Source organism: Pseudomonas sp. DW-iso17, from assembly GCF_058725345.1.
The window spans coordinates 8979-121355 of the sequence record NZ_JBZXEA010000008.1; the positions used below are offsets into that span (position 1 = coordinate 8979).

The window sequence follows — 112377 nt, forward strand, 5'->3', positions numbered from 1 at the left end:
TGGGCGTCATTTTCTGTGCGGTGGGTCGCAGGGTTTTGGTGGCGAGTTTACGCAGATCCCCTGTGGGAGCTGGCTTGCCTGCGATGGCGATGTGTCAGTGAGTACATGTTCGCCTGACACACTGCTATCGCAGGCAAGCCAGCTCCCACATGTTGATGCGTCGCTATCTCAATCTCTCGGACAGTAAGGGTAATAGCCGCTCGCACGAGGCCTGGATCTTCACCTGCAACAGCTCATCACCCCGAGTCTTGCCCAGGTTGATGGCGATCACCGGCTTACCCTGATCGACCATCGCCTTGCACAGGCGAAACGCCGAATAGGCCATCAGCGATGACCCCACCACCAACAGTCCTTCGGCATGCTCTACCGCCGTCATTGCCTTGAGCGCCGTCGCTGGTGCGACGTTCTCGCCAAAGAACACCACATCCGGTTTCAGCCGTTCGCCATTGCAATGTGGGCAGTGGGGTACCTGGAAGCGCTGTTCAAAGGCCGGATCGAGCAAGGTGTCGCCATCCGGCGCTTGCACCGCATGAACCTGTGCCATGTGCGGGTTATCGACCTCCATCTGCCGCTGGATCACGTCGCGCTCGCTACGCAATTGGCAATCCAGGCACAGCACCCGATGCAAGCTGCCATGCAGCTCGATCACACCCTGGCTGCCGGCCTGGTCATGCAGGGTGTCGACGTTCTGCGTAATCAGCCCGCTGATGTGGCCACGGTGCTGCAGCGTCGCGAGCGCCAGGTGGGCCTTGTTCGGCTGGGCAATGCGCACCCGTGGCCACCCCAGCATCGCCCGCGCCCAGTAGCGGCGCCGCGCCTCGGGAGTGGCGAGGAATTCCTGGTACATCATCGGTGGCTTGCCCCGGCGTACACCTTCCCCGTCCCGGTAATCCGGGATACCTGAAGATGTACTGATCCCTGCGCCGGTCAGCACCAGGAAACGCCGGCCGGTCATGGCCCGGTGCAGGGTGTCGAGGTGATCTTCCTGATGGTCCAGCGTGTCGAGCATGGGTTCCCCCTATTCGCCGCGGATGTACTGTTCCAGCTGCTGGATCAAGGCCGCTTGTTCGGCAATCGCTTCCTTGACCAGGTCACCGATGGACAGCAGGCCCAGCAGTTTGCCGTCTTCGACCACCGGCAGGTGGCGCAGGTGACTGTCGGTCATGATGTTCATGCATGCCTCGACACTCTTGTGAGTATCCACCGTGATCACCGGCGAGCTCATCACCTCATGGACCTTGGTGGTGACCGACGAGAGGCCCTTGAGCATGATTTTGCGCGCGTAATCCCGTTCACTGATGATGCCGACCACCACGTCATCCTTGACCACTGGCAAGGCACCGACGTTTTTCTCGGACATCCGCACCAGCGCTTCAAACACGGTGTGGTCCCATTTGATCGTGTGGACGTCCTGGTTTTTCTGATCCTTGGCTTTCAGCAGTTGTGCAACGGTCTTCATGGCGGCCACTCCGGTGTTGTTGTTGTTGGTAGTCCAGATCCCCTACAGAATCCTAGACCGAACTCGCCGGAGCAAGGGCCAATGCGGCGTTAAACCTGTCGAAAAACGTCATGTGCCGGTTTTTTTCGGTATCTATCCCGCATTTACCGGCTTTTTCCCGCGTTTGGGGCTGGCGCCGGCCTTGCGCGGGGCGGCCTTGCGTTTCTTTTTCCAAGGCGTTGCACCTCGTCCAGCCGGGCTGGCGGGGCCAGTGATAGTCATGCGCATGCCGTTACAGCGTGCCACCTGCTTGCTCATCCACGCCGCTTGCTTGGCGACGAATTCCTCCAGGCTCATTTCGCCGCTTTGCACCATGTCCAGTGCCTGTTCCCAGATGGCGGTGGTGCCGGGGTCGGCGATGGCGCGGGGCACTGCGTCAATCAGGCTGAACGCGGCCGGGGTTGCCGACAGGGCCTTGCCGTTTTTCACCAGATAACCGCGGTCCAGCAAGCCCTGGATGATCCCGGCGCGGGTGGCCTCGGTGCCGATGCCAGTGGTGTCCTTGAGTTTTTGCTTAAGCAACGGGTCCTCCACCAGCTTGGCGACGTTTTTCATGGCCTTGATCAGGTCGCCTTCAGTAAAGGGCTTGGGCGGCTGGGTCCACAGGTCCTTGAGGTTGACCTTGGCCACGGCGTAGTCGTGGCCCTGCACCAGCGTCGGCAACGCTTGGGGCGCAGGCGCTTCGCGACCTTTGGCGGGTGCCAGCGCTTCGGGCAAGGCGCGTTTCCAGCCCGGCTCGATGATGACTTTGCCCACCGCGCGCAACGCGTGGCCGGCACAGTCGAAATCGGCCTGGGTGCGGTCGTATTCATGGTTGGGCAGGAACTGCGCCAGGTAGCGCGCACGAATCAGCGTATAGACCGCACGGTGCTTGCCGGTCAGTTGGCTGACCTCCTTACCGGCTCCGGTGGGGATGATGCCGTGGTGGGCGCTGACTTTCGCGTCGTTCCAGGCCCGCGAACGGCGCCGAGGGTCGATGTGCGACATCAGCTCGTTGACCGCCGTGTCCGCACGGCCCAGCGCCGCAAGAATCTTCGGCGCTTCACTGTGCTGGCTCAACGGCAGGTAGCCGCAATCGCTGCGCGGGTAGGTGATGGCCTTGTGGGTTTCGTACAGGGATTGAGCGATGTCCAGGGTTTCCTGGGCGCCCAGGCCGAGCTTCTTCGAACAGATCTCCTGCAAGGTGCCGAGGTCGAAGGGCAGGGGCGCCACTTCGCGCATGCGCTCGGTACGCAGTTTCACCAGTCGCGCCGTGGCGGCGTTGAGCATGGCGTCGGCGGCGTCCCGCGCCAGTTGCGGGTTGAGGCAACGGCCCTGGTCGTCACAGGCATCGTCAGGGGCGCGCCATTGGGCGGTGAAGGTCATGTGCTCGTGACGCAGGTCGACATCAATGGCCCAATAGGCCACCGGCACGAAGTCGGCAATGCTGCGATCACGGTCCACCACCAGGCGCAGGGTCGGGGTTTGCACGCGGCCTACCGGCAGCACGCCCTGGTAACCGGATTGGCGCCCCAGCAGGGTAAACAGGCGGCTCATGTTCATGCCGATCAGCCAGTCGGCACGCGAGCGCCCCAGGGCCGAATGATACAGGCTGAAGGTTTCTGCACCGGGTTTGAGCGCCGCCAGGGCCTTGCGAATGGAGGCGTCGTCGAGCGCCGACAACCACAGCCGCTGGATCGGCCCGCGGTAGCGGCAGTGTTCTACCAGTTCACGGGCGATCATCTCGCCTTCACGGTCGGCGTCGGTGGCGATCACCAGTTCCTGGGCTTCGCCCAGCAAGCGCTTGACGGCCTTGTATTGGCTGGCGGTCTTGGGCTTGACCAGCATCTTCCATTTTTCCGGGACGATCGGCAGGTCGGCCAGCACCCAGCGTTTGTATTTGGCGTCGTAGGCGTCGGGCGGGGCGGTTTCCAGCAGGTGGCCGATGCACCAGGTGACCGTGACTCCATTACCCAGCCAGCACCCATCGCCACGGCGGCTGGCGCCAAGCACAGCCGCGATATCCTTGGCCTGGGAGGGTTTTTCACAGAGGTACAGCCGCATGGTCATCACATCAGATCGGGTTGATGCCTTGCAGGATGCTTATTTGAAGGGGTTTGAGCAACCATTATCTGTATGGATGTACAGCAATTTGTGTGGGTGCCATACGTCGCTGTAGGAGCGAGCTTGCTCGCGAAGGTCGTTAACGATGCCGCGGGGCGCCTGGTGCCCCGCGTTGCTCTCAGGTTCTTCGCGAGCGAGCTCCTACAAGGGAGAGGTATCAGTTTTTTTCGATATCCACATGCCGGGTTTCCTTGAGGCAGAACAACCCGACGATCAGGCTCACGCCCGTCACCACCACCGGGTACCACAACCCATAGAAGATATCGCCGGTGTACACCACCAGGGCAAACGACACAGTGGGCAGGAACCCGCCAAACCAGCCGTTACCGATGTGGTAGGGCAGCGACATCGAGGTGTAGCGGATGCGCGTCGGAAACAGCTCCACCATCAGCGCCGCCAAGGGCCCGTAGCACATGGCGGCGATGAAAATCAGCACCACGATCAGCACCACCACCATCACCTTGTTGACCTGGGCCGCATCTGCCGATGACGGGTAACCGGCCAGGGCCACGGCGCCACGCAGGGCCGCTTCATCAAAACCGTCGATACGCACATCGCCGACGCTCACTTGCACCGGGCTGCCCGCAGGGGCGGCGGCGCTGCTGTAGGGCAGCCCCTGTTTGACCAGGAAGGTCTTGACCTTGTCGCAGGGGCTGTCAAAACGTGCCTTGCCCACCGGGTCGAACTGGAAAGTGCAGGTGGCCGGGTCGGCCAGTACGGTGATCGGCGCCTGTTGGCTGGCCTGGTCCATTGCGGGGTTGGTGTAGTGCGCCAGGCCCTTGAAGATCGGGAAGTACAGCGCGGTCGCCAACAGCAGGCCGAGCATCAGCACCGGCTTGCGCCCGACCTTGTCCGATAGCCAGCCAAACAGGATAAAGAACGGTGCGCCGATCACCACGCTGATGATCAACAGCATATTGGCTAGGGCTGGGTCCATGCGCAGGAACTGGGTGAGGAAGAACAGCACATAAAACTGCGCTGCGTAGAAGGTCACCGCCTGCCCGCCGTTGATGCTGAACAGCGCGATCAGCACCACCTTGAGGTTTTCCCACTTGCCGAAGGACTCGCGAATCGGCGCCTTGCAGGCCTTGCCTTCCTCTTTCATCTTCAAGAAGGCGGGCGATTCGTGCAGGCTCATGCGGATCCAGGTCGAGATGCCCAGCAGCACGATGGAAAACAGGAACGGAATGCGCCAGCCCCACACTTCGAACTGATCGCCGGTGAAGTAACGGCAGGCCAGCACCACCAGCAGCGACAGCAGCAAGCCGAGGGTGGCGGTGGACTGAATCCAGCTGGTGTGCAGGCCGCGCTTGCCCGGTGGCGCATGCTCGGCCACGTAGGTAGCGGCGCCGCCGTACTCACCGCCCAGCGCCAGGCCCTGCAGCATGCGCAGCACAATGAGGATGATCGGTGCGGCAATGCCGATGCTGGCGTAGGTCGGCAGCAACCCGACGCAGAAGGTTGCCACGCCCATCAGGATGATGGTCACGAGGAAGGTGTACTTGCGCCCGATCATATCGCCCAGCCGGCCGAACACCAGCGCACCGAATGGCCGCACCACAAAGCCTGCGGCGAAAGCCATCAAGGCAAAGATAAACGCCGTGGTGTCGTTGACCCCGGCAAAAAACTGCTTGCTGATCACCGCCGCCAGGGCGCCGTAGAGGAAAAAGTCATACCACTCGAACACCGTCCCCAAAGAGGAGGCGAAGATGACCTTTCTTGATTCGTTGGCGGTACTTGCACTGGCCGCCGAGCCCAGGGGTTGAGCATGTTCTGACATCGGGTGTCCCTCACAGTGATTATTTATTGTTTTTCCACTGTCGGCGCCAACCTCGGCGCCGGTGTTTTTCAACTTCATATAGCGTTAATGATTACGCGGGGTGCCCTGTGGTGCGCGGTGCTGGTGGGTTTTTCGCGAGCAAGCTCGCTCCTGCAGTGTTGGGTGACAGAATCAGCTGTGCGGCCTTCTCCGCGATCATCAGCGTGGGTGAGCAGGTATTGCCGGAGGTGATGCGCGGCATGATCGACGCATCGGCAATGCGCAGGCCGGGAATGCCGTGTACGCGCAGTTGGCTGTCGACCACGGCGTCTTTGTCATCGCCCATGCGGCAGGTGCCCACCGGATGGAAAATCGTGGTGCCGATCCGTGCAGCGGCCTCGTGCAGTTGTTCTTCAGTTTGCAGGGCTTCGCCGGGCAGGTATTCCACCGGTTTGAACTGGCTCAGGGCCGGAGCGGCGACGATGCGCCGGGTCAGGCGAATAGCGTCGGCGGCCACGCGCAAGTCTTCGGGGTGGCTGAGGTAATTAGGTTGTATCAGCGGCGCATCCGCCGGGTTGGTCGAGCGGATATCCACCCGGCCGCGACTTTGCGGGCGCAGGTCGCAGACCGACGCGGTAAATGCCGGGAAGCCGTGCAACGGTTCGCCAAAGCGTTCCAGGGACAGTGGCTGCACATGGTATTGCAGGTTGGCCGAGGTCTGCTCCGGGCCGGAGCGGGCAAACGCGCCAAGCTGGCTGGGCGCCATCGACAGCGGGCCGCTGCGGTCGTACAGGTAGCGCAGGCCCATGCCCATCTTGCCCCACAAGGTACCGGCGATCTGGTTCAGGGTGCGGGCATTCTCCAGCTTGTAGATCAGGCGCAGTTGCAGGTGATCTTGCAGGTTGCCACCAACCCCTGGCAGCTCGTGCACCACGTTGATACCCAGCGGCTTGAGCACATGGGAAGGGCCGATCCCTGAGCGTTGCAGAATCCCCGGTGAACCCACGGAGCCGGCGCACAGCACAATCTCCTTGCGCGCCTTCCAGCTCAGTGCCTGGCCGTGTTGGCGTCCCAGTACCTGCGAGGCACGACCGTTTTCCAGTAGCACACGCTCAACCTCTACATCAGTCAGCACGGCGAGGTTGGGGCGCTGGCGGATCGGCTTGAGGAACGCCTTGGCCGCATTCCAGCGCACACCGGCTTTCTGGTTGACCTGGAAGTAACCGCAGCCCTCGTTGTCGCCCTGGTTGAAGTCATTGATATTGGCGATGCCGCTTTGAGCCGCCGCCTCACGAAACGCATCGAGGATCGGCCACGACAGGCGCTGTTGCTCGACGCGCCACTCGCCGCCCTCGCTGTGGAATTCAGAGCCGCCGGCAAAATGGTTTTCGCTCTGTTTGAACAGCGGCAGTACGTCTTTCCAAGCCCAGCCCGCGTTGCCCGCCGCCGCCCAGCCATCGTAGTCCTGGGCCTGGCCGCGCATGTAGATCATGCCGTTGATGGACGAGCAGCCGCCCAGCACTTTGCCCCGTGGGTAACTCAAGGCGCGCCCCTGCAGGCCGGCTTGGGGTTGGGTCTTGAAGCACCAATCGGTGCGTGGGTTGCCGATGCAGAACAGGTAGCCGACGGGGATATGGATCCAGGGGTAGTTGTCGCGGCCACCGGCTTCCAGCAGCAGGACACGGTGAGCCGGGTTGGCGGACAGACGATTGGCCAGCAGGCATCCGGCAGGGCCGGCGCCGACGACGATGTAATCGTATTCAGCAGTTGCATTGGGCATCTGGGGCCTCGCTTGTTTTTCTTATTGGGCCCATCCTAGTTGTTAGTTTTCGTCTTAAAAATGTTAGTTTTTACCCACCCGCTGTGCGTTTTTAAACAACGCCGGCTGGCCCAGGCTCTGGAGGCGATATGTTCGACTGGAATGACCTGCGGTTTTTTCTCGAGTTGCAGCGCAGTGGCCGCCTGCTCACCGCCGCCCAACGCCTGAAAACCACGCATGCCACCGTGGCGCGGCACATCGACGCCATCGAGAAAAGCCTCGGCACGGCGCTGTTCGTGCAGCACGCCCAGGGCTATGAACTGACGCCCGCCGGCGAAGCGTTGCTCAAGCATGCCGAGGCTATGGAAAATGTGGCACTGCTGGCCGAAGATGAACTCACCCATTCTGCTGCGCCCCTGGGCAAGATCCGCCTCGGCGTAGCCGAAGGCCTGGGCGTGATGTTTCTGGCCGCACGCATGGGCGGGCTATTTGAACGCTACCCAGGGTTGGAGGTGGAGCTGGTCGCGGTGCCGCGCTTTGTCAGCATCCTCAACCGCGAGGCGGAGATCAGCATTCACTTGGAACGCCCCAGCGCCGACCAACTGGTGACGCGCAAACTCACCGATTATCGCCTGGCGCTGTACGCCAGCCGTGCCTATCTGGCGCGTAACCCGCCCATCGAAAAACGTGAAGACCTCGCTGCCCATGCCTGGATCGATTATGTCGATGACTTGCTGTTCAGCCAGGAACTGAAGTTCCTCAACAGCTTCTGCCGTAGCCCCAAGGTGGTGTTCCACAGCACCAGCGTGATCGCCCAGCACCAGGCGGCGCGTTCGGGGTTGGGGATTGCGGTGTTGCCGTGTTTCATGGCAGCTGGCGATGAGGCGTTGGTGCCGTTGTTGCCGGCAGAGGGCATTCAGCGCAGCTATTGGATCAGCTCGCGCCGGGAGCTGCACAAGTCGGTGCGGTTGCGGGTGTTGTGGGATTATGTAGTGGGGTTGTGCGCGCGGGAGCAGGGCTTGTTGCTCGGTGAATCCCGCTGACGCACACGGATTAAACGGTGGGAGCTGGCTTGCCTGCGATGGCGGCGTGTCAGCTTGCACATGAGTGGCTGATACACCGCCATCGCAGGCAAGCCAGCTCCCACATTTGGATCGGGGTGTGTCAGGGGCAGTCTAGAACTTTACTACCTGATGCACCTGCTCGGCACAGGCCCGAGCCTCTTCAATCATCTTTCCGAACGCATCGCTGGTGACTTCGGCATGGGTCAGCCAGCGCTTTTTCTGGCTCAGGCGATAGTGGTAGCGCAGCGAGCCGTCCTCAAGTTTGCCGTCCAGGTCGAGGTCGTACCAGGGCGAGCGCACCTTGCAGCCGGGGATGGCTTTTTCCATCTTCCCGCCAGCCAGGGTGTAGGTGTAGTCGTAGGTCTCTGGGTTGCCCAGGTAGAGGTCAGCCTGTTGCCCCTGGCGGCGATAGTTGATGTAGCCCTCCCAGCGGTCTTTCAAGGACGGGTCGGTGTAGACATAGTCATTGGCCAGTTTTTCCAGGGCGCGCTGATCGTTCATGCGGGCGGTGACGCTGTAGCCGTCATGTACCACAAAGCGGGTGGGTTCGCGGGTGATCTGGCAGTCGCTGATGTCATTGCCGAAGTTGGCGCAGATGTTCTGGTCGGTGGCGGTGGTGCCTTGCTGGCGGTCTGCGACGCTCAGTTGCATCAACGGCAAGCGGCTGAAGGTAATAGTCGCCTTGACCGCGCCATCTCCCTCTTTGCCGTACTGCACCTGTTTGTCCAGGCGTATCGAGACTTCGGGGCGCTCCAGTGGGATGTGTTCTTCGCGCACCTGGCCCTGCGCATCGTTTACCAATACCCAGCGGTCCTGAATGTCGGGCATGGTTTGGCCAGGGGCGAAGACCGGGTTGGTCGGGTCAAGCCACCACACCTGTCCATTCACTTCGGCACGCACGATGGCATGGTTCGGCGCCTGGGTGCCGGGGATCAGCAAGGCATCGACCACGTCGCCACGGCTGACCCACGCGGTCTCAGCCTTGATGCCGCTGGCCTTGAGCATGGCCGTCAGCAGGGTCGCCAGGTCCTTGCAGTCGCCGTAGCCGTGCTGCTCGATTTCCGCCAGGCTGAACGGCACATAGCCGCGCTCGGTCGCGCGCCAGTCACCCAGGTAGCGGTAGTGATCATTGATGTGCTGCATCAGCGCGGCCACTTGCTCAGCCGGCGCCAGGCTGCGTGCGGCGGCCACCGCGGTGGCGGCTTGCGCCGGCAGGGTGGCGCCGAGGATCTGGTTGTAACGCTGGGCGAAATCACCGAAGTACGCCTGGCGGTCCACGGCGCTGCCCACTTCCAGGCGTGGGACGCGCAGCAGTGCGGCGGCGGAGGATTCATTGATGTAGTTGAGGTAGGTCGGGGCTTTTTGCACCACGTCCAGGGTCTTGCCGTTGCTCGAAGGCGTTACCTTGAAACCGTCGAACAATTCACTTCGCCACTGGATCGGCCGTTCGGCGGTAAAGCGCGCCTTGAAGCGATCGCGGCGGGCTGAGCTGGGCCCGAATTTGAGCACATAGTGGAACTGAGTCATCAGCGGTTTGGCCGGGTAATGCTGGCGTACCGTGTAGCGGATCTGCGTGCCCACGCGCAGGTTGGGGAAGGCCAGGGAGGTTTGCTTGTCGCGGCTGAAGCCTTGGTCCGGGTTGGGTGCGCTGCGGGTATCGATTTGCGTGGCAGCCAGGGCGACCGGCTTGGCGCCAGGCTGAGTGGACTGTGCACTGACCACTTCAAAGGTGTCGGCTTCGGAGTAGTCGAAGTCGATGCGCGAGAGCATTTCGCGGCCGTTGGCCTTGAGAATTGTGTAGCGGTAGGTGGTGGTGCAGTCAGTGCTGGCGTCGCGGTTGAAGTGGCAGTGCAGCTCGGTGTCACTGGCCAGCGGGGCTTCGGCTATGGGTTGCAGGGCCGCGCTGACGGAATGGGAAACCAGCCCCAGACTGATCAAAATCAAAGGGCGGTGGAACGGAAAACGGTACATGGGCGCCTCGGGTGACACATTGAAACAGCTACCCGGCGGGTAGCGAGAAGGCGCCGGATGATAATGGATCTCAACGGCAAAGGCCAGGATTGTTCGACAATTTATCGGGCTGAAAGGCCCGTGCTAGAGCCTTTCTTTGATTTGGATCAAGGTTTTTATGCCGCGAGCGCGTCACGCGCTTAGAGGAACCAGCGATATTCCCGCGCCTGGATCTCCTGCTGGAAAGCCAGGTGGTCCTGGCGTTTGTTCTCGCAATACACCTCGACAAATTCCGCGCCCAGCTTGTCGCGCAGTACTGGTTGTTGCTGCATGGCACGCACGGCGTCGAGCATTTCCACCGGGAAATCGGCGCCGCTGTTGCGGTCCTCGTTCAGTGGCGCGATGGGTTCGCGCTTGGCCTCAAGCCCATGCTCCAGGCCCACCAGGATCGCCGCCAGCACCAGGTAAGGGTTGGCATCGGCGCTGGCCAGGCGGTGCTCGATCCGCAGGTTGCGCGGGTCGGACTCGGGGATGCGCACACAGGCATCGCGGTCTTCAAAGCCCCAGCTCGCCCGCGTCGCAGCGTTAACCGTGCCGCCCAGGCGGCGGAAGGCATTGTGGTTGGGCGAGAAAATCGGCATGCAGTGGGGCAGTAATTCCAGGCAACCGGCTACGGCGTGGCGCAATGGCTGCTGCTGATGGGCCGCTAGCAAGTTATTGCCCGCTGCGTCGTAAAGGCTGACATGCACGTGCATGCCGCTGCCGGGAAATTGCAGGTAGGGTTTGGCCATGAAGCTGGCGCGGTAACCATGCTTGAGCGCGACGCCACGGGTGCTACGGCAGAACAGGGCGGCCCAGTCGGCGGCGCGCAGGCCGTCATCGCAGTGGCCGAAGTTGATCTCGAACTGGCCGGGGCCGATCTCGGCGGTGATCACCGTGATGTCGATGCCTTGGTCCTTGGCGGTTTGCGCCATGTCGTCGAGCACGTCGCTGAAACGCGACAGCCGTTCGATATGCAGGTTGGGCTGGTCGTCGGCATCCCCACTGAGCGGGTCGCGGGCAAATTGCGGCAGGCCGTTTTCCAGCTGTTTATCGAACAGGTAGAACTCCAGCTCAAACGCCACCACGGGATGAATGCCCTGATGCTGCAAGCGTTCCAGCACCTTGGCCAGGACTTCGCGGGGTTCGAACTCGATGGGCGCTTCGGTGCCGTCCGAGGTGATGAGCATTTGCCCCAATGGCTGCGACTCCCAGTTCACCGGTTTGAGCGTGCCGGGCACCAATCGGCGATTGGCGTCCGGGTCGCCATCGTTGAAGCAGTAGTCGCCAATCTTGAACAGCCCACCCTGGGCCCCCAGTAGCACCGCATTCTGCGGCAGCTTCAGCGGGCTGCCGGCGGCGATTTTTTCAAGCATCTCCACTGGGTAGCGCTTGCCGTAGAAATGCCCGGGAATGTCCAGGGCGATCAGGTCGACATAGCGCACGTCGGGGTGGTTCTGGCGAAAGCTCCGTACTTCGGCCAGCAACGTGGAGGAATGGCTTTTCACGGGCGCAGCTCCTAGTTGTAAACCCACAAGACGCGGGCGGGCAGGTCGGTCAGGTTGGCGTAGCGGCAGTGGGCGAAACTGGCGAGGTGGAAGCTGTCGCCGGGGCCGAGGGTGACTGGCTCGGCTTCGTCATCCACCCACAGGGTCAACTCGCCTTCGAGCACAAATCCGGCCTGTTCGGCACGGTCGCTCATGCTCTGTTCGCCGCTGTTGGCACCGGGGGCCAACAGGCTGTCAAGCATCGAGAACGCACCGTTCATGCTCGGCGACACCAGGATGTCGGTGATGCCGTTGGCGTAATACACCGTGCGCCGCTCGTTGGGGCGGGTCACCCAATCCACCGCCTTGGGTTTGGGCAGGCTGTAGAAATACGTGGTGGGCACGTCGAGGGCGTGGCTGATGGCGGTTAAATCGGCCACGGTCGGGCGCGACAGGCCACGTTCGACCTGGGACAGAAATCCCACCGATCGTTCGATTTTTTGCGCAAGTTGGGCCAGGGTGAGCTTCTTGTGCTTGCGCAGGTCGTGGATCAGCGCCGCGAGGGTGGCGAGTTCTTCTTGTGGGGTCATGAAATTTATATCGAATAATTTCATGAAAAATTACACGATTATTTTCACGCTCGCAAACCCTATGCACAAACCCTTGTGGCGAGGGAGCTTGCTCCCGCTGGGCAGCGAAGCGGCCCCACCCCATTCACCGCATGCGTTCAGTGGATGCGCGGTGTGGCTTTTTGGGGCTGCTGCGCACCCCAGCGGGAGCAAGCTCCCTCGCCACAAAGGATTGGGAAATATGGGGAAACTGTATTGGGCAGGGACATCTCAGGTGCCTGCTAGGTTGAATGGACCATTCAACCATTCAGGGGAGCAAAGGATTGCTTCACAAGCCCAACTCTCATTTGTTGCGACGTGGCCGTTATTCGGAACCTGGTCGAGCTTATTTGGTAACTACCGTGGTTTATCAGCGTCGTCCGGTATTTGCCGATATTTACCTGGGGCGGCTATTGGTTGCCGAGCTCAAACGAGCCCATGACCTTGAGCTGGTCAACTCTTTGGCCTGGGTCATTATGCCGGATCACCTTCACTGGTTATTTGAATTGCGAAGCGCGACGCTGTCTGAAGTGATGAAGCGAGTGAAGTCGCGAAGCACACTGACCATCAACCGAGCCCGTCGCACACAGGGTGCTTTCTGGCAGAACGGCTATCACGATCGTGCGGTGCGAGCCGAGGGAGACCTTATCAAGGCTGCTCGCTACATCATCGCCAACCCACTGCGAGCCGGACTGGCCGGGCATGTTGGCGACTACTCACTCTGGGACGCCGCCTGGCTATAACGGTGTACCCCCACTGTGGCGAGGGAGCTTGCTCCCGCTGGGCCGCGAAGCGGCCCCAAAAAGCCCGACCGCGTACCCACTGAAAACATGCGGTGAATGGGTTGGGGCCGCTGCGCAGCCCAGCGGGAGCAATCTCTGTCCGCAGGGAAATACGGCTGAATGATTGCGCGCCGCCGCGGTCGGAACCTGGGTACGCACCATTAATTGAAGGAGCACCCATGAAGTCGAAAACCTTAGCCGCTTGCCTGCTGGTCGCTGCCAGCTTTTCCTCCGTCAGCGCTGTCGTGCAGGCCGGCGATACCCCTCAGGAAACCGTGCAACCTTCAAACATCAACGCCCGTGACTTGAAAGAGGGTGATCGCGCCCCGGACATCTTGATGCGCGAGGAGTCAGCGATTAAAGACTGGAAAAAACGCGGGCTCCAACAGCCCGAAGAAGAAAGCCAATGGGCGCGTGTAGGTGACAAGTACGTCCTGCTCAAGACCACCAACGGCACCATCCTGGAGATTACGCCAGTCAAGAAATAATTCCGCCGGGGCACCTGCTCGCTTCATGTTTCTTGCGTTAAGGTAACCGACCGCAATGGTCGCGTTACCTTTGAAGAACGAGAGCAGGATGCTTGCCACCATCAGAAACTACCCCCGCACTGTGAACCTGTTGCTGTGCGCCACGTTGCTGCTGACGCTGGCCAAGGCCATCACCTTTCCTTATCTCGTGATCTACCTCACCAGCCACTTCGCCTTGGACATTACCCAGGTCGGCCTGGTAATCGGCAGTTCGCTGATCGTCGGTTCACTACTCAGTGTCTACGGCGGTTTCCTGGTCGACCGCATCAATAGCTATCGCCTGTTGCTCGGCTTGAGCCTGGTGTTTGTGCTGGGGTTTATCGGTACGGTGCTGGCGCAGAATATCTGGGCGTTCTATGGCTGCCTGATCCTGATCAACCTGGCCTACGCCGTCATTGATATTGCGGTGAAAGCCGGCTTCGCCAGCCTGCTGCCCGAAGACGCGCGCAGCGAAGTATTTTCCATCAAGTACACCCTCACCAATATCGGCTATGCCGTAGGGCCGTTCTTTGGCGCGATGGTGGCCAAGCTGGATATCAGCTTGCCGTTTGTTCTGTCGGCGCTGTTGGGGCTGGGGTTTTTTCTGCTGTATGGGCGCTGGGGTGACCGTAACTTGGCCACGGTGGACACCACGCAAAAGCCGCTGCCGTTCCTTGCCGTCGCCCGCGTTTTGCTGCAGGACCGTCGCCTGGTGTGCTTCACCCTCGGCGGTTTACTCAGCGCGGTGGTGTTCGGCCAGTTCACGGCCTACCTGTCGCAATACCTGGTGACCACCACGACCGCCGAATACACCTACACGGTGATCAGCGCGGTGCTGACCACCAACGCCGTGCTAGTGATTGCCTTGCAGTACCTGATTGGCCGGCGCATCTCGCACCGTTACCTGAGCCAGTGGCTGAGCGCTGGCTTGAGCATGTTCATGCTGGGGTTGATCGGCTTCGGGCTGTCCACCAGCGTGGTGGGCTGGGTGCTGGCGATGGCAGTGTTCACCGTCGGGGAGATCATCGTGTTCCCGGCCGAGTACATGTTTATCGACCGAATTGCCCCGGACCACCTGCGGGGCATGTATTACGGGGCGCAAAACCTGTCCAACCTCGGTGCCGCGCTGGGGCCGGTGCTGTGTGGGCTGGTGTTGGTCAGCCTGCCGGCCCATTACATGTTCTACATGCTGGGGGCGTTTATCGTTGCCGGCGGGGTGTTTTATTTCATGGGAGCGGCGATAAAGGCAAATCATCCAGCGTGAGCTTGCCGACGTTGTTGCTTTGCAGCTCGTAGCGCAACTCATCCACCATTTTTGCCACTTCCTGCGGGGTCTGCAGGCGGTTGGTGCTGATGCCAGTGACCACCAGGTCGACGCGGCCGGTCTCGGCATCGTAGACCTTGAGGGTCAAGGACGCGTCCCGGCACAGGGTGAATTCGCACGTCAGCGGTGACAGGCCTTCTTCGATGCAGTTGCGCAGCTGAGATAGGGTAAACATGCGGGTTCCTTCTAGGCATAAATACGATCCCTTGAAGGTTATTGCTTGCACCGCCGCTCAATAAGGCGAATTCGCACTAGACGCACTAGTGCATTTGCAGGGTCAGGGCTTGTTTTTCAGGCGCAAATCACCGGCAAACAGCCCGCGTTCACGAGCCCAGACGATCGCTGCACTACGGCTGTGCACCCCCAGCTTGGAATACACCGTGGCCACATGGTTACGCACGGTGTTGGGCGCCAGTTTCAGGCGCGAGGCGATCTCTTTGTCCGCCAGGCCCTCGCAGATCAGGCCCAATACATCGCGCTCGCGGGCGGTGAGGTCGGTGAAGGAAACATTCGGCAGGTTGGGGCTGTTGACGCTCTTGGCGTTGGCCAGCTTCTCGATCAGGGTCTGGCTGAACCAGGACGCGTCCTGCATGACTTCCTCGATGGCCGCCACCAGTTCCAGCTCCGAGCGTTTGCGCTCGGTGATGTTCATCAGCACCATCAGGTAGCAGGGCACGTCCTGGATAATCACGGTGTCGGCGGATACCACGCAGTCGATCACCTCGTTGCCTTTCTTGCGCACCTTGAGGTCCTGGCCTTCAAGGTTGCCGGCTTTTTCCAGGGTGGCGAACAACTGCGCGCCGGCCTGGGGGCTGTCGATGAAGTTGATGTCTTCGATGGATTTGCCGATCAATTCCTCGCTGATGTAGCCGGTGATGCTCATGAAGGCTTCGTTGATGTCTACCACCTGGCGGTTGTCGGCACTGCATACCAGGGTCGGCACGGGCGTCAGGCGGAAGGATTTGGCGAAGCGTTCTTCGCTCTGGCGCAGGGCGATCTCGGCTTTACGCCGTGGCTCCAGGTCGGTGAAGGAAAACAGCATGCAGTCTTCCTCGTTCATGTCCAACGGTTGGCCGGCGACGATCACCAGTTTGCTGCCACCTTCGGGCAGTCTCAGTTCGGCCTGCATCTGCGGGATGGTCGCGCCTTCGCCCAGGCGCTGGATCGCCAGGTCCTTGCGCTCGGCCTGTTCCAGCACATCCAGTTCATACACGGATTTGCCGATGACCTGGTCGCGGTTGTAGCCGGTCATCTCCAAAAAACCCTGGTTGACCTTGATGTAGCGCAGGTCGCTGAGGCGACAGATCACGGCGGGCGCCGGGTTGGCGTTGAAGGTTTTCTCAAAACGTTGCTCGGCGCTGGCCCATTCGGTGGCGTCGCTGAGGATCAGCACCAGCAACTCCGGCTCACCCTGGGCATCGGTCAGCACCAGGCTGCGCAGGCGATGTACCCAACTGCGGTGTTCGTCGTCGGCGGGCGTGACTTCCACCACCACATCGCTGAACTCTTCACCGGCAGCCACGCGGCTGAGGGGGTAGCTGTCCAGTGGCAAGGGATGGTTGTTGCGATAGCGCAGGGCAAAGCGCTTGGCGTACGCCTCGGTATTGGCGCCCAGTTCCTTGACCTCGCTGACCCCATGCATGGTCAACGCCGCTTCATTGGCCCACAGAATGGTCTGGTCGACCTCGGCCAGAATCACACCGTCGGACAGTCCCGAGATGATGGTCTGCAGTTGGCGGCGGTTGGTTTCTTTGGCGAGAACATCCTGGGTCATAACGTCTCCGATTAGGGCAGGGCAAGGCACATTGGGTTACGACATCCTGGCCTCAGGATAGTGCAGAGTAATTGCCCACGGGGCAGTGCGAATGCACCAGGTCGCCTGGTGCATATGGGCCAGGACTGAACGTATGTCGTTTCGCCACACTCACACCCATCAAGGCGCATTGCCTTGCTCCTCAATTTGAAAAGGACCTTTGTATGACCACTGTCTATGAAACCAATCGATCGCTGTTTCGAGTGTCGTGGAGCTCGGTATTGGCCGGTAGTGCAATCGCACTGGTCACCTACCTGGTTTTGAGCGTGTTGGGCACCGCCATTGGCGCCAGTGCCGTTGACCCGATGGAAGCGGGCAACCCGTTGAGCGGTTTTGGCACGGGTGCGGGTATCTGGCTGTTTGTATCGACACTGGTCGCCATCGCGTTGGGCGCCTTCGTGGCCGGCCGCACCGCGCCGGATCGTGGCGGTCTGCATGGGGTGCTGACCTGGACCTTGACCACCTTGCTCACCACTTGGCTGTTGGCGGGCCTGGCTTCCAGCGTAGTCGGTACGGCCGGCAACGTGGTGGGTAAAGGTCTGTCTGCTGCGGGCAGTGGCATTGCTGCCGCCGCGCCGGGGATTGGCAATAGCATCAAGCAACAGTTGAATGAGCAGGGCATCGAGCTGGACTGGAACAGCCTGCAAGGCCAACTGGATACGTTGCTCAAGCAGAGCGGCAAGGCTGAACTGGACCCTGCCAATGTCGAGCAGAAAGCCGATCAGGCAGCTGCCGATGGCAAGCAGTCGGCTACCGATGCAGCGACCAATCCTGCCCAGGCCGGTGATGAGCTCAAGCAATGGTTCGAACGTGTGAAAGCGTCCGGCGAGCCAGCATTGAATGCAGCGGATAAAGAGGCGCTGGTCAACATCGTCGCGGCCCGCACTGGCAAGAGCAAAGAAGAAGCCACCCAGATCGTCGACAACTATGCCCAGGCTTATCAGCAAGCCATGCAAAAAGTCGATGAGCTGAAAAAACAGGCTGAACAGAAAGCCCGTGAAGCCGGTGAAGTCGCTGCCAAGCAACTGTCCCGCGCCGCCTGGAGCACCTTGGCCATGCTGCTGTTGGGTGCGGCGTTGAGCTTCTTTATTGGTCGTATCGCGCTGACTACCCGTCGCGTGCCTTTGGCTTAAAGATGTCTGCGGCAAGGACGCCGCCTGTGTGAAGGGGTAAAATGCTGGCATTTTACCCTTATCCCACAAAGGTGACCCTTGAGCGCAGGCAAAGCCGTCGGACTGTTATTACTCACTTCCCTGTTGGCGGCGTGCGGCACCTCGCCGCCACGCACGCCCAACGACCTCTGCGGTATCTTGCGCGAAAAAGACGACTGGTACGACGCCGCCAAGGTCACGCAAAAGCGCTGGGGTGTACCGATCCAGGTGCCGTTCGCCATCATGTATCAGGAGTCGGGCTTTCGCCACGACGCCAAGACCCCGCGTAAATACCTGCTGTGGATCATCCCTTGGGGCCGCGTCTCCACGGCTTCCGGCTATGCCCAGGCCAAGGATGAAGTGTGGAACGACTACCGCAAAGCCACCGGCCGCAGTGGCGCTGATCGCGAAGACTTCGACGACGCCATCGATTTCATCGGCTGGTACATGGACAAGACCTACACCATCAATGGCGTCTACAAGTACGACGCCTATGGCCAATACCTGAACTACCACGAAGGCTGGGGCGGCTACCGCCAGCGCACCTACGCCAGCAAAGCCTGGCTGCCGCCGGTAGCGAGCAAGGTACAGGCGCGTTCGCAGATGTATGCGCGCCAATATGCCGGGTGCAAGGATGAGTTGGGGCGTGGGTTCTGGAGCCGGTTCTGGCATTGGTTGTAAAGGGTCGACACAGCGACCTCTGAATGCATGCAGATTCAATGTGGGAGCTGGCTTGCCTGCGAAAGCGGTCGTGCAGTCACAGGGGCATTGACTGACACACCGCCTTCGCAGGCAAGCCAGCTCCCACATTGGATTCTGACGCGGCTGTATGCATTCCAGCGAACGGTCCACCATCACGCTGGCCATTCCCCTGCACTTGCCAAACCCATCCGATTCTGGGAAAACCCCAGCCTTTTCACGCCTTCAATGAGAACCCTATGAGTCACGATGAACTGCAGGTCACAGACATCCGCCTGGGCGACGGCAAAGCCGTGGTCAAGGGCGCGCTGATCACCACCCAATACACCGGTACCCTGGAAGATGGCACGGTGTTCGATTCCTCCTGGGAGCGGGGCAAACCGTTTCAGTGCGTGATCGGCACTGGCCGCGTGATCAAGGGGTGGGACCAGGGCTTGATGGGCATGCAGGTTGGCGGCGTGCGCACGTTGTATGTACCCGCGCACCTGGCCTATGGCGAGCGCTCGATGGGCGCGCATATCAAACCCAACAGTAACCTGCGCTTCGAGATTGAATTGCTGGAAGTGCTGACGCGGGATTGAAGAGGTTGAACATGGACGTTGATCTACATCTGTTGCCTGGCAGCTCCTTGGAAGGCATTCGGGTGGTTGAGCTTTTGGGTTGCGATGAGGCTGAGTTGCAGCAGTTTTTTGAACAGGCACCCGATTACTTCATCGCGGTGAATGGCGAACCGGCTACCCCGACCGAAGCACGGGAAGAGTTACGCGGCCAATTGCCCGCTGGCTGGCATTGCAGTCGCCTGTACTGGCTGGGTTACCGCGATGCGCAGGGCCACTTGGTCGCCGTGGTGAATATCGCCGCTGATTTGCTCGCCACCGGGGTGTGGCACATCGGGTTACTGCTGGTGCATGCGCGCTGGCACGGCAGCGGGCTGGCGCAGCGTTTGCACACCGGCCTTGAGGCGTGGGCGGTGGCAAAGGGCGCTCAGTGGCTACGGCTGACGGTAGTGGTGGGCAATACCAGAGCCGAGCGTTTTTGGCCCAGGCTTGGCTATGTACAGGTGCGCACCCGTGAGGGGATCACGATGGGCCGGCAGGTGAATAGGGTGTCTATCCAAGTGAAGGTTGTGGCTAGCGCGAGCATTGAAAACTACCTGGCGCTGGTCGAACGGGATTGCCCAACGTGGGGTTGAGAAAGGCGTTCCTGAACCCATCCTGAAGAATCTTCTTATTCACCAGGCTGCCACTTTCCTACGGTTTACTCCGCCAACATCGGGGCGTAAGCTTCGCGCGTTTTCATCAATAGCGGAGACCCTCAGTGGGTACTTGTTCGAGTGACAGTCGTCGGCCGGTTTCGGTGACCGGCCTCTACTTGGCAAGGTAACGCGCATTTTCCAGATGCCGTTGTCTCGCCTCATAAAGCGAGAAGCGGCATCCCGGCGGTGGCCAGTCCTGGCACCTGCCTGATTCCCTCTCATCGACGCTGACCAGCACCTGGGTAACGCCTGGATGCTACGGACGCGCCTGCCTGTTACGGCGGGCGGGCCAGGTTCGGCTGTGCCTGTGTGACGGGCGCGGTGTGGACGGGCAGTACCTGCACGACGGTTTTTCCTCGCGCAGGAGTTACACCATGAACCTCACTTTGCTCAAAGAGTTCTTCGCCGGTTTCCTGCGGACCCGGCATATCGCCCGGCATTTTCGCCGCCTGGCGATGCTGGAGACCGTGACCGATGCCAGTGTCAGCCGCGAAGTACCGCCCAGCCTGGCGCAGACACTGGTGGCGTCTGCCAACCGCAGCACTGTGCAATTGCTGGGCGTGCTGGGCAGCCACACCGAGGGCCTGAACACTCAGGAGGCCGACGCCCTGCGCGTGCAGTACGGCCTCAATGAAGTCGAACACGAGCAGCCGCTGCCGTGGTGGGTGCACCTGTGGCATTGCTACAAGAACCCGTTCAACCTGCTGCTGACTCTGTTGGCGGTGATCTCCTGGCTGACCGAAGACATGAAGGCCGCCACGGTGATTTTCTCCATGGTGGTGCTCTCGACCCTGTTGCGCTTCTGGCAGGAGGCCAAGTCGAACAAGGCCGCCGACGCCTTGAAGGCCATGGTGAGCAACACCGCGACGGTGCTGCGCCGCGATGCTGCCAAGCGCATTGAACTGCCGATCAAACAACTGGTGCCAGGCGATCTGATTGTATTGTCGGCCGGCGACATGATCCCCGCGGACTGCCGCGTGCTCAGCGCCAAGGACCTGTTCGTCAGCCAGGCGGCGATGACCGGTGAATCCATGCCGGTGGAGAAGTTTGCCCACCAGCAGGACGCCCACACGCGCAACCCGCTGGAGCTGGAAAATATTCTGTTCATGGGCACCAACGTGGTGTCCGGCGCCGCCACGGCGGTGGTCCTGGCCACCGGCAACAGCACGTATTTTGGTGCCTTGGCGCAACGCGTCACGGCGACAGACCGTGCGACCACCTCGTTCCAGCAGGGGGTTAACAAGGTCAGTTGGTTGCTGATTCGCTTTATGTTCGTGATGGCGCCGCTGGTGCTGTTCATCAACGGCTTCACCAAGGGCGACTGGACCGAGGCGTTGCTGTTCGCGCTGTCGATTGCGGTCGGCCTGACCCCGGAAATGCTGCCCATGATCGTCACCTCGACCTTGGCCAAGGGCGCGGTGTTTCTGTCGCGCAAAAAGGTCATCGTCAAGCGCCTGGACGCGATCCAGAACTTTGGCGCCATGGACGTGCTGTGCACCGACAAGACCGGCACGCTCACCCAGGACAAGATTTTCCTGGCGCGCCATGTGGACGTGTGGGGCCAGGAGTCGGACGACGTGCTGGAAATGGCCTACCTCAACAGCTACTACCAGACCGGCTTGAAAAACCTGTTGGATGTGGCCGTGCTCGAGCATGTGGATATCCATCGCGAGTTGAAAGTCGGCACCGCGTTCAACAAGGTTGACGAGATTCCCTTCGACTTCAACCGCCGCCGCATGTCGGTGGTGGTGGCCGAGCAGCATCAACCGCACTTGTTGATCTGCAAAGGGGCGGTGGAGGAAATTTTGTCGGTGTGCAACCGCGTGCGCCATGGCGACGTCGATGAAGCGCTGACCGACGAACTGCTGGCGCGCATTCGCCAGGTGACCGCAGCCTTTAACGAAGAAGGGCTGCGGGTGGTGGCGGTAGCGGCGCAGCCGATGCCGGCAGGGCGTGATACCTACAGCCTGGCGGATGAAAACAACCTGACGCTGATCGGCTATGTGGCATTTCTCGACCCACCCAAGGAAAGCACCGCCCCCGCCCTCAAGGCCCTGAAGGCCCACGGCGTGGCGGTGAAAGTGTTGACCGGCGACAACGAACTGGTCACGGCGAAGATCTGCCGCGAAGTGGGTCTTGCGCAACAAGGCTTGCTGATGGGTAACGACATCGAGGCGATGAGCGACGCCGAACTGGCCCTGGCGGTGGAAACCACCAATGTGTTTGCCAAGCTCACCCCCAGCCACAAGGAACGCATCGTACGGCTGCTCAAGGCCAACGGACATGTGGTGGGCTTTATGGGCGATGGCATCAACGACGCTCCGGCGTTGCGCACGGCGGATATCGGGATTTCGGTGGACAGTGCGGTGGACATCGCCAAGGAAGCGGCTGACATCATCCTGCTGGAGAAGAGCCTGATGATCCTGGAGGAGGGCGTGCTGGAAGGCCGGCGCACCTTCGCCAACATGCTCAAGTACATCAAGATGACCGCCAGTTCCAACTTCGGCAACGTGTTTTCGGTGTTGGTAGCCAGTGCCTTCATTCCGTTTCTGCCGATGCTGCCGATGCACCTGCTGGTGCAAAACCTGCTGTATGACATCTCGCAAATTGCGATTCCGTTCGACAACGTCGATGACGAGATGCTGGCCACGCCGCAACGCTGGCAGCCCGGGGAAGTGGGACGTTTCATGTTGTTCTTCGGGCCGATCAGTTCGATCTTCGACATCACCACGTTCGCACTCATGTGGTATGTGTTCGATGCCAACACTCCAGACCACCAGACGCTGTTCCAGTCCGGCTGGTTCGTGGTGGGGCTGCTGACCCAGACCCTGATCGTGCACATGATCCGCACGCCGAAAATCCCGTTCCTGCAAAGCCGTGCAGCGCTGCCGTTGATGCTGATGACCGGCGTGATCATGGCCGTGGGGATATTCCTGCCGATGGGGCCTTTGGCGCACTACTTCAAATTGCAGGCGCTGCCGTCGCTGTACTTCGTGTTCTTGCCGGTGATTTTGCTGGCTTACATGGCGCTGACTCAGGCAGTGAAGGGCTACTACATTCGCAGGTTTGGCTGGCAGTAACAGATCCCATGCAACATCGCCAAACCCTGTGGGAGCCGGGCTTGCCCGCGATGACGGTGTATCAGTCGCCAGACTCATGGGTCGGTGTACCGCTATCGCAGGCAAGCCAGCTCCCACAGGGACCTGCGGTGTTTTTCAATTTGTCGCTGCATTCATGGAGATTTTTTATGCAGGCAATCAACAACATCAACCTCAACTCCCTGGTCGACACCGTGGTCAGCCTCAGCGCTGCGTTTATTCTCGGTGGCCTGATCGGGTTCGAGCGCCAGTACCGCCAACGCACCGCCGGCTTACGTACCAATGTGCTAGTGGCGGTAGGCGCGGCGATCTTTGTCGACATGGCCAACCGCCTGGGCGGTGCGGAAGGCGCGGTGCGCGTGGTCGCTTACGTGGTGTCGGGCATCGGCTTTTTGGGGGCGGGTGTGATCATGCGGGAGGAGGGCAATGTACGCGGGCTTAACACTGCCGCCACCCTCTGGGCTTCGGCGGCGGTGGGCGCCTGCGCCGGGGCCGATCTGATCCTCGAGGCTTTGCTGGGCACGCTGTTTGTGCTGGCGGCCAACACCTTGCTGCGGCCGATCGTCAATAACATCAACCGCCAACCCTTGGACGTGGTGTCGGCAGAGGTCACCAATATCCTCTATGTCATTGCGCGCCGCAGTCAGCAACAGGCGGTGATGGCATTGCTGGAAGCCGAGTTGGCCCGCTGCAACTACCCGGCCAGTGATGTCGATGTGCGGCCATTCGGCAGCGACGAAGTGGAAATCGAGGCCATCCTGGCCGCCACGTCGGTGGATGGCGATGAACTGGATGCACTGGTGGCGCGCCTCTCAACATCAACCCTGGTGGTACAGGCTTTCTGGAGCCCGAGTACCACCGATTGATCTTCTTTGGGCTGGCCAGGATTGGCTAAGCTTGTTTGTGGAAAAATCCTACATGTAGTCCGGATTATCCCTTCAGTTGAAACATCATTGCGTTGCTAAGGTTGGGCACTTGCGGCTGTTGGGTCGTTGAGGTCCGGCGTCCGTGGTTATGCTGAGTTAATTGAAGGGGCCAGACACCGCCTCGTTACCGTCCTCAGAGGGCAGCGCCGCTCGTCGGAACTGTCAGTTCTCACAGGTACCCAGGTCCGGTGTGATGTGTAAGGGTATTTTGTCCACATAGGGAAGTTTTATGAGCAAAGCATTAATTGTGGATGACCATCCGTTTATCCGGGCGACGGTCAAATATCTCCTGAAAGTGGAGGGGTTTGATGAGATTTTTCAGGCAGGGGATGGCGCAGATGCCATGCAGTTGGCGAGGGAGCAACGTCCCGAGCTGATTATCCTCGACCTGGCGATGCCTAAATTAGGCGGGTTGGAGGTTATCAGCCGCATCAAGGCGTTGGGCCTGCCATGCAAGATTCTGGTACTGACCTCCTACCTGGCGGTGTTTTTTTCTACCCGCTGCATGCGTTCCGGTGCCATGGGGTTCGTCGCCAAGACCGGTGAACTGGATGAGCTGCAAAAGGCTATCAAAGCCATCATGTCGGGCTACAGTTGCTTCCCCAGCTTGCCGACCAGTTCGGTGCGTCGCGACGATCTGCAAGAAACGGAACGGCAGATGATCGACTGCCTGTCGGATCGTGAATTGACCGTGTTGCAGATGCTGGCCCTGGGGCTGGGTAACAAGGAAATCGCCGAGCAAATGCTGCTGAGCCACAAGACTATCAGTACCTACAAGACTCGACTCAAGGAGAAGTTACGAATGTCCTCGGTAGTGCACTTATCCAAGTTTGCCCAGCGCAACCATCTGATCTGATCCGAACTGCAATGGTCACCACCGCGTTGATGAGGTTCGCCACGGTCCTTTGGATGAGCCTGTTACCCCTGATCGCGGTGGCCCTCGAAGAGCCTCACGCTTTGCGGCTGTTGGGGCACTCACATATCGAAACCCCGCAAGTGACGCTGGACGAGGCCGACTGGCGTTGGCTGCGTGAGCGGCGCTCATTACTGATGGGCGTCTCGGCGCCCGATTACGTACCTTTTGACTTGACTAACAACAACGACGAGCTCGAAGGTATCACGGCCGATTTTGCCGCATTGGTCGGCCAGGCCCTGCATATCTCCATCGAGGTTCGGCGTTACGACACACGCGATGAAGTGATCGAGGCCCTGAAGCAGGGAGCGGTGGATTTCCTCGGTTCCGCCAATGGCTATGAAGCGGCCGATCCGCAACTGCTGTTGTCTCGCTCTTATGCCAACGATCAACCGACCCTGGTGACCCGCAGCGGTGACAGCCAAGTGTTGAATGATGACCTGGCCGGCAAGCGCGTGGCGATGCTGTATCACTATATGCAGCCCGACGCCGTACGGGCGTTTTACCCCCAGGCCCAGCTGGAACTGTTTGCCTCGACCTTCGAAGCCATTGGTGCCGTGGCGTTTGGTCGTGCCGACGTCTACCTGGGGGATGCCATCAGTAGCAACTACCTGATCAATCGCAACCACCTCAACAATGTACGCATGGCGGATTTTTCCGGCCTGGAAGTCAATCCGTTTGCGTTTGCCGTCACCCGGGAAAATACGCGTTTACTGCCCATCCTCAATGCTGCGCTGGAGGCGATTCCCGCCAGCGAGCAGATGGAAATTCTACGCCGCTGGAGCGGGGGTAACCTGGGCATAATCGGCGTTGACCGGCTGCACTTGAGCGCCAGTGAACAACGCTGGGTGCAGAAAAATCCACGGGTCAGGGTCGCGGTGCTCAATGATTTCCTTCCCTTATCGTTTATCGGCGATCAAGGCCAATTTGAAGGGCTGAGTGCCGAAGTGCTGTCGCGCATCAGCTTGCGTACCGGCTTGAAGTTCGATGTGGTGCCAGGCAGTTCGTTGCCGCGCCAGATCAACATTGTCAGCGCGGGCACGGCGGACATGCTGGCGGTCGTCACGCCTAGCGTGGAGCGGGCTGATAAAGTGCGCTTTACCCGGCCCTACTTGACCAACCCCTTTGTGCTGGTTACCCGCGACGGTCCGCACAGCCCGCTCACGCTGGAGGACATGGTCGGCAAACGCCTGGCCATGGTGGTTGGCAATGGGCTGCACGATGAGATAGCGCAGAATTTTCCAGGCGTGATCTTTGTCGACGTGGAGACCCCCCAGCAAGCCATGGCGCTGGTGGCCAATGGTGACGCCGATGGCGCGGTCAACTCATTGATCAGCGCACGCTATCTGATCAACCGGTATTACCGCGACCGCTTGCGTGTCACCAGTACGGTCGGCACCGAGCCTGCACGCGTGACCTTTGGGGTCAACCGCAGTCAATTGGAGTTGTATTCGATCCTCGACAAGGCACTGCTGAGTATCACCCCGCAGGAAATGGACGAGTTGATTGGCCAGTGGCGCAGCGAGGTCATCATCGAGGACAGTTACTGGTTGCGCTATCGCAACGTGATTCTTCAAGGCTTTGGGTTGGCGGCGCTGTTGTTGGCCGTCACGCTGGGCTGGGCCATTTACCTGCGCAGCCTGATTCGCAAGCGCCTGCAGGCCGAGCGGGCGCTGAGCGATCAGATGCGGTTCATGAGTGTATTGATTGACGGCACGCCGCACCCGATTTACGTGCGTGATCGCCAAGGGAGGCTGATGGCCTGCAATAACGCCTACCTCGACGTGTTTGGCTACAAGCTTGAAGACGTAATCGGCAGGACGGTGGTGGAAACCGACGTCGAAAACCCGCCACAGGCCCAGTCGTTTCATGAGGATTACCTGCGCTTGATGGCTGGGGGCGAGCCGCAGATTCATGATCGAATACTCAAGGTGCCCAACGGCGATGTGCTGACCATTTACCAGTGGATGCTGCCGTACCGCGACGGCGACGACAAGGTGGTGGGTATGATTGCCGGTTGGGTCGACGTGAGCGAGCGGCACCGCTTGCTCGGCCAGCTACAGGAAGCCAAGGACGATGCCGACGCCGCCAATCGCGCCAAGACTACCTTTCTGGCGACCATGAGCCACGAGATCCGCACGCCCATGAATGCCGTGATCGGCATGATTGAGCTGGCGTTGAAAAATGCCGAACAGGGGCGGGTCGACCGCGACGCCCTGGAGGTGGCCTCGGTGGCTTCGCGGGGGATGCTGGAGTTGATCGGCGATATTCTCGATATCGCGCGGATCGAGTCCGGGCACTTGTCGCTGACCCTGGAGCCCGCCAACCTGCATGAGCTGTTGGCGTCGGTCGCACGGGTGTTCGAGGGGCTGGCCCGAGCCAAGGGGTTGGCGCTGCAGGTTGAATTGGACCCGCTGATTGACCAGGCGGTGCTGGTCGATCCGCTGCGATTCAAGCAAGTGGTGTCCAACCTGCTGAGCAATGCCATTAAGTTCACTCCCCATGGGCAGGTCAGCCTGGTTGCACGGGCGGTGGTCGAGGGCGATCGCTTGGCCGTGCAATTATGGGTGCAAGACACCGGCATTGGAATTAGCGTCGCCGACCAGCAGCGGCTGTTCAGCGTGTTTATCCAGGGCAGCAACAATCAGCAGTCGGCACGCAGCGGGTCTGGGCTGGGGTTGGTGATCAGCCGCAGCTTGTGCGAAATGATGGGCGGCCAATTGCACTTGAGTAGTGTGCTGGGGCATGGCACTCGGGTGGACGTGACGTTGGCCCTGGCCATGACCGCCACGCTGCCGGCCCCGATTGAGCCTGTGCAAGAGGCGGCGCCTGAGGGCCGTGCGCTGAGCATTCTGGTGGTGGACGACTACCCGGCCAATCGCTTGCTGCTGGCTCGACAGTTGAGCTTTCTGGGCCACCGTATCGTCACTGCCGAAGACGGTGTGCAAGGGCTGGAGCAGTGGCGAGCGGGGCAGTTCGATGGCGTCATTACCGATTGCAACATGCCCTTCAAGAACGGCTATCAGCTGGCACAGGACATTCGCGCGCAAGAGCGTGAACAGGGTCTTGAACCCTGCCTGTTGCTGGGGTTCACCGCCAACGCCCAGCCGGAGGAAGCTGAGCGCTGTCGGCAGGCGGGCATGGATGGGTGCCTGTTCAAGCCAACCGGGCTTGACGACTTGCGGTCGGCGCTGGCCTCGCGTTTGGCAGACGCGGGCCCGCAGCCTGTGCCGACATTCGACTTGAGCACACTCGTCGCGCTGACCGGCGATGATCACGCAGCGCTTGTCGGATTGTTGGCGCCGTTGCTTAAAAGCCTGGGGGAGGACCGTGCCTTGCTGCCACGCCTGGCAAGCCAGGCAGATTTTGCCAAGCTGCACGACCTGGCCCACCGTGCCAAGGGCGGCGCGCGAATGGTCAAGGCATACCTATTGATCAGTGGGTGTGAAGCATTGGAGGCCGCATGTGAACAGCGCGACCGTCAGGCATTGGGGCCCGCGGTTGACGGCGTGAACGAAGCGCTTGATGTTTTGCATCGTGGCTTGAAAGCTTATTGCAATCAGCCCTGACTGCGGTTGATCGCCATTCGGGAAATTTGGGAAAACTCTTACACAAACCGGGAACATGCCTGATTTTGTCGTCGGCATATGTCTGGAGAATGGGCTGCGCTCACTGCCGAGCACTGCCTGCCCAGGGGTTTGCCATGCCGAACAAAGCACTGACCATCCTGATTGCCGATGAACAGCATCTGCAACGCTTGTACATCGAGAAAATGCTCAACCAGTTGGGTTATTACCGGATCGTGCCGGTGCAAACATTCGAAGAGGTGCGGATTCTCACTGCCATTCCTGCCGAACCCTTCGACGTGCTGATAATCAATGCGGGGCTGATGGCCCAAGCCCATGAGCCTCTGCCCCAGGTGCGTCATGTACTCGTCTACGAGCATCTGGACCTGGGCGCCCCTTGCGGCGTAACGCCGGCTGTGCGAGTGCGATTGCCGGGTGTGCCGGACCACGTCAACCTCGAACACTTCATGGACATCGTCCACCCCTGCGAGACCGCCCACGGCCTGCGGGTGTTGCCGTGGCTTCGAGAGCTGTCCCGCATGCCGGTGGCCCGGGCCTAGTCCACAGCCATTGTTTGTAGGAGCTCGCTCGCGAAAAACTCGCAGGCGCTGCGTTTATTCAGGAAGCACGCGTTATCGTTGACGTTTTTTTGCGAGCAAGCTCGCTCCTGCACGAAGGCGATTCAAGGGTGCATCGTGTTTACCGTATGCCACGAAATCTACGGGCCAGTTCAATCTTCGCAGAAGCAGGCAAGAGAAGGCATCGAGCACACGCCACTACCGGCCCATGCCCGCCCACTGCAGGAGTTTGCCAAACAGAATTCCAGGCCGATCTAATGTTTTTCACCGATCAGTCGGCTTTGCCGTGTTCCCGCAAACGCTCGGCGGCACTGCGTAACAACTGCTCGGTCCCGTCCCAACCCAGGCAACCATCGGTCACCGAAACGCCGTATTTCATCGACGCGCTCAGCGGCTGGCAGCCTTCGAACAGGTGACTCTCAAGCATCATGCCGACCAGCGAGGTATCACCTTGCATACGCTGCTCCAGCACGTCATTGAATACCGCCGGTTGGCGCAGCGGGTTCTTGCCGCTGTTGGCATGGCTGCAATCGACCATGATTCGTGGCGCTACTTTGGACTTGGCCAGGTCATGCTTTACGTCGGCCACGCTTTGCGCATCGTAGTTGGGCCCACGATGGCCGCCGCGCAGCACCAAATGAGTGTCGGGGTTGCCGGGCGTCTGGATGATCGCCGGGTGGCCCTGGCTGTCGACGCCGAAATGACGATGCGGGTGAGAGGCTGAGCGCATTGCATCGCAGGCAATGGCGACGCCACCGTCGGTGCCGTTTTTGAAGCCCACGGGCATGCCCAGGCCGCTGGCCATTTCGCGGTGAATCTGCGACTCGGTCGTGCGTGCGCCAATGGCGACCCAAGTGAGCAGGTCATCGAAGTAGCCGGCGGCCATGGGTTGCAGCAACTCGGTGGCCACCGGCAGGCCCAGGCGCAGCATTTCACGCATCAGTTGGCGGGACAGGGTCAGGCCGGCGGCCATGTCATCGCTGCCGTCCAAGTGCGGATCGTAGGCCAAGCCTTTCCAGCCCACAGTGGTGCGCGGTTTCTCGACGTAGGCACGGATCACCAGCAGCATCTGGTCGCTGACTTCAAGCGAAAGCTTCTTCAGATTACGCGCGTATTCCATGGCCGATTCCGGGTCATGGATCGAGCACGGGCCGACAATCACCAGCAAGCGTGAATCTTCGCCATTGAGGATGGCGCGCACGGCTTGGCGATGGGCGTGGACTTGTTCGTTGAGGAACGGGCTGAGCGGGAGTTGGTGCTTGAGTTCAAGAGCGCTGGGCAAACGCTGGGTCAGGGCTTCATTAGCGCTGTTGAGGGCAGAGACGGGCAAAGCGGCGACGGAGGAGTTCATATTCAAGGCTTCCTGGGCAAGCGGCGGGCGATTCCCGCACGCTTGGCCTACTGGGGTGTTCGACAATTGGCCGTATCGGCTACGTGTGTTGGCTTGCCACCACGGGGTGACCGGTCGGAGGCGGCAGGCTGTCCCGAACGGAGCTGGCTAAATCGCCATGCAGTGCAAGTGTCGTAGCGGTAATAGGTGGCGTAGTTCATGGTGTGATTCCTTTAAGTGAGCGTGAAAAACAAATTGTCAGGCGCTGAAAAAACAAAACCCCCGGTCGGGGAGCCGACCGGGGGTTTAGATTTCTCTGGTAGGCGACCCCTTGAGTAGTGGGCGCCGATTTCAGGTATCAGGCGCGCCAGTGGCTAAACCAATACCCAAAATAAAAGCCGGCCAGTGCGCTCGAACCATTCACGCGGGTAGCCGACACCGAGCGCAAGGCGCTGGCAGCAGGGCAAACCTGAGTGTGGGTGAGTGGCAACATGGGGCTCTCCAAATGATGGGGGGAGCTTACTAGAGGCGTGCGGGTGGATTCAATCAGTAATTTCTATCGCGTGGCAGTACTTACCGCTATGGGCATAGGTATCTACACAACGTTGCTGCGACGCTGGACCTGTGGCGAGGGAGCCTGCTCCCGTGACGGCCTGACAGCCGGCGCTGATCTGGCTGAGGCACCGCGATCCAAATGTGGGAGCTGGCTTGCCTGCGAAGACGGCCGGACCGTCAACACAGTTGGACCGTGTACATATCCATTCCTGCGGTAACGGCGATACCTATGCCGCTATGGGGCAAGTGTGGATATGCTGACGGCTCTCAAACAATGATTGCCAGGACGCGACCATGACTGCCTTGACCCTTGCTGCGGCGCAAACCGTTTCCATCCCGGGCGATATCGCTGCCAATATCCAGCGGCACCTGGCGTTGATGCGGGCCGCGGCTGAACAGGGTGTGCAATGCCTGGTGTTTCCAGAACTGTCACTGACAGGCTACGAGCCGTTCCTGGCGGCCGATTTGGCCATCGACCCGCAAGACGCCGTGTTGACGCCGTTGCGTGAACTGGCGCGGGAGCTGCAGTTGACGGCCGTGGTGGGCATGCCGGTGCGCTTGACGCCAAAAACAGGTGTGCTGATCGGCGCGCTGGTGCTTGAGGCGGACGGTTCAGTAGGCGTCTACACCAAGCAGCATCTGCACCCCGGCGAAGAGCTGGCATTTGCTGCGGGGAAGGGCGGCGAGCCCCTGGAATTGGCAGAGGAGCGCATCGCGCTGGCGGTGTGTGCGGACTTTTCCCAGGCCAGCCATCCACGCCAAGCGGCGGCAGCGGGCGCCACAGCGTATGCCGCAAGCGTACTGATCAGCGAGGCAGGCTACGCGGCGGACAGTGCTTTGCTTGAAGGCTATGCGTCCCAGCATGGCCTGTTGGTACTGATGGCTAACCATGGTGGCCCGTCCGGAGGCTGGGCTTGTGCGGGCCGCAGTGCAATTTGGACCGCCGATGGCAACTTGCTTGTTGCCGCCCCCGGTGTCGGCGACGCGTTGGTGATCGCCCGTCGCGACGGCGGGCAGTGGACCGGCCAAGTGGTCGCCCTCTGAATGAGGTTTCATTTGCGCCGGGCCATCGAGCAGGACCTGCCGTTTGCCCGCACCCTGACCCAGCAGGCCATGAGCCATTACTACCGTCAGAACGGCTTGTTGTGGTCCAGCGACGGCTTCGACGTGGCCTGGGCGGGCCGCGAGAACTGGCTGATCTGCAACGATGACGTCGTCATGGGCTTTATCAGCCTGAGCCGCGATGGCAAGGCCCTGTATATCCGCGAGCTGCACCTGCTGGAATGCTGGCGCAAGCAGGGCGCGGGCACATGGGTGCTGGAGCAAATGGCGCTCAAGGCACGCGTCGAGGGCCTGGGCTTTCTACGTTTGACGGTGTTCAAGACCAACCCGGCAAGAAGGCTGTATCAGCGCTTGGGGTTGAGCATTGTCGGTGAAGAGGATGGCTTCTGGCGGATGGAGCGTGAGTGTCGCGCACTCACATCGGACTAAAACATGCACGTCCTACAAATAAGCGCATACTGCTGTCAGTTAGTGCTTTGTTCGTCGTGGGATTGAGCTCTTGGCTCATCCACGATAACGCCCTCTTTCATGCCCAGAAGTACCGCCACTTTATGGGCTTCTCCACGCCGTCCCTTTTTGCGCCCGGAGAGCACTTGATACGTGGTTGCCGGGTCTACGCCATGTTCCCGGGCGAACGCTTGAACTGACTTTCCTTGATGTTCCAGCCAGGCCTTGGCTTGTGCAGCAGTACGGATTCCGGGCATAGTTCAAAACCGTTCAAGTTTGTTTAACGAAGTGATGGTGTGACACCTCTTGGGGTGTGCCAATTTAGGATCATACATCCAAATGAGTGGAATCGGTTCGCGCTTAAGGCAAGAAAGAGAGCGACTTGGCCTGTCGCAGAAAGTTTTTGGAGAAATTGGAGGCGTTGAAGCGAACGCCCAAGGCAAATATGAAAGCGGTGGTCGTGCACCCAAGGCCGACTATTTGTCTCGCGTCGCCGAAAAAGGTGTGGATATCCTGTACGTGTTGACCGGCAGCCCAACGCCGATCCAGCTGGATAACCTGAGCAAGATCGAAGAGAAAGTGCTGGGCAATTACCGAGCGATGTTCAAGGAAGACCAGGACGCAATCCGTCGCTTGACCAGTACCTTGGCTGAGCATTCATCCGTGGTGAACGGAAAAGCCAAGTCGCCCCCCCAGGAATCCTGACCTTTAGCCCAGGAAACAGGGCTGTTCGCCAGCCGGCGAACAGCCGCAGCACGTTTAATCTCTATATATATGACACTTGCAACTAGGTCTGCGCCTTGGTTTTTTGCTAAGGTGTTCAGCAACCTATAAGACCATATCGCGAGGTGTCTGCTTGATTAGGGTGCTAGTAGTCGATGACCATGATCTCGTTCGTACAGGCATTACACGAATGCTGGCTGACATCGACGGCCTGCAAGTAGTCGGCCAGGCGGAGTCGGGGGAGGAATCCCTGATCAAGGCCCGGGAGTTGAAGCCCGATGTGGTACTGATGGACGTCAAGATGCCTGGGATTGGCGGTCTTGGTGCCACGACCAAGTTATTGCGCAGCCATCCGGACATCAAGGTCGTGGTGGTCACGGTGTGCGAGGAAGACCCGTTTCCCACCCGTTTGCTGCAAGCCGGTGCCGCCGGCTACCTCACCAAGGGCGCAGGCCTGGCCGAGATGGTGCAAGCCATTCGCCTGGTATTTGCCGGCCAGCGTTACATCAGCCCGCAGATTGCCCAGCAATTGGCGATCAAGTCGTTCCAGCCCACCAGCGATTCGCCATTTGATGCGCTGTCGGAGCGGGAAATCCAGATCGCCCTGATGATCGTCGGTTGCCAGAAGGTGCAGACCATCTCTGACAAGCTGTGCCTGTCGCCCAAGACCGTCAATACCTACCGTTATCGTATCTTCGAGAAGCTTGCCATCAGCAGTGATGTTGAATTGACCCTGCTCGCAGTGCGCCACGGCATGGTGGACGCCAGCGCCTGACATGACCACACCGTTTGATCCGAGTGCCTTTCTCTCCACCTGCAGTGGCCGCCCCGGCGTGTACCGCATGTTCGACAGCGAGGCGCGCCTGCTTTACGTGGGCAAAGCCAAGAACCTGAAGAACCGTCTGGCGAGCTACTTTCGCAAGACCGGCCTTGCGCCGAAAACCGCCGCCCTGGTGGCGCGTATCGCCCAGGTCGAAACCACCATCACCGCCAATGAAACCGAGGCGCTGCTGCTTGAGCAGACGCTGATCAAGGAATGGCGGCCGCCTTACAACATCCTGTTGCGTGATGATAAATCCTACCCTTACGTGTTTTTATCCGACGGCAACTTTCCGCGCCTGAGCATTCACCGCGGGGCAAAGAAGCAAAAGGGCAAGTACTTCGGGCCTTACCCCAGCGCCGGTGCGATTCGTGAAAGCCTGAGCCTGCTGCAAAAAACCTTTTTTGTGCGTCAGTGCGAAGACAGCTTCTACAAGAACCGCACCCGGCCGTGCCTGCAATACCAGATCAAGCGCTGCAAGGCGCCCTGCGTGGGGCTGGTGGAACCTTCGGAGTACGCCGAGGATGTGCGCCATTCGGTGATGTTCCTCGAAGGGCGCAGCAACGCACTCACCGATGAGTTGTCCGGGGCCATGGAGCAGGCCGCCAGCACCCTGGATTTCGAAAAGGCCGCCGAACTGCGCGACCAGATCTCCCTGCTGCGCCGTGTCCAGGACCAGCAAAGCATGGAAGGCGGCACCGGTGACGTTGACGTGATCGCCGCGTTCGTCAACCCGGGCGGCGCCTGTGTGCACCTGATCAGCGTACGAGGCGGGCGGGTATTAGGCAGCAAGAACTTCTTCCCGCAGACCGGTATCGACGAAGACGTGGCGGAGGTCATGGCCGCATTCCTTGGCCAATACTACGTCAGCAGCCCTGAGCGCGACCTGCCGTCTGAACTGATCGTCAACGTGGTGCACGAAGACTTCCCCACCTTGATCGAGGCCATCCACGAGCTGCGCGGCCGCGAGCTGGACATCAGCCACCGCGTACGCGGCACCCGTGCTCGCTGGCAGCAGCTGGCCGTGACTAACGCCGAACAGGCCCTGGGCGCGCGGCTGGCGAACCGACAGCACGTCGCTGCACGCTTCGACGCCCTGGCCGAGGTCCTCAACCTGGACGAGCCGCCCCAGCGCCTGGAGTGCTACGACATCAGCCACTCCAGCGGCGAGGCCACAGTGGCCTCTTGCGTGGTATTCGGGCCGGAAGGGCCGATCAAGGCCGACTACCGGCGCTACAACATCGAAGGCGTTACCGCCGGCGATGACTATGCCGCCATGCACCAGGCGCTCACGCGGCGATTCAGCAAGTTGAAGGACGGGGAGGGCAAGCTCCCCGATATCCTGCTGGTAGACGGCGGTAAGGGCCAGTTATCCATGGCCCGTGACGTGCTCAACGAACTGGCGGTGCCCGACCTGATCCTGCTCGGTGTGGCCAAGGGCACCACGCGCAAGGCCGGTTTCGAGACGTTGTACTTGAATGATGCCGCCCATGAGTTCACGTTGAAGGGCGACTCACCCGCACTGCATCTGATTCAACAAATCCGCGACGAAGCCCACCGTTTCGCCATTACCGGCCACCGCGCCCGCCGTGGCAAAACCCGGCGAACTTCAACCTTGGAAGGGGTGGCAGGGGTTGGCCCGACGCGGCGTCGCGACTTGCTTAAACATTTTGGTGGCTTGCAGGAGCTCTCCCGTGCCAGCATTGACGAGATAGCCAAAGCACCCGGTATCAGTAAAAAGCTCGCTGAATTGATTTATGCCAATCTGCACAGCGAATAGAATGCCTTCTCACCTCGTAGCCAGTTGTGCCGATGAATATCCCTAATCTGATCACCGTTCTACGCGTCCTGCTTATCCCGATTTTCATTTTGTTGTTCTATTTGCCGTATGAATGGAGCTACGTCGCGTCCAGTTCGGTATTTGCCTTCGCAGCCGCCACCGACTGGCTCGACGGCTACCTGGCCCGCCGCCTGGAACAGAGCACGCCCTTCGGCGCGTTCCTCGACCCCGTGGCCGACAAACTCATGGTGGCCGTCGCCCTGGTCCTGCTGGTACAGGAACACGGCAACCTGTGGCTGACCCTGCCGGCCGCCGTCATCATCGGCCGCGAGATCGTCGTCTCGGCCCTGCGCGAATGGATGGCCGAAATCGGCGCCCGCGCCCACGTGGCCGTCTCCAACATGGGCAAATGGAAAACCGCCGCGCAAATGCTCGCGCTGGTGATCCTGCTGGCCAACCCGTCGGACTTCTCGTTCTGGGTCCTCACGGGCTACGCCTTGCTGCTGGTCGCGGCCGGCCTGACCCTGTGGTCCATGCTGCAATATCTGCGTGCGGCCTGGCCCCATCTGCGAACCACCGTTGAAAAGAAATAAAACTTTTTTGAATCAAGGGGTTGACGGGTGCTGAGGATTCTATAGAATGCGCATCACCAAGCGGGAATAGCTCAGTTGGTAGAGCACGACCTTGCCAAGGTCGGGGTCGCGAGTTCGAGTCTCGTTTCCCGCTCCAAGCATTAATGAAAAAGCCACTCTAACGAGTGGCTTTTTTTTGCCTGTGTGATTTACGGAATGGACGCTTAGGCGTCTTTTTTTGTTTGTGCGCACAACCGTAGGGCGCGCGCTCAAATTCGTATTGTTACTAGATCCGCTCAGTTCGCCTGGGTCGCCAGGCGAACTACTGTTCGCTCAACTTCCCGACGCGCCTCGACGCTTGGGGAGGGCGTCACTTCTGGCACCGATAATCCTAAGTGACGGTGGTTTCCAGGCAGTGGAATTGCCCCATCGTGCGGCACACGGATTTTTGTGCGCCTGCGCGCTCAGCGCGCGCGTAGTTCCAAAATTGGCAACGCCCCGTGGCAATCGCCAACCCTTGGGATGCCCGGATTTGGCCGTACTCAAACGGCGTATGGACGTAGAAGAGTTGCACAAGCCCGTCGGACGGGTTGCCGCCGGTGGCCCCCCAATATTTCGGCGTTGCGCAGCCTGCAATGAGCGGTAGGGCGATGGCGACGATGACGGATTTCATTGTCGAGGGCGGTCCTTCAAGAATAAAACATGACGTTTGTAGGAGGTGTTTCCACTAGCCTGTCTCAACGTCGGTTGCCTAAGGCGGCCCAAACTTGACCGACTGGCAGCCACTGGACAGCAGCAATTCGCCTTCATCGGCCTCAAACCCGACGACCTTCCTGTCCTGGTCGACGGTGATGGAAAGGATGCAGCGATTCGGGTTATTGACGGTTGCCCAATAGTTGGTGTGCACCATCACATTGCCCTGCCTTTCCGCGCTTTGTGCCACCACCTCATTGCTGTTGTAAGACGTGTCGCGGTACCACTGCATCACCACATGCTGGTCGTCCGCGGTGCGATCCATTTTTTGGGGTGGACCAAAGAAATTGATGGCGTCCTGCGCCGGGCGGCCTTTCCATTGGCTGCGCGCGTACATTTCCGGGACGGTGTCAAAACTGACGCAGCCGGTCTGCAGCAGCGCGAGGGCCAAGGCCAATGCACCTGTGTATTTCATGTTGATCACTCATTATTCAAGCGTGCCGGTTGACGCCGGAGGTCATTTTTTCTCAGGTGCGCCCAAGAGGAAGTTGAGGTCGCGCATCACGTCCTCGGTGCTGCTCTTCTTGGACTCAATGCGGATCGGCTGATTACCCGGCAACTGATTGAAGAGGCCTTGCTGCGTGATCGCCACCAGTTGAGCGTTATCGATGGAGCCGACGCCCATCGGCATCATGGCGTTGGACTTGCGTTTGCCCGGTGCGCAGGCGAAGTCATAGCCACGCTCCAGCCAGCTCTTGGGCACCGGCACCCAACGTTTAGGCGCCGGCAGCACCGTGGTCGCCCCGGCGCGCAGGTAGGCGGTGGCAGAGTTCACCCTGAGCTGTCGCTCCGGGCATTGCAGCTCCAGCGCGTAGCTCACGTAGTTGGGGCTGTTGGGGCTTTCGAATACCTGCACGACCGTCAGCTGTGTGTTTTGCGGGTGTTGTTGTGTGGCTTTTACCGACTGTGCATCGGCGAAGAACAGGTCTCTGTTGGGCGTGTCGCCGGTGCCAAAGATCATCCACCAGTCGGTGGCCACTGCGGGGGCTGCGCTTAGCGATAAGAGGGCGAAGGTCGAACCTGCGAGCAGGCGCTTTCGCAAACCGAGGGGGATGTTGTTGTACATGGTCAATCGACTCCTGTCGTGGACGCGGGGAGGGCTAGAGCTCAACGAAATGAGCGAGCGGGCACATCCTAGGCAGCGTCGCCCGTGCCATTCAATAATGTGGGCGCAATCAGGACGCGTCCTGCGAACCCATGCGCTGGGTCTGTAGGAGGTGTCTTTCAATAGCGTTGTGCGTGACTTATCCAAGCATTGAAAACGCCCCAGAAATTGAATGGGTGTCTAAGTGTTGGGGGCGCCCTTCACCCTCGGCAGCCGACTGCGTGCACTCTTATGCCTCAAACGGCCATCTATCGAATGCTGAGCGCTGACGCAGGTTTAGCGTGCTGAGCATGAACACCATCTTTGCCGGCAACGCCGCCATGTGGCGCGCCCGGCACGCCGACGTCCGTTCCCATAGGCCGGTGCGCGCGATGCCCGCACCGGCTGTCAGGGTTACTTCGTGCAGGTCAGGCGCGAGTACTTCGGCGGCTCAAGCAGGATGCCTGGAGTCATGACCGTCGAGCAGTTGAACACACGGCCCTTGGCGGTCGTGGCTTTGAAGTTCAGTTCAGCGCCGCCCAGGAAGTCCTCCTTGCTCTTGGTGACCGGGCCCATGGTCAGCTCATCCGTAGAGGCCAAGCCAATCGCCTCTGCGGTGACTTTGTGTATCTGCAGTACGTTGGGGTTGGTGGTGCAGCCCGCCAGCAGGCTGGCCAGTGCAAGCAGGAGGAGGGCGGTTGAGGTCTTGGTCATCGTTGAGGCTCCTTGCGAGTGGCGGCGGCAGGAAAATTGCGCGCGTGCCGCCTGTGGGAATCATGAGGGAACAGGGATTTGCCCTACGGCGGCGGAGTCTAGGAGCGCGTAAAAGACCCCCACAATCACCTGGAGGAAATCGAGACGGAGGCTACGGTGGAGCGTGTTGGAGTTGACGGAAATCGAGCGGGAGAGGGTCAGGCCACCGAGGGAAAATCGAGGCTGAAGGGTGACGAAGGTGGGCATGGGGATATGCAGATCCTCCACGGCGATGGGGCTTTCGCAGGCATGCTCTAGCTGGGTAGAAAAATCCATCGCGAGGGTGTTAGTGACAGGCTGCCGGCTAGATGTCAAACCCGCAGGTACTTCCATCGTTCGCTGACCCATGACGGCATCACTTTTTATGGGGGAGGGTGTTCGCCTCGCTGGTTTCCCTGACCGCAAACATTAGGCAGCGCACCGCTTCACGATCCTGTTCCGACAAGCAACGGTAGTAGTGGACCAGGCGCTCTTCTTCTCGATTGAGTTGTCGGGACCGCAGGGCTGTACTGACGGCGGTACGCAATGAGGGAAAAAATGAGGTATTTAGCATGATCCAAGTTCTTCATGAGGTGAATGGAGACGTGGGCTTCTTGCCCAGAACAACTGAATACATAACGTTTATTTTAGAAAAGGGCTTGTCGTTTTTCGTGACTGTTGGGTATTTCAGATGGGGCCGTCGGAAGTGTTTGGAGAAAGTGTAGGAGCGATCTTTCAAAGGCGGTGGAAAACACGCGATAGGGGGGACGCTACCGCGGATCGGGTCCTATGCGGTGCCTGAGAGGTCCCAGTGCTGGCTTTCGATCAGGTAGTCACGAGCGGTTTTCATTAAATGATTCAGAGGCACAGACCGTCGACTACGTGCGCTCAGCGTCAAGTAACAATGGGCTGCCTCACCTTGCGACTTAACCCCGGTGTCTTGCCCGTAACACGTTTGAACGCGCGACTGAAAGCGGCCTGGGATGTATAGCCCAAGCGTTGTGCTACCTCTTCGATCGGCAGCCTTTCGAGGGTCAGCCACTGGCTTGCGAGCCGCATTCGCAGTTCGGTGACATAGCGCAGCGGCGTCATGCCAATCGTCACCTGGAAGCGATCCGCGAAGGCTGAGCGTGAGGTATTGCATTGCTCTGCCAATTGCGCAACGGTCCAGTCGCGGCCCGGTTGTTGATGGAGCGCGAGCAGTGCACCGGCCAAGCGTGGATCGCGCAAGGCGGCGACCAGGCCAGAGGCATTACCGCAGGCACACTCTACCCAACCGCGAACGACCATGGCGGCCACCACGTCGGCCAACCGCGCGAGGATACCGGCGAAGCCCACACGTGCGGCGCTGACCTCGCGTTCCATGGTGGTCAGGATAGGCACCAGTCCAGGGTAGCGCTGGCCGTCGGCATCAATCAACATCAGGCCCGGCATCAGTTTGCCGAGGCCATGGATGCTGCCCAGTTCAAACTCCATACAACCACTGAACAAAATGGTGCTCGGCGTTGGGCTGGCATCGGTTCCGGTGTGCACCGCGCTCACGGTGTCACCGAGGGGGGCGCCGTCTAGGCGGTCGATGTCCTGAACGGGTACGTCCGCATGGGAATACAGTTGATGGGCCGCGCCGTGGGAGATGAACACGGCGTTGCCGGCAGACAGCGCGTAGGTGGTGCCGTCCTCCATTCGCAGTACCGCATTGCCGACGGCCATGAAATGGAACCAGGCATGCCCAGGTTTTTCAGCGAAGCCCAAACCGAAACTCGGACTCGTTTGTATACGCCGGTATTCGACGCCACGCAGGCGCATACCGCGCAACAGTTCGTTGATGAGATCCGAGGAAAGAGCAAACTGTTCTGCAGACATTGTTCAGGTGTTTTAGTCAAAAATGAGAGATTTTGGATCATAGATCATCCAGATTCGCGCGCCTAGACTGCGGGTCGCAATGATGATTGGGAGATCCCTGTAATGACTGACTGTGTATGTGACGCCGTATCCAACCGCCATCCCGGCGCCTTCTCGGAGGCAGAGCCTGCGGCCCCCGCGTGGATGGCCGTCTTCTCACTGGCAATGGGAGTGTTCGGATTACTGACTGCGGAGTACCTTCCGGCCAGTTTGTTAACACTGATGGCGACTGATCTGGGCGTGTCCGAAGCGCTGGCTGGCCAGGCGGTAACGGTGACAGCAGTGGTAGCGTTGTTCGCCGGTTTGTTGGTGCCAGGCCTGACCCGCGGCATCGACCGACGTTGGGTGTTGCTGGGGTTTTCCACGTTGATGGTTGCCTCCAATCTGTTGGTCGCCGTTTCTTCCAGCTTCGCGGTGCTGCTGTTGATGCGCATCTTGCTGGGGATTGCCCTGGGCGGGTTCTGGAGCATGGCTGCGGCGGTGGCGATGCGCTTGGTGCCGAGTGCTTTGTTGCCTCGGGCGCTGTCGATCATTTTCAGTGGGATTGCCATCGGGACGGTCGTTGCCGTGCCACTGGGCAGCTATCTGGGCGGGCTATACGGCTGGCGCAGCGCGTTCTTTGCAGCGGCGGCGGTAGGCATGGTGACCCTGGCGTTTCAGTCATTGACTTTACCGCGCCTCGCGCCGCGCCGGCCGGCACGTCTGCGCACGGTTTTCGACGTGTTGCAGCGCCCAGGCATCGCCATGGGGATGTTCGGTTGTGTGCTGGTGCATAGCGGTCACTTCGCGATGTTCACCTACGTTCGGCCATTTCTTGAAGGTACTACCGGCATCGGCTCGCAAGGGCTGTCGCTGATGTTGCTGGGGTTCGGTGTGGCGAACTTCTTCGGCACGCTGTTGGCTGGCAGGCTGCTGGAGCACCGCCCGCTGGCCACTCTGGTGTTAATGCCTGCGCTGGTCGGGGTTGCAGCACTGGCGTTGGTGCTGTTGCCACCCTCGTTGCCGGGGCAGGCGGTACTGCTGGCAATCTGGGGCTTGGCCTTTGGCGGTGTGCCGGTGGCGTGGTCGAACTGGGTCGCCAGCGCGGTACCTGACCAGGCGGAAAGCGCCGGGGGTATGGTGGTGGCCTCTGTGCAGTCCGCCATCGCCATGGGCGCCGCCGCTGGCGGTGCAGTGTTCAGCCTCGGTGGCAGCGCGGGCGTATTTATAGCGGCGGCGGTGCTGATGTTGCTGGCTGCGTTGCTGATTGCGCTGCGTGTCCGGGTGCCTTCTGTCCATGTCGTCAATGCGGGGAGGGCTAGCGCTCAATAAAATGAGCACTATTGAATTTCTAGGTAACCCTTGACAGTCCCCCGTGACCCGCACTCAATCGACCCCGGGCATCCGAATCGAGGCCATCTGGCACGTCATCTGAAAAGGGACCAAGGGCATGGGCGTTTTCGATTACAAGGGCATGAAGGGCGACCCCGCCAAGGCGCTGCTGAGCAACGCCTTGGCTTTATCCGAGTACGCGTATGACTCCACCGGCCAACCCCTGGCAACCGGTGGCTGGGCGCCTATCGGTGCGCAGGCCCTGGGCGTGACGCAGCATGTGGACAAGCAAGGCACCTTCTGGGGCGAGACCGCCTTGGCCCCTTCGGCCAACGTCGAGATTCTGGGGCAGTACGATGGGCTTGGCAGGCTGATCGCCATGGGGATTGCCTTTCGTGGCACGTCCTTTGGCTTGACCTGGGATGGCGCGGGCGACGTGGCCAGCGACCTGGCGGCCGCAGCACTGCCTGGATACGCCGCCAATTACGCCAAGTTCGCCTTCAGCGCCTTGCTCGAAAACGTCGCTCGTTACGCCGCGAGCCAGGGCTTGAGCGGTAAGGATATCCTGGTCACCGGCCATAGCCTCGGCGCACTGGGCGCCAACAGCCTGGCGACCTTGAGCCACGATCACTGGGGCGGCTTTTATCAGGATGCCAACTACGTAACCTTTGCCTCACCCGCTCAACGCTCGGGTGATACCCCGGTGTTGAATATTGGCTATGAAAATGACCCGGTGTTCAAAGCCATTGATGGCAAAGGCATCAATACCTCGGCACTCTTCTGGGGCAACGACCGGGGCTGGGATGCGGCCGCCAACAACCTCGTCAGTTTTACCGATAATTACGCGTCGTTCTCGGCACATTTACCTAATAGTCTGAATTGGGGCGTGGCCAAGGCTCACTCCCTGGACGGTTACATCCAAGGTTTGGGGCGTATCGCGTCCTCCGAGTTCTACGACCTGACCAGCAAGGATTCGACCATCGTGGTCTCCAGCCTGACCGAGGCTGCGCGTGAAACCACCTGGGTACAAGACCTGAACCGTTACGCTGAAAAACACACTGGCAATACCTTCATCCTCGGCACCGAGGGCAACGACCTGCTCAAGGGCGGTGTCGGCAACGACTTCCTGGAAGGCGGCGCCGGTCATGATCGTTTTCGCGATGATGGCGGCTACAACATCCTGCTGGGCGGGCAGGGCGATAACGTCTTCGAACTGCACAAGCCACTGGCCAGCTTCGGCTTTGCCAACGATGGCGATGGCACGCTCTACATCAACGACGCCTATGGCGGCATCAGTATGACCCGCGATATCGGTGCATTGGTGAGCCAAGAGCAGTCCTACATCATGTGGAATTCAATCCCCTGGGGCACCCACGACGTCACCTATAACGTAACCGGCCAAGGCCTGCTGGCCGGCACAGCCTTGACGCCCTACACGGCCTCTGCCAACGGCGATGCGCAGGACAATGTCCTCACCGCTCATGCTGCGGGGGAATGGTTGTTCGGTCTGGGCGGCGACGATCATTTGATCGGTGGGCAGGGTAGTAATGTTTTCGTCGGCGGGGCAGGCAATGACCTGATGGTGTCGGGCGGGGGCAGCAACACTTTCCTGTTCAACGGCCTCTTTGGCAATGATCGGGTCGAGGGCTACCAGGCCAGCGATAAGCTGGTGTTCATGGGGATTCCTGACCTGGGCCAGCAATACGATTACCGTTCCCATGTCTCGATGTTCGAGGACAATGCGCTGTTGTCCTTTGGCGACAACTCGGTGACGTTGGTTGGCGTGAACATGACTCAACTCAATGGTGCAGGCATTTATATTTCCTGAATACCCACACAATGGGCTGTTGAACCTGTGGCGAGTGAGCTTGCTCCCGTGACGGCCCCTCAGCCGACACATACCTACCTGACGCCCCACGGACCAAAATGTGGGAGCTGGCTTGCCTGCGATGGCGGCTGTCAGACCGCCACGGGAGCAGCGGATATCTACCGCGGGTTTGTCATCGAGCTCAAACCCGCTACCTCATAGCCTCCGTTACTTGAGCGTAACGTCGAGCATCGGCGGGATGTAACCGTAGTCATACTCGGCGACCACGAACGTTTGCTGCCCTTTGATCTTGATGCCCACCGTCGGTGCTTCGGTGCCGCCGATACGGATCTGCGTGCCGGTGTTGTCGGTCGGTACGCTGTCGATGAAGGAGGTCACCAGGCCGTTGGGCATGACGCAGTGCGAGTAGGTCTGAAACGGTTGGGAGGACGGGTTGCCCAGTACCAGGCCAGAGCCGTTCAACGGCACATACGGGCCGAACAGCGAATCGGCGACGAATCCGTATACCCCGTCCGGGCCGGTTACACCGTCGGCGTAGGTGAAGGTGTGGCTGATGGTGAACAGGTAGTACTTGCCGTCCTGGAACACAAAGTGCGGGCGTTCGGTCTGGTCGTTGACGCCGACCGCGGTCAGCAGCGGTGGCAGCATTTCCCAGTCGTCACCGTCTTCGTCGCGGGCCACGGCGATCCCGACGCAGGCGGTCTGGAAGCGCGAGTTGCCGACTTCTTCATAGCCGGGTGGCACGTCGCCGATTTCGGCGTTACCGACCTTGTGCGAGCCGCGTTCGCCGGCCACGTTGCCTTCGAACAGCATGTACAGCTTGCCGTCTTTCGGGTCGCGAAACGGCCATGGATCGCGAAAGCCCCAGAAGGCGTTTTGCGCTTCGGTCTGGTACATCTTGCCGTCCGCCTCGAACAGCGGCTTGACCTTTTCGAAGCCCACCAGGCTGACGCCATGCTCGGTGGTCACCACGCGGCCACGCACCTTGACGATGGTCGCGCCGGGCGTGACGGCGGTGTAGTACAGGTCCACTTCGCCTTGTTCGTTCAGCAGGATCGGTGTGCCAGCCCATTCGCGCACGGTGGGTGAAACCCCTTCAGCCATCACTCGGCCGCCGAGCTTCCAGTCTTTGCCAGTGCGAGAAAACCAGTAGTACATCTTTGCCCGGCCATGGCGATCGTTCCAGTCGCGGATGACGTCGTAGTTGCCATTCTGATCGAGGTATTGCGGGTCGTTCGGGTGGCGATCCGCAGTGAGGGTGAAGATCACCGACCAGCCGTCAACGGAGGTGATGTTGCCGTCGATATCACGCAGCGGCATGGTGTCCCAGATAAAAACCTCGTCACTCAATACCGGGAAGTTCGCACTGACCAGTGGCTGGGTGGTGGTGGGGTCGTCCGCACGCACTTTAAGCGCATCGGCTCGGGTCCACAGGCTGGGTTGATGGGGTGTTTTTCCAAATTTCGAAGGGGTGTTTTTCATAGAAAACCTCGTCCATGTAGGGATTCAAGTCACTGTATTTATATACAGTGATTCGAATTTAAAAGACTCGGATCTGTGGGTCAAGGATAAAAATGCATTTATGCATTTTTTGAGTTTTTCATTCAGCTGATACGTTTCACCTTGTCCCGTTTACAGAAGTTATTCCATTGGCGTGGCGCAGTGATGGCCATGAGCGAGAGGGTGGTTAGTTCAAGCCACGCATGAACTGGTCACTGATCAGGTCAGCCAGCATCCGCACGGGTTCGGTAAGGCTTTGGCGAGAACGGTGTATGAGTCCGATATCCCGGTGAAAGGTGTGTATGCCCAGATCGAGTGCTCGAACACCCATAGGCCACTCCGGATCTCTGCACGTTTGCGGCACCAATGCGACGCCTACGCCCTTTTTGACTAATTGAAGGATGGCCTCCAGCTCATCCAGTTCGCACACCTCATGCAGCGTGAAATGCATCTGCCGCACAAAACGATCAACCTGCCTGCCGCCGAACGATGAGCGGTCATAGCGAATGAAAGGATGGCTGGACAGCAGTGCCGACCAGTCTTCACCGGGCACTTCGCATGGGACGATCAGCCGGTAGGGCTCCTGCGCCAGAGTCGTCCAGTGCAGGTCACTCTGGAGCGAGAAGGGCGGGCGAATGATGGTGGCCATGTCGATCTCGCCAGCGTCGACGAGGTTGACCAATTCCATCGACAGCCCTGGAATGACTCGCGTGCGACATTGCGGGCATTGCTGGTGAAACCTGGCCAGCGATTCGGGCAAATATGAGCGCTGCACCGACGCGATAGCGCCGATAGTCACCCGCTCGTGGGTGGGTTGTCCCATTGTCGAGGAGCCCAGGTTGTCGTAAAGATTGAGCAATTCCTGAGCTTGCAAGAGTACCTGGTGGCCCATTCTATTGAGATGCGCAGAGCGTCCCTTTCTGTCGAAAATTTCGACGCCCAGTTCAGCTTCGAGGCGCTGGATTTGCGCGCTCACAGCGGCCTGGGTCAGGCCGATTCTGTTGCCGGCAGCGGCAAAAGTGCCTTCCCGCGCAACAGCGATGAGTGTCTTGAGTTCTTTGATCATTCATAAATATTAATTGTGTTTCTAAGAAATATATATTGATTTTTATGTTGGGTTTTCCGTCCTACGATGTTTTCCATTCCCGCCAACGGCTGAGCCAAGCGAGGCAATGACGGGGGAATGTTCGCCAAACCCACAAAAAAAGCACTGGAGATCTGATGAGCCTCTCGCCATTCCACCTCGCAATACCTGTTTACGACTTGGCTTCAACACGGACCTTCTACGGTGAGGTTTTTGGTTTAGAAGAAGGGCGGTCCAGCACTCAATGGGTCGATTTCAATTTCTATGGTCATCAACTGGTGATTCACGAGCATCCCAAAACCGCCTCTCAAGAAAGTGTTCATAGCAATCCGGTCGATGGTCATGATGTTCCTGTTCCGCACTTCGGCATCATTCTGGGTTGGGAGCAATGGGAAGCGCTGGCCGAGCGACTGAAGTCGTTTGGTACCGAATTTGTGATCGAACCGTACATTCGTTTCAAAGGTCAGGTTGGCGAGCAAGCCACCATGTTCCTGTTTGATCCTTGCGGCAATGCTCTTGAATTCAAGGCGTTCAAGGATATGGGCCAGCTCTTCGCGAAATAAGAACACCCATGGCACAGCTGAGCTGTGCCATGGGGGCTCACGTGAGCTGCAAGCTCATGACTCTAGCAACTGCTGATAACGCAGACCTTTCATTCCAACAAGAAGGCTAGACATGAAACGTATTCCCTTGGTGTGGCAAATCGTTGCCGGGCTGTCGCTTGGCGTGCTTGTCGGTTGGTACTTCAATACCCATCCGCTCTATCAGGCATGGGTCAGCGTGCAGGTTCTGAAACCGCTTGGTGACATCTTTATCAAGATGATGAAGATGGTCGTTGTGCCAATCGTGTTCTGCTGCATGATTCTGGGCATTGCAGGTGGCCCAGACAGCAAGTCATTTGGCCGCATGGGTGTGCGCTCGCTCGGTTATTTCTTTGCGATTACCGCGCTGGCCGTCGTCATAGGCTTGTGTTTCGCAAATATCTTCGAACCGGGAACAGGTACCGATATTTCCGGTGTTTCGCACGGTGCCGCATCCATCACGCTGGAGCCGCCGAAAGGAGCGCTGGTAATATTGCAGAACATCGTGCCCGATAACGTATTGGCTGCGATGTCGGAGGGGAAGTTGCTGTCGGTGTTGTTTTTTGCCGTGCTGTTCGGCCTGGCATTGAACGCCTTGCCGAAAGAGAAAAACGCACCGGTCATCGCACTGCTTCAAAGTGTTTGCGATGCGATGTTCAAGGTTGTCTCCATGGTTATGGCTTATGCGCCTGTGGGTGTGTTCGGCATGATCGGCGCGACCGTGGCGACGTTTGGTTTCGCTTCCTTGTTGCCATTGCTCAAGTTGATTGGTGTTGTGTACCTGGCGCTGATTGTTTTCGCGTTGGTGGTACTTGGCGGTATCTGTTACTTGATAGGCGAAAACATTTTCAAGTTGATCCGGTACTTGCGCGATGAGTTGATGCTCGCATTCTCAAGTGCCGCCTCAGCCGCAGTGATGCCGCAGTTGATGACAAAAATGGAAAGTTACGGCGTGCCGCGTCGGATCGTCAGTTTCGTGGTGCCGGTGGGGTATGCGTTCAACCTCGATGGTGCGTCGATTTTTCTTGGGGTGGCGACGATCTTTGTCGCGCAACTCCATGGCATCGACCTGTCGTTATCCCAGCAGATCCTGTTGGTGGTGACCATGGTGCTGACTTCCAAGGGCGCAGCAGGGGTGCCAGGTTTCGCCATCATCATCTTGTCAGCGACATTGGCCTCAGCAGGTCTTCCACTGGAAGGCGTCGCGTTGATCGCTGGCATTTTCAGGATCATCGACAGTGGTACCACTACGTTGAACGTGTTGGGCAATGCCATTGCGCCGTTAGTCATCGCCAAGTGGGAAAAGGTCGAGCTCAGACCTTCAACGGATTATCCAGCCGCACGGGTCTAGTCGTTTGCAGGAGCAACGATAGGCGAGAACGCAGGAGGTCATTCGTCAGGTATTGCTAATGTTTTGTAGACGACCGGTCTAGTTTTGGATAGGCTCTCGTCATTATGAAAAAATCTAATCTGGACATGCGACAGCACATCATCGATGTAGCGAAGACACTGATGACCCACAAGGGCTATACCGCCGTCGGTCTTATGGAAGTATTGACGACGGCGGGCGTGCCCAAGGGCTCGTTTTATCACTACTTCCGCTCCAAGGAGGAGTTCGGCCAGGCACTACTGGAAGAGTATTTCCAAGAGTATATCGGTCGGGTAGACATCGTCATGGCAGCGCAAGGGACTGGCGCCGAGCGGCTGATTGGCTACCTGAGTTACTGGGCGAAGACACAGGCGTTCGATCATCCCGAGGAGAAATGCCTGGTGGTGAAACTCGGCGCAGAAGTGTGTGACCTCTCGGAGGACATGCGCAGCGTACTTGAAGAGGGCACCGCACTGATTATCCAGAGGATCACCCGGTGTGTTGAACAGGGGATGGCCGATGGCTCCATCACGTCGACCCAGAACGCCGAGACATTGGCTGAATCGTTGTATCAACTGTGGCTTGGGGCTTCACTGTTAGTGAAGGTGCGAAACACAACGGCTGCTTTCGAAACAGCGCTGAACACGAGTAAGCGCCTGCTGGCATAGGGGCGTTTTTTTTTACCACTTTACTAGACGACCGGTCTAATTTATCGAGAGGCTTTATGACCGATATCACCACGGATACCGACCTTTTTTCTCCCATGCATCTGGGGGCGCTGCAATTGGCTAACCGGATAGTCATGGCGCCCGTCACACGTAGCCGGATGGCCGACGACGGTGTGCCAAATGAAATGCACGCCACTTACTACGCTCAACGTGCCAGTGCCGGCTTGATCATTGCCGAAGCGACGAACATTTCTGCCCAAGGACGTGGCTATGCCATGACTCCGGGAATCTGGTCGCAAGAACAGGTGGCCGGCTGGAAAAAGGTCACCGACGCAGTGCACGCGGCGGGCGGCAAAATTGTCAGTCAGTTGTGGCACGTGGGGCGTTTTTCCAGTGTCGAGTTGCAACCCAACGGCGATGCCCCCGTAGCGCCTTCGGCGATCAAGGCTGAAGGTAGCACCTACACCGAAAATGGCTTTGTCGAGGTGTCGACGCCTCGTGCGCTGCAAACCTCGGAGATCCCAGGGATCATCGAGCAATACAAGCGGGCCGCCGAGAACGCCAAGCGAGCCGGTTTTGATGGCGTAGAAGTGCATTCGGCCAACAGCTATCTGCTCGATCAATTCCTGCGTGATTCCACGAACAAACGCACCGATCAATACGGTGGCTCCATTGAGAACCGGGTGCGACTGACCTTGGAAGTCACCGAAGCCGTGGTTTCGATATGGGGTAACGACCGTGTCGGTATTCGCCTTTCACCGGTGACCCCTGATGCCGGTAATACGCCTCCTGACAGCAATGTCATGGCGACTTATGGCTACCTGATCCAGCAGCTCAATCAATTGAACCTGGCGTACCTGCATTTTGTTGAAGGCGCCACGGCGACCTCCCGCACCGTGCCCGAAGGCGTGGACCTGGATGCACTGAGTGCCCAGTTTGAAGGGCCATTCATAGGCAATAACAACTATGACCTGGCGATGGCAATCGAACGCCGGGCGCAGGGCCGGATCGATGCGGTTGCATTTGGTCGCTTGTTCATTTCCAACCCCGACCTCGTCGAGCGTCTGCGTCGCGGTGTTGAGCTGACCATCGCTCCACGCGAGAGTTACTACGGCGGGGGTGCAAAAGGTTACATCGATTGGCCAACCGCTGACGCCTCAATAGCAAGGTCCCGCGCTAATTAAGGCGCAGGCGTCGCAATAGCATTCATTGCAAAAAGGTATTGAACATGAATTACCTGCAAAACAAGGTAGCCATCGTCACGGGCGCATCCTCAGGCATCGGCGCGGCAACCACCCGGGCGCTGGTAGCGCAAGGTGCACGCGTGGTTGCCGCCGCCCTTGATGAAGAGGCGTTGGAGTCTTTCGTCGCTGACCTGCGCGAGGCCGCAAGTGAGGTGGTCGCGTTTACTACTGATGTGACTCAACCGGATCAAACCCAGGCACTTGCCAGGTTTGCCCGTGAAACATACGGCGCCATCGACATTCTGGTGAACAACGCTGGCCTGATGCTTTTTTCCCGTTGGGTTGATCTGGCCGTGCAGGATTGGGAAAAGATGATCGATGTGAACATCAAGGGTTACCTCAACATGACGGCTGCAGTATTGCCGTTCATGTTGGAACAGAAGTCCGGGCAGATTCTCAATATGGACTCTGTTGCGGGGCATCAGGTAGGGCCGTCTGCGGGTGTCTACAGTGCGACCAAGTTTTTCGTCCAGGCCATGACCGAGTCCATGCGCAAAGAACTCGGCGTGCAGCACGGTATTCGCGTTAACACGATCAGCCCTGGCGTCATCAATACAGGGTGGGCGGACAAGGTCAGTGATCCGCAGGGACGCAAGGCTGCCCAGGCGCTGAACCGGATTGCAATTGGGCCTGACGATGTCGCCCGTGCAGTGATTTACGCGCTCAACCAGCCGGAAAACGTCACCGTCAATGACTTGATCATCTCGCCGACGCGCCAGGATTGGTAGCGGGCGGCGGTCATTGACTCATTCAGCAAGACCCCTCGGCTATGTCAGGCGAGCGGTGTGGCATCTCATCCCCCATGAAAGGAAAAACAAGCATGTCGAAGAATATCAAGGCAGTACCCACCCACGAGTACGACGCTGTCATCGCCACAGCCAATCAGTACGTGGAAGGTCTGCGTACCGGTAATGCTCAAAGCGTTGCACAAGCCTTCCATCAAGACGCAGTGATGTATGGGTTCACCAATGGCGAGTTGCTCGGCGGCCCGATCAACAAGCTGTTTGATTTCGTTGCGAAGAACGGCGGCGCCCCCCAAATCACCACTCGCCTTGACGTATTGGCAATTACGCCGAGCACCGCAGTAGTACGTGTCGATATGGAAAACGATGCGATTGGCGCCGATTACAACGACTACCTGACACTGATCAAAATTGAGGGTGTCTGGAAGGTGATTGCCAAGGTGTATCACCAGTTCGACGCGTAAGCATCAACCGATCCCGGCACCCCTGATGTCGGGATCGCCGGGCTGTCTATTCAAAGGGTCATACGATGCCAATGGTTGAATTCTCCGCTGTTTTGAACGCCGTGCACAACGCGCCTGGAGCGTGATGAAGAAGTTTGGTGAGATCCAGCAATGGCACCCTGCGATTGTCAAAAGCAGCGTCGAAGACGGCGAGTCCGATGGGGCTGTTGGGTGTCTGCTTGCTCAGTGGCGATGAGTCCAACGGTAGGCCCTTAAAAATAATGAACCCTGCCTGCGCCTGTGCACCCAAAGTTACATAACCTGGAGGTGCATCATGCAAACCACTTACTTCTGGATAGGCCTGGCAGTGATCCTCGTACTGCTTGATGCGTGGATCATCAACAGCATCTGGCGCAGCGATAACGCCTCGGCGAGCAAGGCAGGCTGGAGTGCGGTAGTCGTGGTCCTGCCGTTCCTGGGCGCCGCGATATGGGCGATTGCCGGCCCAAGGGGTGTCACCAAGGGGCCGTCTTCTCCCGAGCACAGCAAGGGCTGAGTCCGGGCTGCGCTATGAACAACCCAGACCCCGACGACTTACAGGGCCGCAACTACCCGGTACCGGAAGATATGGCCTTGCAGCGCAAGGTCTGGCGCTTTGAAAGGGTGGGTTGGTACGCGCTGCTGGTGCTGATGGGGCTGAGCCTGGCGGGCCTGTTTTCCAGCGGGCCGCTGAGCACCCGCCAAGTGCGCAGTGCCGATGGACAGTTGCGCGTGGAGTACCAACGCTTTTTGCGCAATGGCGCCTCCGATGGGCTGGTGGTTCATCTGCAAGGCAAGGCCCAAGAACCCCTGGAGGTCGAGTTGAGCGGTGAACTGCTGCGCGGCTTCAATATCGAGATGCTGCAGCCTCAGCCGCTCAAGGCCAGGGCGGCCGGGGAGGGTGTAAGCGTCTGGATGCTGAGTGACAGTGCTGGCCAGGCCGTGCTGTACCTGACCTTGCGCAGCGACACGGTGGGCAGCGTGGATACCCAGGTGTCGCGACCCACAGGGGCGTCCGTGCGCTTTTCTCAGTTTATTTACCCTTGACCGTCAGCCCCGACCCTAACGGCGTGAGCTGCACAGTTTTTCGATCAAGGAGATCAACGAATCATGGCCCACGGGCTTGCTGACATGCGCATTAAAGCCTGATTCAGTCGCCTTTTTCTGGTCATTGCCTGCGCCGTAGCCGGTCAATGCAATGGCGGGAGCCTGTCGAAGGTGGCCTACTTTACGCAGCTTCTGCATCAGCTCATGGCCATTCATTTTCGGCATGCCGATGTCCGAAATAATCACGTCGTACTGGGCATCCCGGGCTGTTTCAAGTGCGCTTAACGGGTCGCTGAAGGCGCTCACTTGGGCGCCTTCCATTTCCAGCAGCATGTTCAGCACCTCAAGGACTTCGGCTGAATCATCGACCAGTAACACCTTGAGGCCATTGAGGCGCTGATCTTCGTTCTGGGTAGCGCCGCTATCCAGCAGATGATCCTGCTGTTCGCACAGCGGCAACCAGATCGAAAAGGTGCAACCGAAGCCCAACCCTCGCGAATGCACGCTCACCGAACCGCCGTGGGCCTCCACCAGCTGCCGCACCAACGACAAGCCAATCCCCAGGCCTTCGCGCTGGTGAGTCTGGTGCTGGTTTTCCGCTTGCCCGAACAGGTCGAAGATTTCTTCCAGGCTTTCTTGGGCCAGGCCCGCGCCGCTGTCGATGACGTCCAGTTGCGCGCGCCCGTCCGAGCGGCTGACCACCAACTGCACCTGGCCGTCTTCGGGGGTGAATTTCAGGGCGTTGTTGACCAGGTTCCAGATCACTTGCTCGATGCGCGTCGGGTCTACGTCAACGATCAACGGGCCCGGCACCGAAGGGGTTTGAAGGCTGACCTGGCGACGATGACCGTCGGCAAGCACCACGCTATGAATGTCCTTGAGGGTGCGAATCAGGTCGATCGGTTGCTTTTTCAGCTTCAGCTTGCCCGTGCGAACCCGGGCGACATCCAGCAGGTCGTCAATGATCCGCGCCTGGCTGGACACCGCTTCGCAGATGGTATTGACCGCCTTGATGGCCGGGCCCGCGACCTTGGTGGCGGGCAAGCGCCGCAACAGTTCGGCGTTCAGCTGGATCAGGTTCAACGGATGCTTGAGTTCGTGGGACATCACCGCGAAGAACTCATCCTTGAGATGGCTGTTGGTCTGGGTTTCCTTCAAGCGCTGATTCTGTTCGTCCTGGGTGCGTTTGTGGCCGGTAAGGTCCCGGGCAATCTTGACGTAGCCGCGCAAACTATTGCTCTTGAGCTGGGTGACCTCGCCGCTGCAATAGAAGCGGCTGCCGTCCTTGCGCACATGCCAGCGTTCATCTTCGCCACGCCCATGTTCGCGGGCGGTGCGCAGTTCTTTCTCCGGCACGCCAGCGGTGCGGTCTTCCGGGGAGAAAATCAGATCGTAGTAAGCGCCCAGCACCTCGTCCTTGGTGTAGCCGAAGATCAGTTCGGCACCGGTGTTCCAGTCGGTGATGGCGCCATGGTCATCGAGGATGATGATGGCAAAGTCATGGGTGCTCTCGGCAACCAGACGCATGCGCTCCTCGCCCAGGCGCAGTTCCTCTTCGGCCTGACGCCGCTTGGTGATATCAATGAAGGTCAGCACGGTGCCATCAATGTGGTCTTCACTGGAGCGGTAAGGCAGCAACCGCGCAATGTACCAGCGGTCGTCGTTGCTGCTGATTTCCCGCTCGATCAAGCTCAGGGACTCAAACACGGTGGCGGCGTCTTCGGTCATTTGCGGGTAATTGAGGCGGTGGGTGATGTCCAGCAATGAGCGTCCGGTGTCCACCGGCAACATACTGAAAATATCCGTGGCCCGTGGCGTGAACCAACGGATGCGCATGTTGCGGTCGACGAAGACCGTGGCGATGTCGGTGGACGCGATCAGGTTGGTCAGGTAATCGTTGACCTTGTCCGTCTCTTCCACCTTGGTCTTGAGCTCGAAATTGACGGTCAGCAGTTCTTCATTGATCGACTGCAACTCTTCCTTGCTGGTTTCCAACTCCTCGGTGGCCGAGCGCAGTTCTTCGTTGACGGCCTGCATTTCTTCGTTGGAGGCCTTGAGTTCCTCGCTGGAGACTTCCGCCTGTTCGATGGTGTCCTGCAAGTGCAACTTGGTGCGTTGCAGCTCGCGCTCCAGGTTGCTCATGATCGCGTTTTCGGCCTGGGTGACCGTGTCGATGTCGGGCAGCAACGGGTCGACGGCGGTTTCCTGGAAGATCACCAGCACGTAGTCGTTTTCGGTCGCTTCATCGCGGTAGGGGCGGGCGCTGATGTCCACCAGGAAGGGGCCTTGCTCGCGTTGGATGCGGATCTTGCGCGAAGACACCGGGCTATTCGATTGCTGGACCTGAAACAAGGTGGTGCGGATATCGAGGCGTAAATCGGGATGCACCAACGTCAGCAGGTTGTGCGTCACCTCGCCGGCCACGTAGCGCAGGAATCGACCTGCGCCTTCGCTCATGTGCAGGATATCGGCCTGCATATTCACGATAACGCTGGGCGGCGCGGCTTTTTCCAGAGCGCGCAGATGGATGTCCGCGAACGAGACCTTGCTGGGCGCCTTGGTTTCAATCGCCAGCGTCGTGGCGCTCGGGCGCAGGTAGCCGCCTCGCGGCATGGTCGGGGCGCGACGCACGGCGGACGAGCCGGCACGCACCCTGAAAATGCGGTTGCGCTTGTCCACCGGTACAAACAGGTCCAGGCAGCCGTCGGCCGACTCCGAGGAGCCGAGAAACAGGTAACCTCCGGGGCGCAACGCGAAGTGGAACATTTGCAGGATGTCGCGTTGCACTTCGCGGTCCAGGTAGATCAACAGGTTGCGGCACACGATCAGGTCGATCTGCGAAAACGGTGGGTCGGCCAACAGGCTGTGCTTGGCGAACAGCACCTTTTCGCGAATTTCCTTGCGCACCCGGTAGTGCTGGTTCTTCTCCTTGGCAAAGTACTGGCGCAACCGTTGAGGCGGTACGTCGGTGATGATCGCTTCGGGGTACACGCCGTTGCGGCCATGGGTAATGGCCCGCTCATCTATATCGGTGGCAAACACCTGCATCTTTGCACCGCTGGCGTCCAGCGCCAGTTGCTCGGCCACCAGCATCGCCAGGCTGTAGGCCTCTTCGCCGGTGGAGCAACCCGCCGACCAGATGCGCACCTCCTCACGGTGCGGCACGCTGTCTTCCAGTGACTTCACCAGGTTGGGGATCACGTCCCGCTCAAGGGCTTCGAAGGCCTCGCGGTCGCGGAAGAAGTTGGTCACGCCAATCAGCATGTCGCCCAGCAACGCCTTGGTTTCGTCCGGGTTGGCCTGGAGGAAGTTGTAATAGGTGGCCAGGTCGGGTTGAGCCGTGACCTGCAAGCGCCGCTCGATACGACGCAACACCGTGGCGCGTTTGTAATGCTTGAAGTCATGCCCGGTACTGGCGCGCAACTGGATCAGAATATCCAGCAACAGCTGCTCGGCCACGGCGGCATCGCGTTCGGAGCTGGGTGGGATGGTCTTGATCTCAGGGTCGTTGGCGGTGGGCAGCACAATCGACTGGGCATTGCGCCACAGTTCCAGCAGCTTTTGCGGCATTTCCACCACCGGCAGCACCAGGTCGACCATCTGGGTTTCGATGGCCGCCAGCGGCATGCCATCGTACTCGGCGTCTTCCGGCGCCTGTACCAGGGTGATACCGCCTTGCTCTTTGATCCGCGACAGCCCTACCGCACCGTCTGAGCCGGTACCAGACAGGATCAGGCAAAACGCGCGTTCTTTATGGGTGTCTGCCAGGTCGCGAAAAAACAGGTCGATGGCAATGTGCGATCCACCTTCGCCCACGGCAGGCGAGACCGCCAGGTAACCATCGTTCATCTTCAAGAGCTGCGCCGGGGAGATGACGTACACGTGATTCTTTTCGATGGGCGTGGCGTCATTGACCTGCGACACCGGCATGCGGGTCGTTTCCTGGATGATCTTGTCTGCCACGCTTTGATGGTCGGGCGAAAGATGCAGGACCACCACGAAGGCCATGCCGCAGTCTTTGGGCATGTGCTCGAAGAACGCTTTCACGGCTTGCAGCCCGCCCGCCGAGGCACCGATACCCACCACCGGGAAATTCAAGTTACTGGGGGTCAGATCTTTGCGTTGCGGAACGTTGGGGGACCGCGGGGGGGCAGACTTCATAAATACCAACCTTGGATAACGGCGCACAGGAAGACGGGTGTAGGGGGAAGAATTTGAACAACGTGGGCGAGGGCTGAACCGACAGTGAAATATAGCTGAAAACCTGCTGCCAACAAAAAAAGCCTTGAAGCCACCCGGTCATTCGACGGACCACTTACTGCCGGTTGAGGCGCGCAACCTGCGGAAGGTTTAATCAAACTGACGAGTGGCCATCGCGGTTGCACGGTTATCCGATTTTCTGAAAATCCGTCTGAACTTCGCTTCCTGGCGAACCCTCGCAAAGAGAAACCCACCCAGGAGACGTTCTGATGAACAGCTATCCAAAACCACCCTTCAACGCCCAGCAACAGCCCGTACCCGGTGAGCAGCGCAAGATGGACCCGATGCCCGATTGCGGTGAGCAGTCGTACCAAGGCTCGGGCCGGCTCGCCAATAAAATCGCCTTGGTCACCGGGGCCGACAGCGGCATCGGACGGGCCGTGGCCATTGCCTTCGCACGTGAAGGCGCGGACGTGGCGGTGTCGTATCTGGATGAACATGAAGACGCCAAGGAGACCGCACGCTGGGTCGAGGCGGCGGGTCGTCAATGCCTGTTACTGCCCGGCGACCTGGGCGATGCGGCGCAGTGCACGGCCATCGTCAACGACACCGTGGAGAAGTTCGGCCGCATCGATGTGCTGGTCAACAACGCAGCGTTCCAGATGACCTATCAATCGCTGGAAGACATCCCCGACGAGGACTGGGTGAAAACCTTCAACGTCAACATCACCGCGATGTTTCGCATCTGCAAGGCCGCGCTGCCGCATATGGCCGAAGGCAGTTCGATCATCAACACCAGCTCGGTCAACTCCGATATGCCCAACCCCAGCCTGTTGCCCTATGCGGCCACCAAGGGCGCGATTGCCAACTTCACCGCCGGCCTGGCGCAGATGCTCGGCGAGCGGGGGATTCGCGTCAACAGCGTGGCACCCGGGCCTATCTGGACGCCGTTGATCGTCTCGACGATGACGCCGGACATGGTGAAAAACTTTGGCGGCAACACCCCATTGGGACGCCCAGGCCAGCCAGTGGAAGTGGCGCCGATCTATGTGCTGCTGGCGTCGGATGAAGGCAGCTACATCTCCGGCGAACGCTACGGCGTGACGGGTGGCAAGCCGATACTTTGATCAGTGATTGAGGAGGGCGGTATGAGCGAAGCCTCGAAGCACCACGAGCCGAATCCTTCTGAGCGCAAGGTGCGCCCGCCGGCGGCTAAGCGAAACGATAAATCGCAGGCACCGGCAGGCGGACAACAGGCAAAGGAGCAAGGCGGTGTTGCTCCCGGAGGGCCTTCGACAGACCCTGAGTCAGGGGCGTGAACGCGAGGGGATATACACTCGGCCTGACATCCTGATGGGTTGTCAGGCCGCTATCGCAGGCTGACGTTATTTGCGCTTGGAACGATGAATTCGCATCCACTCCCGATAGGCCACTGTACGCTGCGCATCCGCACGTTTCTTCGCCTCGGTAAACCGCGCCCACGTCTGCGCATCGCCGCTGTAGGACTCAATAATCTCGTACGCCAACGCGTCCAATCGATCCGCTTCGAAGAACATCTCGGCGTTTCGCGTGACCTCGTCGTCCCGCCTGTTTGTAGTTGTGTAACCAAGAGTCTGACTGTTCATCCTCTGAGGCCCTCCGCCCATTGAATCTGTGCCGCGCCACTCCAGCGCACCTGGGTAATGCCGTATTTCTCCGCCATCGGTTTGGACACACGCTTGAACGTGTGTTGCCCAAATTTGGGGATCACCGCCACACCAGCGTCACAACTGGCCCAATGCCAAGCCTCGGCATTGTCCATGCGCGGTGCGCGCACGATGAAGGACTTGGGCTCGCCATGCAGCTGGTACTCGATAGTGAATAGGTCGTTGTGTTTCATGAGGCCTCCTTGATACTCATGAACTACAGATATTTGACGTCAAAAATAATTCAAATAAGTTGTCCGACAATTCGATGACTGGGCGCAAGGCATGGATGAAGCCTAATCATCTACCGTAAAGGTGACCCATCCGGGCCCATCGGCCGGGCGTTGCAGCTCGGCGATGACACCGCTGACGGAGGATCCGTCGGGCAAATTGACGGTGATAAAGTTGGGATTGCCAGGCCAATCCATTGGCGTGTCAAAGTCCAGGCGCGCGATGGTCGGTTTACCGCTACTGGTCATTTGAATGTTTTTTGATTCGTTAAGGCGTTCATCTGAGGGTGTTCCAAGATGGCGCGAGGCAGTGATGACACTGGCAATACCTTGGTAGTCGTAAGACATGCTGGGTTACCTCATGTAAAGGGAACAACGAAGATCAAATGTGGGAGCGGGCTTGCTCGCGAAAGCGGTGGATCAGTCACATCAATGTTTAATGGACCGACGCCTTCGCGAGCAAGCCCGCTCCCACAGAGGAGTTGTGCTTGACTGGCTGCTATTCGGGGTTTGCCCCGTTTTCATTTGTGACGAGCCGAATATTTGCGCGCAACGACAACGCCGCCCACTAGCAGCGCTGCGCCTATTGCAACCATCCCATAGGGCGTACGGCGGGTTTGCCGCCAGCCGCCTTCGACACGACGTTCGCCGCTTGCCGGGGTGTAGAGGTTGCCCGTAGAGGTCGCGGCGCGCTGGCTGCGCTCCAGGCCGAGGCGGGTGAGCCAACCGGATAACCGGGCAAAGCCGGGCAGCAAAAAATGCGCGACGCGGGCCACGGTGGCAGCGCTGCCTACCGTGGTGCTGTCCCTCGGTTGCAGCGCACAGGCCACCATCGCTTGCGCGACTTTATGTGGGTCGTAGACCGGTGGCGGTGGCGTCAACTCGTGGCCGGTAAAATTGCCGCCATCGCGAAAGCCCGGTGTGTCCATCACGGCGGGATAGATGTCGCACACATGAATATCCGGGTAGTCAGTCAGCTCGCCGCGCAGTGCCTCAGTCAGGCCGCGCAGGCCGTATTTACTGGCCGAGTAGGCGACGGCATAGGGCTGGGCTACCCAACTGCCCAGCGACAAGGTGTTGATCAGAGTGCCGCGGTGCTGGGCTTTGAAATAGGGCCACGCCACGTGGGCGCCGCGCAGGTACCCGAGCAGGTCGGTTTGCAGCACCTGTTCGTGGGCTTCCAGGGGCGTGTCCTCGAAACTGCCGACGGCGCCTACTCCGGCATTGTTGATCCAGATATCGATGCGGCCATTGCCGAAGGCCGCCGCTTGTTCGGCAAGGGCGCGCATCTGGTCGCCCTGGGTTACATCGGTTTTAACGGCGATGGCCTCGGCGCCACGCGCAGCGCATTCCTCGACGACCTCTCCCAAGGCCTTTTCATCTCGGGCCGCCAATACCAAGCGGGTACTTTGCTCGGCAAAGGCGTGAGCAGCCGCGCGACCAATGCCACTGGAGGCGCCGGTGATCACCACGGTCTTGCCGTGCAGTTTCCCCTTGGCCTGCATGACGCCAGGCGAATCCTCGGGCACGTGGACGGGCACCGGGTGCAGTTGCAAGCGGGTACCGTCAGTCAGTACCAGGGTCAGGTTCTCGAGGGTGCCAGCGACGCGGTCGGGAAATACCGGTTCGCCTGTGGCGTCGAGCTCATCATAGATAAACGTCTGGCCCTCAAGCCATCCGACTGCTGTCATCAGTTCAGGGCCCAGGTAGTACTTTCCGTCCAGGAAAAACCCGCTGAAGTTCGGTGTGCGCTCCAGGTTTTCCACGGCGTATCGCTCGCCAGGCCTCATTCCGGTTGCGGTATCAATCATCATGACATCCTCCTTTGGCTGGTCTTGGGGTAGAGAAGGGCCCGCAAATGATCGTTCAATCCAAATGACTGAATGGCGGTGTCAATGTTGATGGGCCTTGAGGGTCGGGTCGGCGATCTGGATAACCGTGCCCTGGCGCCACGCGTCCGCGCCGGGTGCGATGGGCGGCGCGGGGATATCGGCACGCGTCTTTTTCTTGTCGGCACTGTCGATGCCCAGTCGTTTATCTCGTTCGGCGACCATACGCGGGTCAGCCTGGCCGTCTGCGGTAAACCCCATCATCAACTGAGGCACGCCTAACGGCAGGCGTTTATCCAGATCGGTATGCCAGGTGTGCCAGGTCTTGCCGTAGGTGTGCACCAGCTTCTCCATCAGCGCATGTTCCGCCGCCTCAGGAATGCCCGGCGCGACCAGTTGCCCTGACTTCACTTCATGCACATGGCTATGCCACAACGCCTTTTCAGGCGCGGGCAGCGTGTTGAACTGCGCCTCGCTGATGATGTACTCCACGCCCATCAACTTGGCATCCTTGCGGTTGCCGTCGTAGATCACACACTGGATGACCTCCTCGTTGAGGATTGCGCAGTAGTGATGGGCTTCCATTTGCACATCGGGATGGCCGTTGTAGAAGTGAAAACCGTCCAGGTAGGCGTTCAGGGCATCAATCGGTGGGCGTGATTGCAGCAGGGCGGCGCCGGCTTCCAGCGTTCGGGTCGAAGGCGTTGTCGGCTTCCCAGGTGCCTCGACATTCGAAGGTGAGTTGTTGCCAGCGCAGGCGCTGAGCAGGGACAGCGCAACTGCGGCGGATAGGGATTTTGTCACTCGATGGGTTGAGGTGTCAGTCATGGTCGGCTGCCTCCTGTTGCCGGTGTGGTCACATTCGATGATCTGCGTCAGGGCTGATCCTGTTCTCGTTGGAAAGACGCGCGTACAGGGCGTTCAAAATGCTTTGAGTTGAACACTCACTCATTCATCAGGTCGTTTTTTATAGAGGCGCTGACAGCGCAATTGCTTACCTGCCAGTGAGGTGTTCATCCCATGCACAAGACTGAAAATCGAGCGTCGACGCTGCTTACCCAATTGCTCCGGGCACGCGGGCCGGGCGGTCAGGAAGACGAGGTGCGCGCCATTTGCCTGGAAAGCCTGACGCCGTTGTGCGATGAGGCCTGGGTCGATCGGGCGGGTAATGTGGTGGGTTTGATCAAGGGCAAGCACAACGATGCCGAGCCTGCCGGTGCGGTTAAAGTCATGGCACATATGGATGAAATCGCCATGGTGGTTAAACGCGTCGAGGCGGATGGCACGTTGCGGGTGACGGCGCTGGGTGGGGCCAACCCGGTCAACTTTGGCGTGTGCCCGGTGGATATCCTGGGGGACGCACGCATCCTTCCTGGCGTGCTGTCCTTTGGCTCGATGCACGCCACCAGTAATACGGCACAAGGGGCTGATGTGCTCTCGGGCGATGTGCACTGGAACGACGTTCATGTGATCACGCGATGCACTGCCCAGGCATTGTGCGAGTACGGCATTCGGCCCGGAAGCCGTGTGGTGCTGAGCCGTCATTGGCGTGAGCCCTTCCAAGTGGGCGATGCCATTGCCGCGCATTTTCTGGATGACCGCGCCCCGATTGCTGCCGTTCTGCATACAGCCCAGCTGCTGGCTTCGCGCCGGGAGGCGTTGGCCAGGGATGTCTATCTGGTATTCACCACGCTCGAAGAGGAGTGCAATGCCGGGGCAATGTATGCCGCGTCGACGCTACCCGGCGACACCACCATCGCGGTGGAGGTGGGGCCGGTCATGCAGGAATACGGCACGCGCCTGGCCGTCGACCCGATCATCAATACGGGGGACCAGAAAGGCTATTACACCCGGGCGGTGGTCAACGACCTGGCGGCTGCCGCAGAGCGCTGCGGCTACAGCCCCCAATATGCGCTGTTGGTGGATTTCGCTTCGGATGCCAGTGCGGTCATGAGTAACGGGACCTGCGCCCGCGCCGGCTGCCTGGCCATTCCAACGGAAAATACCCATGGTTATGAATTGATTCTGGATGGGGCGTTGCAGGCCTGTGCCGCGACATTGGCCGAGTACCTTGCAGCCTGATAGACGGTGCAAGGTACGCTGACCGGCGTGGGGCTCAGATTGGGCCGCTTGGAGAATCTGTCTCCTGCCTGATTTCATCGGCCGCATTGGGTTGCCCCAGCTTGCTGTATTGCTCGCGCAATTTTTGCAACTCCCGCGACCCAAGCTTATCCAGGCTTAACGCCGCATTGTGAGCTTCTTTGGTGGCACGAATCAGCTCGTCCAGTTTCAGATGAAGAATATCGTTGTCACGGTTCTGGGTATTCTGGATCAGGAGCACCATCAGGAAGGTGATGATGGTAGTGGAGGTGTTGATGATTAACTGCCAGGTGTCGTTGTAATGAAAGTAAGGCCCGGTGAGCGCCCAAACAGCAATCAAGCTGACGGCTGTCAGAAAGGTTTTTGAGCTGCCCGCCTGGTTGGAGAGTTTTTGGCAGAATTTCGCGAACTTCATGGTGCTGTCTCCTGGGGGATGTTCCTCTGTAGACCCCAGCAGAATTTCGAAATTCTTTTTTACAAATCGTTTTTTTTGACAAAAATCAATGAGCAAATCCCTCTTGCACAGGAGCACTCAGCATGTCGGTCGCTGCTTCTATCGTTGAATACCTCAAGCACCATCAGTTGGTCATCACGACGGCGGAGTCGTGTACCGCAGGCAAGATCATCACCTTGCTTTCGCAGGTCGACGGCAGCGGTTCGTGGATCGAAAGCGGGTACGTGGTGTATTCGCCAGAAGCGAAACAGCGGCTGTTGAACGTGCGTCGCTATACCATCGATACCTTCAATCTCACCAGCTGTGAGGTCGCCCAGGAAATGGCCCAAGGCGCGCTGCGCGACAGCCCCGCTGATGTGGCGGTCGCCACCACTGGCCTGCTGGGGCCGGATGGAATTGATGGCATTCCCCCAGGCACTGTCTGTTTTGCCTGGGCCTATCGAAACGGCGGGGCACTGAGTGTGTTCAGTCGCAAGGAACGCTTTATGGGTTCTCGTGAGCAGGTGCAGTTGGCCGCGTCTCTTCATGCATTGAAATGGCTGCCGCATTTTCACCAACGGGCGATGGTCGGTGAACGCGCCTAATGCTGCCAAGTGTGCGCGTTTACGGCTGCGGTTCGATGTCCATCAGCAAGTCGCCGTTGGTCAAGGATTCAGCCTCCTGCACCACGCCACGATAGGCCTGACCATTCCATTCAAAGCTAATCCAGTGGGCCTTCGGCAATAGCTTTGGCCATGGCGGTGCAAGCCGCAACTGCACGCCGGGCGCAGTGCGCACAAGTTGCCCCATGCATTCGCTGGCGAGCGTGTTCACACCGAACAGCGTGTCATGCAGGTATTGAATGTTGACCGGTTGCAGCGTTGCGTCAGTAGCGTCTGGCATATCTGTTACCCCACCGATGACAGCCAGAAAGACTGTCTGGCGATGACCATTTCTTCACGTATTTCCCGCACAAGCCGGTTGATCCCCGAAACACCGTGGTAGTGGGCGCGGTTGATGTTGGCGATGGTGAATTGGTCCATACCGTGCGCCGTTACAGTGACTGAAAGGCTGCCGTCCGCGTTGAGTGCGCACTTGACCGCGCACTTGGGAAGGCGAGCGGACAGGGCCGTTTCGATTTCGGCTTTCGTTAACGTATCCATGAGTTCACCGCATAAAGGACTCAGCGCGGTAAGGCTAGCTCATAATGACGGGGCGTAAATACTGGCAAGGTGATAGCTTTGTAAGAAGGGTCGTCCACAACTTTGCGTCGAAAGCCTCTACTTGAAACTTGGGCTGAAGGTTCGCTCGTTGTTAAATCAAGCGGGCAGGATGAGGGGGGATTATAAGGTGTAGCCTGTTCAAACTATTGGGTTTGAAGGGGCAGCCAGGCTGCCCCTCCCACCGTTACTCAAGAACCCGACTTCCGACCGCCGCCATGGCTGTGCTGCCCACCTTTACGGCCGGCTTCCGAGGCTTTTTCACGGTCGTTGGCGAAGTTGCCGCCCGACGCCTGGCCGCCTTTTTTACCGGCTTCGGAGGCTTTTTCGCGATCATTGGCAAAGTTGCCCGGGTTTTTATTACCTGTAGTCATGATAGTTCTCCAGTCGCTAAGTTTGCGTTTCGTTAGTTGGCCGTTTCGCAACGGACACTTATTCCGATATTGGCTTTTTGAAAAATGTTTTACCGATTTTTCTAACCGGCGACGAACGGTAATTTGGTTGAAAAAAGTTATACAAAGATGCGGTTGATGCGCCGCTTCGTATAACTTTTATTGCCGGCCAGCGCTTTGATATTAATCAGATCGAAACGGCTGGTTTAGTTAGCGGTCCTGCCATTCGTCTTTTTCGTCGCACTCTAAAAAAGGGTGTGGTTCCAACGAGGTTCCTAACCTGTGAACGGGAGCTTTTCAGCCATGAAACACAACCCATCCAACCCACAGTACCGGCCGCTCGAGCATCCAGACGCACCCAATGAAGACGGTTGCGTCATCGGCACTGCCGGGCGCGACGAAGACCCCAACGCGACTACCGATTGGGACCATCCCGACAGCGCCGCAACACCCGCTGACGCCAGCATCAAACCCGCCAGCGGTACGCCCGGCATCGACGCCGTGCCCGAGTCGGAAAACCACGGCGCCAATTGAGAGAACTGCGCTACAAGTGCCGTTTCGCTTGGCCTGCAGCGCATTACCGCTGGTCGTGATGCGCTGGTTTATTTTGAAATTTTCCACGCGCAGGCCACTTCCCATGCAAGGTAGGCGCGCATTCCAGCAGGGCGCCTTTTTCCGTAAGCCTGAGGAGATTTGTTCATGTTTCTACATAACAAGCGACTTCAATACACCGTGCGTGTCGCCGAGCCCAACCCGGGCCTGGCTAACCTTTTGCTCGAACAGTTTGGCGGCGCTCAAGGTGAGTTGGCCGCCGCGTCCCGTTACTTCACCCAAGCCTTGGCGGAAGACGACCCGGGGCGCAAAGATTTGCTGATGGACATCGCCACCGAAGAACTCAGCCATCTGGAGATCGTCGGCTCCATCATCGTCATGCTCAACAAGGGCGCCAAGGGGCGAATGGCCGAAGGCGTGGAAGAGGAGGGCGAGTTGTATCGTGCCCTCAATGGCGCCGGCAATGACTCGCATATCACCAGCCTGCTGTACGGGGCGGGTTCGCCTTTGACCAACTCTGCCGGCGTGCCGTGGACCGCCGCCTACATCGACACTATTGGTGAACCCACCGCAGACATGCGCTCGAATATCGCCGCCGAAGCCCGGGCCAAAATTGTCTATGAGCGGTTGATGAACGTCACCGATGACCCGGGTGTAAAAGATGCGCTGGGGTTTTTGATGACGCGGGAAATCGCTCACCAGATATCCTTCGAAAAAGCGCTGCATGCGATCCAGCCGAATTTTCCCCAGGGCAAGTTGCCGGGCAAACCGGAGTTCACCCAGGTGTACTTCAACATGTCCCAAGGCGCGGAGAACCTGCGCGGGCCCTGGAACCAGGGTGACGGTTGGGAGTTTGTGGAAAACCCACAACCGGCGGTCGATGGCGGTGACGGCACCGCCAGCGTGCAGTTGGACGCCGACGATGAAGCGGTGCTGAGCGCGATGAAAATCCGCACGCTCTCGGACCCCACCAGCGACCCCACCACCGGCGCTGACCTGGGGGCGGGCCTCAAGCCCAAGCCCGACCTTTGATTGAGAACAGCCGCACGCTGAAGGGCGTGCAGTGCTTTCGACTTTCTTGACGAGGACAACGACATGGCAACCCCACAGGAAAACCTGCTCGACTGGCTACGTGATGCCCATGCGATGGAGCAACAGGCCGAGAAAATGCTCAAGGCACAGTCCGAGCGCCTGGAGAATTACCCCCAACTCAAGGCGCGAATCGACGAGCACATTGAGGAAACCCTTGGGCAGCAGCAACTGATTGACGAATGCCTGACGCGTTTGGGAGGCAGTGCTTCGACCCTTAAAGACGTGGGCGGCAAGCTGATGGCTTTCGGTCAGGCGGTCGGTGGCTCGCTGATGAGTGACGAGGTGATCAAGGGCGCGATGGCCGGCTACGTGTTTGAAAATATGGAAGTGGCCAGCTACACGGTGCTCATCGCGGCCGCGAAGGCAGCGGGTGATGCCGAGACACAAGCGGCGTGCGAAAAGATTCTACCCCAGGAAGTCGCCATGGCTCAGTGGTTGCTCGAGCACTTGCCAGAGCTTACGCAAGCGTTTTTGCAACGCTCTGAGGCGCCTGACACACAAGCCAAGCGTTAATGACACGTGCGGTGCCCTTGGGGGGCGCCGCGTCCGCTCGGCACAAGATGGCACTGCGCAGCGTTTTCACGGTCCATGGAACACGTACCACGTATCTGGAGGTGAACCTTGGCGACAAAGAAGAAGCCTGTGGTCGACGGTATGGAATTGGCAATGCTGTCTACCAGCCGCAAAGACCTGTTCTTTGCGGCCATGCAAGCCAGCCACAGTGCAATGATCGTGACCGACCCCGCGGGGCCTGATAACCCGATCATCTTTGCCAACCAGGCGTTCCTGACCCTGACAGGCTTTGAACTGGACGAAGTGATCGGACGTAATTGCAGGTTCTTGCAGGGGCCTCAAACCGACAAAAACGCGCTGCACCAGGTGCAGCGCGCGGTTGAGCAGCACCATGAGGCCTGTGTCGAGGTGCTCAATTACCGCAAGGATGGCTCGACCTTCTGGAACGAGCTGTTCATTTCGCCGTTGTTCAACGAACGTGGGCAACTGGTGTATTTTTTCGCATCGCAGTTGGACGTGAGCCGGCGCCACGACGCAGAACAGCGCGTGCGTCGCGCACAAGACCTGGAAGCGCTGGGGCAACTGACCGGTGGCATTGCCCATGACTTCAATAACCTGCTGCAAGTGATGATGGGTTATCTCGACTTGATCCAGCAGAGCGCCAAGCGCCCCGGTAGCGATCCGCAGCGCATCGTCAACAGTGCCAGCCGTGCCAGGGCAGCGGCGGAAAAAGCTCAGACCCTGACCCAGCAGTTGCTGGCGTTTTCGCGCAAGCAACGGCTCGACAGTCGAGTGATCAACTTGAACAGCTTGCTCAGCCGCCCCGAATTCATGGCACGTGCGCTGCAGGGCGTCGAGTTGCATGTAGAACTTGCCGAAGATCTGTGGAACTGCCGCATCGACCCTGTCCAGGCGGAGCTGGCAGTGCAGCACCTGTTATCGAATGCCCAGGATGCTTTGCGCGGGCGTGCGGACCCAGCGGTAACCGTCCAGACCTGCAACGTCCAGGTACCGGGCGATGTCGGTGCCGAGCGTGATGGGTTGACCGAGGGCTGTTACGTGAGCATTTCGGTCTCGGATAACGGCAACGGCATCGACGCAGGTATTCAGGACAAAGTCATGCAGCCGTTCTTCACCACCAAGGAGGAAGGCCAGGGCTCAGGCCTGGGGTTGTCGATGGTGTATGGCTTCGTCAAGCAATCGGGCGGCACGGCGCGGATTCATTCAGACCCGGGCATCGGTACGACGATTCGATTGTACTTTCCTGCAGATGACAGCCAGCTGTGGGTCGAGCAGACACCCACAGCCATCTCACCGCAAGGTAACGAACGCATCCTGATTGTAGAGGACCGGCCCGAGGTGGCCGAGTTGGCGCAGGTGATCCTGTCTGACTACGGTTACCACACGGACATTGCCCTCAATGCCGCCGAGGCATTGGGCATGCTCAAACAGGCGACGTATGACTTGGTGTTCAGTGACTTGATCATGCCCGGCGCGATGAATGGCGCGGCGTTGGCGCGGGAGGTGTCGCGCTTGTATCCGCACATCAGGATCTTGCTGACTACCGGCTATGCGAAAGACGCATTGGCCCGCGCGGAGATAGAGGTGCATGAGTTCGAGTTGATTCCCAAGCCGTATCAGCCTGCTGATTTGCCGCGCAAAATCCGGGCGGTGCTCGATACCTGATCGAGCAGGCCAATGCGCTCAAAATGTGGGAGCTGGCTTGCCCGCGAAGGCGGTGTGTCCGTCACTGCATCTGTTACAGCACGACCGCTTTCGCAGGCAAGCCAGCTCCCACAGTTGATCTTCGTTGCTTTGAGCATTGCATTCCGCGGGTGCCCGCCCCGCAGAGCTACCTCAGCACCGCCAACGCCAGGTTAAGGGCCAGCACCAGCACAATTGAAAACCCGAATATCCTGCGCGCCCAGCCGGTCGGATCAGTCAGCCGTGTACTGCTGGCCGCCAGGTTGAGCCAATACCCCCCAAGCCCGAGCATCACCACAAAATACAGCGCCGCCATCTGCGCCACCGCGCCCAGCATCAGGGCGCTGGCGAGAAAGGCCAGCATGTACGCCTGGATCTGCCGATGGGCTTGGGCCAGGCTCAACAGCGGCAAGCCTGCGGCGCGGAAATCCTCGCGGCGCATCACGGTGATCGCGTGTGAATGCGGCATCTGCCAACAACAGAACACCGCGATCAGCAGCATGGCCGTGAGGTCAAACCGCCCGGTGACCGCGCAATAGCCGATCACCGGCGGCATCGCCCCGGAGACGCTGCCGATCAAGGTGGCCCAGTGGGAACGCCGCTTGAGCCAGTAGGTGTAGACCCCCGCATAGATCACCAGCCCGACCATTGCCAGCCCACACGCCAGCGCATTGCTGCCGCCCCACAGCAAGCCAAAACCGCAGGCGCCCAGGACGGTCCCATAGCCTGCGGCAGTGGACACCCTGATGGTGCGCAATGCCAATGGCCGATGACAGGTGCGCACCATGCGCCGGTCGATGTCGCGGTCAATGCAGTTGTTGATGACACAACCGCACCCGATCACCAGGGCGGTGCCGAGCAGGGTGGCCAGCCCGTGCGTCACCGAGGCCACATGCCCGCTGGCGGCGAGCAGGTAACCGCCCAGCACCGAGGCCAGGTTACCGACAATAATGCCCGGCTTGGTGAGCTCGATGGCGGTATTGAACAGCCCCCGCCAGTGTCTCAATGCGCCAGCATGTTGTGATGAATACTGTCCATGATCCATAGCGAAAGCCCCACCAACAGAAGAATGATGACCGCCGAGAAAATCAGCGCAATCAGGTTCCAGCGTTGTTCTTCGGCCGTGTCCAGATGCAGGAAGAACTTGAGGTGGACCACGATTTGTATCGCGCCCAACGCCACCACCAGCCAGGCGGTGAAGGTGCGCGGCAGTGACGGGAACATCACCAGGCCGAACGGAATCAGGGTGAGCAGTACTGACATCAGGAACCCGACCAGATAGGAGCGACTGCTGCCATGGCTGGTACCGGCACTGCTGTGAAGCGAGCTTTGCTTGTACATGTCACACCACCCCCAACAGATAGACCACGGTAAAGACGCAGATCCACACCACGTCCAGAAAGTGCCAGAACAGGCTCAGGCAACTGAGCCGGGTGGCGTTGGTGCTGGTCAGGCCGCGTTGCTTGACCTGGACCATCAGCACCGCCATCCAGATCAACCCGGTGAACACGTGCGCGCCGTGGGTGCCGACGAGGGTGAAGAAGGCCGTCAGGAAGCCGCTGCGGTCCGGCCCGTAGCCTTCTGCGATCAAGTGGTGGAATTCGTTGATCTCCATGGCGATGAAGCCCGCGCCCAACACGAACGTGAGCCCCAGCCAGCGCAGCACATCGCGTTGCTTGCCGTGGTTCATGGCGAGCATGGCGTAGCCGTAGGTGATACTGCTCAACAGCAGCAGCATGGTTTCGGCGAGCACATAGGGCAGTTCGAAAATATCCATGCTCGACGGCCCGCCCGCCACGCTGTCGCGCAACACGGCGTAGCCGGCGAACAAGGTCGCGAACAGGATGCAGTCGGTCATCAGGTAGATCCAGAACCCGAACAGGCTCAGGGAACCGGCGTCTTCATGCCCTTGTTCGTGGGTGTGGGCGATGTCTTTTTCCATAACGATATTGGACATGGGTCAAGCCTCTGCCAGGTCTTTGAGACGTGCCGTTTCGATGCGCGCGACTTCCTGCGCGGGCACGAAGTAATCGGTGTCTTCGTCGTAGCTGCGCACCACGAACGCCACCACCGAGGCCACCAGGCCGAACGCCGCCATCCACCAGATGTGCCACACCAACGCAAAGCTGCAGACCAGCGCAAACAGGCTGATCACCAGGCCCGACGCGGTATTGCGCGGCATGCGGATGCTGCGATAGTCGGTGTGGCTGAGGGTGCTGACGCCGCGCTCCTTCATGCCCCAGTACGCGTCCAGGTCATTGACCTTGGGCTGCTCGGCGAAGTTGTACAGCGGCGGCGGGGACGCGGTGGCCCATTCCAGGGTGCGCCCGTCCCACGGGTCGCCGGTGAGGTCGCGGTATTGATGACGGTTGCGGATGCTGACAAACAATTGCAAGGCTTGCGCCGCCACGCCGCAGAGGATGATTGCCACCCCCACCAACTCCAGCAGCAGCCAGGGCCGCCATTCGGGGTTGTCGAAATGATTGAGTCGGCGCGTCATGCCCATGAAACCCAGCACGTAGGAGGGCATGAACGCGAAGTAAAAGCCCACCAGCCAGCACCAGAAAGCGATGCGCCCCAGCTTGTCGTTCAAGCGGAAACCGAACGCTTTGGGGAACCAATACGTCAGGCCGGCCATATAGCCGAACACCGCGCCGCCGATGATCACGTTGTGAAAGTGCGCGATCAGGAACAGGCTGTTGTGCAGCAGGAAATCGGCCCCGGGCACCGCCAGCAGCACCCCGGTCATGCCGCCGATGCTGAAGGTCACGATAAAGCCCAGGGTCCACAGCATGGGCGTTTCGAAGCGCACGCGGCCGCGGTACATGGTGAACAACCAGGTGAAGATTTTCACCCCGGTCGGCACCGCGATGATCATCGTCATGATGCCGAAGAACGCGTTGACGTTGCCCCCCGCGCCCATGGTGAAAAAGTGATGCAGCCACACGATGAACGACAACACGGTGATCGCGATGGTCGCCCATACCAGCGACACGTAGCCGAACAGCCGCTTGCTGCTGAAGGTGGCGGCAATCTCGGAAAACACCCCGAACGCGGGCAGGATCAGGATGTACACCTCCGGATGCCCCCAGGCCCAGATGAGGTTCACGTACATCATCGGGTTGCCGCCGGCCTCGTTGGTGAAAAAATGCATGCCCAGGTAACGGTCCAGGGTCAGCATCAACAGGGTGGCGGTGAGGATCGGGAATGCCGCCAGGATCAGCACCGACGTGCACAGCGCATTCCAGGTGAACACCGGCATCTTGAACAGCGTCATGCCTTCGGTGCGCATCTTCAGGATGGTGACGAAGAAATTCACCCCCGTGAGCAGCGTGCCGATGCCGGATATCTGCAATGACCAGATGTAGTAATCCACGCCGACGCCGGGGCTGTAGCCCAGCTCGGATAACGGCGGATACGCGACCCAGCCGGTGCGCGCGAACTCACCGACCCCCAGCGAAATGTTCACCAGCGCCGCACCCACCACGAACAGCCAGAAACTCAGGGCGTTGAGAAACGGATAGGCCACATCCCGAGCGCCGATTTGCAACGGCACGACGATGTTCATCAAGCCGACGACGAAGGGCATGGCCATGAAGAAGATCATGATCACGCCGTGGGCGGTGAAGATCTGGTCGTAATGTTCCGGCGGCAGGTAACCCGGCCCGCCGCTGGCGGCCATGGCTTGTTGGGTGCGCATCATGATCGCATCAGAAAACCCACGCAGCAGCATTACCAGGGCGACGATGATGTACATGCAACCGATCTTCTTGTGGTCCACCGAGGTGAACCATTCGCGCCACAAATAGCCCCACTTGCGTTTCCAGGTGATCGAGCCCACCAGCGCCACCCCAATCAGGCCGACGATGGCCAGGGTGTACATCACAATGGGTTCAGTGGTTGGGATCGCGTCCCACGACAGTTTTCCGAACATGGTTACCGCTCCTCAGCCAGCAGACTTGGGTGTTGATCGGTGCGTTGTGCAGGGTCGCTCAATGGCGAGCGCCGGGGTTTATTGGCCTTGTTCATGCCTTCGTATTTGTCGACGATGTCCAGGAACAAGCGCTCCTGTACCGCCGAGTAATAGGTCACCGGGTGCTTGAGGGTCGGCTTGGCCAATTGCGCGTAAGTGCTGTGGTCCAGAGAGGTGGCCGCGCCCTTGACCTTTGTCACCCAGGTTTGAAAGTCGGCAGTGCTCAGGGACAGCGTGGTGAAATGCATGTCGGAAAAACCGGGGCCGTTGTAGTTGGCGGCAATCCCTCTGAACTCACCGGTTTCGTTGGCGATCAGGTGCAACTTGGTCTGCATGCCGGCCATGGCGTAGATCTGCCCGCCGAGTGCGGGAATAAAGAACGAGGTCATGGCCGCGTCGGAGGTGACGGTGAAACTTACCGGCGTGTGTACCGGCAGGGCCAGTTCGTTGACGCTGGCGATGCCCAGGTCAGGGTAGATAAACAGCCATTTCCAGTCGGTGGCCACCACCTGCACATTGATCGGCGGGGTGTCTGACTCCAGCGGGCGATAGGGGTCGAGTGCGTGGGTGGTCTCCCACGTCACCCACCCCAGGACGATGATGATCAGCAGGGGAACGCCCCATACCACCGCTTCGATTTTGTGCGAACTGGCCCAGCGGGGGGAGTAACGCGCTTTTTTATTGGTGGCGCGGTAGCGGTAGGCGAAGACAAACATCATCACAATCACCGGAACGACCACCAGCAGCATCAGGCCCGTAGCGAGAATAATCAGGTCGCGCTCATCGGTTGCTACTTGCCCCTTGGGGTTGAATACCACCAAGTTGCAACTGGTGAGTAAGAAGAGGCTGGTGATAGTGACCAGGCAATAACCCATCGCTCGTTTCATGCCTTGCTCCTGTATTGGAAACTTGCGTTTTGCTGTGCCGAATCAGTGCTCAAGCGTTAACTAAGCGGAGCGCTTGTTAACCTCAGGAACCGTCAGGTGTTAAACACTCGGCAATAAGGTGCCGTCAGTAGATAAAGTGCTTCTACTGCCCGGTTTTATTGGCTTTTTCTGCCACTCTGCAGGGCGCATTTCGCCGCGCTCCCGAACATTTTGAATAGAGCCCGATGGGTTGGTTTAACAATTTGTTTCCTCGCCTGACGAACGGTTTAACAGGCGAAACGGTAAAGGGTTTTTATCGGTGCATGATGGGGGTGGCCTTGCAGAAAGTCTGAATTCTGGTTAGGGATTTCAGTCGTTAGTTGATGGCCAACCCCACTAACGGTTTTGGAGAAGCGCTATGTTTATACGTGGCAACACCTATAAAGCCTGGGTCTCAAAAGCACTGGAAGAAAAATGCTTCACCCGGGAAGTCGAAAACGGCTGCCATATCGAAGTCAGGGCCCGAGAGCGGGACGATGCTGATATTGAAGTGCTGCTCTGTGTTTATACCGCGACGGGACAATGTGTGGTTGAACGCATCAAGCAGTTGCCGGGTGCCGAATGGACGGTGAATGACGCGCTCAAACGCGGTATTGACCAGGCGGAACGGATTGCCGGAGGTGAGTCCGGCCGACTGCCCTGTGCTGACGCTCACGTGCACGACGACGATTGAGTGGCTCCGCGATCTTGAATGTGGGAGCTGGCTTGCCTGCGATGACGGCCTGACAGCCGGCGCCTATCTTCCTGATCCCAAACGATCCAAATGTGGGAGCGGGCTTGCTCGCGAAGGCAGCCTGACAGCCGACGAGGATTTTGGTCCGACAGGCAAGCTTGGACCTCGGTGCGTCGGTTGGACAAGCGTCGGCTGCCCGGCCGTCACGGGAGCAAGCTCCCTCGCCATAGGGTGTAGCGTGCGGCAAAATAAAAAAGCCCGCACAGAGTGCGGGCAAGACAGGAGTTTTTACCAAGAGCCTGGAGTGAACAGACTCAGTATTAAGAAACAAAAGAAGCATAAGCAGTTTTATTTTTTTAATGCGAGGCCGACGAACGGTAGTGCAACAGCAAGTGCGTGATCGTCGTCATTAAAACATTAAAATTTCTGAACCTTCGTTCTGAGCAAATAACAAAAAAATCAGAAGGAGAGGTTATGAAAAATTCTTTATATGTCATCGAATACGAATACCACCACGAGCCTAAGTCTTTCATTATAAGAGCGGAGGTGATGAATAACGCAGAGGCGTGGCATTGGGCCTGTTGCGATGCAGGCATTGGCATTATTCCCAGGTCGCGTAATGAAAAGATCAAACGCATCAGTAAACCGCTGGCCGAGCGCTACGGTCTTGAGAATGTAAGATGGCGCCCGTCTGGGAGTATCCCGTTTATTGCAAAGCCTTATGTGCCGCCGCCACCCGAATGAATGTATTTTTAATGGACGGTGTCCATGCGGGTGGCGGTAGGGGCGAGGCGCGTGTTTACTGTTTTTTGCGTCGCTCCTGCAACATGCACAACTTTTGCACGCTGCGTTGAAGTGCCTCTTTCATCAGGTCGGCTGCATAGTGTTGCTTGCAGGCCGGGCAGAGCATGTCAGAGGCCGACGACACTAGAAAGTCGGGGTCATCCAGCGTCGATTCGTAGGGTTGTTTACATTGCAGGCAACTTCGGTTCGCTTGTAGATGGGTCACATCGATTCCTCCCTGAATGAACGGCCACTCTCGATTAAGAAGTGGGCGTTTTCAACTGCTAAAGAGGAAGAATTCAAACGAGCGATTAGTTGATGTTTTAATGCCAGTATCGAGAGGCGGCGGGGAGGGGATGGCGCTTGGACGGCTGTCGATGTTTTAGAACCCTGGCAGGTTTATCGACAGGCGCGTCCTCACTCTCTGCTCTGTGGGTTCAGCAGTTGGGTTTTCTGCTGCGGGTTTTTTGCCCGGCGGCGGTCGCCTGGCGCTTTGATCGGTCCGGGTTGGGCGGGGTGACGCTACTTTCTATCGAGCCTGCCAGGCCGTCAGTCGGCGGGGTTGTCAGCTCCTCCCTGGCTTGTAACCAGTGCACGAAATCCTGACCGTCAGGCTTCCCTTGCTGTTCCCAAATGCGGTACGCGGTGAGTCGGATCGTTTCTTCGTCCATTGTGAGGCTCCCCTATTGAATAAAAGGTGCTAGGAGTGAATGAAGCTGCTCACGAAGTCCGCCTTGACCACGGGAAGTTCGATCCCATGGATCAAGCCGGCGGTCAGCGCTTGTTGCGGATCAAGAATGCGGGGCGCGGCGATCAGGTACTTTTCAGTCTCCAGTTTTTCGACGGCATCAGCGGTGCGCTCGGCTACGATGCGTGCGTACAACTGCAAGTCGTAATCGAGACTCATCGCATATTCGGACATGCGCGAATGGTCAACCGCGCCTTGCACATGCCAGTGGAAGGGGTGGAACAGGAATTTGCTGTGCTTGCAGGCGGTCCTGCGCTCACCAGCCAGAAAGATGATATTGCCCATGGATTCCACGGTGCCGAGGTTATGGGTATGCACCGGAATCGGCAGGGACAATAAAAAGTTGTACATCGTAAAGCCGTAGCTGCATTCACCACCCATGGTGGCGATATTCAGTACCAGGCCCTGGGCATCTTGTTGTACGGCCAACGAGGCTTTTTCAATCAGTTGGCTGCACGTAGAAGCGGTGACCGGTGCGGTGAAGTTGATAATGTGTAAAGGCATGGTGTCCCTCATCAATGAAAGCAGGGGAGCACGGCTCCCCTGCATCAAGCACATCAGCTTTTGCGTCCGCCGCCGTGGCTGTGTTCGCCACCTTTACGCCCGGCTTCGGAAGCTTTTTCACGGTCGTTGGCAAAATTGCCGCCACTGTTCTGGCCGCCTTTGCTGCCCGCCTCGGCGGCGCGTTCGGGGTCATTCTTGAAATTGCCCCCGCTGTTCTGGCCGCCTTTGCTGCCGGCTTCAGCGGCGCGCTCGGGATCATTCTTGAAGTTCCCGCCACTGTTTTGGCCACCTTTGCTGCCGATCTCCTGGTAGAACTCTTTGTCATGGGACGCAGAAGTGGCTTCGCCGCCTTTTTTCCCGGCTTCGCTGACGCTCATTTGGCCTTGCTTGTCTTGAGTAGTCATGTTCAGTTACCTCGTCGTTATGTCGGTAATGTAACGTTCACTTCGATTGTGCTGGAAACGTGCACTTGGTCGCGTGCATCAAGCTGCACAGTTATAAGTGTCTTTCACACAAGGGTGGCGTTTTAGATGCACTTATCGTGGCTTCGGCTTGTTCAACAAGTTGCTGATGTTCGTAACACGCAGACGTATTAGAACGCAGGCCAGTCCTTGCTTTGGTTTGCACTTCTACAATCGGCCTGCGAGCTGGCTCGCCGCGCTGATTATCAATGGACGCACGCATGATCAATGCCCTTTGTTAACAAACGGAACAGCGGTACTGCCCGTGTGGTCAGGACTTACGCCCCCCACCATGACTGTTCTGGCCGCCTTTACGCCCGGCTTCCGCGGCTTTCTCGCGGTCGTTGGCGAAATTGCCGCCAGAGGCCTGTCCACCTTTCTTTCCCGCCTCTGATGCTTTTTCGCGATCGTTGGCAAAGTTTCCAGGGTTTTTATTGCTCGTCGTCATAACAATACTCCCAGTTTTGAAATGTCGTTTCGCTAGTTGCCCGTTTATGCAACGGACATCTTTTCTGATAAGGGAAAGTGCGCAGATGTTTTGAAATTTTTTAAAAAGGGCGATGAACGGTAGAGTGGCAGATGAAACTTGTACAAGTAGGCTCAGAAAGTGCCGCTTCGTATAAGTTTTTCTGCGTCGATTGATATTGAATTAATAGCGACCTTAACGGTTGGTTTAGCATTCAATACCCTGTTTTGATAGTGGTCATTAAAGGCGCTGGCTCCTCTGGCCGGCGCTCAGCCGCACACTCTGTAGCTGCAGCTCGCACAGACTGCTTGTATGCTGGCACTCTGGAACCGGTTGCCCCTGTGAGTACCGACGTTCGAATGATGGCTGGATGGAAACCGGACTTCCTTAAGGTGCTGACGTGAAGCGTGATACCCGTCTTGTGATGCTGTTGCTGTTGGTGATCGGCTGTTCCCTGACTTCGCTGACGATTTGGAAAGTCCTGTCTTCCCGCGACCGTGCGCTGGCGGAAGTGGACGTGCATGGCTTGAACCTGACCCAGGCCCTTAACACCTATACCGAAGGCATCGTGCGGCAAAGCTCGTTGCTGTTGCTGGGGTTGGTGGAGCGCCTGGAAACCGAAGGCAGTGGCCCGGTGCAAATCCAGCGCATCAGTACGCTGATCAACCGACAGCAGCCGCTGATGCCGCAGCTCAGCGGCATCACCATTTATGATCATCAGGGCCGGTGGCTGCTGTCTTCCAATCGTGCGATTCCGGAGGGCGCCAATAGCAGTGATCGGGCCTATTTCATCCACCATCGCGACGATCCGAGCGCTGAACCTTTTATTGGCCCGCCGATTCAAAGCCGCGCCAACCATGAATGGGTGGTGACCATCAGCCGCCGTTTCAACGACGCGGCCGGCAACTTCGCTGGCGTGGTCGCTGTGACCCTGGGGGTGGAAAACTTTCTGCGGGTATTCGGCAAGCTCGATGTAGGCCAGGAGGGCGCCATCGGCCTGTCCTACGCCGACGGCACGTTGCTGGTGCGTTACCCCTTCCGCGAGCAGGACATGGGCCGCAACTTTTCCACCTCGCCTATTTATTCCAAGTACCTCGTCGACCAGCCTGTGGGCACTGCGGCCTATACCTCCAGCCTGGACGGGGTAGAGCGACTCTATGCCTTTCGCAAAAGCGAAACCCTGCCGCTGATCACCACGGTCGCGTTGGGCAAGCACGAAGCCCTCGCGGCGTGGCGCATCGAGGCGGCACTGTCAGCGGTCGTGGTGGCGGGGCTGCTGGGGCTGACGGGACTGATCGGCTGGTTTCTGATCCTGGATATCCGCAGGCGTACGGCGGCGGAAGAGGCGTTGCGTGTCGCCCAGCAACAGTTGCTCGACTCCAATCGGCAGTTGGCACTCTTGGCGAAGAAGGACGCGCTGACCGGCCTGGCCAACCGCCGCTGTTTTGACGAAACGCTGGCCGTGGAAGCGCGTCGGGCGCAGCGCGAAGGTACGTCACTGGCATTGCTGATGATCGACATCGACCACTTCAAACGCTTCAACGATGCCTTTGGTCACGTCGCGGGAGATGCGTGCTTGCAGGCGGTCAGCACGTTATTGGAAACGTGCGTGCGGCGGCCGTCGGACCTGGTGGCGCGCTATGGCGGAGAAGAAATGGCGGTCATCCTGCCCGCGACTGACAGTGCAGGCGCTGCGGTGGTCGCGCAACGCATTCTTTCGCGTCTACAGCAGGAGAACATCACACACCCAGGCAGCCCCTTCGGGCGCGTGAGCGTGAGTATCGGCGTAGCGACGGGCATGGGCTCACGGCTGGAGCCGGTGTTGGGTTTGGTCGAGGCGGCCGATGCAGCGCTTTACGGTGCGAAGGCGGCTGGGCGCAATGGGTTCAACGTGCATCCTGCGCACGTGACTTCGGGCGGCTGAAACGGCTTTTACCTGGGTATGCGCGGCTCACATCCCAAGCGTCGGGATCATGAGTTCGCCGCACTCCATCAGTTGGCCAGCGGTGACTTGCAGCTGCGGGGTGGGTTTGGCCGCATAGCCTGCGATGAAGCCAGCACTTAGCAGTGCCAGGCAGAGGACGGCTTTTTTCACAAGCATGCGCAGGGTCTCAATCGGTTCAAAAGGGTGAACCACAGATTGTGCGTTCGAGAAAAGGTTCCCGCCCGCGCAGAAGGCACCTTATGGAGCTCAGCGAATGAACCTGACGTACACACGTTCAGGGTCGTTATCGTCCAGATTCTCGATCTGCCCGCTGGGAATAAAGCCGGCTTTCGTCAGCAGGGCCTGGGACGCGCCGTTGGAGGCATTGGTCGATGCGAACAGCTTGGGCGTCTTGCAGGCTGCTTCGGCCGCTGACAGCAGACGAAGGGCGACGCCTTGGCGCTGGTACAGCGGTGAAACCACCACCAGCGCAATAAACCCATGGTTGAAAAAGTCGTGGGTGAGCACTAGGTAGCCGGCGCACACGTTAGCGTCGGCGGCTACCAAGCATTGCTGGCGAACCACGGCGTCATAGATAAACACACGACGGCTGGCATGCTCGGTTGCGTAGGCATCCAGTGCGACCAAGGCATGCACATCGTCGGGGGTGGCTTGGCGGATCAGCCAGTGTGGGGCAGCGGGGGGCAGCTTTGTGTCAGGCATTTTAATTTTTCTCCACCCCCGGTTTGACAGTCTGGATTGTCATAGCTTGTGGGGGGCGTCCATTCGGTCATGCAGGATGCGAACGATCGAAATTCCATACGTAGTAATGCGCAAGTAAATCATATGGTGTTCGATGCTGCGCCTGCGGTAGCCATCACGGATGTGGTCACAAGTCGGAGCTGTTTTAGGGTGTTTTGCCAAGTCTGAAAACGTCGTGGTCAGGATATCGATGTACTGATCTGCCTGCTTCGCACCCCACTGTTGCGCGGTATAAGTCCAGATTCCTTCCAGGTCGCGTTCGGCCGCGGGGCTAAGACGGTATTCAGCCATGGGCATTGAGCATCCTCTGTTTGAACGCTTCAGGGTCAAATGGGCGAGGTTTACCACTGGCTTCACCCTCAAGCAGAGCCGCACGAATGGCCTCTACTTGTGCACTGCGCTCCTGTTCGCGACGAATCAAATCGCGGATGTACTCGCTGTCATTGGTGTAATGACCCGCTTCAATTTGTGCCTTTATCCACCCGTCTTGTTGATCAGTCACGGTGATGGTTTTTCGTACAGTAGTCATTACTGCTCCTTGGAAGATAAGCGTTGCGAGGAAATTATCATACTATTGGTGCGGTATTGTGCGGCGCAGATGAATGGTCGAAATGATGACTGCCAAAGCTTCAGGAAGGAGGTACGGCGCGTTCAGTAGGACGCAACGCTGAACGGGCTATAGGGGACAGTCCCCGCGCTTGATCAGCGTTGTTTAGAAATGTTTATGTGATTCAATGGTCATCTCGGCTTGCGCAGGAAGCGCATCAGCCGAGGCCATTTTGATCTTTCAAGAAATTCATCCCAAGGAGTAACACCATGCAAGGAAGCACATCGTTCAAGTACCTGGCGTTTTCGTTGATCCCGTTGATGGCCGCCTGTACCACGCCCACACGCCAATCCGCCGTCCTCCCTGCGCCAGCCTTGCCGTTCGATAACTGCGCGGTTGGCTGCCCCACCGGCGGAAGCCCAGTGACGTTGAACCGCCAGGCCTACACGTTGAACAACAACGGTTCGACCAAGTTTGCCAATTGGGTGTCCTACAAGATCACCAAGGCCACGGCGGCCAGCGGGCGCGCCCGTGACTGGCGCACCGACCCGGATATTCCAGCCGGGGAAACCCTGGACCCGGTGGATTACAACGGCGCCAACGTCGCGCTCAAAATCGACCGTGGGCATCAGGCCAACCTGGCTTCGATGGCCGGGGTGGCCGATTGGCAAACGCTCAACTACTTGTCGAACATCACCCCGCAAAAGGCCGAGCTCAACCAGGGGCCCTGGGCGCGCCTGGAAGACCAGGAGCGCAACCTCAGCAAGGAACCAGGCGTCGATCAGGTGTATGTGGCTACCGGCCCGTTGTATGAACATTTTGTCGGCTCGTTGCCGGGCACGAACAAAGTGCACACCATCCCCAGTGGCTATTGGAAAATCATCGTGGTCGGCAGTTCGCCGGAAACGGGCCTGTACGCCTCATTCGTGATGAACCAGGAAACCCCCAAGGGCGCAGACTTCTGTGATTACCAGGTCACCGTGGATCACATCGAAGAGCGCTCCGGGCTGACGTTCTGGAGCACCTTGCCGCAAGCGCTGCAAGCCACGCTGAAGGCCAGGCAGGGCCAGTTGCCGAGTCGGATCGGCTGTAACCGAACCAAAGCCTGACGCCTAGTCGGCACACACCAACGAGGGCCTGCGGCTGTTGTTCTTGCCCAGGCGCTCATGCGTGGCGACGTGTGTGGCCTGTTCACGCAGTGCTTCTTCGAGCGCTTGCAGATGCTTGGAAAGGATTTTCACCGACCCACTCGGGTTGGCGGGGTCGAAGGGGATCCGGCCATTGGCAATCAGCACCATAGCCAGTTCCCAGGCGCGTTGTGAGTCGTTCATGACAGGGGTTCCTTCTTCAGCGTGATCGATATAGAGCTGTGACCCGCTGCCAACGCCCCGGTATCAACTGCGTTACTGCCGAAATTTCGATCATTTCAACGATTCAGTTGCGCTGAAACCATCATCTTTTTAGATGGTGGTCGAGACGTGTCGAAAGAATGAACCACCGCGGCGCGGTGGTCACCTAATCCGTATGAATCGGTCGTTTCCCATTCAATGATCCGAGGGGGCAACCATGGACTCTGTACTGCGGGCTGTGGCGATTTACCTGGTGCTGCTGGTGCTGTTCAAAGTTGCCGGCAGGCGCACGCTGGCGGAGCTCACCACCTTTGACCTGGTGTTGTTGATGGTCATCGGCGAAGCCACCCAACAGGCGTTGCTGGGCGAAGATTTCTCGATGACCAACGCCGTGCTGGTCATCGCCACCCTCATTGCCATCGACATTGGCTTCTCGCTGGCCAAGCAGCGTTCAGCCTGGTTCGCACGGGTGCTCGATGGCGGGCCGACGGTGCTGGTCGAGCAAGGCCAGGTGCTGCATAAAAGGCTCAAGCATGCGCGCCTGGACGAGGGCGACATTCTTGAGGCGGCCCGGTCTACCCAAGGGCTTGTCGAACTCAAGCAGATCCGCTTCGCGATTCTTAAGCGCAACGGCAAGATTTCGGTGATCCCGTTTGAATAACACGCGGCGCCCATTCGTCAGCCAAGGGGCTATTTTTTGAACGCTAGCGCGCCTGTTCCAGACAGATAGATTATGGGCGGACGAATGTTGCTGTCGTCACGCGGATATCACTCACTCGCCAGCAGGTGAACCCTCATGAAGAAGCTCTATATGTGCCTGGGTCTGTGCAGCGCATTCATGCTGCACGGCTGTTTTGACAACGCCGACAACGCCACTAAAGACAACAACAGTGGCACCCAGTCGTCGGTGCAGATGCAGGAAGGCAAGGCGGACGAGAGCAAATAGAGCGGCCTGCCAGCCGCCGCTTATATCATTGATGCTCATTGCCGAATGTGGGAGCTGGCTTGCCTGCGATAGCGGTGGTTCAGTTAACGATGCAGTGACTGACAGTCCGCCTTCGCGGGCAAGCCCGCTCCCACAGGGGACCTGTGCCAGGCGCTGATTTTGTGGGCAATGCATGGCCAGTGTGGGAGCTGGCTTGCCTGCGGATGCATCGACTCGGTTTACCTGAGGAACCGAGGTGTTTGCATCGCAGGCAAGCCAGCTCCCACAGTTGATCGCGACCGATCAGCGCATATGCAGGATGATAGGGCTACTGCTCGCCGGGTCGGTATGCCCACGCAACTTGCCCACGGCCTTTGCATCGACCGCGCCGCCATGGTTGCCCCAGGTGCCGCGCACGTAGCTCAGCACATCGGCGATTTCCGAGTCGGACAATTGTTCCCGGAACGCTGGCATGCGGTAGGCATCCGGCAGGCCGGCGGTGACCACGCGTTGTGAGCCGTTGAGGGTGATGTTGATCGCGGAGGCGTTTTCCGTGGCCAGGGCCGAGGTGGCGCCGGCCAGGGGCGGCATCCAGTCGGGCTGGCCTTTGCCGTCGAGCCCATGGCAGGAGGCGCAGCGGGTCGCGTAAGTATGGGCGCCAGGAGCATCCTGGCGCGCTGTTGCCACTTGATACTGCCAAGGGCTGCCGTCACGCTGCGGGTCGCCGGGCAGTGACTTGAGGTAGCGAGCGATCGCGGCCAGGTCATCGTCCTGCATGAACTGCGTGGAGTTGTTGAAGGCTTCGGTCATCGAGCCATAGACCACGGCATGCTGGTTGCGACCGGTCTTGAGGAACTGCACGATCTGTTCCTCACTCCAGCGCCCCAGGCCGGTGTTGTGGTCCTGGCGCAAGCTGGGGGCGTACCAGCCGTCGAGCAGAGCACCGGCCAGGAACGGCGCGCCGGATTCGTCCAGGGCCTTTTCGTTGAACGCCAGCCCCCGAGGCGTGTGGCAACTGCCGCAGTGGCCGGGACCTTGGACGATATAGGCGCCCCGGTTCCACAGTGCGTCCTGGCCGGGCTTGGCGGCATAGGTCGCGGTCGGTGCAAACACACCGTTCCACAGGGCGATGGGCCAACGCAGGTTGAGCGGCCAGGGAATGTCGCTGGGGATATTAGGCTGGTTGGCCGGTTGCACGCCTTTCATGAAAAATGCGTACAGCGCCTGGATGTCATCGTCGCTGAGCTTCACATAAGACGGGTAGGGCATGGCCGGGTAGAGCCGTCGCCCGCCCGGTGCTACGCCGTGGCGTACGGCGCGGTCGAAGTCGGCCAGGCTATAGGCACCGATGCCATGCTCGCGGTCGGGGGTGACGTTCGTGGCGTGGATCGCCCCCAGCGGCGTGGCCATTTCCAGGCCCCCGGCGAAGGGCGTCTTGCCTGGCAGGCTGTGGCAGGCCACGCAGTCACTTACGCGGGCGACGTATTCGCCGCGGCTGACCAAGGCGGGGTCGAAACTCGTGGCCTGTTGCTGTTCAAAAGGCGAGGCAGGCTCGCGGGTGACATACCAGGCCAGCAGGCCGGCGGCGACCACGCAGGGCAGCACCAGCCACCCTGCGGTTCTTGCGAATCGGCGGTTATTCATGGGCATTCCCTGTCGGTTAGCTGAAGGTGTAACGGCTCAAAGGCAGACTGCGGATGCGTTGGCCGGTCAGCTGCGCCACGGCATTCGCCACGGCGGGGGCCACAGCCGGCAACGGCGGTTCGCCGATACCGCCCATTTTTTCTCCGCTCTCCACGATCTTCACGTGTACCTGCGCCATACGCGAAGGCGGCAGCACCGGATAAAGGTCGTAGTTGCGCGCCCGTGGCTTGCCATCCACGTACACCGCTTCCTCCAACAAGGTTTGCGACAGGCCCAAGGCCACGGCACCGTTGACCTGCGCCTCTACAATCGCCGGGTTGACGATGCTGCCCGGGTCAATCGCTTCCCAGATGTGATGAACCTTGACCTGGCCGTTCTCGATCGACACCTCGGCCACCACCGCTGCATGGGAGCCAAACGGCGAGGCCATGGCTACGCCGCGTGCACGGCGGGTGCCGTCTTCGGCGGTGTAGGGCCCACGCTTCCAACCGCCAGACAGCTCGGCGGCCGCTTGCAGCAGGGTGGTCAGGCGCGGGTTGTCGCGCAGCAGGTGCAGGCGCAGTTCATAGGGATCATGGCCGCCTTTGTCGGCCAGTTCGTCCAGGAAGGCTTCGTAGAAAAAGTCATTGAGCGAGTTACCCACCGAGCGCCAGTAACCGAGCATAGCCGGACCTTTGACGTAGATCTGCGCAATGCGTTTGTTGGGGATCGCATAGCTCTTGCCCGACAAGCCTTCCAGGGCAGTAGGGTCGATGGCGTCGCCCTGTTTGCCGGCGATGGCTTCGGTGGGGCCTTCGGTGGCGCTGACCGCTTCGATGGCCACCGGCAGGCCTTTGTCATCCAGTGCGGCGCGGAACTTGACCACGGCGACGGGGCGCAATACATCGCGCACGAATTCTTCTTCACGGCTCCAGATCAGCTTGATCGGCCGGCCCACCGCCTTGGCCAACGCAATGGCTTGCGGGTAAGGGTTTGCCGAGTCATACAGGAAATGCCGGCCGAAAAAGCCGCCCAGCAGCGGTGAGTGCAGGGTGATTTGCTCAGTGCTCAGGCCGGTGCGCTTGGCGATGTCGGCACGGAACATATCCGGCGCCTGGTTAGGCAGCCACACCTCCAGCGTGCCGTCGGGGTTAAAGCGTGCCAGGGCTGAAGGCGGTTCCAGCTGGGCATGGTTGAGGTACTGGTTGTGGTAGGTGGCTTCGACGCGGGTTTTGGCGCTGGCCAGTGCGCCGGCCACATCGCCTTCGTTTTCGTCATCGCGGGCCGGGCCTTGCTGGGCGGCGAGGAAGTCGCGGTACTTGTCGCTGGAAAAATCCGCCGGCATCGCCCGCACGGTGGAGTCGGCGGCGGCTTCAAGCCATTCGACCTGGATGGCTTCGACGGCCCGCTTGGCATGCCACCAACGCTCGGCTACCACGGCCACGGCGCCGGGCAGGGTGTGAACCGAATGCACGCCTTTCATGGCTTGCACCTGCGCCTGGTTGCGCAGGCTGCCCACGGTCATGCCCAGGCGTGGCGCATGCTGGACGGCAGCGTGGAGCATGCCGTCGATTTTCAGGTCGATGGTGTACTGCGCCTTGCCGGTGGATTTGTCATAGGCATCCAGGCGCTTGACCGGCTTGCCGATCCAGCGGAACTGGCTCGGGTCGCGCAGGGTGATGCTGGCCGGGTCGGGCACCGGCATATCCAGGGCGGCACCTGCCAGTTCGCCGTAGCCCAGGGAGCGGCCGGAAGCGGCGTGCACCACGCGACCGGGCTGGGTGGTCAGCTCGCTGAGCGGTACGCGCAGTTGCTCGGCGCCGGCTTGCATCAGCATCGCGCGGGCGAGGGCGCCGAGGCGGCGCATGGTCGGGTAGCTCATGCGCACCGACATACTGCCGCCGGTGATGCGCAGGCCATTTTCCATCACCACATAGGCTTCGCCGGGCGGGGCCGCTTCGACAATGAACGTGGCCGGGTCGGCATCCAATTCTTCACCGACGATCTGCGCCATGGCGGTGTGAGTGCCTTGGCCGCCTTCCATGAAGGGGCTGAGCAGGCGCACGCTGCCGTCGGGGCGAATTTCCAGGAAGGCGGGTACTTGAGTGCCGCGTTCAGCGGCGGCGCCGGTCGCGGCTTGCACGCGGGAGGTGCCCAGTGGCAAGCCGAAACCGATCACCAACGCGCCCACCGCGGTGCTGGCCAGGAAGCGGCGACGGGACAGGTTGATCGGTTCGCCCAGGGTCACGCCGGGAATGATCTCGTTGGTGTTCATCAGGCGGTCTCCTTCCCGGCGGCCAAGGCATCCATGGCGGCATGGATGGCGTTGTAGGTGCCGCAACGGCAGAGGTTGACCATCGCCGCGTCGATCTGCGCCTTGGTCGGCGCGGGGGTGTGCTTGAGCAGCGCCGTGGCCGCCATCACCTGCCCGGACTGGCAGTAACCGCATTGCGCTACTTGATGTTCGACCCAGGCCGCCACCACACGCTTGCCCACGTCATCGGCCTCGACGGCCTCGATGGTGGTGATCTCGCGACCGACCACGCCGGCCACGGGCGTCACGCAGGCGCGCACCACATTGCCGTCCACCAGCACCGAACAGGCGCCGCACTGGGCCAGGCCGCAGCCGTATTTGGTGCCGGTCATGCCCAGGTTATCGCGGATCACCCACAACAACGGGGTGTCGGCTTCGGCATCGACCTGATAGGCCTTTTGGTTGATACGTAATTCCATGCGGGCTCACCTGCTGATCATCGGTTGGTGGTGCTTTTTCTTATCAGGGACGTGCTCGGTGGCATACCCTGGTGTCGCTCATGGGCGACGGGTTATGGCGGCGGGGTTGAGAACCTGTTTCATCTTGGCCACGCGCGCATGGTTGGACTCTAGACCACGGCGCAAGGGGTATCTATCCCGGCAGGCGATAAGTCGGAGGATCAGGCAAGTATTCGCGAGGATTGAGCGATAGAAGCAGTGGCTGATCCGAGATTTTGGCTGATGTGCCGTGATCTTCTGTGGGAGCTGGCTTGCCTGCGATGACGGCCTGACAGGCGATGCTTCTCTACCTGACACCCCGCGATCCTACTGTGGGAGCGGGCTTGCGCGCGAAGGCGGCCTGGCAGGCAACACAGTTGGATTGGGTACATATCCATTGCTGCGGTAACGGCCACTTAGGGTTCCGCCCTGACGGCGGGTCACTTTGGAAAAGAGCCCCAAAGTAACCAAAGGGCTCTTGCCCCACCACTCGGCACCTCGCTTGGGCTCGGTGTGCCCGAACGCAGGCTTGAATTCGTGGGCCGCCGCCACGCGCCATCCATGGCGCGGGGCGGCTAACCCGGCGTCCTGCCGGGTTACCCACGAATTCAAGCCTGCGTTCGGCCAGCGTGGTTTAACGGGGCGCCTGAGATCAAGATCAAAAGCAGATCAAGATCAACAGCGGCTCGCTTCGCATCGTGGTTACCGTTGATCGCTACACAATTGAGTAAATATCTCTGCTTTCACACAACCCCATCAATCAAAATATGCGCCTGCCCGCGGCTGCAGCGCTCGATGCGTGCCTGCACCTGGTAAACCTCGCGCAGCATCGCTTCGTTGATCACCGCGTGGCTCGGCCCGCTGCCCTGGGCTGTGCCGTCGGCGATGACCAGCACCTGGTCGGCAAAGCGCAGTGCCTGGTTCAGGTCATGCAGTGCGATGAACACAATCACCTCGCGTTTGCGCGCCAGGGTGCGCATGAAATCCAGTACTTGTACCTGGCGATGCATATCGAGGGCGCTGGTGGGTTCGTCCATCAGCAGTACGTCGGGTTCGCGCACCAGCGTCTGGGCGATGGACACCAGCTGTTGTTGGCCGCCGCTGAGTTCACCGAGGTTGCGAAAGGCCAGGCCGGTGATGCCCAGGGCGCTGAGCATTTCGTCGACCAAGTTCAACTCGTCGTCTTGTACCACCCACCCCGGCGTCAGTTGTTTACGCGCCAGCAGTACCGATTCGTACACCGTCAACCGGGCGCTGGCGTTCAGTCCTTGGGGCATGTAGCTGATGGCTTGTGCACCTTTTTGCGAGCCCTGCAGCAGCACCTCGCCTGGCCCGTCGATCAGCCCGGCCATGCGCTTGAACAGGGTGGATTTACCGGCAGCGTTGGGCCCGACCACCGCCACCACCTGGCCGCCGACAAAGGCTGCGGTGTTCACTTCGCGGATGATGGTGCGCTGGCCGTAGCGGGCGCCGAGGTCTTTCAACTGGAGACTTACCATGAGTTTTTCTTGCCGCCCAGGATCAGGGATATAAAGAACGGCACGCCGATCAGTGACGTAACCACGCCTATTGGGAAAATCGCCCCCGGAATCAGGGTTTTGCTGACCACCGAGCTGGCTGACAGAATCAACGCGCCGGTGAGCAGCGAGGCGGGCAGGAAGAAGCGCTGGTCCTCGCCAATCAACATGCGTGCGATGTGCGGGCCCACCAGGCCGATAAAGCCGATGGTGCCGACAAAGGCGACCGGGAACGAGGCGAGCAGGCTGACCATGATCAACGTTTGAAAGCGCAGGCTGCGCACGTTGATGCCGAAGCTGGCGGCCTTGTCGTCACCCATGCGCAGTGCGGTGAGGGCCCAGGCGCGCTTGGCGAAAATCGGCAGGGTGACCAGGATGATCAGGCAGATCACCCCCAGCTTGGGCCAGGTGGCTTTGGTCAGGCTGCCCATGGTCCAGAACACCACGGCTGCCACGGCTTGTTCGGTGGCGAAAAACTGTACCAGGGCCAGCAGCGCGTTGAAGGTAAAGACCAGGGCAATGCCCAGCAGCACAATGGTTTCGGCCGTCACCCCACGGCGCAGGCTCAGGAAGTGGATCAGCAGCGCCGAGAGCATCGCCATGATGAACGCGTTGACCGGCACCATGTACTGCGCCGCCAGCGGAAACAACGCCACTCCAAACGCCAGGCCCATGGCCGCACCGAAACTGGCGGCGGCAGAAATGCCCAGGGTAAAGGGGCTGGCCAGCGGGTTGTTGAGGATGGTCTGCATCTGCGCCCCGGCCAGGGACAACGCCGCGCCAACGGCGACCGCCATCAGGGCGACGGGCAGGCGGATGTCCCACATCACCACACGCACTTGCGGCGCGGCACTGTCGGGCGAGAACAGGGCGCCGAGCACTTCGCTGAGGCTGTAGCTGGCCGGGCCCAGGGCCAGGTCGAGCAGCACGCTGCACAACAACAGCAATGCCAGGGCAAGGAGGATCAGGCGTTTGCGTATCACCAGGTTGCGGTAGGTCGGGGCGCTCATGGCTTGAGGCTCACGAAGTAACCCGACTCATAAGGGACGGGCAGGAAGCGTTCGTGCAGTTCTCGAAACGCAGCGTCCGGGTCCAGGTCGGCAAACAGGTCGGGATGAAACCACTTGGCCAGTTGCTGGATCGCCACGAACTGATACGGGCTGTTGTAGAACTGATGCCAGATGGCGTGGAAGGCTTGCGGGCCCTGGGCCTTGATACCGGCATAGGCGGGGCGCTGGGTGTACCACGCCAGCTTGGCTCGGGCCTGGGCCATGTCGGCGCCCGGCCCCACGCCAACCCAATGCCCGCCGGGGGCAAACGCCTCCCAATTGGCGCTGGTGACAACGACCTGGTCGGGGTTGGCCACGATCACCTGTTCGGGGTTCAACTGGCCAAAGGTGGTGGGAATAATGCCTTTGGCGATGTTGTCGCCGCCGGCCATCTGCACGAACAGGCCGAAGTTTTCATTGCCAAAACTCAGGCAGCAGTCGTCGGTGTAGCCACCGATACGCTCGATAAACACTGACGGGCGCGCCGGTTGCTGCGCCGCAATCACGTCGGTCACGCGGCGGATCTGCTGGTTGCGAAACGCAATGAAATCCTCGGCCCGTTGCTCTTTGCCGAACAACTGGCCGAACAGGCGCATGGTCGGCTCGGTGTTGGTCATCGGTTGGTTGCGAAAATCCACGTACACCACCGGGATGCCCAAGGCATCGAGCTTCTCGATATAGCGCGCATCCTCGGTGGCATGCTGCGCCTCGATATTGAGGATGATTACGTCGGGGCGTTGGGAGATGGCCTGCTCGATATCAAAGGTGCCGTCTTCAAAGCCGCCGAAGGTGGGGATCTTGGCGATGGCGGGAAACGCGCGCAGGTAGGCGTTGTAGGTGTCCGGGTCGGACTGGATCAGGTCCTTGCGCCAGCCAACGATCCGTTCAATCGGGTTTTGCGTGTCCAGCGCCGCCACCAGGTACAGCTGGCGGCCCTCGCCAAGAATCACCCGCTGCACCGGCAGCTTGACCTTGACCTGGCGCCCAAGCAGATCGGTGACGGTGGTCAGCGCCGCCATGCTCGGCAGGCTAGCCCCCAACAACCCGGTGAACAGCAGCGCCGCTAGAAGGTGGCAACGTCGAACAATGCAGATCATGAATCAAGCCCTTGCAGGTGTCAGAAATCGACCGTGGCCGAGAGGAGGAGGGTGCGCGGCGAGCCTTGGGAAAACGCACCGTAGGAGGCGACGCCTGACCAATACTCGCGGTCGAACAGGTTCTGCACCGTGGCGCGCAGGGTGGTCGGGTGCTCGGCGATACGCGTGCTGTAGCGTGCGCCGATGTCGAAGCGGGTCCACGCATCGAGCTGTTGGGTGTTGGCCTGGTTGACGTACTGGCTGCCGGTGTAGATGGCGCCTGTGGTGAGCGTCAGGCCCTCGACCCATGAGGTGTCCCATTCGGCCCACAGGTTGGCTTGCACGTCGGGCACGCCCACCGGTGTGTTGCCGGTGTTGGCGGCAATCGCGGTTTTGGTCAGTTGGGCATCCAGCAGGGTCACGCCACCGAGCAGGCGCGTGCCGTGGGCGACTTCGCCCAACACATTGAACTCCAGGCCACGGTTGCGCTGTTCGCCCTGTACCGAGAAGCGCCCGGCGGCCAGTTCGCCGCTGGGCTTGTGGATCTGGAACAGCGCCAGGGTCGCCATGAAGGTGCCGTAGTCGACCTTGACCCCGATCTCATGCTGTTTGGACACGTAAGGCGCAAACACCTCGCCGGCGTTGGCGGCGTTGGAAGGCGCCACGTCACCCTTGCTCAACCCTTCAAGGTAGTTGTAGTAGAACGCCACATGCTCCCAGGGCTTGAGCACTGCGCCGAACAGCGGCGTGACCTTGCTGTCGTCGTAGGTGCTGGTGGCCACGCCGGCGCTGTTGTAGTTGCTGGACTGGATACGCTGCTGGCGCAGGCCGACGGTGACTTGCACGCGTTGGTCGAGCACCGACAACGTATCGGCGATGGCTACGCCAGACAGTTCGCTGGCTGATACTTTCGGCGTGGCGGGCTTGGCGATCGCAGGCTTGGGCCGGTCCACCGGATGGTAGAGATTGGACAGCACCGGGGCCCCGGAAATAATCCCCCGCGACAGCTCGTCGCGATAACGGCTGGCCTGCACGGTGGCGCTGTGGCTGATCGGTCCGGTTTCGAAGCGCAGCCGCGCACCGGCGTCGACCGTGTAGCGCTGCACATCGAAACGGTAATAACCGGGGATCGAAGACGTGTCGCCGGCAGCGTTGATGAGGGTCGGCGTCTGGTCGGACATCCGCGCTACTGCCGATTTGCCGCCACCGGCATGGGCAAACAGTGTGAGCGCGTCGGTGAGGTCGTATTCACCGTTCAGCAGCGCGGATTTATCTCGCGTGCGCGACCAGCCCCAGTCCTGGCTGACGTTGGTGCGGCCGTTGGCGGCGGAGGGGACGTCGACGCCGGCAGCAATCAGGAAGGGGCGCGAGGCGGCGTCGAGTTTCTCCTGCTGGGAAATCAGATCAAGGCTGGTGCGCAGGCGTTCGCCCTGGTAGTCCAGGGACAGCGCGCCAATGCCTATATCGCGCGACTGCTGGTCGATCACCGTGTCACCGTTCTGCAGGCTACCGTTGAGGCGTACGCCGAAGCGGCGCTCGTCGCCAAAGCGCCGGCTGATATCGAGGTGGCTGCCGACCTGCGCGTCCTGGGTGTAGCTGGCGGTGTAGCGGGTCAGGTCTTCATCCAGGGAGCGCTTGGGCACCACGTTGATCACGCCGCCTACCGCGCTGTTGGGTGACATGCCGTACAGCAGCGCACCGGGGCCTTTGACCACTTCGATGCGCTCGGCGTAGTCGGTAAACACCCGGTAGTTGGAGGCCACGCCGTACACGCCGTCGAACGCCAGTTCTCCCAGGTTGCCTTCACCCACCGGGAAACCGCGGATGAAGAACGAGTCGACAATCCCGCCCGTCTGCCCGGTGGAGCGCACCGAGGAATCACGCTCCAGCACATTGCCGACCGTGGTTGCCTGCTGGTCCTGGATCAGCGCGGCGGTGTAGGCGCTGACACTGAACGGCGCATCTATCACGTCGGTATTGCCCAGCATGCCCAGGCGCGCGCCGGTGGCTGCCTGGCCGCCGGCATACAGCGGCGGCAGGTCGCTGGCGCGTGGCTCGGGGGCGCTGACGGTGATGTCCGAAAGCGTGACTTGACCCGGCACCAGGGTGTAGCTGCCGTCGCTGCGCTGCACCATGTCCAGGCCACTGCCGGCCAACAGCCGCGTGACCGCTTCCTGGGGCGAGTAACGGCCGGATAAGCCTGGGCTGGTCAGGCCCTCGGTGAGTGCCGGGAGAAATGACAGGGCAATACCGGCGTCCACGGCAAAGCTCGACAACGTGGCGCCGAGCGGGCCGGGGTCGATGTGGTAGGTGCGCACCGTCACGCTGTCCCATTGCGCCGGCACGTCCGCCAGGGCGGCACCGGCCAGGGCCAGGCTGAGCAGCGCGCTGCGAATCACAAGCATGGAGGGCAGCCCTATGGACGAAAGGGAAAAGGGGTATGAGTGTTTGCCAGCCGAGCGCGAAAAAAGTATCACCCGCGGCGCGTTTTATTTTGGCGCCGCCTCAAGCCGGCGACAGGCTGACCCAATAACCGTTCAAATGGCCGCTGGCGCGCACCGGGTAGGTCTGCACCAGCATGTTCAAGGTGCGCTGGGTATCGGCGATGGGGAAGGCCCCGGAAATACGCAGGTTTGCAATGGCCGGGTCGTAGCGCACGAAGCCACGCCGATAGCGGGTCAGTTCCGCGACAAAGTCTGCCAGGCGCATGTTGTCGGCCATCAGCATGCCTTGGGTCCAGGCGCTGATATTGCGGTCGGCGGGGGTGAGCGCGCCGAACTGTTGCGCGGAAAAATCCGTGCGTTGCCCGGCGCTGACGATCAGTGGCGCGCTCTGGCTATTGTCGGCCAGCTTCACTTTGACCGCGCCCTCAAGCACCGCCAGATGCGTGCGTGCGCCCCGTTCGCGTACGGTAAAACGCGTGCCCAGGGCGTGCATATGGCCCTGGCGGGTGCTGACCAGGAACGGGCGGGATGCATCCTGTGCGGTCTGCACCAGTATTTCACCTTCGCGCAGGCTCACCAGGCGTTGCTGGGTGTCGAACCGCACGTCGATGGCGGTCTCGGTGTTGAGGGTCAGGCGCGAGCCGTCGGCCAGGGTCAGTTCGCGACGTTCGCCGATGCGGGTGCGGTAGTCGGCGCTCCATTGCTGGGACTGCGCCAGTTTCCAGCTGCCCCAGCCCACCGGCATTACCGCCAGCAACAAGGCCAGTTTGCCCAGGGCTTCGCGGCGTTGGGGGTTGCTCGGGCGGTCCAGCGCCGACATCGCCAGGGACGGCGGCAGGCCACCGAGCTTGCTTTGCAGCAATTGCGCGCGCGCCCAAGCCCGGCCACGCTCAGGGCTGCTGACCTTCCAGCGCTCCCACTCGGCGCGTTCGCTGGCGCTCAATTCGTTCTCGCTCAGGCGCATCAGCCATTCGGCGGCCTCTTCAAGGGCGTCGGTGGGCAGCGGCGGTTCCTTGCCCAGGCTGAGCACTTATTCCACCCGCATCAGGCACTGGACGAGTGCCTGTTTCATGTAGCGCTTGACGGTAATCAGCGACACGCCCAATTGCTCGGCGATGTCCTGGTATTTGAGGCCGTTGAGCTGCGACAGCAGGAACGCACGCTTGACCAGCGGCGGCAGCGCGTCAAGCATTGCGTCGATTTCGTGCAGGGTCTCCAGCACCAGAAAGTGCGCTTCCGGCGACGGCACCTCGTGGGCCGGCACGCTGGCGAGCGCTTCCAGATAGGCACGTTCCAGGGCCTTGCGCTGGTACCAGTTGACCAGGATGCCCTTGGCCACGCAGCTCAGGTAGGCGCGTGGCTGGTCAATCACCGTGACCTGCGAGGCCAGGATGCGGGTGAAGGTGTCCTGGGCCAGGTCCGCCGCATCCATGGCATTGCCGAGTTTGCGTTTGAGCGTGGCGTACAGCCAGCCGTGATGGCCGCTGTACAGCGCCTCGATTGCGCGCAGGTGAGGGGTGTTATCGGCGGGAAGGCTTTCGCTCATGGCGCGCAACCGTGCAATTGAGAAGTATTCCCAATGCTAAGTGCAAACCCATCGGTTGCGCAACGCGAGAATCGCAATCAGCGCCATGGCATAGGCCACACACACAAACAGGTAGGTGTACGCCAAGCCATAGACCTGGCTGAGCAAGCCGCCGGCGCAGATACCCACGATCGAGGCAAATTGCGCCGTGCCCTGGGCGATCCCCAGCACATGGCCTTGCTGCGTGCTGTCGGCGGTCCTTGAAACCAGCGCCATCAGTACCGGCGTGGTCGCGCCCAGCAATACGCCCCAGACAAAATAGGCGAGCACAAACACCAGCGGGTTGCGGGTGAGGCCGGCGAGGGCTGTCAGCGCGATGCAGCCGGCCACCACCCAGGTGAGGCGGCGCAAGCTGTCTGCCTGGCTGCGACCTTCGAACTGGCGCGCCCAGGCGGTGGCCGACAGGATAAAACCCAGGGCCAGCAAGCCGTAGCACAGGCCGACCAGGGCATTGCTGACGGCGAACGTCGTACTCACATACAGCGCGAACGAGGTCTGCGGCAGCATCCGCGCCAGCAGCAGAATGCCCATCACCGTCAACAGCGGCAGCAGGGCCGAGGCCTGCCAGGTGCCGCCCGTTGAGGGGGCTGTGGTTTTCTTCACCGGTGGCACGTTCGGCAAGGTCAGCGCTGCAATCACCGTGCACACCGCACAGAGCGCCGCGGCGCTGAGGTTGATCCAGAAGAACGTCGCATGGTCGAGGATCAAGCCGCCGACCACGGCGCCGAGCAGCGAGCCGACGTTGGTGGAAATCTGCAGCAGTGCGAACAGCCGTGCACGCCGTGACGGCACCTCGATACTCACGCCATACGCCTGGGCCGGGGCGATGTAGCCGGCACAGGCGCCTTGCAGAAAACGCAGCACCAGAATAGTCCAGAGGTCGCTGAACAAGGCCAGCCCCAGTTGCGTCAGGGTCAGGCCCGCCAGTGCGCGAATCATCATCAGCTTGTGGCCGTAGCGATCGCCGATGCGGCCCCAGAACGCGCTGGTCAACAGAATGCCGAGCATCGGCCCCACGTACACGGCGACGCTGGCGAAGCTGAACAGCGTGTCGGAGTCGGTCAGTTGGCGTAAATGCACCGGCCAGAACGGCCCGCTCATTTCCATGGCGCCCATGGACACAAGCTGGATCGTGAACAGCAGGGCAATCAGGACGCGGGTGGGTGGCATGGAGCAGTCTCGCTATACAAAAAAAGTCGCGGCTGGGGTGATACTTTTTCACGCGTCGACTGGCATCAAGCGTAATTCTCACTTCACTTGATCAAAGGGCCCTGACGTCATGCCTGTTGCCAGCCGGTTAACCCTCGCTATTCGTACCGCCCTGTTGCTGGCTGCTGCCAGTGGCAACGCCTGGGCCGCCACCGCCGAGTCAACCGACGACAGCGCGCAGAGCCTGACCCTTGACGCGACGAACGTCAACGCCCGCTATCTGGGCCCCACCGACCTGCCCGAGGTGCTCGCTGGCGGCCAGGTGGCCCGTGGCGCGCGCCTGGGCATGCTGGGCAACAAGGACGTGATGGACACGCCGTTCAGCGTGACCAGCTACACTGCCAAGACCCTCGCCGACCTGCAGACGGTGACCGTGGCCGATGCCCTGGAGCGCGACCCCTCGGTGCGTTCTACCGGGCAGACTGGCGGTATTGTCGACTCGTTTTTCGTGCGGGGTTTTGCGATTGGCGAGGGCAACCTGGGCGAGTTGGCCTATGACGGCGTGTATGGCGTGGCCCCCAACTACCGCGCATTCACCGAGTACGCCGAGCGCGTCGAAGTGCTCAAGGGGCCGGGGGCGCTGATGTACGGCATCTCGCCCAACAGCGGCGTGGGCGGTGTGATCAATATCGTGCCCAAGCACCCGCTGGACCAGGACCTGACGCGCTTTACCGGCAGTTATGCCTCCGACACCCAAGTCGGCGGTCACCTGGATATCAGCCGCCGTTTCGGTGAGGAAAACCAGTTTGGTGTGCGCTTCAACGGCAGCCTGCAAGGGGGCGACACCGCCGTGGACGATCAGCATCGCGACGTGGGGGTGGGCGCCATTGCCCTGGATTATCGCGGCGAGCGCCTGCGCCTGAACCTGGACTACATCAGCCAGAAAGAAAGTTTTGAAGGCGCCTCGCGCCCGTTCACCCTGGCGCCGGGCGTGCAGGTGCCTTCGGCCCCGAATGGCCGCACCAGCCTGCCGCAGAAGTGGGGCTGGTCGGACACCAAGGAGCAATCGGCCTTGCTCGGCGGTGAATATGACCTCAGCGATTCGCTCACCGTGTTCGCCCATGCCGGCGGCGGGCGGTCGGATGTCAAGCGCCTGTCGGACCAGGTGCCGCGCATCCTCAATGATGCTGGCGACACCAGTAATATTCCGGGTTACTACAAGTTCAACGTCGACCGTTCCACCGCCGATGTGGGCCTGCGTGCGCAGTTCGCCACCGGCCCGATCACCCACACCACCACGCTGATGGCGACCCGTTACCAGGATGAGCTGTCTCGCGGCATCAACAACGGCACCGAAATCCGCTCCAACATCTACCACCCGGTGGACACGCCCAAGCAAAACCTGCGGGCGCCGAAAGTGCTGCGCATCTCCGAATCGGAGCTGTCCGGCGTGGCGCTCACCGACACCCTGGGCTTTCTCGATGAGCGCATCCAGTTGACCCTGGGCGTGCGGCGCCAAGACATCGAGTCGCGTAACTACAACGCCGCAGGCGCGGTGAGTTCGCGCTACAAGGACGCTGCGACCACGCCTTTGGTGGGCGTGGTGGTCAAGCCCTGGGATGACGTGTCGCTCTACTACAACTATGTCGAGGGGTTGAGCAAAGGCGATATCGCGCCGGGTACGGCCAGCAATGCCGGTGAAACCTTCGCGCCTTATGAATCCAAGCAGCACGAACTGGGCGTGAAGTATGAACACGGCACCCTCATGACCACCCTGGCGTTATTCCAGATCGAGAAGCCCAGCGGCGAATTGGGCGCCAACGGTGTGTACTCCGTGCAGGCCGAGCAGCGCAACCGTGGTGTCGAGCTGAGCGTATACGGCGAAGTGGCGCCTGGCACGCGCTTGATGGGCGGCGTGACCTTCCTCGATGGCGAGCTGACCCAGTCGGCGAGCGCCGCCAACCGAGGCAACAAACCGGTCGGCGTGCCCGATATCCAGGCCAACCTGTGGGCCGAGTACGACACCCCGTGGCTGGAAGGTTTTACCCTCACCGGCGGGGCGATCTACACCGACAGCCAATATGTCAACCAGGCCAACACCCAGGAGCTGGATGCCTGGACGCGCATTGATGCCGGCGTCCGCTACGCGACCAAGATCGAAGGGCGGCCCACCACCTTGCGCGCCACCGTGCAGAACGTATTTGACCGCGAGTACTGGTCGGGCGTCGCGTCTTACGGCGCCTTCTCGCCGGGGTATCCACGTACTTTGCAGCTGTCGGCGACGGTGGACTTTTAACCCTGCCGCCTAGCGGAACCCGCCCGAGAGTTTGTCCTTCAGGTAGTTGACCAACGCACTCACCGACTTGGGTACATGGGGCGAGTAGGGCCGAATCAGGTAGATCTCATCGGCAAACGCGCCTTTGAGTGTCCAGTCCTTCAACACCTGCACCACTTTGCCAGCGGCCAGCGCCGCCTGGGCGCTGAAGTCCGGTAGCAGGGCGATGCCCAGGTGGTTGAGTGCGGCGTCGCGCAAGGCTTCGCTGTTATTAGTGGCGAAGCTGCCGGCGATAGGCACGGTGAGGCGCTCGAGGGGCTGGCTGCCGCGTTCAAAGGTCCAGGCGGGCTGGTCGGTGCCGCGTGGGTAAAACAGGCAGTTGTGGGCCGACAGGTCGCCCGGCTCGAGGGGTTCACCGTGGTGTTGCAGGTAGTCATGGGTGGCGACCAGTACCGAGTTGGTGTCGCACAGCTTCCAGGCCACGTGGGTTTCGGGCACCTGGAAGCCGTGGCGCACCGCCAGGTCGTAACCCTCGGCGGCCAATGAGCTCAAGGCATCGGAGACGTCCAATTGGATACGCACCTGAGGGTACAGCTGCAAAAAGCCGGACAGGTGCGGCACCAGTTGTTGCCGGGCGAACGCCACGGGGGCGGTCAGGCGCAGCAGCCCGCGTATTTCCCCGACCGAGTCGCGCACCGAGGAAAAACTGCGGGCGATCTGCGCGTAGGCGCTGCGTACTTCGCGGGTCAACGACAGCCCCGCATCGGTCAGCCGCACGCTGCGGGTGGTGCGCGTCACCAGCCGCGTGCCGGTGGCCTTTTCCAGGTCGGAAATGCGCTGGCTCACCGCCGATTTACTCACCCCCAGGCGCGCGGCGGCAGCGGTGTAGGTGCCTTGTTCCTCCAGCACTGACAGCCAGTGAATGTGGGTCCACAACCCTTCGATCTCAGCCTTTTCCATGGGTGTATTGTTCGCATATAAGGACAATAAGTTCTGGATTCTGCTCTGGTTCGGAACAAAGCGAAAGCCTATCGTGTGGACCAACGCCACCCATCTGGATCGACTGCCATGACTGCAACCATCGAGCACTACATCAACGACCAGCGCGTCAGCCGCGATGACCGTTACCAGGACGTCTACAACCCGGCCACCGGTGAAGTCACCGCCCGTGTGGCCCTGGCCAGCCGCCAGACCGTGGCCGAAGCCGTCGCCGCCGCCCAGGCTGCGTTTGCCGGCTGGGCCGACACCCCGCCGATCCGTCGCGCCCGCGTGTTGTTCCAATACCTGCACCTGCTGCGCGAACGCAAGGACGACCTGGCGCGCATCATCGTCGCCGAGCACGGCAAGGTGTTCACCGATGCCCAGGGCGAAGTCGACCGTGGCATCGACATTCTCGAATTTGCCTGCGGCATTCCCAACCTGCTCAAGGGCGAACACTCCGACCAGGTCTCCCGTGGCATGGACAACTGGACGATGCGCCAGCCGCTGGGCGTGGTCGCCGGCGTGACGCCGTTCAACTTCCCGGTGATGGTACCGATGTGGATGTACCCCATCGCTATTGCGGCGGGTAACACCTTTATCCTCAAGCCCAGCCCGACTGACCCGAGCGCGTCGCTGTTCATGGCCGAGTTGCTGCATGAAGCCGGCCTGCCCAAAGGCGTGTTCAATGTGGTGCAGGGTGATAAAGAATCGGTGGACGCGCTGATCGAACACCCGGACGTCAAGGCCGTGAGCTTCGTCGGCTCCACGCCGATTGCCCAATACATCTACGAGAGCGGCGCCCGCAATGGCAAGCGCGTGCAAGGCCTGGGCGGGGCGAAAAACCATATGGTGGTGATGCCCGACGCCGATATCGAACGCACCGTGGATGCGCTGATGGGCGCAGCCTACGGCAGTGCCGGCGAGCGCTGCATGGCGATCTCGGTGGCGGTGCTGGTGGGTGATGTGGGCGACAAAGTGATCGCCGCTTTGACCGAACGCGCCAAGTTGCTGCGCATCACCGATGGCCGCGATCTCAAAGCCGAGATGGGCCCGATCGTGTCGCGGGCCGCGCTGGAACGCATCAGTGGCTACATTGAGCAGGGTGTACACGCCGGCGCGCAGTTGCTGCTCGATGGCCGTGACTACGTGCCCACCGAACCCGGCCTGGAAAACGGCTTCTGGCTCGGCGCGACCTTGTTCGACCACGTGACCCAGGATATGAGCATCTACCGCGAAGAAATCTTCGGCCCGGTGTTGGCCTGTGTGCGCGTCAACGACTTTGCCGAAGCGGTGAAGCTGGTCAACGACCACGAGTTTGGCAACGGCGTCAGTTGCTTCACTCGCGATGGCAACATTGCTCGTGAGTTTGCGCGGCGTATCGAGGTGGGCATGGTCGGTATCAACGTGCCGATCCCGGTGCCCATGGCCTGGCACGGGTTTGGTGGCTGGAAGAAGAGCCTGTTCGGTGACATGCATGCCTACGGCACCGAGGGCGTGCGCTTCTACACCAAGCAGAAGTCGATCATGCAGCGCTGGTCGGAGAGCATCGAGCAGGGCGCGGAGTTTGCAATGCCGGTGTCCAAGTAAGGTTTAAGCTGTGCTGCTGGATCTGATGTGGGAAGGCTCAAGCCCTCCCACATTTTTTTTGCCTGTTGACGGTGAAACACATAAAAGTCCAGTATGGAATTATAAGTACAAAATAGCTGCTGCACGTTTTTCTTCACTCTTGCCAAACCAACAACAACTTGCGAGAACCCCTCCATGAAGAAACGCCATCTCCTTCCCGCCCTGGCCCTGAGCCTGTTTGCTTCCAGCCACCTGCTGGCCGCCGAGAAAACCCTGCGTATCGGTATTGAGGCGGCTTACCCCCCGTTCGCCTCCAAGACCGGCGACGGCAAGATCGTCGGTTTCGACTACGACATCGGCAACGCCCTGTGCGCGCAAATGAAGGTCAAGTGCGTGTGGATCGAAGGGGAGTTCGACGGGCTGATTCCGTCCCTCAAGGTCAAGAAGATCGACATGGCGTTGTCGTCCATGACCATCAACGAAGACCGCAAGAAGTCGGTGGATTTCACCCACAAGTACTACTTCACCTCGTCGCGCCTGGTGATGAAGGACGGCGCCGTGGTGGATGACCAGTACGCCAGCCTCAAGGGCAAGAACGTCGGTGTACAGCGCGCCACCACCACCGACCGCTATGCCACCGAGGTGTTCGAACCCAAGGGCATCAACGTCAAGCGCTACAGCAATAACGAAGAAATCTACATGGACCTGGCAGCGGGACGCCTGGATGCGATCTTTGCCGACACCATCCCCCTGAGCGACTTCCTGTCGATGCCGCGCGGGCAGGGTTATGCCTTTGTCGGCCCGGAGCTCAAGGACCCGAAATACGTGGGTGAGGGGGCCGGCATTGCAGTACGCAAGGGCAATGGCGAGTTGGTCAGCGAATTGAATGCGGCGATCGACGGCATTCGCGCCAGTGGCGAATACCAGAAGATTTCACAGCAGTACTTCAAGGCCGATATCTACGGCGACTGATGCAAAGACGCGGTCAATGTGGGAGCTGTCGAGCTTTAGCGAGGCTGCGAAAGCGGTGGGTCAGGCGATGCAAATGTTGACCTTGCCGGCCCCTTCGCAGCCTCGCCGGGGCTCGACAGCTCCCACAGGGAATCGGCGCCGTGGTCAGAAAGGGCTCAACCCTTGAGTTCCCTCAAGTGCTTGTAGACCGTCGCTCGCCCCATGCCCAGCACATTGGCCACATAGTTGGAGGCGCTCTTGCCCTTGAATGCGCCTTCGGCATGCAGCGCCAGCACCAGTTCGCGTTTGTGGTCGCGGGTCAACAGGTTCAGGCTCAACTGACGCTCGCGCAGCCAGGCATGCAGGAAGGTGTTGATGCGTTCCTGCCAGTCATCACGGAACAGCGCGTCCGGCTGTGCGATCAGCTTGCTTGGCGACAGGAATAAATCCAGCGCCGCCTTGGCTGTTTCGAACATTGAAATATTCAGGTTGATGCACAACACAGCCAGCCTGCGCCCTTTGTGGTCGTGCAGCACGGTGCTCAGGCTGCGGATTTTCTGGCCATCCCAGTTGAGCTTTTCGTAAGGGCCGATATTCACCTCGCTGACGTCACCGTCGAGCATGTCCTCCAGGGACGAGTCGTCACCCAGGCTGCGTTTGGACAGGTTATTGGCGATGTAATCCACGGTTTGCGTGCGCAGGTCATGCAGCACCACTTCTGCATGGGGAAAGAACAACGTGGCGATTGCATCGGCAATCGCGCGGAAGTTCTGCATGACCTTGTCTTGTTCGGCGGTGTTCATCAATGGGGCTCCAGGCGGACCGGGGAGAGCATACCAGCGTCCAGGCCGAACCGGGTCAGTGCCTCCGGCAGCGGTTCGCCGCGCACCAGGGCGGCGCTTGCCTGGCCCATGGCGGGTGAGGTCTGGATACCATAGCCGCCTTGCGCTGCCACCCAGAACAGTCCCGGTACTTGCGGGTCAAAGCCCGACAGTAAATCACCGTCCTGCACAAAACTGCGCAGCCCGGCCCAGGTGCGCGTGGGGCGGCGGATGGTCAGGGTGGTGGCTTCCTCGATCTGGTAAATGCCCATGGCAATATCCAGCTCTTCGGGTTGCACATCCTGGGGTTCTACCGGGTCGGCGTTGGCCGGCGAGCCGAGGAACATGCCGGCATCCGGTTTCATGTAGAACGCTTCGTCGAGGGCCACCAGCATCGGCCAGTCGTGGCTGTCCATGCCCTCGGGACCAGCAAAGACAAAGGCCGAGCGGCGCTTGGGCTGCAAGCCGATGGACGCTGCGCCCGCCAGCCCGCCGATATGGTCGGCCCAGGCACCGGCGGCGTTGATGATGACCGGCGCGCTGAAGATTGCAGCCTGGGTGCGCACCTGCCACAAGCCATCGGCGTCGCGGCTCAAGCCCAGCACATGGCTGTCGGTGCGCACTTCGCCCTGGTTGCGGCGGATACCGCGCAGGTAGCCTTGATGCAGGGCGTCGGTGTCGATGTCACAGGCGGTAGGGTCGTAGATTGCCCCATGGACTTTTTCACGGCGCAGGATCGGCAAGCGTGCACAGGCTTCATCGACCGTCAGGCGCTGCACCTGCGCCACGGTGGCCTTGGCGCTCAGGTACTGGCTGTCGAGTTCGGCCGGGTCACCGTTGAAATCCACGGTCATTTCGCCCCGGGGCGTCAGCAGTGGGTGTTCGCAGAAACCTGCGGGTGGCTGGTCGAAGAAGGCCCGGCTGGCCAAGGTCAGCGCCCGCACTTGCGGGGTGCCATACGCGGCGGTGTAGAGCGCCGCCGAACGCCCGGTGGAGTGATAGGCCGGGTGACTTTCACGCTCCAGCACCAGAACCTTGCCGTGCTGCGACAACCAGAACCCGGTGGACGCGCCGGCGATGCCGCCGCCGATAATGATGAAGTCTGCCTGGTGCATAACACTCTCCTGATTAGCGTTGGCGTTGGTACAGGGCATTGGCCAGTGCGATGTCTTCCAGGCCCAGGCCGATGGAGCGGAAAAAGACGTGACGATCGTAGTCGGGGCGTTGGACCATGTCGCTGAACAATTCGGGCAGGTCGCCGACAATCATACGTTTGTCCCAGCCGTGCCGCTCGCTGGCGATCAGCATCTCACCGGCCGAATCCGGGGTGGTCTGGCGGTAGTCGCAGAACACGTGCATCTGGTTAAGGCAGTGCGGCGGCACTTCATGGGCGCGTGGCGCGTTGGTGCTGATGGAGGTAATCAGCGCGGGTTTGCTCAGGCGCGAGGGGTCGATGACCGGCCCGGCGGAGGAGGTGCACAGCAGGATCACATCCGCGTCTTCCAGGGCGGCCTCACAACTTGCGACGAGGCTCAGGCGCGGGTCCAGGCTGGCCAACTGCGCACGCGTTTCGGCGCTGGCGCTGCCCAGGCTTGGCGAGTACAGGCGGATTTGCTGCCAGTCGCGCAGGTTCTGCACATAATGCAGGTGCGCCTGGGCGACCTTGCCGCTGCCGATGATCGCCAGGCGTTGCGCCGCCGCCGGGGCCAGCGCATCTACCGCCAAGGCCGTGGTGGCGGCGGTGCGTGCGGTGGTCAATTCAGCAGCATCGCACAACAGCAACGGCTGGCCGCTGTGCATCGACATCAACAGGGTCCAGGCCGTCACCAGGGGGCCTTGTTCACGCACGATGTAGGGCGAAGTCTTGACCCCGTACACCCCGTCTTCGGCCAATACGCCCAGGTAGTTGATGAAGTCCCCGGCGCCATCGGGAAACGCCACCAGCTGTTGCGCCGGCTGCACCGCTTGCCCGGCAGCGAGGTCGCGGAACAGTTTGCGCAGGATCAAAGGCACGTCGACTTGAGCCAGCAAGGTGCGGGCCTGGGCCTGGTCGATAACGAGGGGCGTCGTGGACATGGGGCTCTCCGGATAAACTAATTTGTCCATTATGGACTTTTAGTTTTTATCCGCAATAACCGGAGGGAAAAATGAGATCAATGTGGAGGGAGCCATGAAGATCAAATGTGGGAGCTGGCTTGCCTGCGATAGCGGTGTGTCAGTCGGTCCATCAGGTGGCTGACCCGCCGCTATCGCAGGCAAGCCAGCTCCCACAGGTAATCGATGATGTTCTGGCGGACGAGTTACCGCCTGCCCGAGCGCGTGCTCACATCCACCCACACCGCCAGCACCAAAATGCTGCCCTTGACGATCATCTGCCAGTAGCTGTCCACATCCAGCATCGACATGCCGTTGTCCAAACTGGTAATCACCAATGCCCCAAGCAACGCGCCATACACCGTGCCCGAACCACCGCGCATCGAGGTGCCACCAATAAAGCACGCGGCGATGGCGTCGAGTTCGCCCATGTTACCGGCCGACGGTGAGCCCGCCGCGAGGCGCGCGGTGTTGACCAGGCCAGCGAGGGCGCACATCACGCCCATAATGCCGAAGATCCACAGTTTTACCGCTTGCACATTGATGCCCGACAGCCGCGTGGCCTCCATATTGCTGCCCACCGCATACACCCGGCGGCCGAACACGGTCTGGTGCGTGACATAGCTGAACACCCCCAGCAGCGCCAGCAACAGCAGCACCGGCACGGGGATGCCGTCGTAGCGGTTGAGGGTGGTGACAAAGCCTGCGAGCACCGCGCCAATCAGCACCACGCGCAGTGCATCGCGCAGCCGTGAATGCGCGGCCAACCCATGCAGCGCACGGTTGCGCCGTTGTTTCCAGGTGAGGAACAGTGTCAGGGCAAACAACAATACGCCAAGCCCGATGCCGACGTTGTGGGGCAAATACCCCTGGCCCACATACACCAGCGACGGCGACACCGGCGCAATGGTGGTGCCGCCGGTAATCCCCAGCAGTATCCCGCGAAACGCCAACATCCCGCCTAGGCCGACGATGAACGAGGGGATGCGCAGGTAAGCGGTCATGTAGCCGTTGGCCAAGCCGATCATCAAGCCGCACAGCGCCACCAGGCTCAGGTTGGCCAATAGCGGCACGTGATAGACCACATCCAGAATCGCCGCCAGCCCGCCCAACAGCCCGAGCAACGAGCCCACCGACAAGTCGATCTCGCCGCTGATAATCACCAGCACCATGCCGCACGCTAATATTCCGGTGATCGACATCTGCCGCAGCAGGTTGGAGAGGTTGCGCGGGGTGAGAAAACCACCCTCGGTCTGCCAACTGAAAAACAACCAGATGAACGCCACGGCGATTACCAGCGCGAGCATCTTGTAGCGGGTAAAAAGATGTTTGACCTGATTCATCTACGCGGTCTTCCGATCATTAGGGTTATGGCTGAGCGCGGCGGCGAGCACCTGTTCCTGGGTGAGCCCTTCATTGATGAAATCTCCCCGCAACTGGCCGTCGCCAATCACCAGCACGCGGTTGGACACGCCGAGCACTTCGGCCAATTCCGAGGAGACCATGATGATCGACACGCCTTCGGCGGCCAGCGCACCCATCAGTTTGTAGATCTCGTACTTGGCGCCCACGTCCACCCCGCGTGTGGGTTCGTCGAGGATCAGCACCTTGGGCTGGGTCATCAGCATTTTCGCCAGCACGGCCTTTTGCTGGTTGCCGCCTGAGAGGCTGGTGATCGGCAGCGACGGGCTGGCGGTCTTGAGGTGCATGCGGCTGATTTGCTGGTCGATGCTGCCCAGTTCGGCTTCGGCGTTGATGCGGGTCAGGTGCGCGTAGGTGTCCAGCACCGCCAGGGTGATGTTCTGGCCCACGCCCAGGTCGGGGATGATGCCTTGGCGCTTGCGATCTTCGGGCACCATGCACAGCCCGGCGCGGATCGACTTGAGCGGCGTGCGCGTGTCGATCACCTGACCCTCCAGCCACACCTCGGCGCTGTAGCGCCCGGGGTAGGCGCCGAATAGCGCCGACACCAACTCCGTGCGCCCGGCCCCCACCAAGCCGGCGATGCCAAGGATTTCACCGCGCCTGAGCACGAAGGAGATGTCGTCGACGCGCTTTCGCTTGGGGTTGTCGACGTCGTAGCAGGTGACGTTACGCGCCTCGAAAATTACCTCGCCCACCTCATGGGGCTCGGTGGGGTAGAGGTTGCTCATTTCGCGGCCGACCATCTGCGTGATGATCCGGGGGATGTCCATGTCGGCCATGGCGGTGGTCGCGATGTGCTTGCCGTCGCGAATTACTGCAATGGTGTCGCACACCGCCGCCACTTCATCGAGCTTGTGCGAGATATACACACAGGCCACGCCCTTGGCCTTGAGGCCCCGGACAGTGTCCAGCAGCACCTCGATTTCGCCACGGGTCAGGGCCGAGGAGGGCTCGTCGAGGATCAACAGGCGCGCCTGTTTATTCAGCGCCTTGGCGATCTCCACCAATTGCTGGTAGCCGCCGCCATACTGCGACACCGGCAGCGCCACATTCATGTCCGGCACCTTGAGTTCACGCATCAACGCCTCGGCGCGGTGCAACATCGCCGGGTAGTTCATGCGCCCACCGGGCAGGGTCAGTTCGTGGCCCATGAAAATGTTCTCGGCCACCGACAGGTCGGGCACCAGGGTCAGTTCCTGATGAATGATGACAATCCCGGCGGCCTCGGTTTCGCGGATGGACTGGGCCTTGAGCGGCTGCCCATCCCAGAGGATTTCCCCCTCCCAGGTGCCGTGCGGGTACACCGCCGACAGCACCTTCATCAAGGTGGATTTACCCGCACCGTTTTCACCGCACAGGCCCACACACTCCCCAGGTTTGACCTTGATGTCGATGCCGTTAAGGGCGTTGACACCGCCAAAGCTTTTGACGATGCCGTTCATTTGTAGCAGGTAATCGGCGGCCACGGTCATTGCCCGGCGATCTGCTCTTTGGTGTAGAAACCGTCCTTTTCCAACAGGTCGATGTTGGCTTTGGTCAACGGCGTCGGCGTAAGCAGGATGGTGTCGACCTTCTTGCTGCCATTGTCGTATTGCGAGCTGTAGGTCGGTTGTTCGCTGCGTGCCAACTGCACCGAAAGTTTGGCCGCTTCGGTGGCGATCAGCTTGAGCGGTTTGTACACGGTCATGGTCTGGGTGCCATCGATCACGCGCTTGATCGCCGCGAGGTCAGCGTCCTGGCCGGAGATCGGTACCTTGCCCGCCAGTTTCTGCGCGGCCAGGGCCTGGATCGCACCGCCGGCGGTGGCGTCGTTGGAGGCGACGATGGCGTCGATCTTGTTGTCGTTACGGGGCAGGGCGTTTTCGACAATGCTCAAGGCCTCGGTGGGGTTCCATTCCTTGACCCATTGCTGGCCGACGATCTTGATATCGCCTTTGTCGATGGCCGGTTGCAGCACCTTCATCTGACCTTCGCGCAGCACCTTGGCGTTGTTGTCCGTCGGCGCGCCGCCCAGCAGGAAGTAATTGCCCTTGGGCGCCGCTTGCAACACGCCGCTGGCCTGCATCTCGCCGACTTTTTCGTTATCGAAAGAAATGTAGGCGTCGATGTCGGCATTGAGGATCAGGCGATCATAGGACACCACCTTGATCCCGGCCTTCTTGGCTTCGGCCACCGCGTTGGTCAGCACCGTGGCGTTGAACGGCACGATCACGATCACATCGACGCCCCGGGAGATGAGGTTTTCGATCTGGGCAATCTGCTTTTGCTCGTTGGCATCGGCAGACTGCACGAACACCTTGGCGTCGAGCTTTTCCGCGGCGGCGACAAAGTAATCACGGTCGCGGGACCAGCGCTCCAGGCGCAGGTCGTCGATGGAAAAACCGATTTTCGGGTGCGCAGGGTCGGCCATTACCGGCAGGGCGAACAGCGCCAGGGCTGCGGCGAGCAGGGCAGGTTTGAATGACTTCATGGTGGTGCGTCCTTTTATTGTTGTTGGAAAGACACTAGGTGAAGATCCTCTTTGTGGCGAGGGAGCTTGCTCCCGCTGGAGTGCGTAGCACTCCCATTTTTTGGGGCCGCTTCGCGCCCCAGCGGGAGCAATCTCTGGCCACAGTCAGGTGTAGATAAACCGATTCACAACGCCTTCAAGCATCTCCTGGCGCCCACTCACCGCCTGTGGGTCCAGCGCGTTGGCAAAGGCATGTTCAGCCAATGACTCCAGGCTGAACTCACCGGCCAACACCGCCTGGCCCAATGGTTGGCTCCAGCCGGCATAGCGCTGGTCCTTGAACTGCTGCAAGCGGTCGTCCTGCACCATCGCCGCCGCACGCTCCAACGCCAGGGCCAGCACATCCATGGCGGCGACATGCCCATGGAACAGGTCCACCTCGTCGAGGCTCTGGCGGCGCACCTTGGAATCGAAGTTATAGCCGCCGTTCTTGAACCCGCCAGCCTTGAGGATTTCATAGGTGGCCAGGGTCATTTCCTCGACGCTGTTGGGGAACTGGTCGGTGTCCCAACCGTTCTGCGGGTCGCCGCGGTTGGCGTCGATGCTGCCGAAGATCCCCAACGACACGGCGGTGGCGATCTCATGATGAAAACTGTGCCCGGCCAGCGTCGCGTGGTTGGCCTCGATGTTCACTTTGATTTCGTGTTCCAGGCCGTACTCATGCAGGAATCCGAACACGGTGGCGCTGTCGTAATCGTATTGGTGCTTGGTCGGCTCCTGGGGCTTGGGCTCGATCAACAGGTCACCCGTAAAGCCGATCTTGTGCTTGTGCTCCACCACCATGCGCATAAAACGCCCGAGCTGTTCGCGCTCGCGCTTGAGGTCGGTGTTGAGCAAGGTTTCATAACCCTCACGACCACCCCACAGCACATAGTTGGCGCCCTTGAGCCGCAGCGTGGCATTCATCGCGCTGAACACCTGGGCGGCGGCGAAGGCGAACACCTCTGGGTCCGGGTTGCTCGCGGCCCCGGCGGCAAAGCGCGGGTTACTGAAGCAATTGGCAGTGCCCCATAGCAGCTTGATGCCGGTCTGTTCCTGATGGCGCTCCAGGTGGTCGACCATCTGCGCAAAGTGGTTGCGGTACTCCTTGAGCGAGCTGCCTTCGGTCGCCACATCGGTGTCGTGAAAGCTGTAGTAGTCGATGCCCAGCTTGGAAAAAAACTCAAACGCCGCCTCGGCCTTGCCGATCGCCACCTCCATCGGATCGCCACTGCGCTGCCACGGGCGCTTGAACGTCCCCATCCCAAACATATCCGCCCCCGGCCACACAAAGGTATGCCAGTAACAAGCCGCCATGCGCAGGTGCTCCCGCATGGGCTTGCCGAGGATCAGCTTGTTGGCGTCGTAGTGACGAAACGCGAGGGCAGAGGTGCTGGCAGGGCCTTCGAAGCGCACCTTCTCGACACCGGGGAAGTACGGCATGGGGTTTTCCTTATTGTTCTGAGCGGTGTCTGGATACTAGCAATGGCACCTGGGCGGCTGATTATGAAAATCACCAAGGTGTAGTGCGATTTTGAGTGGTGAGGGTTAGTCTGTCCCTACCGGCCTAAGGACAAAAACAATGAAAACCCTACCGCCCGTTCACCGCATCGCCTTGCTGTTCAACGGCAGCAAAATCTACGACCGCGGCATCATCGCCGGTATCGGCAACTACCTGAGCAGCACCCGCGCATCCTGGGACCTGTTCCTGGAAGAGGACTTCCTCTGTCGCCTGCGCGGTATCGAGCGTTGGCAGGGGGACGGCATCATTGCCGACTTCGATGACCCGCTTATTGGCGAGGCGCTGGCCGGCAGTCGGCTTCCAGTGGTGGCGGTGGGTGGCTCTTATGAGGATGTCAGCAAGTACCCCAAGGGCATTCCTTATGTGGCCACCGATAACCATGCCCTGATGAAGCTGGCCTACGAGCATCTGGTGGAGGCGGGGTTGACGCGGTTTGCCTGTTTCAGCCTGCCCGAAGCCCAGGCCAATCGGTGGGCCCAGGAGCGTGAGAAAGCTTTTCGCCGCTTGATGCAGCGCGATGGCTTGCAGGTAGAGGTGTATCGCGGCCTGGGCACCAGTGCGCCGTTGTGGGACAGCGCGGTGGAGCAGCAGATTGCCTGGCTGCACAGCTTGCCCAAGCCTATCGGCATCATCGCGGTGACCGATGCCCGCGCTCGGCAATTGCTGCAAGCCTGCCTGACGGCGGGTATTGCGGTGCCGGAGGAGGTGGCGTTGATCGGCATCGATAACGACCCGCTGACCCGTACCCTCACGCGGGTGCCGCTCAGTTCGGTGATCCAGGGCACCGAGACCATGGGCCGCACCGCTGCGGCGCTGTTGCATCAGATGCTGCACGGCAAACCCTGCACGGGCACGCAGGTGCTGGTGCCGCCGGACGCCATCAACGTGCAGGCCTCCAGCCTGCATCAACCCCTGGGCAACCCTTACGTGATGCAGGCCTTGTTGTTTATCCGCCAGTACGCCTGCCAGGGCATCAAGACCGATCAGGTCGCGGCTTATGTCGGTGTTTCCCGCTCGTCCCTGGAAGCGCATTTTCGCAAGGCCCGCGGCTGCAGCGTGCATGATGAGATTCTGCGCTTCAAACTTGCCGCTGCCGCCAAAGGCCTGGAAAACCACAGCCTTGCGATTGCCGACATTGCTGCACGCTGTGGCTTCACCTCTGCGCAGTACCTGCATACGGTGTTTCGCCGCGAATTTGGCTGTACGCCGCGTCAGTATCAGCAGGGCACGAACTAGAACACCGCTTTGACCTGCAAGCCCAGCACCAGCGCATTGTCGATGCTCTCCCCGGAAAAAGCCCCCGGCTCGATGATGTATTGCACATCCGGGCGCAAGGTCAGCCAAGGCGTGGCCTGGTAGCCATAACTGAGTTCGATCAGCTGTTCGGCCGTGTCCAGGTCGGGATAGGCCGTGCCGGTGTTGAACGCTGCCAGCTCCTGTACATCACGGCTGCGCGGGTTCGGCACCGCGCGGCCATAGCCCAGGGCGAAGGTATCGCGCGGGCGACCTTCGAACGGCTTGTACAGCACCACGCCTGCGCCATACCACTGGGTGAACGGCGAGGCCGCTTGGCTGGCGGCAGAGTACTGGCCGAAGGCGTGCAGGCTACGGCCTTGGGATGATTGTGAGGCCCACACAGCCTGGTCGATCAAGAGGTAGTGACCGCCGCGCCCGCTGACGTCCTTGTTGCTGCCAATGCGTTTTACATCGGAACTGTCGTAGTAATACCCGAGCTTGTATTCACCGGGCAGTGCGCCCGCATGCTTGTAGATAAGCTCGATGGGCACCACGGTGCCGGTGGTGTGCTTGGGCCCCAGGTGCCAGGCACGGCTGGAGTTGCCGTTGCTGGACGGGTCGACATTGAACGCCGCCACGCGCAGCTGCCAGTTGGGCGAAAAGTCGTACTTCACCCGGGCACCGAGGTGCGCATTCGGGTAGTTGGCCCAGCCACTGCCGCCGGACATGTTCAGCGGATGCCCGCAGAAGCCGGCGTTCATGAAGTTGCACAGGATGCCGCTGTCCAGGCCACCGAGATCATTGCCCATGGCCATATAGCCCAGCTTGAGGTTCAGCGCCGGGGTGAACAGCGTGCGCTCGTAGCTCAGTTCGGTGAGGCGCGTGTAGAGGCCACCGTAGTTTTCCTGGATCGGCAGACGGTTGCCCACCAGGTCCTCGGAGGCGCTGTTGCCGCGTCGGTCGTTGATGGTCAGCTGGATGCGGTCGCCGTTGGTAAAACCGTAGAGCTTGCCCAGGTCGAACTGCACGCCGAGCTTGACGTTTTGCGAGTAGCGCGCCGAACGGTGCTGGCCGCCGTGGGCGTTGTAGGCGGTCTCGCCGCTGTAGTCACCGGTAAAGCGCACACCTTGCGCGTCGAGTTCGCGGCGCAGGCCGCCCCAGTCGCCGGTCAGGGTGGTGTCGTCGGCTTGAACGGGCAGGGCGGCCGCGAAGGCCAGGCCCAGCGCCAGGCGCCAGGCGGTATGAGGAGTAGGGGTCATGGGGGATCTTTCCAAACACAAAGCGCGGTGCCGGAGCACCGCGCGAACAGAGGGCGGTTACGGCAGGGCGTAGGCGATC

General features: G+C 60.2%; 110 protein-coding genes and 1 tRNA gene (1 of these 111 cut by a window edge). 47 read left to right on the forward strand and 64 right to left on the reverse strand.

From position 1 onward, the window contains the following. Positions 1–163: 163 nt before the first annotated feature. The 5 genes from AC4PS6_RS06435 to AC4PS6_RS06455 form a co-directional block, all read right to left on the reverse strand. Positions 164–1009, reverse strand: coding sequence for an NAD-dependent protein deacetylase (locus tag AC4PS6_RS06435; protein WP_200599396.1), 846 nt, complete (start codon positions 1007–1009; stop codon positions 164–166). Positions 1010–1018: 9 nt separating this feature from the next. Next, on the reverse strand, positions 1019–1459 hold the full coding sequence (locus AC4PS6_RS06440) for a CBS domain-containing protein (RefSeq protein WP_014717973.1): 441 nt from the start codon (positions 1457–1459) through the stop codon (positions 1019–1021). 132 nt (positions 1460–1591) lie between these two features. Beyond that, on the reverse strand, positions 1592–3541 hold the full coding sequence (locus tag AC4PS6_RS06445) for a DNA topoisomerase III (RefSeq protein ID WP_198833500.1): 1950 nt from the start codon (positions 3539–3541) through the stop codon (positions 1592–1594). Between the two features lie 217 nt (positions 3542–3758). After that, positions 3759–5381 (reverse strand): MFS transporter, encoded by a 1623-nt coding sequence (locus AC4PS6_RS06450; RefSeq protein WP_133634843.1) that lies wholly within the window; start codon positions 5379–5381, stop codon positions 3759–3761. 91 nt (positions 5382–5472) lie between these two features. Next, positions 5473–7140, reverse strand: a complete 1668-nt coding sequence (locus tag AC4PS6_RS06455) for a GMC family oxidoreductase N-terminal domain-containing protein (RefSeq protein WP_198833458.1) — start codon at positions 7138–7140, stop codon at positions 5473–5475. Between the two features lie 128 nt (positions 7141–7268). Here AC4PS6_RS06455 and AC4PS6_RS06460 point away from each other — a divergent pair, with 128 nt between their 5' ends. Next, entirely contained in the window at positions 7269–8162 is an 894-nt protein-coding gene (locus AC4PS6_RS06460; RefSeq protein ID WP_014717977.1) for a LysR family transcriptional regulator, read from the forward strand. A 132-nt stretch (positions 8163–8294) separates the two neighbouring features. On the opposite strand, the gene AC4PS6_RS06465 is transcribed toward AC4PS6_RS06460, so the two are convergent. The 3 genes from AC4PS6_RS06465 to AC4PS6_RS06475 form a co-directional block, all read right to left on the reverse strand. After that, a complete protein-coding gene (locus AC4PS6_RS06465) occupies positions 8295–10154 on the reverse strand; it encodes a DUF3857 domain-containing transglutaminase family protein (protein WP_336827253.1) in 1860 nt (619 codons plus the stop codon). Positions 10155–10333: 179 nt separating this feature from the next. After that, positions 10334–11680: a glutamine synthetase family protein gene (locus tag AC4PS6_RS06470; protein WP_019821422.1), complete on the reverse strand. Its 1347-nt coding sequence runs from the start codon at positions 11678–11680 to the stop codon at positions 10334–10336. Between the two features lie 11 nt (positions 11681–11691). Continuing rightward, entirely contained in the window at positions 11692–12249 is a 558-nt protein-coding gene (locus AC4PS6_RS06475) for a helix-turn-helix domain-containing protein (protein ID WP_044483173.1), read from the reverse strand. Positions 12250–12518: 269 nt separating this feature from the next. Between AC4PS6_RS06475 and AC4PS6_RS06480 the strand changes: the two genes are divergently transcribed. The 3 genes from AC4PS6_RS06480 to AC4PS6_RS06490 all read left to right on the forward strand — a co-directional run bounded on the left by AC4PS6_RS06480 (position 12519) and on the right by AC4PS6_RS06490 (position 14819). Further along, positions 12519–13010 carry an REP-associated tyrosine transposase gene (locus AC4PS6_RS06480; protein WP_050587242.1) on the forward strand — a complete coding sequence of 164 codons (492 nt, stop codon included), beginning with the start codon at positions 12519–12521 and terminating at the stop codon, positions 13008–13010. 218 nt (positions 13011–13228) lie between these two features. After that, a complete protein-coding gene (locus tag AC4PS6_RS06485; RefSeq protein WP_336827254.1) occupies positions 13229–13537 on the forward strand; it encodes an RcnB family protein in 309 nt (102 codons plus the stop codon). A gap of 88 nt (positions 13538–13625) precedes the next feature. Then, the gene (locus AC4PS6_RS06490; protein ID WP_336827255.1) at positions 13626–14819 is read left to right on the forward strand and encodes an MFS transporter; all 1194 of its coding nucleotides are present in this window, start codon (positions 13626–13628) and stop codon (positions 14817–14819) included. On the opposite strand, the gene AC4PS6_RS06495 is transcribed toward AC4PS6_RS06490, so the two are convergent. Then, positions 14782–15054: a DUF1652 domain-containing protein gene (locus AC4PS6_RS06495; protein WP_003190355.1), complete on the reverse strand. Its 273-nt coding sequence runs from the start codon at positions 15052–15054 to the stop codon at positions 14782–14784. The genes AC4PS6_RS06490 and AC4PS6_RS06495 overlap by 38 nt on opposite strands. Before the next feature lie 102 nt (positions 15055–15156). Beyond that, the gene (locus AC4PS6_RS06500) at positions 15157–16653 is read right to left on the reverse strand and encodes a PAS domain S-box protein (protein WP_014717983.1); all 1497 of its coding nucleotides are present in this window, start codon (positions 16651–16653) and stop codon (positions 15157–15159) included. Positions 16654–16856: 203 nt separating this feature from the next. Here AC4PS6_RS06500 and AC4PS6_RS06505 point away from each other — a divergent pair, with 203 nt between their 5' ends. The 9 genes from AC4PS6_RS06505 (at position 16857) to AC4PS6_RS06545 (ending at position 28860) form a co-directional block, all read left to right on the forward strand. Continuing rightward, positions 16857–17825, forward strand: a complete 969-nt coding sequence (locus AC4PS6_RS06505) for a hypothetical protein (RefSeq protein WP_019821429.1) — start codon at positions 16857–16859, stop codon at positions 17823–17825. 78 nt (positions 17826–17903) lie between these two features. Next, positions 17904–18524, forward strand: a complete 621-nt coding sequence (locus tag AC4PS6_RS06510) for a transglycosylase SLT domain-containing protein (protein WP_003190361.1) — start codon at positions 17904–17906, stop codon at positions 18522–18524. A 257-nt stretch (positions 18525–18781) separates the two neighbouring features. Beyond that, complete coding sequence (locus AC4PS6_RS06515; protein WP_020303188.1) at positions 18782–19123, forward strand: FKBP-type peptidyl-prolyl cis-trans isomerase; 342 nt, start codon at positions 18782–18784, stop codon at positions 19121–19123. An 11-nt stretch (positions 19124–19134) separates the two neighbouring features. Beyond that, entirely contained in the window at positions 19135–19734 is a 600-nt protein-coding gene (locus AC4PS6_RS06520) for a GNAT family N-acetyltransferase (protein WP_323556233.1), read from the forward strand. 437 nt (positions 19735–20171) lie between these two features. After that, positions 20172–22877 carry a magnesium-translocating P-type ATPase gene (gene mgtA, locus AC4PS6_RS06525; protein WP_014717990.1) on the forward strand — a complete coding sequence of 902 codons (2706 nt, stop codon included), beginning with the start codon at positions 20172–20174 and terminating at the stop codon, positions 22875–22877. Between the two features lie 167 nt (positions 22878–23044). Continuing rightward, positions 23045–23761: an MgtC/SapB family protein gene (locus tag AC4PS6_RS06530; protein WP_019821435.1), complete on the forward strand. Its 717-nt coding sequence runs from the start codon at positions 23045–23047 to the stop codon at positions 23759–23761. 289 nt (positions 23762–24050) lie between these two features. Next, a complete protein-coding gene (locus AC4PS6_RS06535; RefSeq protein WP_014717992.1) occupies positions 24051–24677 on the forward strand; it encodes a response regulator transcription factor in 627 nt (208 codons plus the stop codon). A 53-nt stretch (positions 24678–24730) separates the two neighbouring features. Further along, positions 24731–28303 carry a transporter substrate-binding domain-containing protein gene (locus tag AC4PS6_RS06540; protein WP_166405439.1) on the forward strand — a complete coding sequence of 1191 codons (3573 nt, stop codon included), beginning with the start codon at positions 24731–24733 and terminating at the stop codon, positions 28301–28303. 134 nt (positions 28304–28437) lie between these two features. Further along, positions 28438–28860 carry a chemotaxis protein CheY gene (locus AC4PS6_RS06545; protein WP_336827257.1) on the forward strand — a complete coding sequence of 141 codons (423 nt, stop codon included), beginning with the start codon at positions 28438–28440 and terminating at the stop codon, positions 28858–28860. Positions 28861–29149: 289 nt separating this feature from the next. Here AC4PS6_RS06545 and AC4PS6_RS06550 read toward each other — a convergent pair whose 3' ends face one another. Continuing rightward, a complete protein-coding gene (locus AC4PS6_RS06550; RefSeq protein ID WP_236466590.1) occupies positions 29150–30229 on the reverse strand; it encodes a 3-deoxy-7-phosphoheptulonate synthase in 1080 nt (359 codons plus the stop codon). An 828-nt stretch (positions 30230–31057) separates the two neighbouring features. On the opposite strand from AC4PS6_RS06550, the gene AC4PS6_RS06555 reads away from it, so the two are divergent. Continuing rightward, complete coding sequence (locus AC4PS6_RS06555; RefSeq protein WP_032903479.1) at positions 31058–31807, forward strand: carbon-nitrogen hydrolase family protein; 750 nt, start codon at positions 31058–31060, stop codon at positions 31805–31807. Further along, on the forward strand, positions 31808–32254 hold the full coding sequence (locus AC4PS6_RS06560; protein WP_032903480.1) for a GNAT family N-acetyltransferase: 447 nt from the start codon (positions 31808–31810) through the stop codon (positions 32252–32254). 35 nt (positions 32255–32289) lie between these two features. On the opposite strand, the gene AC4PS6_RS06565 is transcribed toward AC4PS6_RS06560, so the two are convergent. Further along, positions 32290–32529, reverse strand: a complete 240-nt coding sequence (locus AC4PS6_RS06565; protein ID WP_003190382.1) for a DNA-binding protein — start codon at positions 32527–32529, stop codon at positions 32290–32292. Between the two features lie 82 nt (positions 32530–32611). On the opposite strand from AC4PS6_RS06565, the gene AC4PS6_RS06570 reads away from it, so the two are divergent. The 5 genes from AC4PS6_RS06570 to AC4PS6_RS06590 all read left to right on the forward strand — a co-directional run bounded on the left by AC4PS6_RS06570 (position 32612) and on the right by AC4PS6_RS06590 (position 36324). Next, a complete protein-coding gene (locus AC4PS6_RS06570) occupies positions 32612–32977 on the forward strand; it encodes a helix-turn-helix domain-containing protein (RefSeq protein ID WP_003190384.1) in 366 nt (121 codons plus the stop codon). Positions 32978–33128: 151 nt separating this feature from the next. Then, positions 33129–33770: a response regulator transcription factor GacA gene (gacA, locus tag AC4PS6_RS06575; RefSeq protein ID WP_003190387.1), complete on the forward strand. Its 642-nt coding sequence runs from the start codon at positions 33129–33131 to the stop codon at positions 33768–33770. Between the two features lies 1 nt (position 33771). Beyond that, positions 33772–35595, forward strand: a complete 1824-nt coding sequence (uvrC, locus tag AC4PS6_RS06580) for an excinuclease ABC subunit UvrC (protein WP_019821446.1) — start codon at positions 33772–33774, stop codon at positions 35593–35595. A 32-nt stretch (positions 35596–35627) separates the two neighbouring features. Next, on the forward strand, positions 35628–36188 hold the full coding sequence (pgsA, locus tag AC4PS6_RS06585; protein WP_003190391.1) for a CDP-diacylglycerol--glycerol-3-phosphate 3-phosphatidyltransferase: 561 nt from the start codon (positions 35628–35630) through the stop codon (positions 36186–36188). A gap of 60 nt (positions 36189–36248) precedes the next feature. Further along, a tRNA-Gly gene (locus AC4PS6_RS06590) sits at positions 36249–36324 on the forward strand. Positions 36325–36558: 234 nt separating this feature from the next. On the opposite strand, the gene yecR is transcribed toward AC4PS6_RS06590, so the two are convergent. The 5 genes from yecR to AC4PS6_RS06615 all read right to left on the reverse strand — a co-directional run bounded on the left by yecR (position 36559) and on the right by AC4PS6_RS06615 (position 40599). Next, positions 36559–36840 carry a YecR family lipoprotein gene (yecR, locus tag AC4PS6_RS06595; RefSeq protein WP_019821447.1) on the reverse strand — a complete coding sequence of 94 codons (282 nt, stop codon included), beginning with the start codon at positions 36838–36840 and terminating at the stop codon, positions 36559–36561. A gap of 78 nt (positions 36841–36918) precedes the next feature. Continuing rightward, entirely contained in the window at positions 36919–37335 is a 417-nt protein-coding gene (locus AC4PS6_RS06600) for a hypothetical protein (protein WP_020303194.1), read from the reverse strand. A 42-nt stretch (positions 37336–37377) separates the two neighbouring features. Then, positions 37378–37986, reverse strand: a complete 609-nt coding sequence (locus tag AC4PS6_RS06605) for a hypothetical protein (RefSeq protein WP_014718000.1) — start codon at positions 37984–37986, stop codon at positions 37378–37380. A 432-nt stretch (positions 37987–38418) separates the two neighbouring features. Further along, complete coding sequence (locus AC4PS6_RS06610) at positions 38419–38718, reverse strand: hypothetical protein (RefSeq protein WP_014718001.1); 300 nt, start codon at positions 38716–38718, stop codon at positions 38419–38421. Positions 38719–39630: 912 nt separating this feature from the next. After that, positions 39631–40599 carry an AraC family transcriptional regulator gene (locus tag AC4PS6_RS06615; RefSeq protein ID WP_336827258.1) on the reverse strand — a complete coding sequence of 323 codons (969 nt, stop codon included), beginning with the start codon at positions 40597–40599 and terminating at the stop codon, positions 39631–39633. A 102-nt stretch (positions 40600–40701) separates the two neighbouring features. Here AC4PS6_RS06615 and AC4PS6_RS06620 point away from each other — a divergent pair, with 102 nt between their 5' ends. Both AC4PS6_RS06620 and AC4PS6_RS06625 read left to right on the forward strand, forming a co-directional pair. Next, on the forward strand, positions 40702–41949 hold the full coding sequence (locus tag AC4PS6_RS06620) for an MFS transporter (protein ID WP_032905026.1): 1248 nt from the start codon (positions 40702–40704) through the stop codon (positions 41947–41949). A 118-nt stretch (positions 41950–42067) separates the two neighbouring features. Then, positions 42068–43777 (forward strand): polyurethane esterase, encoded by a 1710-nt coding sequence (locus AC4PS6_RS06625; RefSeq protein ID WP_038449729.1) that lies wholly within the window; start codon positions 42068–42070, stop codon positions 43775–43777. Between the two features lie 207 nt (positions 43778–43984). On the opposite strand, the gene AC4PS6_RS06630 is transcribed toward AC4PS6_RS06625, so the two are convergent. Both AC4PS6_RS06630 and AC4PS6_RS06635 read right to left on the reverse strand, forming a co-directional pair. Next, positions 43985–45259, reverse strand: a complete 1275-nt coding sequence (locus AC4PS6_RS06630; protein ID WP_069868370.1) for a glycoside hydrolase family 68 protein — start codon at positions 45257–45259, stop codon at positions 43985–43987. 205 nt (positions 45260–45464) lie between these two features. After that, the gene (locus AC4PS6_RS06635) at positions 45465–46343 is read right to left on the reverse strand and encodes a LysR family transcriptional regulator (protein WP_014718006.1); all 879 of its coding nucleotides are present in this window, start codon (positions 46341–46343) and stop codon (positions 45465–45467) included. 155 nt (positions 46344–46498) lie between these two features. On the opposite strand from AC4PS6_RS06635, the gene AC4PS6_RS06640 reads away from it, so the two are divergent. The 8 genes from AC4PS6_RS06640 to AC4PS6_RS06675 all read left to right on the forward strand — a co-directional run bounded on the left by AC4PS6_RS06640 (position 46499) and on the right by AC4PS6_RS06675 (position 52495). After that, complete coding sequence (locus tag AC4PS6_RS06640) at positions 46499–46924, forward strand: VOC family protein (RefSeq protein ID WP_014718007.1); 426 nt, start codon at positions 46499–46501, stop codon at positions 46922–46924. A 112-nt stretch (positions 46925–47036) separates the two neighbouring features. Beyond that, the gene (locus AC4PS6_RS06645) at positions 47037–48293 is read left to right on the forward strand and encodes a cation:dicarboxylate symporter family transporter (protein ID WP_014718008.1); all 1257 of its coding nucleotides are present in this window, start codon (positions 47037–47039) and stop codon (positions 48291–48293) included. 104 nt (positions 48294–48397) lie between these two features. Next, positions 48398–48979: a TetR/AcrR family transcriptional regulator gene (locus AC4PS6_RS06650; protein ID WP_020303201.1), complete on the forward strand. Its 582-nt coding sequence runs from the start codon at positions 48398–48400 to the stop codon at positions 48977–48979. A gap of 56 nt (positions 48980–49035) precedes the next feature. Then, positions 49036–50163 (forward strand): alkene reductase, encoded by a 1128-nt coding sequence (locus AC4PS6_RS06655; RefSeq protein WP_073453992.1) that lies wholly within the window; start codon positions 49036–49038, stop codon positions 50161–50163. Between the two features lie 44 nt (positions 50164–50207). After that, complete coding sequence (locus AC4PS6_RS06660) at positions 50208–50951, forward strand: SDR family oxidoreductase (protein ID WP_073453994.1); 744 nt, start codon at positions 50208–50210, stop codon at positions 50949–50951. A gap of 92 nt (positions 50952–51043) precedes the next feature. Further along, positions 51044–51430: a nuclear transport factor 2 family protein gene (locus AC4PS6_RS06665; RefSeq protein WP_014718012.1), complete on the forward strand. Its 387-nt coding sequence runs from the start codon at positions 51044–51046 to the stop codon at positions 51428–51430. Positions 51431–51743: 313 nt separating this feature from the next. Then, positions 51744–51965, forward strand: a complete 222-nt coding sequence (locus AC4PS6_RS06670; protein ID WP_003190416.1) for a PLDc N-terminal domain-containing protein — start codon at positions 51744–51746, stop codon at positions 51963–51965. Positions 51966–51979: 14 nt separating this feature from the next. Then, positions 51980–52495 carry a hypothetical protein gene (locus AC4PS6_RS06675; RefSeq protein ID WP_336827259.1) on the forward strand — a complete coding sequence of 172 codons (516 nt, stop codon included), beginning with the start codon at positions 51980–51982 and terminating at the stop codon, positions 52493–52495. A 15-nt stretch (positions 52496–52510) separates the two neighbouring features. Here AC4PS6_RS06675 and AC4PS6_RS06680 read toward each other — a convergent pair whose 3' ends face one another. Then, positions 52511–56656 (reverse strand): CheR family methyltransferase, encoded by a 4146-nt coding sequence (locus tag AC4PS6_RS06680; RefSeq protein ID WP_492180756.1) that lies wholly within the window; start codon positions 56654–56656, stop codon positions 52511–52513. 308 nt (positions 56657–56964) lie between these two features. Here AC4PS6_RS06680 and AC4PS6_RS06685 point away from each other — a divergent pair, with 308 nt between their 5' ends. Continuing rightward, positions 56965–57822, forward strand: coding sequence for an SDR family oxidoreductase (locus AC4PS6_RS06685; protein WP_014718015.1), 858 nt, complete (start codon positions 56965–56967; stop codon positions 57820–57822). 258 nt (positions 57823–58080) lie between these two features. Here the strand turns inward: AC4PS6_RS06685 and AC4PS6_RS06690 are convergent, their stop codons facing one another. From AC4PS6_RS06690 to AC4PS6_RS06710, 5 genes are all read right to left on the reverse strand, one after another. Further along, positions 58081–58320: a hypothetical protein gene (locus tag AC4PS6_RS06690; protein ID WP_019821471.1), complete on the reverse strand. Its 240-nt coding sequence runs from the start codon at positions 58318–58320 to the stop codon at positions 58081–58083. Continuing rightward, a complete protein-coding gene (locus AC4PS6_RS06695) occupies positions 58317–58574 on the reverse strand; it encodes a DUF6555 family protein (RefSeq protein ID WP_003190423.1) in 258 nt (85 codons plus the stop codon). The genes AC4PS6_RS06690 and AC4PS6_RS06695 overlap by 4 nt, the downstream gene beginning before the upstream one ends. A 102-nt stretch (positions 58575–58676) precedes the next feature. Next, entirely contained in the window at positions 58677–58958 is a 282-nt protein-coding gene (locus tag AC4PS6_RS06700; RefSeq protein ID WP_020303208.1) for a hypothetical protein, read from the reverse strand. A 173-nt stretch (positions 58959–59131) separates the two neighbouring features. Beyond that, positions 59132–60421 (reverse strand): SDR family oxidoreductase, encoded by a 1290-nt coding sequence (locus tag AC4PS6_RS06705; protein WP_032903514.1) that lies wholly within the window; start codon positions 60419–60421, stop codon positions 59132–59134. 81 nt (positions 60422–60502) lie between these two features. Next, positions 60503–61267, reverse strand: coding sequence for an OBAP family protein (locus AC4PS6_RS06710; protein ID WP_492180757.1), 765 nt, complete (start codon positions 61265–61267; stop codon positions 60503–60505). Positions 61268–61459: 192 nt separating this feature from the next. Between AC4PS6_RS06710 and AC4PS6_RS06715 the strand changes: the two genes are divergently transcribed. Then, entirely contained in the window at positions 61460–62521 is a 1062-nt protein-coding gene (locus AC4PS6_RS06715) for a M28 family peptidase (protein WP_103451827.1), read from the forward strand. A 34-nt stretch (positions 62522–62555) separates the two neighbouring features. On the opposite strand, the gene AC4PS6_RS06720 is transcribed toward AC4PS6_RS06715, so the two are convergent. Beyond that, complete coding sequence (locus tag AC4PS6_RS06720; RefSeq protein WP_492180758.1) at positions 62556–62954, reverse strand: low affinity iron permease family protein; 399 nt, start codon at positions 62952–62954, stop codon at positions 62556–62558. A gap of 122 nt (positions 62955–63076) precedes the next feature. On the opposite strand from AC4PS6_RS06720, the gene AC4PS6_RS06725 reads away from it, so the two are divergent. After that, complete coding sequence (locus tag AC4PS6_RS06725) at positions 63077–63577, forward strand: CinA family protein (RefSeq protein WP_054895711.1); 501 nt, start codon at positions 63077–63079, stop codon at positions 63575–63577. A gap of 19 nt (positions 63578–63596) precedes the next feature. Here AC4PS6_RS06725 and AC4PS6_RS06730 read toward each other — a convergent pair whose 3' ends face one another. From AC4PS6_RS06730 to AC4PS6_RS06740, 3 genes are all read right to left on the reverse strand, one after another. Beyond that, positions 63597–63875, reverse strand: coding sequence for a hypothetical protein (locus tag AC4PS6_RS06730; protein ID WP_020303212.1), 279 nt, complete (start codon positions 63873–63875; stop codon positions 63597–63599). A gap of 5 nt (positions 63876–63880) precedes the next feature. Next, entirely contained in the window at positions 63881–64135 is a 255-nt protein-coding gene (locus tag AC4PS6_RS06735) for a DUF1652 domain-containing protein (protein ID WP_014718023.1), read from the reverse strand. Between the two features lie 248 nt (positions 64136–64383). Continuing rightward, complete coding sequence (locus AC4PS6_RS06740; RefSeq protein WP_003190457.1) at positions 64384–64566, reverse strand: con-10 family general stress protein; 183 nt, start codon at positions 64564–64566, stop codon at positions 64384–64386. A gap of 321 nt (positions 64567–64887) precedes the next feature. Here AC4PS6_RS06740 and AC4PS6_RS06745 point away from each other — a divergent pair, with 321 nt between their 5' ends. The 4 genes from AC4PS6_RS06745 to AC4PS6_RS06760 all read left to right on the forward strand — a co-directional run bounded on the left by AC4PS6_RS06745 (position 64888) and on the right by AC4PS6_RS06760 (position 68427). Next, on the forward strand, positions 64888–65118 hold the full coding sequence (locus tag AC4PS6_RS06745; protein ID WP_038449749.1) for a hypothetical protein: 231 nt from the start codon (positions 64888–64890) through the stop codon (positions 65116–65118). A gap of 165 nt (positions 65119–65283) precedes the next feature. Further along, entirely contained in the window at positions 65284–66168 is an 885-nt protein-coding gene (locus AC4PS6_RS06750; protein WP_014718025.1) for a manganese catalase family protein, read from the forward strand. Between the two features lie 63 nt (positions 66169–66231). After that, the gene (locus AC4PS6_RS06755; RefSeq protein ID WP_019821478.1) at positions 66232–66741 is read left to right on the forward strand and encodes a ferritin-like domain-containing protein; all 510 of its coding nucleotides are present in this window, start codon (positions 66232–66234) and stop codon (positions 66739–66741) included. 108 nt (positions 66742–66849) lie between these two features. Beyond that, entirely contained in the window at positions 66850–68427 is a 1578-nt protein-coding gene (locus AC4PS6_RS06760) for a histidine kinase famiy protein (RefSeq protein WP_177480923.1), read from the forward strand. Between the two features lie 166 nt (positions 68428–68593). Here AC4PS6_RS06760 and cyoE read toward each other — a convergent pair whose 3' ends face one another. Genes cyoE through cyoA form a run of 5 tightly spaced genes read right to left on the reverse strand, consistent with a single transcriptional unit; the run spans position 68594 to position 73305 of the window. Then, positions 68594–69451, reverse strand: coding sequence for a heme o synthase (gene cyoE / locus AC4PS6_RS06765; protein ID WP_020303214.1), 858 nt, complete (start codon positions 69449–69451; stop codon positions 68594–68596). Beyond that, positions 69448–69786 (reverse strand): cytochrome o ubiquinol oxidase subunit IV, encoded by a 339-nt coding sequence (gene cyoD / locus AC4PS6_RS06770; RefSeq protein ID WP_336827262.1) that lies wholly within the window; start codon positions 69784–69786, stop codon positions 69448–69450. The genes cyoE and cyoD overlap by 4 nt, the downstream gene beginning before the upstream one ends. A 1-nt stretch (position 69787) precedes the next feature. Further along, positions 69788–70402 carry a cytochrome o ubiquinol oxidase subunit III gene (locus AC4PS6_RS06775; protein ID WP_038449753.1) on the reverse strand — a complete coding sequence of 205 codons (615 nt, stop codon included), beginning with the start codon at positions 70400–70402 and terminating at the stop codon, positions 69788–69790. Between the two features lie 3 nt (positions 70403–70405). After that, positions 70406–72379, reverse strand: coding sequence for a cytochrome o ubiquinol oxidase subunit I (gene cyoB, locus AC4PS6_RS06780; protein WP_492180759.1), 1974 nt, complete (start codon positions 72377–72379; stop codon positions 70406–70408). A 2-nt stretch (positions 72380–72381) separates the two neighbouring features. Next, positions 72382–73305 (reverse strand): ubiquinol oxidase subunit II, encoded by a 924-nt coding sequence (gene cyoA, locus AC4PS6_RS06785; RefSeq protein ID WP_419722483.1) that lies wholly within the window; start codon positions 73303–73305, stop codon positions 72382–72384. 397 nt (positions 73306–73702) lie between these two features. Here cyoA and AC4PS6_RS06790 point away from each other — a divergent pair, with 397 nt between their 5' ends. Together AC4PS6_RS06790 and AC4PS6_RS06795 are read left to right on the forward strand one after the other, a co-directional pair. Next, the gene (locus tag AC4PS6_RS06790) at positions 73703–74017 is read left to right on the forward strand and encodes a hypothetical protein (RefSeq protein WP_034127106.1); all 315 of its coding nucleotides are present in this window, start codon (positions 73703–73705) and stop codon (positions 74015–74017) included. A gap of 474 nt (positions 74018–74491) precedes the next feature. Next, complete coding sequence (locus AC4PS6_RS06795; RefSeq protein ID WP_003190473.1) at positions 74492–74761, forward strand: DUF6555 family protein; 270 nt, start codon at positions 74492–74494, stop codon at positions 74759–74761. Between the two features lie 55 nt (positions 74762–74816). On the opposite strand, the gene AC4PS6_RS06800 is transcribed toward AC4PS6_RS06795, so the two are convergent. The 5 genes from AC4PS6_RS06800 to AC4PS6_RS06820 all read right to left on the reverse strand — a co-directional run bounded on the left by AC4PS6_RS06800 (position 74817) and on the right by AC4PS6_RS06820 (position 76961). Then, positions 74817–75026 (reverse strand): hypothetical protein, encoded by a 210-nt coding sequence (locus tag AC4PS6_RS06800; protein ID WP_032903495.1) that lies wholly within the window; start codon positions 75024–75026, stop codon positions 74817–74819. A 211-nt stretch (positions 75027–75237) separates the two neighbouring features. Next, positions 75238–75471 carry a DUF2934 domain-containing protein gene (locus AC4PS6_RS06805; protein WP_020303219.1) on the reverse strand — a complete coding sequence of 78 codons (234 nt, stop codon included), beginning with the start codon at positions 75469–75471 and terminating at the stop codon, positions 75238–75240. Between the two features lie 29 nt (positions 75472–75500). After that, entirely contained in the window at positions 75501–76052 is a 552-nt protein-coding gene (locus AC4PS6_RS06810) for an ATP-dependent Clp protease proteolytic subunit (protein WP_014718035.1), read from the reverse strand. Positions 76053–76105: 53 nt separating this feature from the next. After that, on the reverse strand, positions 76106–76456 hold the full coding sequence (locus AC4PS6_RS06815) for a con-10 family general stress protein (protein WP_014718036.1): 351 nt from the start codon (positions 76454–76456) through the stop codon (positions 76106–76108). Positions 76457–76784: 328 nt separating this feature from the next. Next, positions 76785–76961 carry a con-10 family general stress protein gene (locus tag AC4PS6_RS06820; RefSeq protein WP_014718037.1) on the reverse strand — a complete coding sequence of 59 codons (177 nt, stop codon included), beginning with the start codon at positions 76959–76961 and terminating at the stop codon, positions 76785–76787. A gap of 418 nt (positions 76962–77379) precedes the next feature. Between AC4PS6_RS06820 and AC4PS6_RS06825 the strand changes: the two genes are divergently transcribed. Then, positions 77380–78903, forward strand: coding sequence for a sensor domain-containing diguanylate cyclase (locus tag AC4PS6_RS06825; protein WP_032903497.1), 1524 nt, complete (start codon positions 77380–77382; stop codon positions 78901–78903). A 27-nt stretch (positions 78904–78930) separates the two neighbouring features. Here the strand turns inward: AC4PS6_RS06825 and AC4PS6_RS06830 are convergent, their stop codons facing one another. The 4 genes from AC4PS6_RS06830 to AC4PS6_RS06845 all read right to left on the reverse strand — a co-directional run bounded on the left by AC4PS6_RS06830 (position 78931) and on the right by AC4PS6_RS06845 (position 80194). Next, a complete protein-coding gene (locus tag AC4PS6_RS06830) occupies positions 78931–79080 on the reverse strand; it encodes a hypothetical protein (protein ID WP_019821496.1) in 150 nt (49 codons plus the stop codon). Between the two features lie 90 nt (positions 79081–79170). Next, positions 79171–79626: a GNAT family N-acetyltransferase gene (locus AC4PS6_RS06835; protein ID WP_020303222.1), complete on the reverse strand. Its 456-nt coding sequence runs from the start codon at positions 79624–79626 to the stop codon at positions 79171–79173. Positions 79627–79665: 39 nt separating this feature from the next. Continuing rightward, positions 79666–79956, reverse strand: coding sequence for a type II toxin-antitoxin system RelE/ParE family toxin (locus AC4PS6_RS06840; protein WP_020303223.1), 291 nt, complete (start codon positions 79954–79956; stop codon positions 79666–79668). Then, positions 79949–80194, reverse strand: a complete 246-nt coding sequence (locus AC4PS6_RS06845) for a type II toxin-antitoxin system ParD family antitoxin (protein ID WP_020303224.1) — start codon at positions 80192–80194, stop codon at positions 79949–79951. The genes AC4PS6_RS06840 and AC4PS6_RS06845 overlap by 8 nt, the downstream gene beginning before the upstream one ends. A gap of 287 nt (positions 80195–80481) precedes the next feature. Here AC4PS6_RS06845 and AC4PS6_RS06850 point away from each other — a divergent pair, with 287 nt between their 5' ends. Continuing rightward, positions 80482–81321: a DNA/RNA non-specific endonuclease gene (locus tag AC4PS6_RS06850; RefSeq protein ID WP_020303225.1), complete on the forward strand. Its 840-nt coding sequence runs from the start codon at positions 80482–80484 to the stop codon at positions 81319–81321. A gap of 3 nt (positions 81322–81324) precedes the next feature. On the opposite strand, the gene AC4PS6_RS06855 is transcribed toward AC4PS6_RS06850, so the two are convergent. After that, positions 81325–81543 carry a hypothetical protein gene (locus AC4PS6_RS06855; RefSeq protein ID WP_014718041.1) on the reverse strand — a complete coding sequence of 73 codons (219 nt, stop codon included), beginning with the start codon at positions 81541–81543 and terminating at the stop codon, positions 81325–81327. Positions 81544–81778: 235 nt separating this feature from the next. On the opposite strand from AC4PS6_RS06855, the gene AC4PS6_RS06860 reads away from it, so the two are divergent. After that, positions 81779–82222, forward strand: coding sequence for a DUF421 domain-containing protein (locus AC4PS6_RS06860; protein ID WP_492180760.1), 444 nt, complete (start codon positions 81779–81781; stop codon positions 82220–82222). Positions 82223–82357: 135 nt separating this feature from the next. After that, the gene (locus AC4PS6_RS06865; RefSeq protein WP_003190489.1) at positions 82358–82507 is read left to right on the forward strand and encodes a hypothetical protein; all 150 of its coding nucleotides are present in this window, start codon (positions 82358–82360) and stop codon (positions 82505–82507) included. A 282-nt stretch (positions 82508–82789) separates the two neighbouring features. Here AC4PS6_RS06865 and AC4PS6_RS06870 read toward each other — a convergent pair whose 3' ends face one another. The 10 genes from AC4PS6_RS06870 to AC4PS6_RS06915 form a co-directional block, all read right to left on the reverse strand. Continuing rightward, complete coding sequence (locus AC4PS6_RS06870) at positions 82790–84130, reverse strand: c-type cytochrome (protein ID WP_282399024.1); 1341 nt, start codon at positions 84128–84130, stop codon at positions 82790–82792. A gap of 16 nt (positions 84131–84146) precedes the next feature. Beyond that, a complete protein-coding gene (locus AC4PS6_RS06875) occupies positions 84147–86384 on the reverse strand; it encodes a xanthine dehydrogenase family protein molybdopterin-binding subunit (RefSeq protein ID WP_032903499.1) in 2238 nt (745 codons plus the stop codon). Then, on the reverse strand, positions 86384–86842 hold the full coding sequence (locus tag AC4PS6_RS06880) for a (2Fe-2S)-binding protein (protein ID WP_014718046.1): 459 nt from the start codon (positions 86840–86842) through the stop codon (positions 86384–86386). The genes AC4PS6_RS06875 and AC4PS6_RS06880 overlap by 1 nt, the downstream gene beginning before the upstream one ends. 761 nt (positions 86843–87603) lie before the next feature. After that, complete coding sequence (locus AC4PS6_RS06885; RefSeq protein WP_014718047.1) at positions 87604–88359, reverse strand: ABC transporter ATP-binding protein; 756 nt, start codon at positions 88357–88359, stop codon at positions 87604–87606. Continuing rightward, the gene (locus AC4PS6_RS06890; protein WP_003190501.1) at positions 88353–89387 is read right to left on the reverse strand and encodes a FecCD family ABC transporter permease; all 1035 of its coding nucleotides are present in this window, start codon (positions 89385–89387) and stop codon (positions 88353–88355) included. The genes AC4PS6_RS06885 and AC4PS6_RS06890 overlap by 7 nt, the downstream gene beginning before the upstream one ends. Then, on the reverse strand, positions 89384–90523 hold the full coding sequence (locus AC4PS6_RS06895) for an ABC transporter substrate-binding protein (protein WP_014718048.1): 1140 nt from the start codon (positions 90521–90523) through the stop codon (positions 89384–89386). Before AC4PS6_RS06895 ends, AC4PS6_RS06890 begins: the two co-directional genes overlap by 4 nt. A gap of 20 nt (positions 90524–90543) precedes the next feature. After that, a complete protein-coding gene (locus AC4PS6_RS06900; protein WP_019817275.1) occupies positions 90544–92907 on the reverse strand; it encodes a TonB-dependent receptor in 2364 nt (787 codons plus the stop codon). A 100-nt stretch (positions 92908–93007) separates the two neighbouring features. Then, positions 93008–93976: a FecR domain-containing protein gene (locus AC4PS6_RS06905; protein ID WP_014718050.1), complete on the reverse strand. Its 969-nt coding sequence runs from the start codon at positions 93974–93976 to the stop codon at positions 93008–93010. Next, positions 93977–94492 (reverse strand): sigma-70 family RNA polymerase sigma factor, encoded by a 516-nt coding sequence (locus tag AC4PS6_RS06910; protein ID WP_003190510.1) that lies wholly within the window; start codon positions 94490–94492, stop codon positions 93977–93979. Between the two features lie 36 nt (positions 94493–94528). Then, complete coding sequence (locus AC4PS6_RS06915) at positions 94529–95701, reverse strand: MFS transporter (RefSeq protein ID WP_032903500.1); 1173 nt, start codon at positions 95699–95701, stop codon at positions 94529–94531. Between the two features lie 109 nt (positions 95702–95810). Here AC4PS6_RS06915 and AC4PS6_RS06920 point away from each other — a divergent pair, with 109 nt between their 5' ends. Next, entirely contained in the window at positions 95811–97976 is a 2166-nt protein-coding gene (locus tag AC4PS6_RS06920; RefSeq protein ID WP_492180761.1) for a TonB-dependent receptor, read from the forward strand. A 9-nt stretch (positions 97977–97985) separates the two neighbouring features. On the opposite strand, the gene AC4PS6_RS06925 is transcribed toward AC4PS6_RS06920, so the two are convergent. Then, positions 97986–98915 carry a LysR family transcriptional regulator gene (locus AC4PS6_RS06925; protein ID WP_336827263.1) on the reverse strand — a complete coding sequence of 310 codons (930 nt, stop codon included), beginning with the start codon at positions 98913–98915 and terminating at the stop codon, positions 97986–97988. A 108-nt stretch (positions 98916–99023) separates the two neighbouring features. Here AC4PS6_RS06925 and AC4PS6_RS06930 point away from each other — a divergent pair, with 108 nt between their 5' ends. Both AC4PS6_RS06930 and AC4PS6_RS06935 read left to right on the forward strand, forming a co-directional pair. After that, complete coding sequence (locus AC4PS6_RS06930; protein ID WP_060767473.1) at positions 99024–100523, forward strand: CoA-acylating methylmalonate-semialdehyde dehydrogenase; 1500 nt, start codon at positions 99024–99026, stop codon at positions 100521–100523. A 174-nt stretch (positions 100524–100697) separates the two neighbouring features. Further along, positions 100698–101474 carry an ABC transporter substrate-binding protein gene (locus AC4PS6_RS06935; RefSeq protein ID WP_014718054.1) on the forward strand — a complete coding sequence of 259 codons (777 nt, stop codon included), beginning with the start codon at positions 100698–100700 and terminating at the stop codon, positions 101472–101474. 155 nt (positions 101475–101629) lie between these two features. Here AC4PS6_RS06935 and AC4PS6_RS06940 read toward each other — a convergent pair whose 3' ends face one another. From AC4PS6_RS06940 to xylA, 7 genes are all read right to left on the reverse strand, one after another. Beyond that, positions 101630–102256 carry a helix-turn-helix transcriptional regulator gene (locus AC4PS6_RS06940; RefSeq protein WP_336827264.1) on the reverse strand — a complete coding sequence of 209 codons (627 nt, stop codon included), beginning with the start codon at positions 102254–102256 and terminating at the stop codon, positions 101630–101632. After that, positions 102256–103389 (reverse strand): NAD(P)/FAD-dependent oxidoreductase, encoded by a 1134-nt coding sequence (locus tag AC4PS6_RS06945; RefSeq protein ID WP_102666487.1) that lies wholly within the window; start codon positions 103387–103389, stop codon positions 102256–102258. Before AC4PS6_RS06945 ends, AC4PS6_RS06940 begins: the two co-directional genes overlap by 1 nt. 13 nt (positions 103390–103402) lie before the next feature. Continuing rightward, positions 103403–104350, reverse strand: coding sequence for an ornithine cyclodeaminase family protein (locus tag AC4PS6_RS06950; RefSeq protein WP_492180762.1), 948 nt, complete (start codon positions 104348–104350; stop codon positions 103403–103405). Positions 104351–104574: 224 nt separating this feature from the next. Next, complete coding sequence (locus AC4PS6_RS06955; protein WP_014718057.1) at positions 104575–105711, reverse strand: sugar ABC transporter permease; 1137 nt, start codon at positions 105709–105711, stop codon at positions 104575–104577. After that, a complete protein-coding gene (gene xylG, locus AC4PS6_RS06960; protein ID WP_032903505.1) occupies positions 105712–107265 on the reverse strand; it encodes a D-xylose ABC transporter ATP-binding protein in 1554 nt (517 codons plus the stop codon). After that, positions 107262–108263 carry a D-xylose ABC transporter substrate-binding protein gene (gene xylF, locus AC4PS6_RS06965; RefSeq protein ID WP_492180763.1) on the reverse strand — a complete coding sequence of 334 codons (1002 nt, stop codon included), beginning with the start codon at positions 108261–108263 and terminating at the stop codon, positions 107262–107264. The genes xylG and xylF overlap by 4 nt, the downstream gene beginning before the upstream one ends. Positions 108264–108407: 144 nt before the next feature. Beyond that, positions 108408–109724 (reverse strand): xylose isomerase, encoded by a 1317-nt coding sequence (xylA, locus tag AC4PS6_RS06970; RefSeq protein WP_336827265.1) that lies wholly within the window; start codon positions 109722–109724, stop codon positions 108408–108410. Positions 109725–109863: 139 nt separating this feature from the next. On the opposite strand from xylA, the gene AC4PS6_RS06975 reads away from it, so the two are divergent. Further along, positions 109864–111039, forward strand: coding sequence for a XylR family transcriptional regulator (locus AC4PS6_RS06975; RefSeq protein ID WP_020302070.1), 1176 nt, complete (start codon positions 109864–109866; stop codon positions 111037–111039). On the opposite strand, the gene AC4PS6_RS06980 is transcribed toward AC4PS6_RS06975, so the two are convergent. Both AC4PS6_RS06980 and AC4PS6_RS06985 read right to left on the reverse strand, forming a co-directional pair. Then, positions 111036–112298 carry a carbohydrate porin gene (locus tag AC4PS6_RS06980; RefSeq protein WP_336827267.1) on the reverse strand — a complete coding sequence of 421 codons (1263 nt, stop codon included), beginning with the start codon at positions 112296–112298 and terminating at the stop codon, positions 111036–111038. The genes AC4PS6_RS06975 and AC4PS6_RS06980 overlap by 4 nt on opposite strands. 57 nt (positions 112299–112355) lie before the next feature. Then, positions 112356–112377 carry the end of a glucose/quinate/shikimate family membrane-bound PQQ-dependent dehydrogenase gene (locus AC4PS6_RS06985; RefSeq protein ID WP_336827268.1) on the reverse strand. It continues 2387 nt past the right edge of the window, so 22 of the gene's 2409 nt are visible here — the last part of the coding sequence; its start codon lies beyond the right edge, outside the window; it ends in the stop codon at positions 112356–112358.

Coding starts and splice junctions, on each gene's coding strand:
- AC4PS6_RS06915 (WP_032903500.1), bottom strand. CDS start 95,701: ATGCCACCCACCCGCGTCCTGATTGCCCTGCTGTTCACGATCCAGCTT.
- AC4PS6_RS06630 (WP_069868370.1), bottom strand. CDS start 45,259: ATGAAAAACACCCCTTCGAAATTTGGAAAAACACCCCATCAACCCAGC.
- AC4PS6_RS06735 (WP_014718023.1), bottom strand. CDS start 64,135: ATGGATACGTTAACGAAAGCCGAAATCGAAACGGCCCTGTCCGCTCGC.
- AC4PS6_RS06935 (WP_014718054.1), top strand. CDS start 100,698: ATGAAGAAACGCCATCTCCTTCCCGCCCTGGCCCTGAGCCTGTTTGCT.
- AC4PS6_RS06620 (WP_032905026.1), top strand. CDS start 40,702: ATGACTGACTGTGTATGTGACGCCGTATCCAACCGCCATCCCGGCGCC.
- AC4PS6_RS06485 (WP_336827254.1), top strand. CDS start 13,229: ATGAAGTCGAAAACCTTAGCCGCTTGCCTGCTGGTCGCTGCCAGCTTT.
- AC4PS6_RS06455 (WP_198833458.1), bottom strand. CDS start 7,140: ATGCCCAATGCAACTGCTGAATACGATTACATCGTCGTCGGCGCCGGC.
- yecR (WP_019821447.1), bottom strand. CDS start 36,840: ATGAAATCCGTCATCGTCGCCATCGCCCTACCGCTCATTGCAGGCTGC.
- AC4PS6_RS06840 (WP_020303223.1), bottom strand. CDS start 79,956: ATGGCTGAATACCGTCTTAGCCCCGCGGCCGAACGCGACCTGGAAGGA.
- AC4PS6_RS06475 (WP_044483173.1), bottom strand. CDS start 12,249: ATGACCCCACAAGAAGAACTCGCCACCCTCGCGGCGCTGATCCACGAC.
- AC4PS6_RS06615 (WP_336827258.1), bottom strand. CDS start 40,599: ATGTCTGCAGAACAGTTTGCTCTTTCCTCGGATCTCATCAACGAACTG.
- AC4PS6_RS06480 (WP_050587242.1), top strand. CDS start 12,519: ATGGACCATTCAACCATTCAGGGGAGCAAAGGATTGCTTCACAAGCCC.
- AC4PS6_RS06940 (WP_336827264.1), bottom strand. CDS start 102,256: ATGAACACCGCCGAACAAGACAAGGTCATGCAGAACTTCCGCGCGATT.
- pgsA (WP_003190391.1), top strand. CDS start 35,628: ATGAATATCCCTAATCTGATCACCGTTCTACGCGTCCTGCTTATCCCG.
- AC4PS6_RS06705 (WP_032903514.1), bottom strand. CDS start 60,421: ATGATTGATACCGCAACCGGAATGAGGCCTGGCGAGCGATACGCCGTG.
- cyoA (WP_419722483.1), bottom strand. CDS start 73,305: ATGAAACGAGCGATGGGTTATTGCCTGGTCACTATCACCAGCCTCTTC.
- xylG (WP_032903505.1), bottom strand. CDS start 107,265: ATGACCGTGGCCGCCGATTACCTGCTACAAATGAACGGCATCGTCAAA.
- AC4PS6_RS06640 (WP_014718007.1), top strand. CDS start 46,499: ATGAGCCTCTCGCCATTCCACCTCGCAATACCTGTTTACGACTTGGCT.
- AC4PS6_RS06650 (WP_020303201.1), top strand. CDS start 48,398: ATGAAAAAATCTAATCTGGACATGCGACAGCACATCATCGATGTAGCG.
- AC4PS6_RS06975 (WP_020302070.1), top strand. CDS start 109,864: ATGAAAACCCTACCGCCCGTTCACCGCATCGCCTTGCTGTTCAACGGC.
- AC4PS6_RS06740 (WP_003190457.1), bottom strand. CDS start 64,566: ATGACTACAGGTAATAAAAACCCGGGCAACTTTGCCAATGATCGCGAA.
- AC4PS6_RS06845 (WP_020303224.1), bottom strand. CDS start 80,194: ATGACTACTGTACGAAAAACCATCACCGTGACTGATCAACAAGACGGG.
- AC4PS6_RS06715 (WP_103451827.1), top strand. CDS start 61,460: ATGCACAAGACTGAAAATCGAGCGTCGACGCTGCTTACCCAATTGCTC.
- xylA (WP_336827265.1), bottom strand. CDS start 109,724: ATGCCGTACTTCCCCGGTGTCGAGAAGGTGCGCTTCGAAGGCCCTGCC.
- AC4PS6_RS06515 (WP_020303188.1), top strand. CDS start 18,782: ATGAGTCACGATGAACTGCAGGTCACAGACATCCGCCTGGGCGACGGC.
- AC4PS6_RS06495 (WP_003190355.1), bottom strand. CDS start 15,054: ATGTTTACCCTATCTCAGCTGCGCAACTGCATCGAAGAAGGCCTGTCA.
- AC4PS6_RS06665 (WP_014718012.1), top strand. CDS start 51,044: ATGTCGAAGAATATCAAGGCAGTACCCACCCACGAGTACGACGCTGTC.
- AC4PS6_RS06730 (WP_020303212.1), bottom strand. CDS start 63,875: ATGCCAGACGCTACTGACGCAACGCTGCAACCGGTCAACATTCAATAC.
- AC4PS6_RS06910 (WP_003190510.1), bottom strand. CDS start 94,492: ATGAGCGAAAGCCTTCCCGCCGATAACACCCCTCACCTGCGCGCAATC.
- AC4PS6_RS06440 (WP_014717973.1), bottom strand. CDS start 1,459: ATGAAGACCGTTGCACAACTGCTGAAAGCCAAGGATCAGAAAAACCAG.
- AC4PS6_RS06955 (WP_014718057.1), bottom strand. CDS start 105,711: ATGAATCAGGTCAAACATCTTTTTACCCGCTACAAGATGCTCGCGCTG.
- AC4PS6_RS06555 (WP_032903479.1), top strand. CDS start 31,058: ATGACTGCCTTGACCCTTGCTGCGGCGCAAACCGTTTCCATCCCGGGC.
- AC4PS6_RS06670 (WP_003190416.1), top strand. CDS start 51,744: ATGCAAACCACTTACTTCTGGATAGGCCTGGCAGTGATCCTCGTACTG.
- AC4PS6_RS06875 (WP_032903499.1), bottom strand. CDS start 86,384: ATGAACACCAACGAGATCATTCCCGGCGTGACCCTGGGCGAACCGATC.
- AC4PS6_RS06750 (WP_014718025.1), top strand. CDS start 65,284: ATGTTTCTACATAACAAGCGACTTCAATACACCGTGCGTGTCGCCGAG.
- AC4PS6_RS06675 (WP_336827259.1), top strand. CDS start 51,980: ATGAACAACCCAGACCCCGACGACTTACAGGGCCGCAACTACCCGGTA.
- AC4PS6_RS06655 (WP_073453992.1), top strand. CDS start 49,036: ATGACCGATATCACCACGGATACCGACCTTTTTTCTCCCATGCATCTG.
- mgtA (WP_014717990.1), top strand. CDS start 20,172: ATGAACCTCACTTTGCTCAAAGAGTTCTTCGCCGGTTTCCTGCGGACC.
- AC4PS6_RS06535 (WP_014717992.1), top strand. CDS start 24,051: ATGAGCAAAGCATTAATTGTGGATGACCATCCGTTTATCCGGGCGACG.
- AC4PS6_RS06660 (WP_073453994.1), top strand. CDS start 50,208: ATGAATTACCTGCAAAACAAGGTAGCCATCGTCACGGGCGCATCCTCA.
- AC4PS6_RS06725 (WP_054895711.1), top strand. CDS start 63,077: ATGTCGGTCGCTGCTTCTATCGTTGAATACCTCAAGCACCATCAGTTG.
- AC4PS6_RS06680 (WP_492180756.1), bottom strand. CDS start 56,656: ATGAAGTCTGCCCCCCCGCGGTCCCCCAACGTTCCGCAACGCAAAGAT.
- AC4PS6_RS06490 (WP_336827255.1), top strand. CDS start 13,626: ATGCTTGCCACCATCAGAAACTACCCCCGCACTGTGAACCTGTTGCTG.
- AC4PS6_RS06500 (WP_014717983.1), bottom strand. CDS start 16,653: ATGACCCAGGATGTTCTCGCCAAAGAAACCAACCGCCGCCAACTGCAG.
- AC4PS6_RS06600 (WP_020303194.1), bottom strand. CDS start 37,335: ATGAAATACACAGGTGCATTGGCCTTGGCCCTCGCGCTGCTGCAGACC.
- AC4PS6_RS06790 (WP_034127106.1), top strand. CDS start 73,703: ATGTTTATACGTGGCAACACCTATAAAGCCTGGGTCTCAAAAGCACTG.
- AC4PS6_RS06755 (WP_019821478.1), top strand. CDS start 66,232: ATGGCAACCCCACAGGAAAACCTGCTCGACTGGCTACGTGATGCCCAT.
- AC4PS6_RS06635 (WP_014718006.1), bottom strand. CDS start 46,343: ATGATCAAAGAACTCAAGACACTCATCGCTGTTGCGCGGGAAGGCACT.
- AC4PS6_RS06560 (WP_032903480.1), top strand. CDS start 31,808: ATGAGGTTTCATTTGCGCCGGGCCATCGAGCAGGACCTGCCGTTTGCC.
- AC4PS6_RS06700 (WP_020303208.1), bottom strand. CDS start 58,958: ATGTCTTACGACTACCAAGGTATTGCCAGTGTCATCACTGCCTCGCGC.
- AC4PS6_RS06745 (WP_038449749.1), top strand. CDS start 64,888: ATGAAACACAACCCATCCAACCCACAGTACCGGCCGCTCGAGCATCCA.
- AC4PS6_RS06645 (WP_014718008.1), top strand. CDS start 47,037: ATGAAACGTATTCCCTTGGTGTGGCAAATCGTTGCCGGGCTGTCGCTT.
- AC4PS6_RS06865 (WP_003190489.1), top strand. CDS start 82,358: ATGAAGAAGCTCTATATGTGCCTGGGTCTGTGCAGCGCATTCATGCTG.
- AC4PS6_RS06545 (WP_336827257.1), top strand. CDS start 28,438: ATGCCGAACAAAGCACTGACCATCCTGATTGCCGATGAACAGCATCTG.
- AC4PS6_RS06685 (WP_014718015.1), top strand. CDS start 56,965: ATGAACAGCTATCCAAAACCACCCTTCAACGCCCAGCAACAGCCCGTA.
- AC4PS6_RS06445 (WP_198833500.1), bottom strand. CDS start 3,541: ATGCGGCTGTACCTCTGTGAAAAACCCTCCCAGGCCAAGGATATCGCG.
- AC4PS6_RS06885 (WP_014718047.1), bottom strand. CDS start 88,359: ATGGTAAGTCTCCAGTTGAAAGACCTCGGCGCCCGCTACGGCCAGCGC.
- AC4PS6_RS06830 (WP_019821496.1), bottom strand. CDS start 79,080: ATGCTTGTGAAAAAAGCCGTCCTCTGCCTGGCACTGCTAAGTGCTGGC.
- AC4PS6_RS06890 (WP_003190501.1), bottom strand. CDS start 89,387: ATGAGCGCCCCGACCTACCGCAACCTGGTGATACGCAAACGCCTGATC.
- AC4PS6_RS06565 (WP_003190382.1), bottom strand. CDS start 32,529: ATGCCCGGAATCCGTACTGCTGCACAAGCCAAGGCCTGGCTGGAACAT.
- uvrC (WP_019821446.1), top strand. CDS start 33,772: ATGACCACACCGTTTGATCCGAGTGCCTTTCTCTCCACCTGCAGTGGC.
- AC4PS6_RS06570 (WP_003190384.1), top strand. CDS start 32,612: ATGAGTGGAATCGGTTCGCGCTTAAGGCAAGAAAGAGAGCGACTTGGC.
- AC4PS6_RS06450 (WP_133634843.1), bottom strand. CDS start 5,381: ATGTCAGAACATGCTCAACCCCTGGGCTCGGCGGCCAGTGCAAGTACC.
- AC4PS6_RS06900 (WP_019817275.1), bottom strand. CDS start 92,907: ATGCTTGTGATTCGCAGCGCGCTGCTCAGCCTGGCCCTGGCCGGTGCC.
- AC4PS6_RS06810 (WP_014718035.1), bottom strand. CDS start 76,052: ATGCCTTTACACATTATCAACTTCACCGCACCGGTCACCGCTTCTACG.
- AC4PS6_RS06930 (WP_060767473.1), top strand. CDS start 99,024: ATGACTGCAACCATCGAGCACTACATCAACGACCAGCGCGTCAGCCGC.
- cyoD (WP_336827262.1), bottom strand. CDS start 69,786: ATGTACAAGCAAAGCTCGCTTCACAGCAGTGCCGGTACCAGCCATGGC.
- AC4PS6_RS06860 (WP_492180760.1), top strand. CDS start 81,779: ATGGACTCTGTACTGCGGGCTGTGGCGATTTACCTGGTGCTGCTGGTG.
- AC4PS6_RS06880 (WP_014718046.1), bottom strand. CDS start 86,842: ATGGAATTACGTATCAACCAAAAGGCCTATCAGGTCGATGCCGAAGCC.
- AC4PS6_RS06695 (WP_003190423.1), bottom strand. CDS start 58,574: ATGAAACACAACGACCTATTCACTATCGAGTACCAGCTGCATGGCGAG.
- AC4PS6_RS06775 (WP_038449753.1), bottom strand. CDS start 70,402: ATGTCCAATATCGTTATGGAAAAAGACATCGCCCACACCCACGAACAA.
- AC4PS6_RS06540 (WP_166405439.1), top strand. CDS start 24,731: ATGAGCCTGTTACCCCTGATCGCGGTGGCCCTCGAAGAGCCTCACGCT.
- AC4PS6_RS06520 (WP_323556233.1), top strand. CDS start 19,135: ATGGACGTTGATCTACATCTGTTGCCTGGCAGCTCCTTGGAAGGCATT.
- AC4PS6_RS06605 (WP_014718000.1), bottom strand. CDS start 37,986: ATGTACAACAACATCCCCCTCGGTTTGCGAAAGCGCCTGCTCGCAGGT.
- AC4PS6_RS06690 (WP_019821471.1), bottom strand. CDS start 58,320: ATGAACAGTCAGACTCTTGGTTACACAACTACAAACAGGCGGGACGAC.
- AC4PS6_RS06920 (WP_492180761.1), top strand. CDS start 95,811: ATGCCTGTTGCCAGCCGGTTAACCCTCGCTATTCGTACCGCCCTGTTG.
- AC4PS6_RS06795 (WP_003190473.1), top strand. CDS start 74,492: ATGAAAAATTCTTTATATGTCATCGAATACGAATACCACCACGAGCCT.
- AC4PS6_RS06720 (WP_492180758.1), bottom strand. CDS start 62,954: ATGAAGTTCGCGAAATTCTGCCAAAAACTCTCCAACCAGGCGGGCAGC.
- AC4PS6_RS06550 (WP_236466590.1), bottom strand. CDS start 30,229: ATGAACTCCTCCGTCGCCGCTTTGCCCGTCTCTGCCCTCAACAGCGCT.
- AC4PS6_RS06805 (WP_020303219.1), bottom strand. CDS start 75,471: ATGGACGAAGAAACGATCCGACTCACCGCGTACCGCATTTGGGAACAG.
- AC4PS6_RS06925 (WP_336827263.1), bottom strand. CDS start 98,915: ATGGAAAAGGCTGAGATCGAAGGGTTGTGGACCCACATTCACTGGCTG.
- AC4PS6_RS06625 (WP_038449729.1), top strand. CDS start 42,068: ATGGGCGTTTTCGATTACAAGGGCATGAAGGGCGACCCCGCCAAGGCG.
- AC4PS6_RS06855 (WP_014718041.1), bottom strand. CDS start 81,543: ATGAACGACTCACAACGCGCCTGGGAACTGGCTATGGTGCTGATTGCC.
- AC4PS6_RS06815 (WP_014718036.1), bottom strand. CDS start 76,456: ATGACTACTCAAGACAAGCAAGGCCAAATGAGCGTCAGCGAAGCCGGG.
- AC4PS6_RS06610 (WP_014718001.1), bottom strand. CDS start 38,718: ATGACCAAGACCTCAACCGCCCTCCTCCTGCTTGCACTGGCCAGCCTG.
- AC4PS6_RS06460 (WP_014717977.1), top strand. CDS start 7,269: ATGTTCGACTGGAATGACCTGCGGTTTTTTCTCGAGTTGCAGCGCAGT.
- AC4PS6_RS06980 (WP_336827267.1), bottom strand. CDS start 112,298: ATGACCCCTACTCCTCATACCGCCTGGCGCCTGGCGCTGGGCCTGGCC.
- AC4PS6_RS06435 (WP_200599396.1), bottom strand. CDS start 1,009: ATGCTCGACACGCTGGACCATCAGGAAGATCACCTCGACACCCTGCAC.
- AC4PS6_RS06870 (WP_282399024.1), bottom strand. CDS start 84,130: ATGAATAACCGCCGATTCGCAAGAACCGCAGGGTGGCTGGTGCTGCCC.
- AC4PS6_RS06950 (WP_492180762.1), bottom strand. CDS start 104,350: ATGTCCACGACGCCCCTCGTTATCGACCAGGCCCAGGCCCGCACCTTG.
- AC4PS6_RS06850 (WP_020303225.1), top strand. CDS start 80,482: ATGCAAGGAAGCACATCGTTCAAGTACCTGGCGTTTTCGTTGATCCCG.
- AC4PS6_RS06710 (WP_492180757.1), bottom strand. CDS start 61,267: ATGACTGACACCTCAACCCATCGAGTGACAAAATCCCTATCCGCCGCA.
- AC4PS6_RS06835 (WP_020303222.1), bottom strand. CDS start 79,626: ATGCCTGACACAAAGCTGCCCCCCGCTGCCCCACACTGGCTGATCCGC.
- AC4PS6_RS06465 (WP_336827253.1), bottom strand. CDS start 10,154: ATGTACCGTTTTCCGTTCCACCGCCCTTTGATTTTGATCAGTCTGGGG.
- xylF (WP_492180763.1), bottom strand. CDS start 108,263: ATGAAGTCATTCAAACCTGCCCTGCTCGCCGCAGCCCTGGCGCTGTTC.
- cyoB (WP_492180759.1), bottom strand. CDS start 72,379: ATGTTCGGAAAACTGTCGTGGGACGCGATCCCAACCACTGAACCCATT.
- AC4PS6_RS06820 (WP_014718037.1), bottom strand. CDS start 76,961: ATGACGACGAGCAATAAAAACCCTGGAAACTTTGCCAACGATCGCGAA.
- AC4PS6_RS06945 (WP_102666487.1), bottom strand. CDS start 103,389: ATGCACCAGGCAGACTTCATCATTATCGGCGGCGGCATCGCCGGCGCG.
- AC4PS6_RS06895 (WP_014718048.1), bottom strand. CDS start 90,523: ATGATCTGCATTGTTCGACGTTGCCACCTTCTAGCGGCGCTGCTGTTC.
- AC4PS6_RS06530 (WP_019821435.1), top strand. CDS start 23,045: ATGCAGGCAATCAACAACATCAACCTCAACTCCCTGGTCGACACCGTG.
- AC4PS6_RS06505 (WP_019821429.1), top strand. CDS start 16,857: ATGACCACTGTCTATGAAACCAATCGATCGCTGTTTCGAGTGTCGTGG.